The sequence below is a fragment of the Variovorax sp. FG153 genome (assembly GCF_057809595.1).
Genome location: NZ_JBMDKG010000019.1, coordinates 56,045 through 138,618 on the forward strand (window position 1 = coordinate 56,045; position 82,574 = coordinate 138,618).

Genomic DNA, 82,574 nt, shown 5'->3' on the forward strand with positions numbered 1-82,574 from the left:
CTGGCTGCCCGCGAAGGCACCCATGGCCCCGATGTTGGTCTTCAGGGTGGTGAGCTCGAGGTCGAACGCTTTGACAATGTGTGGAGTGTTCATGCTGACCTTCAGGTGGTGAACGCCTTCAGCCGAAGCGGCCGGTGACATAGTCCTCGGTCTGCTTCTTGGTCGGCTTGGTGAACAGGTCGTCGGTCGTGCCGTACTCGATCAACTCGCCGAGGAACATGAAGCCGGTGAAATCCGAAACCCGGGCCGCCTGCTGCATGTTGTGCGTCACGATGAGCAGCGTGTACCGAGACTTGAGTTCGTCGACCAACTGCTCGATCTTGGCGGTCGACAGTGGGTCGAGGGCCGAGGTCGGTTCGTCGAGCAGCAGCACCTCCGGTTTCAGTGCGACCGCACGGGCGATGCACAAGCGTTGCTGCTGGCCGCCGGACAGGCCGAGGGCGCTTTGCTTGAGCTTGTCTTTCACCTCGTCCCAGATGGCGCCGGCGCGCAGCGCTTCTTCCACCCGCTGGTCCATGTCTGCCCGAGACAGATTCTCATAGTGGCGAATGGCATAGGCGACGTTGTCGTAGATCGACATCGGGAACGGCACGGGCTTCTGGAACACCATGCCGACCTTGGTGCGCAGCCGATTGATCGAGTAGTCCTTGGACAGGATGTTCTTCCCGTCGAGCAACACCTCGCCCTCGGCGCGTTGCTTGGGGTAGACGGCGTAGATGCGATTGAAGATTCGCAGCAGCGTGGACTTGCCGCAGCCCGAGGGTCCGATCAGCGCCGTGACGCGTTTTTCGCGCAGCGTCAGATTAACGCCTTTTACGGCGTGCGAGTTGCCGTAGAAGAAGTTCAGATTGCGCGTTTCGATCTTCGCGGGCGGGGTCGGCTGCTGGAAGGCCGGTCGGAGCGCGCTCACACGTGCCGAAGTTGTTTCAGTCATGGGATTTCCTGGAAAGCAGAAGGCCGCGCGAGATCAGTCCCAGCACAAGGACCAGGATCGTCACCACGAAGGCGCCGGCCCAGGCGAGTGAATGCCAGAACTCATAGGGGCTGAGCGCGTACTGGAAGATCACGACCGGCACGTTGGCCATCGGCTGTGTCAGGTCGTTCGTCCAATACTGGTTGTTCAGTGCCGTGAAGAGCAGTGGAGCGGTTTCCCCAGAGATGCGCGCGATCGCGAGCAGCACGCCCGTGATGATCCCGGACAGGGCTGCCCGGTACAGCACCTGGCGGATGACCTTCCACTGCGGGATGCCCAGTGCCAGCGCCGCCTCCCGCATCGTGGACGGCACGAGCTGCAGCATCTCGTCGGTGGTTCGTACCACCACGGGCAGCACGATGAACGAGAGGGCCACCGCACCGGCCAACGCGGAGAAGTGCCCCATCTGCCGGACCATCAGCTCGTAGACAAAGAGGCCGATCACGATCGACGGCGCCGACAGCAGGATGTCGTTGACGAAGCGGATCGTCGCACCCAGCTTGGTGTGGCGCGCATATTCGGCGAGGTACGTGCCGGCCGCGATGCCAATCGGCGTCGCGATCAGCACGGCGAGGCCGCTCATGATGATGCTGCCGGCAAAGGCGTTGAGCAGGCCACCGTCCTGGCCCGGGGGCGGCGTCATCTGGGTGAACAGCTCCCACTTCAATGCGGGTAGCCCGTTGCTCACGGTGGTCCAGAGGATCCAGGCGAGCCAGAAGAGACCAAAGAGCGTCGCGGCGATGGCGAGCGCCTTGGCGACGTAGTCCTTGAGTTGTCGACGGGTCCAGCTGCTCATGACGATGCCCCTCCGCGGCGGGCGAGCTGGCTGAGCATCAGGCGCGCGATTGTCAGCACGATGAAGGTGACGATGAACAGCAGGAAGCCCAGCGCGATCAGCGACGAAAGGTAGACGGGCGAATCGGCTTCCGTGAACTCGTTGGCAATGGTGGCGGCAATGGAGTTGCCCGGCTCGAGAAGCGAGGCGGACAGCAGGTGGGCGTTGCCCAGCACGAAAGTCACCGCCATCGTTTCGCCCAGGGCGCGGCCCAGGCCCAGGAAGATGCCGCCAACCACGGCGGAACGCGTGTACGGCAGGACGATGTCCCAGACCACCTCCCATGTCGTGTTGCCGACGGCGTATGCGGACTCCTTCAACTGGGGCGGAACGGTCATGAACACTTCCCGCATCACCGACGAAACGAATGGGATGACCATGATGCTCAGCACAATGCCGGCGGTGAGCATGCCCAGGCCGATCGGTGGCCCCTGGAACATCGGCCCGATGAGGGGGAGCGGTCCGACGTGCTCGTCCAGCCACGGGGTGACGTGGTTGGCCATGAAGGGCACGAACACGAAGAGTCCCCACATGCCGTAAATGATCGAAGGGATGCCCGCAAGCAGTTCAACCGCAGCGGCCACGGGCTGACGGATCCGGGTAGGCGCGATTTCGGTGAGGAACAGCGCAATGCCGAAGCTCACTGGGACTGCGATCAGCATGGCGATAGCTGCCGTCACGAGCGTGCCGTAGATGGGGACCAGCGCGCCGAACTTCTTCTGTACGGCGTCCCAGTCGGAGTTCCAGATGAAGGACCATCCGAAGGTGGCGAAGGCTTCCTTGCCACCCCACAGCATCGATAGAGCAGCACCCATGAGCGCAACCAGGACGAACATGGCGCAGCCGAAGACGACGTACCGGAAAAGGCGATCGTTGCGAGCGTCGCACTGTTCATCGCGCGCGGTGCGCTTCTTCGGCATGGTGGTGCTCACAGGCAGGGTCTGAATTCGAGACATACAAGAACTCCGCAAGGGGAGATCACGCGGCGGGCTGGCCGGACCGCCTGATCTCCCGGGCTGTCGTTACTTGATGTTCTTTGCCCAGTACGCTTCGATCTGTTTGACCAGCGTGGACGGCAGCGAGACGTAGTCCAGCGACTTCGCGTCAGCCTGACCGTCCTGCAGGGCCCACCTGAAGAATTCGAGCGCTTCCTTCGACTGTGCGGTGTCCTTCGGCTGCTTGTACATCATCACAAAGACCGACGCGGTGATGGGCCACGAGTCCTTGCCGGCGGCATCGGTGATCACTTCGTAGAAGTCCGGTGCCGACCAGTCCGCGCCGGCCGCCGCCGCCTGGAAGGTTTCCAGCGTGGGGTCGACGAAGACACCTGCCTTGTTCTTGACCTCGGCGTACTTCATCTTGTTCTGCATCGCATAGGCCAGTTCGACGTAGCCGATCGATCCCTTGATCTGGTTCACATAGGCGGCCACGCCTTCGTTCCCCTTGCCGCCGACACCGGCTGGCCAGTTCACCGAGGTGCCTTCACCGACCTTGCTCTTCCATTCCTCGCTGACCTTCGACAGGTAGTTCACCCAGTTGAAGGTCGTGCCGGAGCCGTCGGAGCGATGCACCACCGTGATCTTCTGGTCCGGCAATTTCATCTTGGGATTCAGGGCGGCGATCGCGGGGTCGTTCCACTTGGTCACCTTGCCGAGGAAGATGTCGGCAAGGAGAGGACCGGTGAAGCGCATGTCGCCGGCCTTTGCATCCTCGATGTTTACCACCGGCACCACGCCGCCGATCACCACCGGAAACTGCACCAGGCCGGCGGCTGCGAGCTCCTCCGGCGGCAGCGGCTTGTCTGATGCACCGAAGGTCACGGTTCCGGCCTTGATCTGTGCGATGCCACCGCCGGAGCCGATCGACTGGTAGTTGATCTTGGTGCCCTTCTTGGCGTTGTAGCTCGCCGACCACTTGGACAGAATCGGATAGACGAAGGTAGAGCCGGCACCTGTGATCTCGGCGGCGTGCGAGGCGACCGAAGCGATCGCAATGATGATGCCGGCGACAGCAGCCCGAATCGGAGAGCGAGTAAGAGTGGATGTAGTCATGATCGAGAAGCTCCTGATGGAAAGACAACGATGGCTGGTTGTTCGATGCGCAGCGGATTGCCCGCCGCGCGCCGAGACGTCGATGCAGCGGTGCACGCCGAAGCACCGCTCAGATCCACATTCCTAGATCACCATGTTTCTAGAGTTGTAGAAATGTTTGCCGAATTCTGTAGAGCGTTTGTGACAACTGGGTGACGGTCTCGAGGAGTTTGTGGCCGTGCCGAGCGCCGCTGGGCTCAAAGAGCAGGCTTCCCGTGCCGTCGAAGACGGCTTGATCGTCTGCCGCAGGGCAGGCCTAGCTACTCCGGGAAGAAGGAGGCCGTTGGGCCGATCGAGAGGGGGGTGTCATGGATATGTCATGGTCGATGGACAAACTTCGATTCCACATAACCAGCAATATGGAAATAAGGAGCGGCTGCCATGCTTGACTTTCAACAACCGCATTGGACCCCGGTCGGGTCAGCGGCACTTCACCGCGGCGCCATGAAGGGGCGAGCGGCATTCGGCCTGATGCGTACCGTCGCCGGCGTCCTGGCGTTCGCGGCAGTGACCGCGCACGCTGCAGACGTGATGGGCGCTGGATCGACGTTTGTCTTCCCGATCCTTTCCAAATGGGCTGCCACGTACCACGACCAGACTGGCGCGAGAGTGAACTACCAGTCGATCGGTTCTGGCGGTGGCATCGCCCAGATCAAGGCCGGCATGGTTACGTTCGGCGCCTCGGACAAGCCGCTGCCGCCAGAAGAACTGAGCAAGAGCGGCTTGGCCCAGTTTCCTCTTGTAGTCGGCGGCGTCGTGCCGGTGATCAACGTAGACGTTGCGACACCGGCGCCGTTGAAGTTTACGGGCGCGGTCCTTGCCGACATCTACCTTGGCAAGGTGACCAAATGGAATGATCCGTCGATCGCAGCGCTCAATCCGGGGGTAGCGCTGCCCGATCAGAAGATCACTGTCGTCCACCGATCGGACAGTTCGGGCACGACTTTCAACTGGGTGAACTACCTGTCAAAGGTCAGTGAGGATTGGAAGGCCAAGGTCGGCAGTGACACCGTAGTGCAATGGCCGGTCGGGATGGCCGGCCGGGGCAATGAGGGGGTGGCTACCTACGTCAATGCCACGAAGGGCTCGATCGGCTACGTCGAGTTGTCGTACGCCGTGAAGCACAAGATGAAGTACGCCCAAGTCAAGAACAAGGCTGGCGTGTTTGTGGACCCGAACGCGGCATCTTTCCAGGCCGCTGCAGCAAGCGCGGAATGGAAGGCTGAGGACTTCTATGAGGTCATCACCGACGCACCCGGCAAGGACTCCTGGCCTATTGCTGCGACCACTTTCGTGCTGATGTACAAGGATCCGAAGAATGCTTCGGCCAGCAAGGAAGCCTTGAGCTTCTTCAAGTGGGCTCTCGAAAGCGGCCAGGCGGATGCTCAGAAGTTCGACTATGTCCCGCTGCCGGGCACGCTGGTCCAACAGATTCAGGCGTACTGGGGGAAGCAGATCAAGTAATCGCCAACGGAGCCTGTCAACGCGCTGTGGCGGCGTCGACGGTCGGTTCAACGTGAGCCGCGATGGGTTGCCGTGATGTGGCTCGAGCAAAAAAGCCTGCCGGTCGGCAAGGCCCTGGAACTGAGTCGCCGGGCAGGCTACATCTCGTCAAAGGTCAGTCGAATCCGGGGATGACCATTTCGGGGTAGCAGCGGCAGTACCCTCGTTCACCGCACGATGCTTCGCCCGGGTGACCATCGGGCGGACGTCGATCCAGGCGGAATTTCTTTCCTTCCCGGCTGACGCATGTGGGGCAGGCGCCGCCGCTGTCGCCCAAGGAGCGCCAGCGATAGTGGGTGATTCCTGCGGCCTGCGCCCGCGCGAAGTCCCGCGCAATTCGCTTCTGCGCGAGCTCCAGCATGTGAGCTGCGAGGCTCGCACGTTCGGCCTCCAATTCGTCTGCCGTCTTGTGCTCGCCTTTGCGTTCCGGCGGGCGCTTCGGTGGCGCCCAGCGCGGGCTTCCATCGACGTCCACGGGCGCAAACGCCTGGGTCGGCTCTGGCCGTGGAGCAGGGACGATCATATTCACGAGAAAGTTCAAGAGGCCCATGCACAGATCTTGCCGCATCGCGGCTCGATGCGCTCCACAGGGGCGCGGCCGATTACGGGCCGAGCGATACATTCGCTTGAATCAACATTTTTGTTTATACTGGCACCGGGCTTTCCGAATTTCCCGAGTGGCAGGGAACATCGGCAAGCCTCCTTCGCCGAACAACATGCGCGCACGTAGACGTTGCAAGTGAGGTCGAGGGCACCAATAGGTTGAATCTTCCACTTGATCAAGGACACCGAGAAATGGCAACTGCAAATCGAGCGACCTCCCGCGCTCATCAACTTAGTTGGACAAATGAAAACATCGGAGTTCAAGCGCTTCCTTGCGTCGAAGGGCGCCAAGTTCGTTGAGGGTGCAAAGCACACCAAGATCTACGTCAACGGTAAACAGACGACGCTACCGCGTCATGCCAAGGAGTTGGGCGATGGACTGCGCAAAGCGATCCTGCGGCAACTCGGAATCAAAGATTGAGATGACCCATGTTTAGCTACCCCGCACGAGTGGCGCGGGATGGCGGTGGATACCTGGTGACCTTCCCGGATATTCCGGAAGCAATGACCGGCGCCAAGGAACGAGTCGAAGCGATCAAGCTTGCGGCCGATGCCTTGACGACCGCGATGGACTTCTATTTCGAGGACAGGCGGCCAGTGCCAATGCCCTCTCCGCTGAAAAAAGGACAGGTCGCAGTGGACTTGCCCGCAAGCGTTTCTGCAAAGGTGCTTTTGCTGAACGAGATGATTGCTCAAGGCAAACGTCCAGCAGAACTGGCGCGGCTGATGAATGCGCGCCCTCAAGAGGTGACACGCCTTGTTGACTTGCATCATCCGACAAAGATCGACACTATCGCCGCAGCCTTACTGGCTATGGGAAGGCGACTCGACCTTCGGCTGGCCTGAGGAATCTTGAAGAGAGATTGGCGAACATTTCCGTACTGCAGCCGCTGTAGCTGATCGGCTCCTGTCATTCATCCGCTCTTTTGGAGTGTGAATCGATAGCCGCCTTTGAGAACGGTTTCGACGGTGTCTCGTAACCCGAACGGGGCCAGGGAATCGCGTAAGCGTCGTATGTGGACGTCAATGGTTCGTGCAGCAATGCGTGCGCCAGGCGGCCACACGCGGTCGAGAAGTTCCGTGCGGGAGTGCACTGTCTCTGGATGAGTAACCAGGAAATAGAGCAGCCGGTACTCCGTCGGTCCGATCTGGACTTTCTTCGTACTTCCTTGAACTACCGCGAGGACTTCGCGATGCACCCAGCGAAAGCTCAGGGGACCTGAGACTACATCCTCCCCCAGCAACTCAGGGGCGCGGCATCGCACAACGGCCTTGATTCGTGCCAGCAGTTCGCGCGAGGAAAACGGTCGTAGTACGTAGTCGTCCATTCCCGCGTCAAGTGCGATCACTGCTGTATCGGAATCTCCGTACGTGCTGGTGGCGAGAATGGGAAGGTGAGCAGTTCGAGGCTGCTCGCGCAACTTCCGTCCCCATTCCAATACTGCAGGCCCGCCGCTGCGGGGAACGTCGATGATGACGAGTTTGGGCGTTCCGATCCCGAGCGACCGGGTGGCATCCACGCAGTTGCGCGCTCGAAGCACATCGAAGCCACCGCGTCCGCACGTCGCGCAAATCAACTCGAGAGCCTCCGAGTCTTTGGCAACGACGAGCGCGCTTTTGGGAATATCGTAGGAGAGCACTGGGATCGAAATGAGAGGGTGCAAAAAATAAATCCATAAATCTAGATTTCTGGACTTGTAGTATCTTTGCGAAGGATCGTGACAGACGGATGACGTGTTTGAAACGGGACTGTCATATGCTCGGGCCATACTCATCGAATCACCCTGTCATATGGGAAAGTCTGCCTCGCCCAAAAGCTCCATGAATTCAGAAAAAGCCGTAGTCGCCCTGGCTGCCCTGGCGCAGCCTTCTCGACTGGCCATCTTCCGCCTGCTGGTGGTCGCGGGCAGCGACGGAATGTCCGTCGGCAAGATCGGTGAGGAGCTCTCTTTGGCCGGTGCGACGCTGTCGTTCCACATGAAGGAACTGACTCACGCCGGCCTCATCCAGGGAACGCAAGAAGGCAAATTCGTCTATTACCGCGCACAGTTTGCGCCGATGAACGAGCTGCTCGCGTTCCTCGTAGAGCACTGCTGCGACGGCTCGGCGGAAGGCTGCGAAGTGGAGCTCCCCCAGTGTGTGGAAGAGGCTGTCGATCGACGCCGGGCTCCTGCCCGCAAGCGCCTTGCGCGGGCCTGAGTCAGCACACGACGTCACCATCGACGCACGCGCGCACTGCGCGCTGTCCTGCCTCCCCAAACAGCACGGGCGCTCGACATCCGTCGGCGCCCCTCTTGAAGCTGGGCAGCACTTGCGATGCCGCCTGCGCTCACTCAAGTGCCAATGCGACCGCCATCGTTCTTCGTGATCACGATCGTTGCCGAGCGCGGACGCGAGCCCGCGCCGTAGCCAGCATTGCTGGGCCAGCGGCTCGTGTACTTGGACGGGTCGGCCAGGTTGGCCTGGCTTGTGGTCTCACCCGGATGCTGGATGTTCACGAAGATGGCCTTCCCATCCGGCGTTTCGCAAAAGCCCGTGAGCTCGCATCCGACCGGTCCGACCAGGAAGCGTTTCAGGGTATCGGCCGTCGGGGCCTTGCCGACCTGGGTCAGCACATCGACCTTGCTGCTGTCTGCCTTCGTGTAGCTCAAGGTCTTCGCACCACCGTCGCCGACCTTGCCGGGCAACGCGGCAAGCATCATGCAGTTCGTGACGTCCGTGTAGGCACCGTCATCCGTCTGGATCCAGCAGATTCCCGTCGCGGGACTGAACACCAGGCCATCCGGACTCGAGAAGTCCTGATCGGCGGTGAGGCTAGAGATGTTCACCATGCCCTTGTCCGCGCCAGCTTCTGCGCCAAAGAGGTAGATGTCCCAGGTGAAGGTCGTGGCAGCGCCGCCGGCGCTGCCTTCCTTCATGCGCAGAAGGTGCCCGTTCGGGTTGCCGGGCTGCGAGGTCGAGCCTTTCATGTCGACATAGGCCCGCGGATTCGCGGCGTCGAGAGCGACCTGCGACGAGCCGCTCGGCTCGAGTCGGCGATTGCTGTTGTTGGTCAGCGTCTGGTAGATCTCGCCGTTGGCAGGGTTCACGCCTCCCCATTCTGGGCGGTCCATCTTGGTCGCCCCCACCGCATCGCCTGCAATGCGCGAATGAACGGCGACATCGGCCTGGTTGGAAAAGGCGTAGCCGGCGTAGCCGGAAACTGCCGCGTTGGTGAAGCTGAGTTCCAGCCAGGTGCCGGTTCCATCGGCATTGAACTTCGCGGCGTACAGCTTGCCGTCGTTCAGGTACTTGTCGCCAATGGCCAGGCGATCGGCCGGATTGGCATCAGCGGCAGCCCAGAGCGCCGTCGACACGAACTTGTACATGTACTCGTTGCGCGCGTCGTCGCCCATGTAGACGACCAGCGGCTGCCCAACTGTCGGCTTGCCGAAGGCTGCGCTTTCGTGAGCGAATCGGCCCAGGGCGGTGCGCTTGCGAGCGGTTTTCGCCTTGTCGAGTGGATCCACTTCGACGATGTAGCCCATGCCGTTGAGTTCGTTGCGGTAGTCGTCGCTGCCGTCCGTGGAGACGCCGGCCTTGCTGATGATCCAGCGCGCGAAGCGGTCCTCGGGGCCGGCGCTCTCCCAGCCATGCCGTGACGCGCCACCCTGGGTGCTGCCGTATCGCTTGAGAGCCACAACGCTCTTGTCCCCGCGGGCTGCATCGTCCGCAGCGGCGCGCGTGAAATAGCCGAACCAGTTCTCCTCGCCGGTGAGGAAGGTGCCCCACGGCGTCTTGCCGGTGCCGCAGTTGTTCAAGGTGCCGCGAGTGCGGGTGCCGTTGGTCGAGTATTTGGTGATCAGCAGGCTGCTCCCGCGGGCCGGACCTGTTATCTCGATGTCGCTCAAGGGCGTCAACCGGAAATTGAAGTTGGATCCTGCGACCGTTGCCCACTTCCCCGACGTCTTGGCGACTTCCACGACCGAGATGCCGTGGATGGCGATCTCCTTGTCCACCTCGGAGGCCGGCCGAGGCAACGTCGAGGTCCCCCCATTGGCGTGCAGGAAGAACGAGCTCAGCGATTCATTGGTCGTGGCCTCGTGATTGACGGCGAGCACGCCGCGATCAGTGGCCGTGAGCGAGAGCTTCCCGTTGGCATCGAGGCCGAACCACTCCATGCCGTCGTGGTGGTCGCCTGCACGATTTTCGAAGGCGGTGTCGGTGCCATCGTTCTTGTACGCGGGCGTGCCACTCGTCAACGGGTCGCCAAGAGCGTAGATGACGCTGAAGGAGTACCCGACGGGTACCGATACGACGTCCGCCAGGCTCTTTGCGACGGCACCGAAGCCGAGAAGCTTCTCCGTTGGGGGTTGGGGTGCCGGCGCCGGGCTGGGGGCTGGTGCCGGCGCGGGCGGAAGCACGGGGAAGCTGACACCGTTGCTGCCGCCACCACCGCAGCCCGCGACAGCCAGGCCGCCCAGTAAGGCCGTCCCGGCTGTGCCGACGCTGCCGCGCAAGATACCTCGACGGCTCAACCGTGCGGCGAGCACCGAGTCGAATGTAGGGTTAGGCGACGTGTTGGAGTCTTCGTCGTTGAAGTCGATCTGTTTGGGACCGGCCAAGTTTTTCATTTAGATCTTTCTAGATACGTGGAAACGTTTAATCTAGAGATCGGCAGTGACGGTTTTGTGACCGAGTCAGTACTTAGTCAGCATGTACTCGGCCGTACGCAGCAGAGCGTTGGCGCTTGAGATGATCGCCTTGACTGTTGAGGCTTCGTTAGCAACTCCGCGTGGTCGGGGCGACAGGGCTCTTGCCGATGGCGGGATTGACGCAAATAAACCACACAGGTCGTTGCGGGGGTACAAAAGGGGGTACGGCAGCTACTGCGAAGTCATAGAAGTCAACATCCATGCGGTATGTGGGCCATCTTTAGATCGGTTTCACACGACCAACAATCATCGCGAGATGGAACAACGGGTCAGAGCCACAAGCTCTGACCCGTTTTTTTGTCTGCGCCCGAGGTGTGCGTGGCGTCGCGCCGGAATCAGGCCTGCGATGAATCCGGTGCGCTCAGCTCGCCGTTCCACGAATTGAACAGGTAGCCGCCCGTTGCATCCTGCAGCGTTGCCTGGACCTCGATCAGCGTGTTGATCTCGTCCAGCGTTTCGTCGAGGTCCTCGATGTCGATCTCGAAGCGTGCATCGCATTCGCGCATGGCCGTGGCGTGCATGGTGTCCTTGGCGATGTCGATGGCTTCCGCGCTCACATGCGGCGCGGCGGACAGTCTGATTCGAAGGGCGGGCCCGTCCTCCTCCCACTGGACGACGAGCGCATCGCCATCGGCCGCGACATCCAGGCCTTGAGCGATCAGCAGGCGCGATGCGGCGTCCAGATCGGGGCTGTCGGCATTCGATGCAAAGAAGACCATGGAGACATCGTCGGCCATGCGTGAGATTCCTCGTGTGCTGGGTCGGTGGCCATTGTGCCGGGCCGACCGGTCCCGTCCCCTTTTAGGCTAAGCTGTCGCCCGAACCTCGAAGAAGGCCTCGTCGGTATCGCCCAGATCCCGGAAGCCCGCGGTCCTGGCCGTGTCGTAGGCCTTGGCCCAGCGGCGCGCGAGCGCGATGTCGGCCTTCGAGAGTTCGTTCTCGCTCGATTCGCTCGCGTTCTGGAAGGCGCGCAGCGCCGGCAGCACGTCGCTGCCCAGTTGCCGCTCGAGTTCGCGCTGGAAACGCCGCTGCGCCAGGCGGATGGCTTCGTCGCTGGCGTGCGCATAGTCGGCCAGGAGCACCTCGTAGGCGGCGGGAGGCTCGGTCTCCCGTTCCGGGGAAGACGGCGCGGGCCCGGCTTTCTGCCGCACTGGCGGTGCTTCTTCGAAGGGCTCGGGAAGGGCGCCATCGACGATGGCCGGTTGATGGAACAGCTCAACTTGGGTCATGGGAAGAATGGGCGTGGAAATACTGTTTGAATATACAGTTATTTTTCGAAGAACAGGTGACACTTCGACCCTGCCGCCCGCGGCAGGCCCGCTGCCCGCGATCGCCGCCAGCCCTTTACCGGCCGTCACAACTCCGCCGCGTCATGACATGTTCCTGAGACCTTGTCGCGAGAATAATCCCGCACTCAAGAAAAAAATGGACATCCGATGCCGATGCAGCACATCGAAATCCTCAAGAAAGGCGGCTTCGTCGCACGCCGCCACATCCAGGACCGAGAGAACGGCGAATGGCCCGCATGGGTGACCTTCGAGAAGGAAGGCGAGGCTTCGCGGCGCATCCGCCACGGGATCGGCACCTTCAGGTCCGAGGAAGAATTGCTATCGAACTGCGTCGCTTTCGCTCATCGCATGATCGACGAGGGAAAGACGGGTTTTCGCGCTTGAATCGCGGGGCTTCGACGCGGGGCCCTCGTGTCTTCGGGCGAGGCGCACGCTCGGCGCGCCGCGCCTGACGCCCCGGCGCTTGCCAGGCCTCTCAGAGGCTGCCGAACCCGGTCTGGCCGATGACGACGTGTTCGCGTTCGACCCGGGGCTTCGGCTGTCGTCGCGGCCTTTCCGCCCGCAGGATGGCCAGCATGGCCATCAGGGCGGCGCCCGCGGCAATGCCGGCAAGGAAGACGAAAGCGATAAAGAAAGGGTCGGATGCTCGCATGCGGTCCTAACGTAGTTTTGTGCCCCACGGTTTACAGGGGGTTACACCTACGTGTTGTACCGCAAGCCAGCAGGGATCGGAAGAGCAGTGCTCCGACCCGTGACGGGCTCGCTACAGTGCCCGTGCCTGCTTGGCGCCGCCTTTGCGTGGCGACTTCCTGCTGCCCAGGCTGGCCAAGGCCCGTTCCACGGCCCGTTGCGGCAGAAGCTGCGACTTGCCGCAGTTCCTGCAACGGTAGGGTTTCAACCACGGGAAGAAGCGCATCCAGGCCTGCTGCGGGCTGCTGTCCAGATGCTCGATGCTGCAAGGGCAGGGCGAAAACGGGTTGGCCATGAAACTCCCGGCGAGGGCTCGGTGTCGTGCGGTCCCTGGCGGGCTCTCCGGCCATCGTTCGAGAATTGTTGCAGTGCATTGTTAAACCTCTCTTAGGGGGACGTCGGCATCTCAGGCCTGCTTTTCGCGCTTCCAGCGCGTCGGCGCCAGGCTCTGCCAGGCCCATTCCAGCGGGCCGAGCCGGTAGCGGCGCAGCCACCAGCAGCTCGCGGCCGCTTGCAGTGCCAGGATCGCCATGCAGGCCACGGCGAGGCCCGCCACGCCGAACTTCGGGCACAGGCCCGGGCCGACGCCGTAGAACAGGCTCAGGCCCGCCAGCGCCTGCACGAGGCCGTTGCTCCACGCCATGCGCCCGAGCGGCGCCAGCTTGCGCAACCGGCCCCGCCAGGCGGCGCGCTGGAACAGCAGCACGAAGGCCGCCACGCAGAAAAGCAACTGGGCCAGCACCGCCATCGCACGCAGCGGGCCGGGCGCGGATTGGCCTGCCGGATCGCTCAGCGCGAGCAGCAAGCCCGTCGCGAGGCTCGCCAGCAGCAGCCGGCGCCAGAAGCGCCGATGGGCCACCGACTGCCTCAGCACCTGCGCACGGCCCAGCGCCATGCCGGCCAGCAGTCCGCCGAGCACGAAGAGCGGCCACCAGGCGGCGACGCCCGGGAACTCGATCGGCGCGAAGCCACGCCAGCCCACGAGCGGCATGCCGAACAGCGCGAAGCCGCGCAAGGCATCGACGAGTTCGCGCCGGCGCGGTCGTGCGTCGTCCGCGATGGCGACAGGGCGTGCGAGGAGCCGTGCAGGCGACAGGGAAAGAGGCGGCGTGGCGAGTCCGAGGGTCATCGATGTACGGCAGCGTCTGCGAAGCGATGGAGGGAACCCGGCGTGATGCGGAAGGCGGGCCAGGTGCGGGACGCGGCCACCGCGGGCGAGTTGCGCGTCGGCCACCGATGCTAGGGATGCGCATTGCCTCAACATTACGAGCGCCGCATGCGGCGGCCGGCTCGTGGTAGAAACCGCCGCCCGCATCGCCTTCCGGTGCGCCCACTCCCGTGCCCCACCGCTCCGTTTCGCCAGTCATGCCCTCCGCAGCCGGCCGTGCATGGCCGGCGCTCGTCCGCTGGCTCACGCTGGCCTGCGCGCTGCTGCTGGCCGGCTGCGCGGGCCTGCCGAGCGACGTCGTTCGCCGGTCGTCGACGACGATCCCGAACGGCGCCGACACCACGCTCGGCCGCCTCGTGGCCGCGACCGCACCGCGCGGCGAAGACGAGCCGCTCAGCGGCTTCCGCCTGCTGCCGATGGCGCAGTTCTCGCTGCATGCGCGCATCGAACTGATCCGCCGCGCCGAGCGTTCGATCGACGTGCAGTACTACCTGGTGCAGAACGACGAGACCGGCCGCTACCTGCTGCGCCACCTGCGCGACGCGGCCGAACGCGGCGTGCGCGTGCGGCTGCTGGTCGACGATCTCTACACGGCCGGCGCCGATCCGCTGTTCCGGGGCCTGGCCGCGTATCCGAACGTCGAAGTGCGGATGTTCAACCCGTTCCCCGCCGGGCGCGAACGCTTCGGTACGCGCTGGACCGCCTCGCTGCTCGACTTCAACCGCGTGCACCGCCGCATGCACAACAAGCTGTTCGTGGTCGACGACACGATGGCGGTCATGGGCGGGCGCAACATCGCCAACGAGTACTTCCTGCGCGACGGCGGCTCGAACTTCATCGACATCGACACGCTGGTGGCCGGGCCCGTGGTCCACAAGCTCTCGTCGCTGTTCGACAGCTACTGGAACAGCCCCTACGTCTACCCGATCGAGTCGCTGGTATCGGCCGACGGCGCCTCGCCGCAATCGCTGCGCTCGCGCTTCGACGAACTCACGAGCGGGCCGGGCACGCCCGAGCCCGAGCAGCCCGGCGCCACCGACCTGCTGGGTCACCATCCGCTGGCCGCCGACCTCGACGCGGGCCAGCTGCAACTGGCCTGGGCGCGCGCCGAGGCCTACGCGGACGCGCCCGCCAAGGCGCTGGCGCCCGAGGAAAGCCGCGGCGCGCCGGCCGATGTCTCGCCCGACAGCGTGCAGTTCAACCTGCAACGCCATCTGCGCGGCGCGCGCACCGAGATCATGCAGACCACGCCCTACCTGATCCCGGGCCGCGGCGGCATGGAAACCATCCGGCATGTGCGCGGCAACGGCGTGGGCTACATCATGGTCACCAACTCGCTGGCGGCCACCGACGAGTCGCTGGTGCACATCGGCTACCGCCGCTACCGCGCCGAGATGCTGCGCCTGGGCGTGGCGCTCTACGAGCTCAGCCCCAAGCGGGTCGAGCAGAGCCGGCGCTTCGGCATGTACGAGACCTCGAGCGGCCGGTTGCACGGCAAGTCGGCAGTGATCGACGGGCGCACGGTCTTCATCGGCTCGATGAACTTCGACCCGCGTTCGGTGCTGCACAACACCGAGATCGGGCTCTTCATCTTCAGCCCGCAGATCGCGCAGCAGCTCAACAGCCTGATCGGCTTCATCCGGCTCGACGGCGCCTACCAGCTGCAGCTCGGGCCGCGCGGTGGCATCGAATGGGTGAGCCCGGCCGCGGGCGATGGTGCCGACACCATCCTGCACACCGAGCCCGAGACGAATTTCTGGGCCCGCTGGCGGCTCGAGCTGCTCGCGCCGCTGGTGCCCGAGAGCCTGCTGTGAGGCCCGCTTACTGCTGCAGCCGGCCGCTCAGGTAGGGCTCGGGATCGACGGCCACGCCGTTCTTGCGGATCTCGAAGCGCAGCTTCACGCGGTTGGCATCGCCGCCCGATCCCATCTCGGCGATCTTCTCGCCCTGGCGCACCACCGCGCCTTCCTTGACGAGGATGGTGCTCGCGTGGGCATAGGCGGTGAGGAAGGTCTCGTTGTGCTTGATGATGACCATGTTGCCGTAGGCGGCCAGTTCGTTGCCCACGTACACCACGCGGCCGTCGGCCGAGGCCACGATCGGGTCGCCGAGGTTGCCGGCGATGTCCACGCCCTTGTTGCGCACGCCGTCGAAGCGGCCGATGGTGGTGCCGGCGGCGGGCCGGATGAACAAGGCCTGGCGCTGCGGCGGCGGGGTCGCGGTGCGGCCGGGCTGTTGCATCGGCGGCAGCGGCGTGGTCGTGCAGGCGGCGATGCCGGCGGCGAGCAGCGCCGCGGCGCCGATTCGGAAAACAAAAGTCTGAAGGTGCATGGCGCTCGGTTGGAACGGGGACGTTCTGAAGGGTTCCCTCGGATCTCGGGGCCGTGCGGCCCGGCCGGTCGATGCTAGCAAAGTCCCCGGCGCGTTCCCTGCGGGCCGGCAGGGACTTGGCGCGCGGGCGGCCGCGCGCCATCGGGCGATCACTTCAGCGGGATCGGCGTGCCGCGGTCGATCGGCACCGCGGTGACGCTGTTCTTCGGCGAGCCGTCGATCAGCAGGTCGGAGTAGGTGAGGTAGACCAGCGTGTTGCGCCGCGCGTCGACCATGCGCACGACGCGCAGCCGCTTGAACAGCACCGACAGCCGCTCGCTGTAGACCTCCTCGCGCTTGGGCAGCGGCTGCGTCACGTTCACCGGGCCGACCTGGCGGCAGGCGATCGAGGCCTCGGCCTTGTCCTCGGCCACGCCGAAGGCGCCCGCGATGCCGCCGGTCTTGGCGCGCGAGACATAGCAGGTCACGCCGCTGACCTTGGGGTCGTCGTAGGCCTCGATCACGATCTTGTGGTCGGGGCCGATCAGCTTGAAGGCGGTGTCGACCTCGCCCACGGTCTCGGCGCGCGCCGCGGTGGCGGCCAGCAGGGCGACGGCGAACGCGAGCGCCGCGCCGCGTCGAAGGGAGATGGCGTGCTTCATCGGGTCAGACGATGTCGATCGTGTGGACGCGGTCGAAGCTGCCGCGGCGCCGGTCCTCGAAGTAGTGCTGCAGCGCCTCGCGCACCGTGCGGAAGGCGATCTCGTCCCAGGGAATCTCCTCCTCGGCGAAGAGCTTCGCCTCGATGGTCTCGTGGCCCGGATCGAAGCGGTCGTTCAGCAGGCGCGCGCGGTAGAACAGGTGCACCTGTCCCACGCGCGGCACGCTCATCACCGCGAACAGGCCCTCGATCTCGAAATTGGCACCGGCTTCCTCGTCGGTCTCGCGCGCCGCGCCCTGGGCCGTGGTCTCCTCGAGCTCCATGAAGCCCGCCGGCAGCGTCCACTTGCCCCAGCGCGGCTCGATGTTGCGCTTGCACAGCAGCACCTTGTCGCCGAGCACGGGGATGGTCCCCACCACGTTGAGCGGGTTCTCGTAGTGGATCGTGTTGCAGGCCGGGCAGACGGCGCGTTCCTTGGTGTCGCCGTCGTCCGGCACGCGGTAGACCACCGCGGTGCCGCAGTTCTTGCAATGCTTGATGGGGATGCGCAGCAGCATGGGGCGGGCGTGCTCGCGGCCTCAGACGATCTTGACGGTCAGCACGGGCAGGCCGGCGACCTCGCCCACCAGCGTGTCGCCCGCGACCACCGCCGCCACGCCTTCGGGCGTGCCGCTGTAGATCAGGTCGCCGGGCTGGAGCTCCCAGGCGGCCGACAGGTGCTCGATGGTCTCGGCCACGTTCCAGATCAGCTTGCTCACGTTGCTGCGCTGGCGATCGCTGCCGTTCACCTGCAGCGAGATCTCGGCCTTCTCGGCGTCGCCGGCCTGCGCCACCGGCACGATCGGGCCGATCGGCGCGCTCTGCTCGAAGCCCTTGCCGATGTCCCAGGGGCGGCCCTGCTTCTTCATCTCGTTCTGCAGGTCGCGGCGGGTCATGTCCAGGCCCACGGCGTAGCCGAAGATGTGCTTGTGCGCGTCGGCGGCCGAGATGTTCTTGCCGCCGGCGCCGATCGCCACCACCAGTTCGATCTCGTGGTGCAGGTTCTTGGTCAGGGTGGGGTAGTCCACGGTGCCGGTCTGGCCGGCCTCGACCACCACGGCGGCGTCGGCCGGCTTCATGAAGAAGAACGGCGGTTCGCGGCCGGTGAAGCCCATTTCCTTGGCGTGATCCTCGTAGTTGCGGCCCACGCAGTAGATGCGGTGCACCGGGAAGCGGGCGGTCTGTCCGACGACGGGAACGGAAACGGTCGCGGGCGGGGCGAAGACGAACTCGGAGGCCATGGAAAACGATCCTTTGGGGGCGAAGCGGGAGAGGGGGAAGCCGGCAGTGTGCCAGAGGCGCCGCCCGGCCGCCGGGCGCCGGTGCCGGCCATCGGGGTATGCGAGGGGGCCGTCATGCAAGGGCGCAGAATACGGCCCGTTCCCGTCCCGCCATCGCTTCGCTCCTCCCCATGCCCCTTCGATTCGGAAAAGCCGGCAAGGCCCAGGCCTGCAACGAGCTCGGCAACACGCGCCAGGACGACGGTGACGAGGAGGGCGCGCTGCGGGCCTATGCCGAGGCCAGCAGCCACCGTCCCGACTGGGCCGTGCCCTGGTACAACGCCGGCCTGATCCACAAGTACCGCGGCGACTGGGCCGCCTCGCTCAAGGCCAATGCGCGCGCCGTGCAGTGCGACCCGGGCAACGAGGGCGCGGTCTGGAACCTCGGCATCGCCGCCACCGCGCTCGGCGACTGGGCCACGGCGCGGCGCGCCTGGCGCCTCTACGGCATTCCGCTGGCCGAGGGCGAGGGCCCGGTCGACCATTTCGCCGGCCTGACGCCGATCCGCGTGCATGGCGACGAGGCCAGCGAGGTGCTGTGGGCCGACCGCATCGATCCCGCGCGCGCCATCCTGCGCAACGTTCCCTTGCCGGGCTCGGGCCACCGCTACGGCGACCTCGTGCTGCACGACGGCGCGCCCAACGGCTACCGGCTGCACCAGGGGCGCGAGGTGGCGGTGTTCGACGCGCTCGCGCTGATCGCGCCTTCCGATTACGCCACCTTCGAACTCTGGATCGAGGGCGTGCCGCAGGAAGAGATCGACAGCCTGATCGCGCGCTTCCATGCAGCGGGAGACGGCGCCGAGAACTGGAGCCTGGGCCTCCGCATGCTGTGCGCCGCCTGCTCCGAGGGCCGGCCCTATGGCGAGGGCGAAGGCCACGACCACCCGGCCGACCAGACCGTGGGCCCGCGCGGGCCCTGGCGCCTGGGCCTGGCCGCGCGCGGGGAGGCTGCCGCCCGCGCCCCGCTCGACGCCTGGCAGCGGGAACATCCCGCGGCCACCCTGCGCGAGCTGCGCTGCGTGCTTGCCGCAGCGCCGCGCTCCTGAACCGCATCGACGCTATCCTCGAAACCATGACCATGAAGCTGCACAACTACTTCCGCTCCTCCGCCTCGTTCCGCGTTCGCATCGCGCTCAACCTCAAGGGGCTCGACTACGAATACATCCCCGTGCACATCGCGCGCGGCGAGCACCGCACCGGCCCGTACTCGGCGATCTCGGCCGACATGCTGGTGCCGCTGCTCGAGGACGACGGCGAGCGCTTCTCGCAGTCGATGGCGATCATCGAGTACCTCGACGAGGTGCATCCCGAGCCGGCGCTGCTGCCGAGCGACCCCGCGGGCCGCGCCCACGTGCGTGCGCTGGCGCAGTCGATCGCCTGCGAGATCCATCCGCTGAACAACCTGCGCGTGCTCAAGTACCTGGTGAAGGACCTGAAGCTCGACGAGGAAGCCAAGAACGCCTGGTACCGCCACTGGGTGCGCGAGGGCATGCTGGCCTTCGAGCGCCAGCTCGCGCAGCAGCCCGCCAGCACCTTCTGCTGGGGCGACAAGCCCACCCTGGCCGACTGCTGCCTGGTGCCGCAGATCTTCAACGGCCGCCGCTTCGACTGCGACTTCAGCGGCCTGCCGCGCACCATGGCGGCCTTCGACGCCTGCATGCAGCTCGACGCCTTCCAGCGCGCGCAGCCCTCGCAGTCGCCCGACGCGGAGGCCTGATGGCGCTGCCCTGGCTGGTGCCCGACTGGCCGGCGCCGTCCCATGTGCGCGCGGTCTGCACCACGCGCGAGGGCGGCGTCTCGCAGGGGCCTCAAGGGCGTTACGCCAGCTTGAACCTCGGCGACCACGTCGGCGACGACCCGGCCCATGTCGCGGCCAACCGCGCGCGGCTGCGTGAGGCGATCGGCGCGCGGCCGGTGTTCCTGCAGCAGGTGCACGGCACGGGCGTGGTGTCGCTCGACGCGCCGGGCGTGGCCGACGGCACCGCGGCCGATGCCTGCACCGCCACCGAGCCGGGCACGGCCTGCACGATCATGGTCGCCGACTGCCTGCCGGTGCTGTTCTGCGACACCGCGGGCCGGCGCGTGGCGGCCGCGCACGCGGGCTGGCGCGGGCTCGCGGGCGGGGTGCTGGAGCAGGCCTTTCGGTCCTTCGAGGACGAGGCACGGACCGGTGGCGACGTCATCGCGTGGCTCGGCCCCTGCATCGGCCCCTCGGCCTTCGAGGTCGGCGCCGAGGTCAAGGTCGCCTTCGAGGCCCATGCGCCCGAGGCCGCCGGCTGCTTCCGGCCCGGCGCCGCGCCGGGCAAGTGGCTGGCCGACCTGCCCGCGCTCGCGCGCCAGCGGCTGCGCGCGCTCGGCATCGAGCGGATCCACGGCAACGACGGCGGCGATGCCTGGTGCACCGTGCGCAATGCCTCAGGGTTCTTTTCGCACCGGCGCGACGGGGTCAGCGGGCGCTTCGCCGCGCTGGTCTGGAAGGTCTGAATGCCCGGCCTTCGCCGCCAGTTCCTCGGCGGCCGCGCGCCGCGCCGCCTCCTGCGCGGCCAGTTCCTTTTCCTTCAGCGCCCGGCGCCGCGCGGGCGTGCTCATCAGGTAAACCACCAGTGTCACGGGGGCGAGCCCGTACAGTAGAAAGGTGATGATGGCGCCGAGCACGGTGCCGGTGGTGTTGGTGGCCTCGGCCACCGCCATCATCAGCACCACGTAGAGCCAGCCGATCACGACGAGATGAATGAACATTGGAAAAGGAGAGCGGGGCGAACGAAAGAGGAAGTAAAGCGTGTTTCCACACCGGCCGTGCGATGACGGCCACCGGGGTCCGGACCGCGCCGGCGCGGCGTTGTGAGCGTCTTGCGAATGCAGCATACTCAAACGACGCAAAGCCATCCGGATCGATTTCAGGCGAGGAGCAGGAGACACCATGACGAAAGCAACGGGGGCCGACGCGTTCGAACCCTTTCAACAGGCGCTCACCCAGGGGTGGCGCAAGGCGCTGGAGTCCTTCCAGCAGTCGGCCGGGCAGGGCGCCTGGACCGGCAATGGCAAGCCCCTGTGGCAGATGCCGCAAATGCCCGAAATGCCCGGCATGCCTTCCCTGGGCACCATGCCGGAATTGCCCAAGCTCTCGATCGATCCCGCGGCGCTGCAGGCCATCCAGCAGCAGTACATCGCCGAGGCCACCGCGCTCTGGGGCCAGGGCTTCGGCGCCAAGCCCGAGGGCGACCGGCGCTTCGCCGGCGAGGCCTGGAGCGGCAACCCGCTGTCGGCCTTCTCGGCCGCGATCTACCTGCTCAACGGCCGCACCCTGCTGAAGATGGCCGAGGCCATCGATGCCGACGAGAAGACCAAGGCACGGCTGCGCTTCGCGGTCGAGCAGTGGATGGCGGCCTCGTCGCCGAGCAACTCGCTGGCCTTCAATGCCGAGGCGCAGAAGAAGGCCATCGAGACCCAGGGCGAGAGCATCGCCAAGGGCATCCAGAACCTGCTGCACGACGTGCGCCAGGGCCACCTGAGCATGACCGACGAGAGCGCCTTCGAAGTGGGGCGCAACGTCGCCACCACCGAGGGCGCGGTGGTGTTCGAGAACGCGTTCTTCCAGTTGCTCGAGTACAAGCCGCTGACCGCCAAGGTCTACGAGCGCCCGTTCCTGCTGGTGCCGCCGTGCATCAACAAGTTCTACATCCTCGACCTGCAGCCCGAGAACTCGCTGATCCGCTATGCCAACGAGCAGGGCCACCGCGTGTTCGTGGTGAGCTGGCGCAATCCCGACGAGTCGCTCGCGCAGGCCACCTGGGACGACTACATCGAGCAGGCCGCGATCGAGGCCATCCACCGCGTGCAGGAGATCAGCGGCAGCCCGCAGATCAACACGCTGGGCTTCTGCGTCGGCGGCACCATCCTGTCGACCGCGCTCGCGGTGCTGGCCGCTCGCGGCGAGAAGCCGGCCGCCTCGGTCACGCTGCTGACCACCTTCCTCGACTTCAGCGACACCGGCATCCTCGACATCTTCGTCGACGAGCCCATGGTGCAGTACCGCGAGATGCAGCTCGGCAAGGGCGGCCTGCTGCCCGGCGGCGACCTGGCCTCCACCTTCAGCTTCCTGCGTCCCAACGACCTGGTCTGGAACTACGTGGTGGGCAACTACCTCAAGGGCGAGACCCCGCCGCCCTTCGACCTGCTCTACTGGAACAGCGACGCCACCAACCTGCCGGGCCCGTTCTACGCCTGGTACCTGCGCAACACCTATCACGAGAACAAGCTGGCCGAGCCCGACGCGCTCACGGTCTGCGGCGAGAAGATCGACCTGCGCCGCATCGACATCCCGGCCTACATCTACGGCTCGCGCGAGGACCACATCGTGCCGATCGGCGGCGCCTACGCCTCGACCCAGATCCTGCCGGGCAAGAAGCGCTTCGTGATGGGCGCCTCGGGCCACATCGCGGGCGTGATCAATCCGCCGGCCAAGAACAAGCGCAGCCACTGGATCCGCGCCGACGGCAAGCTGCCGAAGACGCAGGCCGAATGGCTGGCCGGCGCGCAGGAGCATCCGGGCAGCTGGTGGACCGACTGGTCCCTGTGGCTCAAGGGCCACGCGGGCAAGCAGATCCCCGCGCCCAAGACCTACGGCAAGGGCAAGGCCTACCAGGCCATCGAGCCCGCCCCCGGACGCTACGTCAAGGCCCGCGCCTGACGTCCTGCACCCCCGAATTTCAAATCACCTCAACGGAGAACCTCATGGAAGACATCGTCATCGTTTCGGCCGCGCGCACCGCCGTCGGCAAGTTCGGCGGCTCGCTCGCCGGCATCGCGGCCACCGAACTGGGCGCCATCGTCATCAAGGAAGTGATCGCGCGTGCCAACCTCACGCCCGAGCAGGTCGGCGAAGCCATCATGGGCCAGGTGCTCGCGGCCGGCGCCGGCCAGAATCCCGCGCGCCAGGCGTGGCTCAAGAGCGGCGGCGCCAAGGAGACGCCCGCGCTCACGATCAACGCCGTCTGCGGCTCGGGCCTGAAGGCCGTGATGCTCGCGGCCCAGGCCGTGGCCACGGGTGACAGCGACATCGTCGTGGCCGGCGGCCAGGAGAGCATGAGCCTCGCGCCGCACGTGCTGCCGAACTCGCGCAACGGCCAGCGCATGGGCGACTGGAAGCTGGTCGACACCATGATCGTCGACGGCCTGTGGGACGTCTACAACCAGTACCACATGGGCATCACGGCCGAGAACGTGGCCAAGAAGTACGGCATCGACCGCGCCGCGCAGGACGAACTGGCGCTCGCCAGCCAGACCAAGGCCGCCGCCGCGCAGGACGCCGGCAAGTTCAAGGACGAGATCGTTCCCGTCACCATCCCGCAGAAGAAGGGCGACCCGGTCGTCTTCGACAAGGACGAGTTCATCAACCGCAAGACCAGCGCCGAAGGCCTGGCCGGCCTGCGCCCCGCCTTCGACAAGGCCGGCGGCGTGACCGCGGGCAATGCCTCGGGCCTGAACGACGGCGCCGCCGCCGTGCTCGTGATGACCGCCAAGAAGGCGGCCGCCCTCGGCCTCAAGCCGCTGGGCCGCATCGCCAGCTACGCCACCGCCGGCCTCGACCCCGCGATCATGGGCATGGGCCCGGTGCCCGCCTCGACCAAGGCGCTGCAGCGGGCCGGCTGGAAGGCCGCCGACCTCGACCTGCTCGAGATCAACGAAGCCTTCGCCGCGCAGGCCTGCGCCGTGAACAAGGAAATGGGCTGGGACATCAACAAGGTCAACGTCAACGGCGGCGCCATCGCCATCGGCCATCCGATCGGCGCGTCGGGCTGCCGCATCCTGGTGACGCTGCTGCACGAGATGCAGCGCCAGAACGCCAAGAAGGGCATCGCCTCGCTGTGCATCGGCGGCGGCATGGGCGTCGCGCTCACCATCGAGCGTTGATCCCCCGGCAGCCGTCGTCGTCGCTCAGAGCGACATCGACGGCCGCTGCGCCATCGCCGCGCGCCAGCGCACCAGCTCGGGGTGCTGTTCCCCGGGCTTCACGCGCACGATGCGCGCGAAATCCACCGCCACCACGGCGGTGATGTCGGCCAGGCTGAAGCGGTCGGTCGCGATGAACTCGCGGCCGGCCAGCCGGTCGTTCAGCGTCCCGAAGAAATGCTGCACCCGCGCCAGCCCGCGCTGCGCGAGCTCGGGGATCTGCGCGTAGTTCACCGGGCCCGGCAGCGCGCGGTCGGCCATGGCCGGCGAGCCGTTGCGCAGGGTCTCGGCGATCGCCAGCAGGCCCTCGAATTCCACGCGCCAGTGCCAGCTCGCGATCTCGGCCTTTTCGGCCGGCGTGCGGCCCATCAGCGGCGGCTCGGGATGGCGCGCCTCGGCCCAGGCCGCGATGGCGGCGTTGTCGGTCAGCAGGCCGTCTTCGGCGGTGCGCAGCGCGGGCACCGTGCACTGCGGATTGATCGCGCGGTAGGCCGCGCCCATTTGCTCACCACGAACCAGGTCGACCTGCACCGTCTCGTGGGCAATGCCCTTTTCGGCCAGCAGGATGCGCGCGCGGCGCGGACTCGGCGCTGTGGCGCAGTCATAGAGAATGATCATCGTCTGTCCAACTCCTGGAACTCATTGCATGAATGGCACGACCGCCTACACGCCGCCCACCGTCTGGTCCTGGAACAAGGAAAGCGGCGGCCGCTTCGCGAACATCAATCGTCCGATCGCGGGTGCCACCCATGAGAAGGACCTGCCGGTGGGGCGGCATCCGCTGCAACTCTATTCGCTCGCGACGCCCAATGGCGTGAAAGTGACGGTGATGCTCGAGGAACTGCTGGCGCTGGGCCACGCGGGCGCCGAGTACGACGCCTGGCTGATCCGCATCAGCGAGGGCGACCAGTTCGGCAGCGGCTTCGTGGCCGTCAATCCCAACTCCAAGATCCCCGCGCTGCTGGACCGCAGTGGCGCCACGCCGATCCGCGTGTTCGAGTCGGGCGCGATCCTGCAATACCTGGCCGAGAAGTTCGGCAATGCCTTCCTGCCGACCGAGCGCGCGGCGCGCGCCGAATGCCTGTCGTGGCTGTTCTGGCAGATGGGCAGCGCGCCCTACCTGGGCGGCGGCTTCGGCCATTTCTATGCCTACGCGCCGACCAAGATCGAGTACGCGATCGACCGCTTCGCGATGGAGGTCAAGCGCCAGCTCGACGTGCTCGACCGCCGGCTGGCCGAGAGCCGCTACCTGGCCGGCGACGACTACACCATCGCCGACATCGCGGTCTGGCCCTGGTACGGCGCGCTCGCCAAGGGGCAGCTCTACGAATCGGGCGAGTTCCTGCAGGTGAGCGAATACAGGAACGTGCTGCGCTGGAACGACGAGATCGCGCAGCGCCCCGCGGCGCAGCGCGGCCGCATGGTCAACCGCGCCTGGGGCCAGCCCGGGAGCCAGCTGCACGAGCGCCACGACGCGGCCGACTTCCAGACCCGCACGCAGGACAAGCTCCAGGCGCAAGGCTGAGGCGGCCGATCTTGTTCACCGCCCGTTTTTTGAGCAAAGTGTGGAATCCCTTTATAAAACAACGACTTAAATTCGTTTTACAAGGCTCCACATGAGTTGCCCCCAAAGTTATGCACAGAAAGTGGGGATGAAGGGGCGGAACTCAGGATTCGCGCGCAAGTAGGCGCAGTCCCACGGAAAAATCCGCTCAGCCACCGGCTGCATCGATGGCATCGGCCGCGTAGTGGCGGCACAGCGTGTCGACCAGCGCCTGCGCATACACCGGCAGCGCCGCGCGTTCGCGCACCAGCAGATAGCGCTCGCGCACGCACCAGGCGTCGCTGAGCTCGATCAGCGCGAGCTTCATGCCCTCCTGGTTGCGGCGCGCGGCCGACTCGGGCACGACGCCGATGCCCACGCCGCTGCCGATCATCCGGCACATGGCGTCGAAGCTGCCGAGCTGGATGCGCAGCTTCTGGCGCTTGCCGATGCGGTCCGTGACCTGTCCGAGGAAGGCCTGCAGCGTGCTGCCCTGCTGCATGCCGATGGCGTCCTCGTCGAGCGTCTCGGCGAAGGCGATGGTGCGCAGCTGCGCGAAGCGGTGCTGGCGCGAGGTCACGAGCACCAGCCGGTCGGTGCTGAAGTGGATCGATTCCAGGCCCAGGGTGTCGACGCTGCCCGCGACGATGCCGATGTCTGCGCGCCCGTCGCGCACGCCGCGCGGGATCTGAGCGTTCGGTTTTTCCTGAAGGTCGACGTTGATGCGCGGATTGGCGGCGAGGAAGGCCGGCAGGATCTCGGGCAGGAAGTCGGTCACGGCCGTGGTGTTGGCGAACACGCGCAGGTGGCCGCGCACGCCGCCGCCGTACTCGAGCAGGTCGCTGCGCAACTGATCGGTCTGGTTCAGCAGCAGCCGCGCATGGTGCAGGAAGGCCTCGCCCGGCGGCAGCAGGCGCACGCCGCGCGCCTCGCGCTGCAGCAACTGCACGCCGGCCTGGTTCTCGAGCGCCTTGATGCGCGCGCTCGCCGCGGCCAGCGACAGGTGCTGCCGGTCGGCCGCGCGCGTGAGGCTGCCGAGCTCGGCCGTGGCCACGAACAGGCGCAGGTCGGTGAGGTCGAAGAGCATGGCCCGATGGTAGCCGTCGACCGCGAGGCTTCGGTGAAACCGAAGGCTGGGTTCCGAAATCGGAGATTGCGCCGAGGCGGCGGCGCGGCGCACCATGCCGCCATGGCCGGGGAGCACCGCGGCCTTCACATCACATCGGAGACAGGCATGGGTTCTCGCGCAACGGCGCTTTCTTCTTCTCTTTTCTCGTGGTTCGCCGCGGCATCGATCGCCGTGCTGTCGGCCGGCGCCTCGGCGCAGCCGGCGGCCAGCACCTATCCCACGCGCCCCGTCACCCTGATCGTGCCGCAGGCCGCGGGCGGCACCAACGACATCGTCGGCCGGCTGGTCGGCCAGAAGCTCGGCGAGCTGCTCGGCGTCGGCGTGGTGGTCGACAACCGCCCCGGCGCGGGCGGCAACATCGGCACCCAGCTCGCGGCCAAGGCGCCGAAGGACGGCCAGACCCTGCTGATGACCATCAGCAGCAGCCAGGCGATCAACCCCGCGCTCTACCGCAACCCCGGCTTCGATCCCGAGAAGGACTTCAAGCCCGTGGGCCTGATCGGCGCCGTGCCCAACGTGCTGCTGGTCAACCCCGGCTTCCCCGCCAAGACCCTGCCCGAACTGCTGGCGCTCGCGCGGCAGAAGGGCGCGCACTACCAGTACGCCTCGGCCGGCAACGGCACGCTCAACCACCTGCTCGGCGAGATGCTCAACAGCATGGCCGGCATCTCGCTCGAGCACGTGCCCTACAAGGGCGTGGCGCCGGCCATCAACGACGTGCTCGGCGGCCAGCTGCCGATCGTGTTCGCGAGCCTGCCCTCGGCGCTGCCGCACATCAAGGCCGGCAAGCTGCGCGCGCTGGCCGTCAGCGGCGCGAAGCGTTCGCCGGCGCTGCCCGACGTGCCCGCCATCGCCGAGGCGGTGCCGGGCTACGACGGCACCCTGTGGATCGGCCTGTTCGCGCCCGCCGGCGTGCCGGGCGAGGTGCTCACTAAGCTGCAGGACACCATGCACAAGGCGCTGGCCGCGAAGGACCTGCGCGAGAAGCTCGAGCAGCAGGGCGTGGAGGTCGCGTCGCCGACCTCGCCCGAGCAGTTCTCGGCGCTGCTGCACGACGACCTCGGCAAGTGGGCGCGCATCGTCAAGCAATCGGGCGCTTCGGTCGATTGACCCGGATTCAGGAGAACGGATGACCCCAGACAACACCCCCGCCATCGACGCCGCCGCGCTCGCCGGCCTGCGGGCCTGGCAGGGCCGCAGCGAAAGCCTGCACGACCAGATCGTCGCGAGCCCGGTGCGCGCGCTGTCGGCCACGCTCGACCGCGACGATCCCGCGCCGGCCGCCGGCACGCCGCTGCCCGCGCTGTGGCACTGGCTCTATTTCCTGCCGCACCACCGGCAGTCCGAGATCGGCCCCGATGGCCATGCGAAGCGCGGCGGCTTCCTGCCGCCGGTGCCGCTGCCGCGCCGCATGTGGGCCGGCGGCCGGCTGCGCTGGGAGGCCGGCAATCCGCTGGTGGTGGGCGACGAGGTGGAGCGGCGCTCGACCATCGTCTCGGTCGAGCACAAGACCGGCCGCAGCGGCGAGCTGGTGTTCGTGCTGGTGCGCCACGAGGTACACAACGCGCGCGGCCTCGCGCTGACCGAGGAGCACGACATCGTCTACCGCGCCGCGCCGCAACCGGGCGAGGCCGCGCCGCCGCCCAAGGCCGCGCCCAGGGACGCCGCCTTCAGCCGCGACATCGTGCCCGACGATGTGCTGCTGTTCCGCTACTCGGCGCTGACCTTCAACGGCCACCGCATCCACTACGACCGGCGCTACGTCACCGAGGTCGAGGGCTATCCGGGCCTGATCGTGCACGGCCCGCTGATCGCGACCCTGCTGGTCGACCTGCTGCGCCGGCACACGGGCGACGCACCGCTCGCGCGCTTCGAGTTCCGCGCCGTGCGGCCCACCTTCGACATCGCGCCGTTCCGCGTGCATGGCAAGCCCGGCGCCGATGGCGGGAGCTTCGCGCTCTGGGGCGAGGACGCCGAGGGCTGGCTCACGATGCAGGCCACCGCGGTGCTGGCCTGAGGACTCTCTTCTTCCAGGAAATCACGCAATGACAAGACCCCTCGACGGGATCACGGTGGTGTCGCTCGAACATGCGATCGCGGCGCCTTTCTGCACCCGCCAGCTCGCCGACCTCGGCGCGCGCGTCATCAAGGTGGAGCGCCCGGGCGTGGGCGACTTCGCGCGCGCCTACGACCAGCGCGTGGCCGGCGAGGCCTCGCACTTCGTCTGGGTCAACCGCTCCAAGGAAAGCATCTCGCTCGACCTCAAGCAGCCCGCCGCGCTCGAGGTGCTGCAGGAACTGGTGGCCGGCGCCGACGTGCTGGTGCAGAACCTCGCGCCGGGCGCCGCGGCACGCATGGGGCTGGGCGCGCAGGCGCTGCAGGCCAAGTACCCGCGGCTGGTCGTCTGCGACATCTCGGGCTATGGCGAGGACGGCCCGTACCGCGACAAGAAGGCCTACGACCTGCTGATCCAGAGCGAGGCCGGCTTCCTCTCGGTCACCGGCACGCCCGAGGACCCCTGCAAGTCGGGCAACTCGATCGCCGACATCGCCGCGGGCATGTATGCCTACACCGGCATCCTGGCCGCGCTGCTTCAGCGCGGCAAGACCGGCAAGGGCTCGCACATCGACGTCTCGATGCTCGAGTCGCTGGCCGAGTGGATGGGCTTTCCGATGTACTACGCCTACCAGGGCGCGACGCCGCCGCCGCGCAGCGCCGCCTCGCACGCCACCATCTATCCCTATGGCCCGTTCCCCGCGGGCGACGGCGGCACGGTGATGCTGGGGCTGCAGAACGAGCGCGAGTGGAAGCTGTTCTGCGAGAAGGTGCTGCTGCAGCCCGCGCTCGCCACCGACGCGCGCTTCGACAGCAATGCGCGGCGCAACGAGCACCGCGAGGAACTGCGCGCCATCATCGTCGGCCTGTTCGGCGCGCTGAGCACCGCCCAGGTGCTCGAGCGCCTCGACGCCGCCCAGATCGCCAATGCGCGCATGAACGACATGGCCGGGCTCTGGGCGCATCCGCAGTTGCAGGCGCGCGAGCGCTGGCGCCAGGTGGACTCGCCGGCCGGGCCCATTCCCGCGCTGCTGCCGGCCGGGCGCCAGAGCGCCTTCGACTACCGCATGGACGCCATTCCCGCCGTGGGCGAGCACACCGACGCGATCCTGCGCGCGCTGGGCCGCAGCGAGGAACAGATCGCGGCGCTGCGCGAGGCCAAGGCGGTATGAGCGCCCAGGCCCTGGGGCTCGCGCGCACCTTCCTGTTCGTGCCGGCCGACCGGCCCGAGCGCCATGCGCGCGCGCTGGCCAGCGGCGCCGGCGCGGCCATCGTCGACCTCGAGGACGCGGTCGCGCCCGAGCGCAAGGCCGCCGCGCGCGAGGCCTTGCCCGAGGTCTTCGCCACGCTGCCCGCGGCCGACCGCGCGCGCCTGCTGCTGCGCATCAACGCGCCCGGCACGCCCTGGCATGCCGACGACCTCGCGCTGGTCGCGCGGCTCGCGGCGGCGCGCGCCATCGCGGGCGTGGTGCTGCCCAAGGCCGAGAGCGCCGACCAACTGGCGCGGCTGGCCGAGGCCGCCGGCCCCGAAGCCGTGCTGGTGCCGCTGATCGAATCGGCCGCGGGCCTCGCGGCCCTCGATGCGATCGCCGCCGCGCCCCAGGTGCTGCGGCTGGCCTTCGGGCACCTCGATTTCCAGGCCGACCTCGGCATGGCCTGCGACGCGCAGGAGGCCGAGCTGGTGCCGGTGCGGCTCGCGCTGGTGCTGGCCTCGCGCCGCGCCAACCTGGCCGCGCCCATCGACGGCATCGCGACCGACTGGCGCGATACCGATCGGCTCGCGGCCGAGGCGGCGCGCGCGCGGCGCGGCGGCTTCGGCGCCAAGCTCTGCATCCATCCCGCGCAGGTCGCCCCGGTGCATGCGGCGCTCGGGCCCGGCGCCGAGGAACTGGCGTGGGCGCGGCGCGTGGTCGAGGCCGTGGCGCAGGCCGGCGGCGGGGTCGTGAACCTCGACGGCCGCATGGTCGACGCGCCGGTGGTCAGGCTCGCGCAGCGCCTGCTCGCGCTCGATGCGCAGGCGCCGCCGCACTGAGCCTTCCCAGGACATTCATTCGTTCATCAACCCAAGGCAAGAAGAAGGAGACAAGAGACATGAATGCATCGAACCCCGCGCGCCAGCGCCGCCCCCTGCGCCTCGCCGCGGCCGCCGCCCTGGCCATCGGCCTCGTGGCCGCGCCCTGGAGCGCCTCGGCCCAGGGCGCCTGGCCCGACAAGCCGATCGTGATGGTGGTGCCGTACTCGGCCGGCGGCCCGACCGACGTGGTGGCGCGCATGCTCGCGGTGCCCATGGGCAAGTCGCTGGGCCAGACGGTGGTGGTCGAGAACACCGTGGGCGCGGGCGGCACCATCGCGCCGACGCGCGTGGCCAAGGCCGCGCCCAACGGCAACACCATCCTGATCCACCACATGGGCATGGCGACCGCGCCCGCGCTCTACAAGAAGCTCAACTACGACCCGCTCAAGGACTTCGAGTACATCGGCCAGGTGATGGACGTGCCGATGACCCTGCTGTCGCGCAAGGACTTCCCGGCGAACAACTTCCAGGAGCTGCTGACCTACGTGAAGGCCAACCGCGACAAGGTCTCGCTCGCCAATGCCGGCGTCGGTGCGGTCTCGCAGCTGTGCGGCATGCTGTTCGCGCACCAGATCGGCGTGCAGCTCACGACCGTGCCCTACAAGGGCGCCGGCCCCGCGCTCAACGACCTGATGGGCGGGCAGGTCGACCTGCTGTGCGACCAGACCACGCAGACCGCGCCGGTGATCAAGGACGGCACGCGCGTGAAGGTGTTCGGCGTGACCACGCCCAAGCGGCTGTCGAGCATGCCCAACCTGCCCACGCTCGACGAGCAGGGCCTCAAGGGCTTCGACGTGAAGGTCTGGCACGGTATCTACGCGCCCAAGGGCACGCCGCCGGCGGTGCTCGAGAAGCTCAACGTCGCCTTGCGCGCCGCCCTGCAGGACGACATGGTGAAGCAGCGGCTGGCCGAGCTGAGCTCGGAGATCGTGCCGCTCGACAAGCAGACGCCCGAGGGCCTGCGCACCCATCTGGTGGCCGAGATCGACAAGTGGGGCAAGGTGATCAAGGCGGCAGGCGTGCAGGCCGACTAAGGCATGAGGTAGTCAGCCCGCGCGCAGCACCTGCTCGAACAGCGCGAGCAGGTGGCGCGCGAACAGGTCCATGTTCGCGGGCCGGTCGTTGCCGCCGGTCTCGATGGTGCGGCTTTGGGACACCGCGTCCGGCCCACCGACCACCGCGAGGCACACCCGCCCCGGCGGATCACCATAGGGGCTGCCCGAGGGACCGGCCGCGCCGCTCTCGGCGATGCCCCAGCCCGAATGGTGGTTATCGCGCACGCGGCCGGCCACCAGCAATGCATAGGGCTCGGTCTCGCCGCGCAGGCCGGTCATGTCCTCGGCCGTGAGCCCGAGCAGCGCGCGGCCCGCGCGCCGCGAATAGACCACGGCGCCGCCACGGAAGTAGGCCGAGGCACCGGGGATCGCGAGCAGCGCGGCCGACACCAGTCCACCGGCCGAGGACTCGACCACCGCCACCGTCTGGCCGCGCTCGCGCAGCAGCGCGCCGACGCGCTCGGCGATCGCGCCGAGCGGCTCAGGGTTTGCCGCCTTGGGACTTACGCTGACACTCGCAGTCATACTTTGGAACTCCTTCGAAACGAAGCGAACGCAAGAGCGTATGCGCCCCGCATGGAGAATGATGGAACGCCGCTGCGCGAATACATCGTGACACCCGATAAACACCCCAGGTCAGTGTTTTTCCCGAGACGGGGGGTGGTCCGAAACTCGCTAGAGTGAAGGCGGCCGTTCAAGGCTTTCGACAAGTACACACAAGGAATTTCTCATGAGCAAGAAAGTTGCATATGTCACTGGAGGCATGGGTGGCATCGGAACAGCCATCTGCCAGCGTCTCTACAAGGACGGTTTCCGCGTCGTCGCCGGTTGCGGTCCCACCCGCGACTATTCGAAGTGGCTGGCCGAACAGAAAGCCCTGGGTTTCGAGTTCCACGCCTCGGTCGGCAACGTCGGCGACTGGCAGTCCACGGTCGAGGCCTTCTCGGCCGCGAAGGCGGCGCATGGCGCCATCGACGTGCTGGTCAACAACGCCGGCATCACGCGCGACCGCATGTTCCTCAAGATGACGCCCGAGGACTGGAGCGCGGTCATCGAGACCAACCTCAACAGCATGTTCAACGTCACCAAGCAGGTGGTGGGCGACATGGTCGAAAAGGGCTGGGGCCGCATCATCAACATCAGCTCGGTCAACGGCGCCAAGGGCCAGGCGGGCCAGACCAACTACTCGGCGGCCAAGGCCGGCATGCACGGCTTCACGATGGCGCTGGCCCAGGAGCTCGCGGGCAAGGGCGTGACGGTCAACACCGTGAGCCCCGGCTACATCGGCACCGACATGGTCAAGGCCATCCGCCAGGAAGTGCTCGACAAGATCGTCGCCACGATCCCGGTCAAGCGCCTGGGCGAGCCGAGCGAGATCGCGTCCATCATCGCGTGGCTGGCCACCGACGAGGGCGGCTACTCGACCGGTGCCGACTTCTCGGTCAACGGCGGCCTGCACATGCACTGAGCCGCGGCTGCGCTCGGAAAGGAAACCCGCTTCGGCGGGTTTTTTCATGTCCGGCCCGAACGGACAAGCCCCGGGAAATGCAACCGTCTTGCATACGTGTAATGAACGATCCCCCCACGTTCCTGCAAAATCGGCCGATGCCCCACAGCGTCTCACTCATCAACACCATCGCCGCCGGCCTCGGCCTGGCCCTGGTGCTCGGCTTCCTCGCCGCGCGCCTGCGCCTGCCGGCTCTCGTCGGCTACCTGCTGGCCGGCGTCATCATCGGTCCCTTCACGCCCGGCTTCGTGGCCGATGCCGGCATCGCCGCGCAACTGGCCGAGATCGGCGTGATGCTGCTGATGTTCGGTGTGGGGCTGCATTTCTCGCTCGACGACCTGCTGGCCGTGCGCAAGATCGCGCTGCCTGGCGCGCTGCTGCAGATCAGCGTGGCCACGCTGCTCGGCGGCGCGCTCGCGCTGTGGTGGGGCTGGAACCTCGGCGCCGCGCTGGTGTTCGGCCTGGCGCTCTCGGTCGCCAGCACGGTCGTGCTGCTGCGCGCGCTCGAGAGCCTGGGCATCCTCGACTCCTTCACCGGCCGCATCGCCGTCGGCTGGCTGGTGGTGGAAGACCTCGCCATGGTGCTGGTGCTCGTGCTGCTGCCCCCGCTCGCCGAGACCCTCGGCGGCCGCGCCGCCGGCACCGACGCCTCGCCGCTGTGGCAGACCCTGGGTCTCACCCTGCTGCAGGTCGGCGGCTTCGTCGCCCTCATGCTGATCGTCGGCCGCCGCGTCTTCCCCTGGATCCTGTGGCAGGTCGCGCGCACCGGCTCGCGCGAGCTCTTCACCCTGTGCGTGGTGGCCGCCGCCGTCAGCATCGCCTTCGCCTCGGCGGCGCTGTTCGGCGTCTCCTTCGCGCTCGGCGCCTTCTTCGCCGGCATGGTCATGCGCGAGTCGCAGTTCAGCCACCGCGCCGCCCAGGAATCGCTGCCGCTGCGCGACGCCTTCGCCGTGCTGTTCTTCGTCTCGGTCGGCATGCTGTTCGATCCCTCCGTGCTGCTCGAGCGCCCGCTGCAGGTGCTGGCCGTCGTGCTGGTCATCGTGCTGGGCAAGTCGCTCGCCGCCTGCGGCCTCGTGCTGGTGCTGCGCTATCCGCTGGCCACCGCGCTCACCGTCAGCGCCAGCCTGGCGCAGATCGGCGAGTTCTCGTTCATCCTGGTCGGCCTGGGCGTCTCGCTCGGCCTCATGCCCACCGAGGGGCAGAGCCTGATCCTGGCCGGCGCCCTGATCTCCATCGCCACCAACCCGCTGTGGTTCAGCCTGATCGCGCCGCTGCAGAAATGGCTGCATGCCCATTCCTCGTTCGCGCGCCGCCTCGAGGCGCGCGACGACCCGCTGGCCGAGCTGCCGATGAGCACCGAGGCGCGCTACCTCTCGCGCCAGGTCGTGCTGGTGGGCTACGGCCGGGTCGGGCGCCGCATCGCGGCCGAGCTCAAGGCGCACGACATCCCCTACGTCGTGGCCGAACAGAACCGCGAGCTGGTCGAGAAGCTGCGCGAGGAGGGCGGTGCCGCCGTCTATGGCGACGCGGCCGATCCCGCCGTGCTGATCCAGGCCCACATCGCGCGTGCCCGCGTGCTGGTGGTGGCCACGCCGGCCGCGCTCAACGTGCGGCAGATGATCGAGACCGCGCGCACCCTCAATCCCACGATCGAGACGGTGATCCGCAGCCACAACGAGGCGGAAGCGGAGCTGCTCACGCGCGAGGTCTCGGCCAATGTCTTCCTCGGCGAGCACGAGCTGGCCCAGGCGATGGCGCGCGACGCGGTGCGCCGCGCCGTGGCGCCGCCCGCGGCGCATGGCGCCAACGGCGCGCCCACCGTGCCGGGCGCGCCGGCCTGAGCGCTTTTTCTAGAGGTCCTCGATCACCAGCATGCGATAGCGCTGGGCGATCGAGTACGGCACCGTGCGCACCACGTCCATCAGGCGTTCGGCGTCTTCCTGTTCCTCGGTGCGTACCAGCAGCGCCGTGTGGCCCTCGCGCGCGAGCTTGGTGTAGGCGCGAACGGTCGCGCCGTCGGTGCCGGCCGAGGGCAGGGGGTTGTCGGCCTCCTTCACGGTCGGGGTGATCTCGGCCAGCACGGTGGCGGGCGGCAGCAGGTAGACGTCGTCGCCGCTCGTGCCCTGTTCGATGAGCTGGCGGCCGATCCGGTCGGCGTCCTCCGCGCTCGGGAACATCACCATCGAGTAGCCGGTGGGATAGAACGCGCCGCCGATGCTCGATGTCATCCGCGATTCCAGGCTGAACTGCTTCATTGGGGGGCCTCCTGTGTGTCTTGGCTGGCTGCTGATCCGCTTCGAAACTAGGCCGCGCACCGGCGCTCGCATGTAGGAGAAGCCCGGGAGCTGGGAACGGTGGGCGCCAACGCCCGTCGCAGGAGGCCCACAGGGTTTTCGCCGGCGGTGAACGTGATCGAGTACACGCGCGTTGTGACAGGGCGTGTCCACGATCCCGGCGGCGCGCCCCCATCATCGCCAACGCCCACCTTCCAGAGCTTCGCGTGAACACCATCCCCGCCACCCTGTCGCCGTCGCCCCGCAACCTCGCGCTGACCGTCCACGAGCTGGAGCCCGGCGAGTTCTACTGGGTGCTGATGGAGGCGGTCGACGATGCCGCGGGCGAGGGCGCGGTGCATTCCTACCTGCCGCTCGAAGCGGCCATCGAGCCGCACACCAGCTATTCGAACGCGCTGGTGGCCGGCGTCAGCGTGCTGCGCCGGCTGTTCGGCACCGAAGGCCCCGGCCGGCCGCAGGACACCCGCACGCCCGACGAGCCCGCGCGCACCCGCTCCCTATAATTCCCGCCGTTCGGTGCGGCCATTCTTCCGAGGAAGGAAGGACGCACCGGCACCACGGTTCGAAGGTGCCCCGCCAGCCATGCATGCCATGGCCACGGGGTTAAACGGGAAGCAGGTGCGACGCGTCGGTTCACGGATCGACGCCTCCATTCCTGCGCTGCCCCCGCAACGGTCAGCGGATCTGGACGTCCTTACGCCATGCCCCCAGGGCATCGGCAGCCACTGCGCCCCCAAGGCGTGGGAAGGCGAGGGCTTCCGCAACGGCGCTGCAGTATCGACTGCGCGCCGCTGCGCTCCGCGAGCCCGGATACCGGCCTTCGTCACCGCCTCGGACGCTGCGGGAGTGCGTGTCCGGGCCGCCGGCCGGCGAAGTGCTCGCTTTACCCGCCGCCGGTCCCGGCCATCGATCGACCTCCCGCCGCGTCCACGTTCGGTCAGAGCACCTGCGGGGACGCGGGTCGGAGGAGAAGTCACATGGATCACGCATCGCCGCCAGGCGATCGCAGGGGCGCGGCCGGCCGTCGCCCGCACCGCCACCGGGGTCGCCCGGCCACCCGCCGCCTCGGCGGCATGTCCGCCGCCATCGGCCTGGCCTTCGGGGCCGGCAGCGGCTTCGCGCAGCAGGCCGCCACCAGCCTGCCGCCGGTGCAGGTCGAGGCCGGCGCCCAGACCGCGTTGTCGCTCGCCGAGCCCACGCAGACCGGCAGCCGCCTCGGCCTCACGCCGCTCGAGACGCCCGCCAGCATCGAGGTGCTGACCGGCGAGACCATCCGCGCGCGCGGCGACGTCTCCGTCATCGAGGCCGCCACCCGCGCCACCGGCATCACCGGCGCGCCCTCGCCGGGCAACGGCAGCACCTCGATGGCCGCACGCGGCTTCTCGGGCCATGGCTCGGTGATGCAGCTGTTCGACGGCACGCGGCTGTTCGCGGGCGCGGGCACCGTCACCTTCCCGTTCGACACCTGGTCGGTCGACCGCATCGAGGTGCTGCGCGGCGCGGCCTCGGTCATGTATGGCGAAGGCGCGATCGGCGGCGCGATCAACGTGGTGCCCAGGAAGCCCACGCGCGGACCGATCCACAACGAGGCGCTGCTGAGCTACGGCTCCGACGCCACGCGCCAGGCCGCCTTCGGCAGCGGCGGCGCGATCAACGACAAGCTTTCGTACCGCTTCGACATCAGCCACCGCGCCACCCACGGCTTCATGGCGCGCGGCGAGGGCGAGAGCCTGGCCGTCGGTGGTGCGCTGCGGCTGGACGTCTCGCCCGAGCTGCAGTTCACCCTGTCGCACGACGAGGGCCGCCAGTCGCCGCAACGCTACCAGGGCGTGTCGCTGATCGACGGGCGCCTCGACGGCCGGACCCTGCGCCAGAACTACAACGTCGACGACGCCGAGCTCAAGTACGACGACAAGTGGACCCGCCTCGACGCGCTCTGGACGCCCAGCGATGCCGTCACCGTGCACAACCAGCTCTACCGGCTCGCGAGCCAGCGCCACTGGCGCAACAGCGAGACCTACACCTTCAATGCCGCCACGCGCCGCGTGACGCGCGGCGACTACCTCGAGATCGGCCACGACCAGGAGCAGGTCGGCAACCGCACCGACGCCACCTTCCGGCACGAACTGTTCGGCATGAAGAACCAGGTGCTGGTGGGCTTCGACGTGAACCGCATCGACTTCCTGAACTCGAGCGACTCGCCCTACGGCGGCCGCTCGGTGGTCGACCCCTTCGTCTTCCTGCCCGGCTACTACCAGTCGCCGTCGCCCTACCTGCCGCGCTACCGGACCCGCACCAGCACCTATGCCGTGTTCGCCGAGGACAAGCTGGCCTTCAATGAGCGCTGGTCGCTGGTCGCCAGCCTGCGCTGGGACCATGCCAAGGTGGCGCGCACCGACCTGGCCAACGCGGCCAACAGCCTCACGAAGACCTTCGAGTACGCCACCGGCCGCATCGGCGCGGTGTATGCGCCCGATGCCTCGCAGTCCTTCTATGCGCAGCTGGCGCACGCGGCCGATCCGCTGACCTCGCTGATCAGCACCTCGACCACGCAGGCGCCGTTCGACCTCAGCACCGGCAACCAGGTCGAGGTCGGCTACAAGCGTCAGCTGGCCGATAACCGCGGCGCCTGGACCGTGGCGGCCTACCGCATCGAGAAGAAGAAGCTGCTGTCGCGCGACCAGAACAACCCCAGCGTCTCGCAGCAGGTCGGCAAGCAGTCGTCCGAGGGCATCGAGGCCACGCTCGACCTCGCTCTGACCCCGACGCTGCGGCTAGGGGCCAATGCGGCCAGGCTGCGCGCGCGCTACGACGACTTCAACGAGGCCGTGAGCGGCCGACTGGTCTCGCGCGCCGGCAACACGCCGTTCGGCGTGCCCGAGGCAGCGGCCAACCTGTTCCTGCACTGGCATTTCCTGCCGCAGTGGGAGGCCGAGTTCGGCCTGCGCTACGTCGGCTCGCGCCAGGTCGACGCGGCCAACTCGCGCAAGATCGGCTCCTACACCGTGGCCGACGCCTCGGTGAGCTGGCAGGCCAACAAGTCGCTCAAGCTCGCGCTGCGCGGCTACAACCTCGGCGACCGCCGCTATCCGCTGTCGTTCTCGAACAGCGGCAACCAGTGGCTGCTGGGCCGTCCGCGCTCCTTCGAGCTGTCGGCGCTGGTGAACTTCTGAGATGACGCACGCCGCGCGCCGCGCCCGCGCCGATCGCCGCACTGCCTGGCAGCGCGCGTGGCCGCTCGCGCGCCACTGGCTCTACTGGACCCACCGCTGGCTCGGCATCGGCGGCTGCCTGCTGTTCGTCATGTGGTTCGTCTCGGGCGTGGTGATGATGTACGTGGGCTATCCCACGCTCACCGAGGGCGAGCGGCTCGCGGGCCTGCGCGCGCTCGACGTCGGCCAGGCCCGGGTCTCGCCCGTGGCCGCGCTCGAGGCCCTGCCCGAAGCAGCGCGCCAGCAGCCGCCGCGCCGCGTCGCGCTCGAGATGCAGGGCGGCGCGCAGCCGCAGCCGGTGTGGCGCATCGTCGATGCGCGCGGCGGCCGCCATGCGGTGTCGGCGCGCGACGGCCGGCTGCTGGCCGGCACCGACGCCGCGCAGGCCGAGGCCGTGGCGCGCGACTTCTCGGGCCAGCCCGGCGCGCGCTGGGCCGAGACGCTCGAGCGCGACCAGTGGACCGTGCCGCAGGGCCTCAACCCGCTGCGCCCGCTGCACCGCATCGAACTCAACGACGCGGCGGACACCGAGCTCTACGTGTCGGCGCGCACCGGCGAGGTGGTGCGCGACACCACGCGCTCCGAGCGCTTCTGGAACTGGCTCGGCTCGGTGCCGCACTGGATCTACTTCACGCCGCTGCGCGCCGATCCGCCGCTGTGGCACGACGTGGTGGTGTGGCTCTCTGCCGCCTGCATCGTCTCGGCCGTAACCGGCATCGTGATCGGCATCCTGCGCATCCGGCTGCGCCGGCGCTTTCGCAACGGGTCCGTCACGCCCTACACCGGCTGGATGGCCTGGCACCACATCGCGGGCCTGGTCGGCGGCTTCTTCGTGCTGACCTGGATCGTGAGCGGCTGGCTCTCGATGAACCCGAACCGCTGGTTCGAGCGCAACCCGGTCGACGCGGCCGCGGTGGCGCGCTACACCGGCGGCGAGATATCGACCTTTCCGTGGCCGCCCGCCATGCCGCCGGCGGGCGAGGGCGCCGCTGCACCGCGCGAGGCACTGCTGCAATGGTTCGACGGCCGGCCGCTGCTGCAGCTGCGCGATGCGCAGGCACGCGTGCGCGTGCTCGATGCCGCGAGCGGCGCGCCGGCTTCGATCGCGCGCGAGGACATCGTGCGCGCGGCCGCCCGGCTGCGCCCCGGCGCGACGCTCAGCGAGGCCGTGCTGCAGACCGCCTACGACTTCCACTGGTACGGCCACCACCGCGAGCGCGTGCTGCCGGTCTGGCGCCTCGAGTTCGACGATCCCGCGCGCACCCGGCTCTACATCGACCCGGCCAACGGCCAGCTGGCCGGCAGCAGCGACCGCAATGCGCGGCTGCGGCGCTGGCTCTTCAATGCCGCCCACAGCCTGGACTTCCCCTGGCTGATCCAGTACCGGCCGGCCTGGGACCTGGTGGTGTGGCTGCTGTCGATCGTCGGCGCCGTGGCCTCGGCCAGCGGCGTGGTGATCGGCTGGCGCCGGCTGCGGCCGCGCTCGCGTTCTCCCACCGTGGCGCTCGCGCGTCCATGATCCAATCCACTTTCGCACTGCGGTGCCCTCCAGGAGCTGTTCCATGCACATCGAACCCGGTCTCGTCGACACGACCAAGATCTTTCTCAGCTATGCCACCGGCGCCGCGGCGCTCGCCTGCACGGGCAAGGTGGCTTTCGACACCCTGCTGAAGGACGGCCTGGCCGCCCTGGCATTGCGCTCGGCGATCGCCGTGGCGCTGGTGTTCTGCTTCTTCGAGGTGCTGCCGCACCACCCGGTGGGCGTGTCGGAGGTGCACCTGATCCTCGGCACCACCTTGCTGCTGGTGTTCGGGCTCGCGCCCGCGGCCATCGGCCTGGCGGGCGGGCTGCTGGTGCAGAGCCTGTTCTTCGAGCCGCAGGACCTGCCGCAGTACGGCATGAACGTCACGACCCTGCTGGTGCCGCTGTTCGCCACCGCCGTGCTCGCGCGTCGCATCATTCCCGAGAAGCTGGCCTATGTGGACATCGGCTACCGCGAGGCCTTCAAGCTGTCGGTCGCCTACCAGGGCGGCATCGTGGTGTGGGTCGGCTTCTGGGCGCTCTACGGCCGCGGCACCGGGCTCGCGAACCTCGGCGAGATCGCCAGCTTCGGCGCCGCCTACATGACGGTGGTGCTGGTCGAGCCGCTGGTCGACCTCGGCGTGCTCGCCGGTGCCAAGGCCTGGCGCCGGCTGCAGGGCTCGGCCTTCGTCGAACGTCGCCTCTACACCGGCGCCTGAAAGAACTTCGGAACCCTCCATGACCACCAGCAACGCAAAAATCCCCGTCACCATCGTCACGGGCTTCCTCGGCAGCGGCAAGACCACCTTGATGCGCCACATCCTCGGCAATGCCGAGGGCCGCCGCATCGCGGTGATCGTCAACGAGTTCGGCGAGCTCGGCATCGACGGCGAGATCCTGCGCGGTTGCGGCATCGGCTGCGACGACGAGGGCAACGAGCGCGAGGGCGCGCTCTACGAACTCGCCAACGGCTGCGTCTGCTGCACCGTGCAGGAGGAATTCCTGCCCGTGATGCTGCAGCTCGCCGAGCGCCGCGACCAGCTCGATGCCGTGCTGATCGAGACCTCGGGCCTGGCCCTGCCCAAGCCGCTGGTGCAGGCCTTCCAGTGGCCCGACATCGCCAACGTCTTCACCGTCGACTCGGTCGTGACCGTGGTCGACGGCCCGGCCGCCGCGGCGGGCCAGTTCGCCGAGAACCCGGTGGCGGTCGATGCGCAGCGCCGCTCCGACCCCAACCTCGACCACGAGTCGCCGCTGCACGAGCTGTTCGAGGACCAGCTCTCGGCCGCCGACCTGGTGGTGCTCAACAAGGCCGACCTGCTCGACGAGGCCGCGCGCGCGCGCGTCGAGGCGCTGGTGCGCGAGGAACTGCCGCCCGAGGTCAAGATCGTGACGGCCACCGAGGGCAAGCTGCCGCTCGCGCTGCTGCTGGGCCAGGGCCGCGCGGCCGAGACCACCATCCACCTGCGCGAGAGCCACCACGACCACGAGGAAGACCACGACCACGACGAGTTCGACTCGCTGGTGATCGACCTGCCCGCGATGGACCGCGAGCGGCTGCTGGCCGCGCTGGCCGCGCTGGTCGAGCGCCACACCATCTACCGCGTCAAGGGCTTCGTCGCCGTGCCGGGCAAGCCGATGCGCCTGCTGGTGCAGGGCGTGGGCCGGCGCTTCGACCACCACTTCGATCGCCGCTGGCGCGACGGCGAGGCACCGCGCACGCAACTGGTCTTCATCGGCGAGGACCTGGACGAGGCCGCGCTGCGCGAGGTGCTCGAGGGCGCGGCGCTGCCGGCCTGAGCGCGCTCGCTTCATGCACCTGCTGAGCACCCAGCCCGGACGCTTCGTCGAGGACGACCCGGGCGTCGTCACCCGGCTCGACCAGACGCCGGGCGAGATCGTGGTGCTCAGCTCGGCCGACACCACGCTGGCCCTGCTGTCGGCCGCGCGCGGCGCGCTCGCGGCCAGCGATCCCGGCTATCCCTCGCTGCGGCTGGCCAACCTCATGTACCTGCGCCAGCCGGCCTCGTTCGACCTCTATGCCGACGAGGTGCTGCGGCATGCGCGCGTGGTGGTGGTCGACCACCTGGGCGCGGCCTCGGCCTGGCCCTACGGCCTGCAGCAGCTCGAGCAGCTCGCGCGCCGGCACGGCCAGCAGCTCGCGATCTTCTCGGGCGACCTGCAGGAGGACGAGGACCTGCTCGCGCGCAGCACCGCGCCGCGCGCCGTCTGCCACCGGCTGTGGCAGTACCTGCGCGCGGGCGGCCCGGCCAATGCGCTGCAGTTCCTGCGCGCGGTGGCCTTCCATGGCCTGCGCCATGGCGACGAGCCGCTGCCGCCGCGCAGCCTGCCGCAGGTGGCGCTGCACGTGCCGGGGCTGCCCGCCACCTCGGCCGTGCCCGGCATCGACGACCTGCGCGCGCGCTGGCGGCCCGGCGCGCCGGTGGTGGCGCTGGTGTTCTACCGCTCGCACCTGCTGTCGGGCAACACGGCCGCCTTCGACGCGCTGGCCGAGGCGCTGTCGGCCGAGGGACTGAACCCGCTGCCGCTGGCGCTCGATTCGCTCAAGGACCCGCTGTGCCTGTCGGCGCTGCGCGAACTCTGCGCCACGCACGCGGTGCAGCTGGTGCTCAACACCACCGCCTTCGCGGCGCTGGGGCACGACGGCGGCGAGGGCGGCGAGCCGGCGCTGGCCGGCGACGCGCCCGTGCTGCAGGTGATCGTGAGCGGCGGCAACCGCGAGGACTGGCTGGACTACGGCCAGGGCCTGCGGCCGCGCGACATCGCGATGCAGGTCGCGCTGCCCGAGATGGACGGCCGCATCGTGACGCGCGCCGTGAGCTTCAAGGGCCTGCTGCATCGCTGCGAGCTGACGCAGACCGAGGTGGTGGGCTACCGCGCCGAGCCCGACCGCGTCGCCTTCGTGGCCGAGCTCGCGCGCCGCTGGTGCCGCCTGCGCAGCCTGCCGGCGGCCGACAAGCGGCTCGCACTGGTGCTCGCCAACTACCCGGGCAGCGAAGGTCGCATCGGCAGCGGCGTGGGGCTCGACACGCCGGCCTCAGTGATCGCGATCCTCGGAACGCTGCGCGCCGAAGGCTATGCGCTCGGCGATCCGAAGGCGTTGCCGGCCGATGGCGACAGCCTGATGCAGACCCTGCAGCAGGGCATCGCCAACGACCCGCGCGAATGGCCCGCGCGGCCCGCCTGGCAGAGCTACGCGCTGGCCGACTACCGCGCGCGCCTGGCCGCGCTGCCAGAAGGCATGGCCGCGGCCATCGACGAACGCTGGGGCCCGCCCGAGCAGGATCCGATGCTGCGCCAGGGCCGCTTCATGATCGCGGGCCTGCGGCTGGGCCGGGTCTTCGTCGGCATCCAGCCCGCGCGCGCGCTGAACCTCTCGGGCTCGCAGGACTATGCGAGCTACCACGACGCCGAGGCCGTGCCGCCGCACGGCTACCTGGCCTTCTATTTCTGGCTGCGCGACGTGTTCGGCATCGACGCGGTGGTGCATGTCGGCAAGCACGGCAACCTCGAATGGCTGCCGGGCAAGAGCATCGCGCTGACGCAGGCCTGCTGGCCCGACGCGGTGCTCGGGCCGCTGCCCAACGTCTATCCCTTCATCGTCAACGACCCGGGCGAGGGCGCGCAGGCCAAGCGCCGCACCCAGGCCGTGATCGTGGACCACCTGATGCCGCCGCTCACGCGCGCCGAGAACCACGGCCCGATGCAGGACCTCGAGCGCCAGGTCGACGAGTACTACGACGCGCTGCTGGTCGACGCGCGCCGCGCGCGCGTGCTGCGCGCCCAGATCCTCGCGGCCGTGCGCGCCCAGCACCTGGTCGACGAGCTCGACGCGGCGGGCGCCGAGGACGACGCCGTGCTCGCGCGCGTCGATGCCTACCTCTGCGAGCTCAAGGAAACCCAGATCCGCGACGGCCTGCATGTGTTTGGCGCCTCGCCCGAGGGCCGGCTGCGGCGCGACACGCTGCTGGCGCTGGCGCGCTATCCGGCGGGCGATGGCAGCGGCGCCGATGCGGGGTTGCTTGGTGCGCTGTCGCACGACCTGCTGCCCGGCGAGCACTTCGATCCGCTCGACATCGAGCCCGCAAAACCCTGGCAGGGCGCGCGGCCCGCGCTGCTGCAGGCGGTGAGCGCCGACCCCTGGCGCCACCAGGGCGACACGCGCGAGCGGCTCGAGCTGCTGGCGACGCGGCTCGTCGAAGCGGGCGAATGCCCGGCCGGCATGCCGCGCGCCGCCGCCGTGCTGGGGCGCATCGCCGAGCAGCTCGCGCCCGCGCTTGATGCCTGCGGCGCGCAGGAGCTGCTGCAGCTGTCGCGCGCGCTGCGGGGCCGCTTCGTGCCGCCCGGGCCCAGCGGCTCGCCCTCGCGCGGCCGGCCCGACGTGCTGCCCACCGGGCGCAACTTCTACGCGGTCGACACGCGCGCCATTCCCACGCCCACCGCCTGGATGCTGGGCCTCAAGTCGGCCGCCCAGCTGGTCGAGCGCCACCTGCAGGAGCATGGCGACTATCCCGCGGGCATCGGCCTGTCGGTCTGGGGCACGGCCACCATGCGCACCGGCGGCGACGACCTCGCGCAGGCCTTCGCGCTGATCGGCGTGCGGCCGAAGTGGGCCGCGGGCAGCCAGCGCGTGGTCGACTTCGAGGTGCTGCCCACGGTCGGCCTCGGGCGTCCGCGCATCGACGTCACGCTGCGCATCTCGGGCTTCTTCCGCGATGCCTTTCCGGCCGCGGTGCAGATGTTCGACGCGGCCGTGCAGGCCGTGGCCGCGCAGGAGGACGAGGATGCCGAACGCAACCCGATCCGCGCGCGCATCCTGCGCGAAGCCGCGGCGCTCGAGGCCGGCGGCCTGCCGGCCGAGGCCGCGCGCACCCAGGCCGGCTGGCGCGTGTTCGGTTCGGCGCCGGGCCATTACGGCTCGGGCCTGCAGCCGCTGTTCGACAGCGGCGACTGGCAGAGCGACGACGACCTCGCCGGCGCCTATGTCGGCGGCAGCGCCCATGCCTACGGGCAGGACAGCGAGGGCGTGCCCGCCACCGAGGCGCTGGTGCGGCGCCTCGGCGAAATGAACGTGGTGCTGCAGAACCAGGACAGCCGCGAGCACGACCTGCTCGACTCCAACGACTACTACCAGTTCCAGGGCGGCATGGCCGCCGCCGTGCGCCACCTGAGCGGGCGCCAGCCGGCCATGTACCACGGCGACCATGGCAATCCGCAGGCGCCGCGCGTGCGCACGCTCAAGGAGGAGATCGGCCGCGTGGTGCGCGCGCGCGTGGTCAATCCCAAGTGGATCGCGGGCGCGCGCCGCCATGGCTACAAGGGCGCCTTCGAGATGGCGGCCACGGTCGACTACCTGTTCGGCTTCGACGCCACCGCGCGCGTGGTCGGCGACCACCAGTACGCGATGGTGGCCGACGCCTACGTGCTCGACGACGACAACCGCGATTTCGTCGACACACACAATCCACGCGCGCTGCACGACATGCTGAGCTGCCTGCTCGAGGCCATGCAGCGCGGCCTCTGGCAGTCGCCCGGCGACTACCGAGAACGCATCGAGAACCTGCTGCTCGCGCACGAGCAGCGGATGGAAGGACACACGCGATGACCACCCAAGCCGCGCCGCTGCCGGCGTCGTTCCCCTTTTCCGCCATCGCCGGCCAGCCGCTGCTGCGCGAGGCGCTGCTGCTGGCGGCGGCCGATCCCGCGCTCGGCGGCGTGCTGATCGAGGGCCCGCGCGGCACGGCCAAGACCACGGCCGCGCGCGCGCTGGCCGAACTGCTGCCCGGCGCGCCCTTCGTCACCCTGCCGCTGGGCGCCAGCCTCGAGCACCTGGTGGGCACGCTCGATCTCGGCCAGGCGCTGGCCGGCCATGCGCTGAAGTTCGCGCCGGGCCTGCTCGCGCGCGCCCATGGCGGCGTGCTCTATGTCGACGAGATCAACCTGCTGCCCGATGCGCTGATCGATTCGCTGCTCGACGCGGCCGCCAGCGGCGTCAACGCGGTCGAGCGCGACGGCATCTCGCACCGCCATGCCGCGCGCTTCGTGCTCGTGGGCACCATGAACCCGGAGGAGGGCAGCCTGCGCCCGCAACTGCTCGACCGCTTCGGCCTGTGCGTGCGGCTGCGCAACCTCGAGGACCGGGCCGAGCGCCAGGCCGTGGTGCGCGCGCGGCTGGCCTTCGACAGCGATCCCGAGGGCTTTCGCGCGCGGCATGCGGCGGCCGAGGCCGAGCTCGCCGCGTCGCTGCGGCGCGCCCGCGCGACGCTGGCCGATGCCGACGCGCTGCCGTATGGCGATGCGGTGCACGAGGCCGTGGGCGCGCTGTGCATCGCCGCGCAGGTCGATGGCCTGCGCGCCGACCTCGTGATGCTGCGCGCGGCGCGCGCGCTGGCCGCGCTCGAAGGAGCGCAGGCGATCGGCGAGCAGCATGTGCGGCGCGTGGCCGAGGCCGTGCTGCTGCACCGGCGCAAGCCGGGCGTGGAGGCGGCGCCGTCCGCGCAGTCGTCGAGCGCGCCACCGCCCTCGGCCGCCGAGGGCGAGAGCGCCATCGATGATGGTGCCGATGCCGGCGACGGCGACGGCGACGGCGACTGGGGCGCGCTGCCCCCCGAGCCCGTCGGCGTCGCGCGCGTCAAGCCGCTGCGCCCGCTGATCCCGGCCACCTCGCTCGCAAAAAAAGCCTGAGCCTCCGGAACACCGCACCCGCTGGCGCGCGCCAGGGTGACCGGAGGCAGGCGTCATCGGGGCCGGGCCGCGAAGCCTGGCATGGCATCGCCGCCGCCGACGCGGCGCTGGACTGGCCGCGCACGCTCGCCGCGCGCGGCGCCGGCCCGCTGCGCCGCGAGCACCTGCGCCGCCGCCCGCGCGAGACGCGCGAGGGCGCGCTGCACTGCTTCCTGCTCGATGCCTCGGCCTCGATGCGTAAAGACGGCAGCCTCGCGCGTGCCAAGGGCCTGCTGCTCGCGCTGATGGACGAGGCCTACTGCCGCCGCGACCATGTCGCGCTGCTGTGCTTCGCGGGCTCGGTGGTCGAGCTGCGGCTGCCGCCGCGCCGCGCCAGCGCCTGGAACGACGACTGGATCGCGCCCATCGGCGCCGGTGGCGGCACGCCATTGGCGCTGGGCGTGCAGCGCGCCGACGAGCTGCTCGAGCGCCATGCCGATCGGCGGCGCTGGCTCTGGCTGCTGACCGATGGCCGCAGCGCCGAGTCGCCCGCGCGGCCCGGGTCGGCCGACGTGGCCTGCGTGGTCGGCTTCGAGACCGCGCGCGTGCCGCTGCATCGCGCGCAGTCGCTGGCCGCGGCGTGGGACGCGCGCTACCTCGACGCGGCCGCGTTTGACCCGCGGCAGGCCTAGCGGCTAGGATGCCGGCCATGTCCACCCGTCCTTCGCTCCACCTCGCCGGCACCTGCTGTCGCGCTCTGCCATGGGGAGATGGCGGCTAGAGCGACTTCACGCGAACCCGCATGCCCATGGCCACCCGTTGCAAGACTGGTGGCCTTTTTGTTTTTTGCAACGACCTCGAGAGTCCACACGCATGTCCCTCGTCCTTTACGACACCTGGTCGCGCTCCCTGCGCCCCTTCGTTCCGCTGCGCCCCGGCCCGGTGGGGCTCTACTGCTGCGGTCCCACGGTCTACGACCATGCCCACATCGGCAACCTGCGCACCTACGTGTTCGAGGACCTGCTGCGCCGCGTGCTGGAGTTCGGCGGCCACGAGGTGCGGCACGTGGTCAACATCACCGACGTGGGCCACCTGGTCTCGGACGCCGACGAGGGCGAGGACAAGATGGAGAAGGGCAGCCGCCGCGCGGGCGAGTCGGCCTGGGCCATCGCCGAGCGCTTCACCGCCGCCTTCCGCGCCGACTGGCGCGCGCTGAACCTGCGCGAGCCCGCCGAATGGCCGCGCGCCACCGACCACATCCCCGAGCAGCTCGCCTTCATCGCCGAGCTCGAGCGCAAGGGCTTCACCTACCGCACCGCCGACGGCATCTACTTCGACACCTCGAAGCAGGACGACTACGGCCACCTCGCGCGGCTGGACAAGGCCGGCCTGCGCGCGGGCCAGCGCGTGGCGATGGGCGACAAGCGCGAGGCCACCGACTTCGCGCTCTGGAAGTTCAGCCCGCCCGGCGCCCAGCGGCAGATGGAATGGGACAGCCCCTGGGGCCGCGGCTTCCCGGGCTGGCACATCGAGTGCTCGGCCATGTCGGCCCGCTACCTCGGCCCCTGGTTCGACATCCACTGCGGTGGCGAGGACCACATCGGCGTGCACCACAGCAACGAGATCGCGCAGACCCAGGCCTGCCACGGCACGCGGCTCGCCAACTTCTGGCTGCACGGCCATTTCCTCACGCTCGACGACGACCTGAAGATGTCGAAGTCCGACGGCGACTTCGTGCGGCTGCAGACGCTGGTCGACCGCGGCATCGATCCGCTGGCCTACCGCTACCTGTGCCTGGGCGCGCACTACCGCAGCAGCCTGCGCTTCAACGAGGCCGCGATCGCGGGCGCGCAGTCGGCGCTCGACCGGCTGCGCCGCGCCTATGCGGGCTGGCCGGAGGGCGGCATGGCCGACGCGAGCTTCGTCGCGCGCTTTCGCGCCGAGGTCGAGCAGGACCTGAACCTGCCGCGCGGCCTGGCCGTGCTGTGGGAGCTGGTGCGCAGCGACCTGCCGGCGGCGACGCGGCGCGCCACGGTCGATGTGTTCGAGGCGGTGCTGGGGCTGCGGCTGGCCGAATGGCGCGAGGAGGGCGACGCGGTGCCCGAGGCGATCGCGGCCCTGGCGCAGGAGCGGCTGGAGGCCCGTGCCGCGGGCGACTGGGCCCGGGCCGACCGGCTGCGCGAGGACCTGCGCGCGCAGGGCTGGCAGGTCGAGGACGGCGCGGCCGGGCCCCGGCTCAGCCGTGGACGCGGGTGACAGCAGGCCGGCGGCCGCGGACCGACAATCGCTTCCCATGAACGCCACGCCGCCCAAGCCACGCCCCATCCGCACCGCCGCCTCGCTGATCCTGCTGCGCGACGGGCCCGGCGGCCTCGAGGTGCTGATGCTGCGCCGGGCCGACAAGCCCGACGACCAGAACAGCGGCGCCAGCGTGTTCCCGGGCGGCGTGGTCGACGCGCACGACCGCGAGCTGCACACGCGCTGTGCCGGGCTCGACGACGCGGCCGCGAGCGCGCGGCTCGCGCTGCCCGCGGGCGGCCTCGACTACTACGCCGCGGCGGTGCGCGAATGCTTCGAGGAGGCCGGCGTGCTGTTCGCGAACGACGCCGAGGGCGCGCTGGTCGCGCTCGATCGCATCGATCCGGAGCGGCTGGCCGCGATGCGCGCCGCCGTGGCCGACAGCACCGAGGCGCTGCTCGCGCTGTGCGACGCCCAGGGTTGGCGCCTGGCGGTCGACCAGTTTGCCTATTTCAGCCACTGGCTCACGCCGCCCGGCATGCCGCGGCGCTTCGACACGCGCTTCTTCGTCGCGGCCATGCCTCCCGGGCAGGAGGTGCAGGTCGACGGCTTCGAGATCGTCGAGCACCGCTGGCTGCCGCCGGCCGAGGCCGCGAGCCCGGCACTCGGGCTCAAGTTGATGAACGTGACGCGGCGCGTGCTGCTCGAGCTCGCGGGCTTCGCCTCGGTGGCCGATTGCCTCGCGCAGGCGCGCGCCCGTGCGCGCGTGCGTCTCAACATGCCACGGCTGGCCGACGGTCCCGAGGGCCGGCGGCCGGTGAACGTGGACGAAGCGCCCTACGACGAGGTGGCGCTGGTCGATCCCGACGGGCAGGGCGGCGGGCGCTATGCGCACGAGGCGGGGCTGTCGATGCGGCTGTCGGCGCGCGTGTGGCGCGCGACGGGCGCCGATGGAACGCACAGCCATTTCGTGGGGGGCGACGAAGGCTGGGCGCTGATCGATCCGGTGCCGGGCGAGGCGCTGCGCGCCGCGGCGCCGGGGCCGGTGCGCTGGGTGCTGGCCACGCGCGGCGAGGCTTCGGCCACCGGCTGGCCCGAGGCACGTGCGGTCGCGCCGAAGACCGGGGAATCGCTGGACCTCGGCGGCGCGACGCTGCGGGTGCTGGACGGCGACGAGGCCGCAGCACGGCGCTTCCTGCTGGTCGAGGAGCGCATGCTGTTCTCGGGCAGCGCGCAGGGCGCGGCCGTGGCGTGGCCCGACGATGCGGCGGTCGAATGGATTGCGCCCGCGCGCGGCTTCGTCGTGCGCCACGCGCCCGACTGAGCGCGGCCCGCCGTCCTCAGGAGCGCGGATCGCCGAGCCGCGCCAGGCAGTCGACGATCGCATCGGCCGCCTCGTCCAGCCGCGGACCGGGCCGCATCATCAGGTCGAAGCGCGCCGACGCGAAGCTGCAGACGCGGCCGCGCTTGATCGCGTTCATCGCCGACCAGCCGGGCCGCGCGGCCATTGCCGACAGCTCGCCGAGCGCCGACACCATCAGCACGTCGGGATCGGCGCGCACCACGAACTCGGGGCTCATCTTCGGGAACGGCCCCAGCGTGCCGGGCACTGCGTTCGCGAGGCCCAGGCGCGCGAGCGTCTCGCCGATGAAGGAGCTTTCGCTCGCGGCCGCCATGCCGCCATGCACCTCGAAGTAGACGCGCCGGCCCTGCCAGAGCGCGGGCACGCGTGCGCGTGCCGCGTCGAGGCCGGCATCGAGCCGGCGCCAGTAGGCCTCGCCCTTGCCGGGCTGGCCGGTGGCGCGCGCCACGGTCTCCATCACGCGGCGCATGTCGGCATGGGTCTTGGCATCGAGCGCCAGCACGCGGATGCCGAGCCGCTCGAGCGGTTCGGCGGCGCGGCTGCGCGGGCGCAGCAGCACGAGGTCGGGCTTGAGCGCGACGATGCGCTCGATGTTCGCGTCGTCGATGCCGCCCACCTGCGGCAGCCGCTGCACCGCCACCGGCCAGTTGGCATGGCGGTCGATGCCCACCAGCCGGTCGCAGGCATCGAGCGCGCAGACGGTCTCGGTCAGCGAGGGCATCAGCGAGACGATGCGCCGCGCGGGCGCCGGCAGCTCGAGCACGCTGCCGCGGTCGTCGTCGAGCCGCACGCCCGCATGGACCAGCGCCGGTCCGCCGAGCGCGAAGGCCGCGGCCAGCGAGAGCGCCGAGGCGAAGTGGCGCGCGGGACGCGGGGAGGGCGCGAGGTCGGGGGGCTGGAACATCGTGGAGGAGGGGGGCGGTGCTGCGCCGATTGTCGCCGCCGGGCTCAGGGCTCGCCCCGGTTCGCCAGCCGCTCGCGCCGAAGCGCTTCCTCCGCGCGCGCATCGTTGACCGCGCGCAGCACCTCGCCGAGGTCGACCGGCCCGGTGTCGCGCGGCGGCGCGCCGCTGAGCTGCGTCTCGGGTCGCAGCAGGCCGCGCTCGTAGAGATGCCAGATCTCCTCGCCATGGCGCGTCTCGTGCAGCTCGGGCGCGAAGCGGCCGAAGAACTCGCGCAGGTTCGCCACGTCGCGCAGCAGCATGCGCTGCGCATGGTTGTTGCCCGCGGCATCGACGGCCTGCGGCAGGTCGATGATCACCGGGCCGCCGGCGCCGAGCAGCACGTTGAACTCCGAGAGGTCGCCGTGCACGATGCCCGCGCACAGCATGCGCATCACCTCGCGCACCAGCGTGGCGTGATGGCGCCGTGCATCGTCGGGCGTGAACTCGACGTCGTTGAGCCGCGGCGCGGCGGCGCCCTCGGCGTCGGTCACGAGCTCCATCAGCAGCACGCCCTCCCAGAAGCCGAAGGGCTCGGGCACGCGCACGCCCGCGTCGGCCAGCCGGTGCAGCGCATCGACCTCGGCGCTCTGCCAGTGGCTCTCGGTCATGCGGCGGCCGAAGCGCGTGCCCTTGGCGATGGCGCGGCGCTCGCGCGAGTTGCGGATCTTGCGGTTCTCGGTGTAGTCCACCGCTTGCCGGAAGGCGCGCTTGTCGGCCTCCTTGTAGACCTTGGCGCAGCGGGCTTCGTCGCCGCTGTGCACGACGTAGACCATCGCCTCCTTGCCGCTCATGAGCTGGCGGCTGACGCTGTCGATCAGGCCTTCGTCGACCAGGGGTTGGAGTCGGGGCGGGATCTTCACTGTGCGGCCTCCTTCTTCGTGAAGGAAGCGAGCGCGGCGAAGCGCAGGGTGAAAGAGAAAACGAAACGATGCCGCGCGTGCGCGGCTGCTGTATCGAGCATGGGTGTGGGCACCTTGATTCGGAAACGAAAGACCGGGCGCCGCACGCGATGGCGCGCGCGGCGGGCTTGGCGAATCTCGGGCGGGGCGGCGTCGCGTGCAGCGCGGGGGCTGCGACGCTCAGCGCGGCGAAGGCATCAGCGGCGTGCGCGCAATGCGGTCGAGCGGCCGGGCACCGAGACGGTGGTGGGGGCAAGGACTGGCTTGTTCATTGCGTACCTCCTGTGGTGCGTGGTTGTCGAGGGTTGCGAATGTAGTCGCATGCGCGGCAACTGTGAAGCAGGTTGTTGGCACGAGGCCGGCGCTGTGTTCGGCGCGCGACAGCGCCACCTATCGCACATGGCTTCAGGATTCGACAAGGAATGCGTGGCGCGGACGCCCGAAACCATCGTCTTCGCAGCATGCAATTGCTAAACTGGTTGCCACAAGAAGATGCATGAGAACGCACCCTCGCGTGCCGCTTCTCTCGATCCGATCCGCACCGCTTTCGAGATCTTTTCAAATGACGCCTGAACAACGACTGGACCTGTGGCTTGCCGAGGAACGCGAGGTAGTCGAATTGCTTAATTCGGGTCCCGGTGTCGGCGTGGCACGGCCCGCGCAGCTCGTCGGCAAGAGCGGCCTCGAAGTCATGCACGCGATGATGAACGGGCAGCTTCCCTATGCGGAGTTCGCCAAGCACCTGAGCTTCTATGCCATCGCGGCACGCCCGGGCTCGGCCGTGTTCCAGGGCACGCCGCAACGCGAATACCTCAATCCCATGGGCACCATCCATGGCGGCTGGATGACTTCGATCCTCGATTCGGCGCTGGGCTGCGCGGTGCTCGCATCGCTGCCGCCGGGGCAGGTCTACACCACCGCCAGCCTCGAGACCCGCTACGTGAAGGGCCTCACGCTCGACGTGCGGCGCGTGCGCGCCGAGGCCACCGTCACGCGCATCGAAGGCCGCATGGCGCTGGCCGAAGCCAGCCTGGTGGGGCCGGACGGTACGCTGTATGCCAAGGCCACCACCGAGTGCCGGCTGTTCGACATGCGCGCGCCGGCGCCCGCCGCCGTGTCGAGGCCGTCGACATCGGCCGCGTCCTAGAAGCGAATCGCCCTTCGGGGCGATTCGCTTTTGGGGCCGGCCTTGTCAGGCCAGCATCTTGCGCAGCACCGCCGAGAGTCCCGAGCCGGCGATCAGCGCGATGAAGAAGCGCATCCAGCCGGCCTTGCGCTGGTAGATGTTGGCGACCCAGACCGCGCCCGTCACGAGGCCGATCAGCCAGGCATCGCGCAGCGACAGCAGGAAGCCCAGCACGTAGGTGCCCTGTATCGCGATGCTGACCCACAGGCCCAGCAGCGACAGCGCGCTGCGCGGCTTCGCGGGTTGCGCGGCCGCGGCGGGTTCGGCCGGGCGCGTGTCGTTGCGTGGCGGTGCCTGTTCGACTCGCCGTGCCTCGTCCTGCGCGCGCTGGCGTTCGCGCTCGGCCTCGCGCTTCGCCTTCTTCTCGGCCGCGATCTGCTCGGGCGTCTTCTCGAGCACCGGCTCGGGCGCGCGCGCGGGCTGCCACCACGTGGGCAGGGGCGCGAGCCCGGCGGCCGACTGCTGGCGGAAGTGGCCCGCGGGCAGCGGCGCGCGGGCCGGCGCCGGCGCGACGGCGGGCGCCGACGCATGCTTCGCGGCCAATGCCTTCACGCGCCGCAGGTAGGGCTCGGCGCGCGCGGGATCGGCCATCGCGATGAAGTTCGCATAGCCGCGCAGCGCGGCGACCACGTCGTGCTGGCCGTTCCAGTGCAGCCCCTGCGGACCGTGGCGCTCGGCCTGGTGCAGCACGGCGCGAAAGCGCCGCAGGGTGTCGCGGTCGGTCGAGAGCTTGTCGTTGACCACGATGCCGGTCACGTGCTGCTGCTGGTGGCGGCGCATCACCTGCTGTTTCTCGGGATGCACCACGAGGCCCTCGCTGGCCACGATCTGCTTGGCGCGCCACAGCAGCTTGCCGACATCGCGGCCATGCTCGGCATCGGCCGAGAAGCTCAGGTCGTCGGCATAGCGCGTGTAGCGAAAGCCCAGCTTGGCGGCGCAGGCGGCCAGCCGCGCGTCGAGCCGGCGGCACAGCAGGTTGGTGAGCATCGGGCTGGTGGGCGCGCCCTGCGGCAGCACGCGCTCGCCGCGCGCGACGAAGTAGCGCTCGCCGTCGAGCTCGACCTCGTCGGTCGGCGCCTCGGTCGCGAGCAGCGCGAACAGGGTCGCGACCTGCGGCGAGTAGCCGAGCTGGCGGAACACGCCGCGCACGCGGCGCAGGCCGATCGAGGGAAAGAAGTCCTGGAGGTCGAGGTTGACCACCACCGCCTGCCCCACGTGCGGCGCGGCATTGCTGAGGATCGAGCGGCCCGGCAGGAAGCCGTGCACCGCTTCGTGCACCGGCACCTTGGCCAGCACGTTGTCGAGCACCCAGTACTGCGCGCGCTTGAGCCGTGGCATCGGCGCCGAGATCCGGCGCTCGCCGCCAGCCTTCTTGGGCACGGTGAAGCGCTGGTAATGGCTCACGCGCGCGACTTCGCGGTGCCAGGCCAAAAAGCGCAGTTCCCCGAGTTCCAGGCCCATGGCGCGCGCGAGGTCGGTGGCGTCGTGCAGCGCCGGCAGCGCATGGCGCGCGAGCGACTGCTCGTCGCTGCGCGCCTCGTTGAGCCCGCCCGAGACGCCTTCGCCCAGGTACAGCAGCTCGCGTTGGCGCCGGCCGTGCCAGTCGAGCGCGCGCGCATGGCGCTGCTGCGCGAGCCGCTGGCGCGTTTCCTCGCGGCGTTCGCGCGCCCGCGCCATGCGTTCCTTGCGCATGGCCTTGAGCGCGGTCTCGCGGTCCTCGATGCCACGCAGCTCGTTGCCGAGTTCGCTCAGCGCGGTCTGCAGCTCGCCCTCGCGGCGGATCAGTTGCGCCTCGACCGTGGGCTGCGCCGTGTCGCGCGGCCAGAAGCCCAGGCGCTGCATCTCCTCGAGCACGACCTCCTGCTTGGAGCTCGCGCGGATGCGCGCGTAGAGCTCCTCGCGCGTGAGTGCCGAATCGGGTACGGAGGAGGGAGGGGGTGGGGTCATGGGCGGTGTGCGCCGCATGGACCGATGCACTGGAAGAAAAAAGATGCGAACGGGACGGGAATCTCGTCGAAGAGCCTGAGGACTGGACAGCTCCACTCGACGCCGTACGCGCATGGTGGCGCGATGAGCTTCGAAGAAGCCGCACCGTCATCGCGCCACCATGCGCGTACGGCACAGTGAAGAGATGTCCAGTGAAGCCTGGGAAGTGCTGAGATCGAGGATGGCGATGCGCCATCCGGATTGCAAGAGCCTTCCCGCCCCGCTCGCAAAACCAGTGTATCAGCCGATGCTTGCAGTCCTTTCTTCCGAGTCGGTCGCGGGCGTCGGTGCGCCCGCGGTGGTGCCAAGGGCCAGCGCGGCCGAGGCCGTGGCCAGGCGCAGCGCGAGCATGTGTTCGCACGGCCCCTTCGTCATGCGCAGGCGGATGAAGTGGTCGCACTGGCATTCGCCGGTGGCCACGCGCTGGTCGGCATCGAGCTGCAGCCGCACCTGGTACTGGCGCGAGGACTTGGTGCCGCACAGGCCGCTGAGCAGCAGACCGCCGTCGGCACGAGCCTCGACCTTCGCGTCCTTCAGGCGCCCGGCCTGCACCAGTTCGGCCGCGGCCGCTTCCTCGGGGCTGGCATGGCGCAGCCGCTCCATCGGCAGCGGCTCGCGGCTCAGTTCGCGCAGGCGCCACACGCCGTGCGCGATGTCGTACACCACGCGCCCGGCCTGCACATAGCCGCCGAGCGCCGACTCGACCGTGAGCCGCGAGAGCCCGGTGGCCGCGGCCAGCTCGGCGGTGGTGGCGCGCCAGCGTTCGCCGAGCGCCGCGAACACGCGCAGCAGGCTGTCCTGGTCGACGTCGTGGCGCGGCTGCAGCAGCTCGAAGTGGCCGTTGCGCGACCAGTCGTTGGCGGTCCAGCCCGACAGGCCCAGCGTGAACTCCATGTCGGGCAGCCGCGCGACCCAGAAGCTCGGCATGCCGGTGCCCAGCAGGTGCACCGTGAAGCCCTGCGCCACCGGCACCAGCCGTTCGAGCTGCAGCAGCCGGCGCCGGCCCCAGACGCGGATGTCGATGTCGGCGGGCGCGTCGTGCGAGGAACGCGGGCACACGAGTTCATGGCCCCAGGGCTCGAACAGGATGCGCACCGGCTGCCCGGGCCGCAGGATGAAGCGCAGCGAGCGCGGGCCCGCGCGCTCCTTGCGCCGCCGCAGCACCAGGCAGATGTTGTGCACGTCCATCGGATGCAGCTGCAGCCGGTGCGCGGGCAGCAGCATCGCGCTGCTGACCTGCAGGAAGCCGCGCACCCAGCTATCGGGCACCTCGATCTTGGGTTCGTGGAAGGCCGGGTCGTTGCCGCTCTGCACCTGGAAGCCGCCGGGATCGATCGCCAACCGCGTGGCCTTGTAGTCGCGGATCTTCTGGAACTCGTCGTAGAGCGACTCGGAGTAGTCGACGTTGGTGGTGCCGAAGGCATGGTCGCTCACGCGGTCGAAGACCTCGTGGCCGCAGGAGAACATGCCGTAGCTCGACTCGTCCTGGCTGAAACACTCGAAGAACACGCGGTCGGGATGCACCGTGATCACCGGGTCGAGCACGAACCAGGCTTCGCGGTTGACCTTGTAGAGGTGGTCGAAGTAGCGCTTCTGCGCCTTGTAGAAGGGCTGCAGCATGGCCGACTTGCGCTGGCGCAGCACGTCGAGCTCCTCGCGCAGCGGCGCCATGCGGGCCTTGAGCTCGTCGCTGCGCGCCATGTACTGCGCGAGCAGCTCGCCTTCCTGGCTCGCGAGCCATTCGAGGTAGGCGCTCTTGTCGCGCGGCTGGAAGCGCAGGTCGCCCACCACCACGTCGTGCAGCGCCGACATGCCTTCGCGAAACGGCAGGTGGCGGTTGACCTCGCCGATGAAGTGCACGGGCGCGCGCAGGGTGTCGGGCGCGAACTGCAGCGCGGTGCTGGTGGGCGTCTGCTGCGCGCCCGAGTGGCCGAAATAGCGGTACTGGAACTTCATGCGGCGGTACCTCCGGCGACGGCGGCCCGGCGCGGCGCGACGGCGCGCACGGGCGCGGCCTGCAGCGGGTTCTCGAGCGCCGGATAGCGTTGCTGGATGCTGCGCAGGCCGGCCACGTAGCGGGCGCGCTCGGTGATGGCGCCGCTCACGGCCTGGCGCGCGAACACGCGCGCGACGATGCGCGCCGCCTCTTCGGACTGCTCGGCCTGCGCCGCGAGGAATTCGCTGACGCGCGCCTTCGCGAGCCGGCCGCGGTTGGCCTGCGACAGCACGGTGAGGAAGTAGGGCTCGAGCCGCGCCAGCACCTCGGGCTTGCCGCCCGCGGCGGCCGCCAGCCAGTTGGTCACGAACAGCTGCATGCCGCTCGAGGGATGCTGGCTCAGCTGCAGCATGTAGGTGGTGACGTCGGTGAGTTCGAAGTGCGCCGTCAGCAGTTCGCGGCCCAGGCGCTGCGCGCCGGGATCCTTGTGGTCGCACAGGCGCACCAGCAGCGCGGGCGTCCATTGCGGCGACTGGCCCTGTGCCGCGAACCACTGGCGCGCCCAGGCGAGCGCGTCGTCCCAGCGGCTGTCGAAGATGCGCAGCGCGTCGTCGAGCTGCGCGAGCGTGCGCTCGGGCCGCGCGGCGAGCTGCTCGCAGGCCCATTGCCGCGCGGCGGCGGCATCGACCAGCCCCAGGCTCGCGGTCTGCAGCACGTCGAAGGCCTCGGCCGGCTGCTGCGGCAGCAGCCAGGCGCCCAGCCGTTGCGCGCCCTTGCTGCGCGCCTCGAGCAGCCGCACGGTGGTGGCGCTGTCGCCCGCGCGCGTGTGCGCGGCCAGCGGCCCGCACAGCCACTGCAGCAGCGAATCGAACACGCCCTCGGCCGCCTCGGTGCGGAACAGCTCGTCGCGCAGCATCGGCATCAGCGCCGCGCCGAAGTCCGGGTGATCGGGCAGCAGCTGCGCGAGCTTGGGCGCGACCGCGCTGCGCACGCGCGGCATCGGGCTGGCGCAGAACACGGCGAACAGCGCGGGTTGTGCGAGCAGCGTGTCGTCGGGCAGCGCGGTGAACAGGCGCACGCCGGCGCCGCGCAGCCGCTCGTCGTCCGACTGCAGCAATCGCGTCAGCACCTCGATCGGCAGGCCTTGAACGGATGCCGGATGCAGCAGCAGCCACTCGGCCGCGAGCGCGACCACGTCGGGGCTCGCGTGGTCGAACAAGGCCAGCAGTTCGGCCAGCGGCGCCTTCGAGCCGGCTTCGCGCAGCGGGTTCTGCAGCGCCCATTGCAGGTTCTCGCAGATGGCTGCGAGTTCGGGCGCCTGCGCATCGCAGCGCGCGAGCCAGTCGAGCAGCGCGGTGCACAGTGCGTCGAAGCTGTCCGCGGCCTCGGGCTGGCCGGCCGCGGCCTGCAGCAGCAGGCGCGAGGCACGGCGCACCTCGGCGTCGGCCGAGACCAGCAGGCGCAGCAGCAGTTCGACGTCGCGGCTGTAACGCGCCGGGTCCTCGGCGATCAGGTCGAGCGCATGGCGGCGTGCTTCGTCGAGTGGCGAATCGATCAGCGGCACGAGCCATGAGCCGGCAGGCTCACCGGCCTCGATGCGCTCGCGCACCAGCGCCAGGGCGAAACGCGCCGTGTCGCTCCAGGTGCTCGCGAGCAGCTCGCGCAGCTGGGCGCCATCGAGTGCCTGGCAGAAGCTGCGGTTGTCCTGCAGCGCGCGCGCCGCGAAGGCATGCACGCCGGCACAGCGCGACTGCTGCATCAGCTGCAGCAGCGCCTCGGGATGGCGGTCCCAGCGCTCGGGCCAGGCCTCGCCGCGTTGCGCGCGGCGCTCGGCCGGTGGCGTCTCGCGGCGCCAGTAGAGGCCGCCGGCCAGCGCGGTCCATTCGGGATCGTGGCGGTGCAGCAGCTGCATCACGACCAGCCAGCGGCTGTAGGGGCCGCTGTGCCAGACGCGCGTCTCGCGGTTCCAGCCTGCGTCTTCATGGCGTGCCGAGACGGCCGCGTTCGCATCATCGGCCGCGAGCAGCACGCCCATCGCGAGGCGCAGCCAGTCGCGTTCGTCGGCCGCGCCGCGCAGCGCGAGCCGGCGCAGGGTGCGCCAGGTGCGGCGGCGCAGGTAGTCGTGCGTGCGCTGGCTCAGCGCGAGCCGGCTGTCGGGGCGCACGATCTCCTTCGCGATGTCGACGTAGCGGCCGTTGAGCATCGCCCATTGGCTGGTGCCGCGAAAGCCCGCGCGCTGCGTTTCGATGCGCTGGTTCAGCAGGCCCAGCAGGCGGTAGTCGCCCGCGAACTCGGCACCCTTGTAGAGCCGGCGCCAGGCGCGGAAGCTGCCCGCGGCCGGCGAGAGCTGCTGCGCCACGTCGTGCAGCGCGCTGCGCGCCAGCCCGGCGGGCTGGTCCTCGTCGAGGCCTTCGAGCAGTGCGAGTTCGAACAGCTGCTGCGTCCAGTCGGTGTGCGCGAGGCTCTGCCAGTGCGCGGGATCGGCAAGCCGTTCGCGCAGCAGCGCGGCGCCATCGGCCACCGGCATCACCTGGACCTCGGTCCAGGCGCGGCGCAGCGAGCCGGGCCAGTCGTCGACGATGCGCTCGGCCTCCGCGGCACGCCGTTCGGCCGGCCACAGCGCGAGTGCGGCCCAGCGCGCGATGCGCGTCACCTTGGGGTCGGTCGCGCGGCGCGAGAGTTCGACCATCGCCTCGAAGGCGCCCGCGTCGCCGCAGCGGCCGATGGCCCAGGCGATGCAGTAGTCGAGCATCGCGTCGCCGGTCTCGATCAGCTCGACCAGGCGCGGCACCGCCTGAGCGAGCCGGCGTTCACCGAGACGCCACACGGTGCGGCCGCGGCGCAGCGGCGGCAGCAGGCGCCAGGCATCGGGCGCGATGCGGTTCAGAAGAAGAGTGTCGGCCGCAGAAGAGGAGACGGTGGCTGGTGTCGCGGGTGCCGATGCAACGAGCGGCGCGCCTTCGAGCGCGAGGCCACGCGCGAGTTGCGCGGCGAGCGCATCGCCGAACACCGCCATCGCCTTGTCGAGCGCGAGCGGCGCGGGCGTCAGCACGGTCTCGCGCCACTGCAGTCCGTCGCGGCTGCTGCTCAGGTGCACCACGTGCCCGGCATCGGCGGGCAACTCGAACAGTTCGATGGTGACGTGTTCCGTGACCGCCGATGTCCCCGGTCTCGTTCGTGTGAGTTTCTCGGATCGAATGCGCTTCACGCGGAGGCCTCCCTGCCTTCGGTTGAATGCCCCCGATCGCGCGGTGTGGCCGATCGGGGCAGCCGCCTATCTTAGGCCCTGCAGCTGCATGCTTCGATGACGCGCGAATGAGCGGCGGCTCACCACGCCATCTGCCGCCACGGGCTGTGCTCGTGCGAGAGCAGGTGGGCCGTGGCGCGCTGGAAGGTGTCGGTGTCCTCGGCGATGCGGTCGAGATCGTGGGTGGCGAGCCAGAACGCGCGCCCGACCACGAAGCTGTCGCCGAAGTCGCGCCACGACTGGTAGGAGGGCTGCGCCATGCGCGCCGCGCTCGCGATCGCGTTCCACGACTCCTCGGCGCGCAGCAGTTGCGCGTCCTGGATCAGCCGGTGCAGCTGCACCAGCCGGCCCATGTCCCAGGCCATGATGCTCGCGGGCAGCGGCCGCGGCAGCTTGTCGAACAGGCCTTCCTCGGCCGCTTCGTGCCAACTTTCGTAGTAGTTGCGTGTGCTCTCGAGATCGAGGCCGCGCGCCACCGCCTCGCCGCGCAGCGCCGCGAGATTGGCCTGCGCCACCGCGGCCGCGTCGCTTCGGCTGCCGCGATGCAGGCGCTCGACGCGCGGGTTCACCACCGCGTAGTGGGCGCGGTGGCCCTGCGAGAGCAGCGACTCCGTGACCTCGCGCGCGCTGCTGGCGTTGGTGACGCCCCAGGCCGAGGCCAGCAGCGCCACGGCGGTGGCGCGGTCGGATTCGGTGGTGAGCGCGTTGATCGGCAGGTAGGACTCGGCCGCGTACACCGCGCCGAGCGCGAGGCCGCGATGCTGCGCGGGCGTGAGCGGCGTGCCGTTCTCGAGCCGATTGAAACTGAATGAAAAAAGCTTGCGGACCTTGTCCAGGAATCCCATGGCGCCGCCCCCTTGTGTTCGCCTGTGCGGGCGTAGGCTAGGTGCGCCGGGCGCGCTTCGCCAGTGCCTAAAGTCATTCGGCGTCGTGGCGCGTGCTGTGTAGCATCGCAGCGTCGTGCAATGCCACGGCGCCGTTCGTTCCATCGCATCCGCCGCCATGTCCAGCACCGAACCTCTCGCGCAATCCAGCTTCCTCTACTTCACGGGCCAGGGCTCCGACAAGGTCTACCAGGTCCACCTGCGGCCGAAGGACGAGGGCTGGGTGGTCGACTACGGCAACGGCCGGCGCGGCGGCACGCTGGCCACCGGCACCAAGACCAGCAGCCCGGTCGGCTACGAGGCCGCGCTCAAGATCTACCAGAAGGTGGTGAAGGAGAAGACCGGCAAGGGCTACACCACCGATGCCTCGGGCGCGCTCTACACCGCTTCCGAGTTCGCGGGCCGCATGAGTGGCGAGCTGCCGCAGCTGCCGACCCTGATCGCCGAGACGCAACTCGCGCGCTACCTCGACGACCCCGGCTGGGGCCTGCAGGAAAAGGCCGATGGCGAGAACCGCATGCTGCTGATCGAGGAGGGCGCCGTGCGCGGCACAAACCGCCGCGGCCTGTTCGTCGACATCCCGCAGGCCTGGGTCGTGACCGCCGCGCTGCCGGCCGGCAGCGCGGTGATCGCGGGCGAGCACGTGGGCGACGGCTTCCTGGCCTTCGACCTGCTCCAGGCCGGCGGCGAGGACCTGCGCGCGCAGGCTTTCGTCGAACGCTTTCGCCGGCTCGAGGCCTTCGCGATCGCCTTGCCGTGGATGGCCGTGCTGCCGCTCGAGACCGAGGCCTCGGCCAAGCACCGGCGCGCGGCCGAGCTGCGTGCCGCGCATGGCGAGGGCTTCGTGCTCAAGGCGCTGGGCGCGCCCTTCGCCGCGGGGCGCAGCAACGCGAGCCTCAAGTTCAAGTTCCAGCAGAGCGCGACCTGCGAGGTGCTGCGCGTCAATGCGCAGCGCTCGGTGGCCGTGGGCCTGCGCGACGAGGCCGGCGTGCTGGTCGATCTCGGCAACGTCACCGTGCCGCCGAACGAGGCGCTGCCCGCGCCGGGCACGCTGGTCGAGGTGCGCTATCTCTACCGCTATGCGGGTGGCAGCTTCGAGCAGCCGGTCTATCGCGGGCAGCGGCCCGACATGGCGGCCGAAGATGCGCTGCTGTCGCAGGTCACGCGCATCAAGGACCGCAGTGCCGTCGCGGAAGAAGAGCGCGACGACGGGAGCGACGTCGCGTGAGGGGCTTGCACCGCATCGCCTGCGGCCTGGCCATGATCGTCGCGCTCGCGGGCTGCGAGCGGCCGGAGCCGCCGCCACCGCTGAGCAAGGAGGCGCAGATCACGCGCGACGCGCCGCCCGAACTGATGTTCCGCGGCACCTTCGCCGGGCGGCCGATCCACCTGGTCGTGAACGACTGCGAGGTCTACAGCGTGCGCAGCCTCGAGGGCGGCGAGGTCGAATGGACCTCGGTGCTCAAGCCCGAGTTCTATCCCTTCTTCAGCGTCTGCCAGCGCCAGTCGCTGCAGGTCGAGGGCAGCGTGATGACGGCCCGACTGGGCCGCATGGCGGTCGGTGCCGGCGGTTGCTGCGCCACCGGCGGCACCTACCGCTCCACCGACGGCATCGCCTGGAAGCGGACCGGGTACTGACACCCGGCAGCCGCGCCGCGGCTCAGGCCACGACGATGCGGCCGGGATCCGCCGAGCGCAGGATCTCGGCGCGGTCGCCGGTGGGCGGATAGATCCACTCGGTGTTGATCTGGTGCTTGAGCGCTTTCGCCTCGGCACCTTCCATCTTCACTTCGCGCGACCAACCCTCGGTGTACACGGCGCCCCAGGGTCCGAGGTCCAGGCAGGTCACGTACTTCGGCTGCGAATAGGCGATCTTGGGCAGCCCCAGCAGGTCGGCCGCGACGTTGTGGCCGGCCGAGCGTCCGAGCTCCATCGCGTGCTGGCACGACATCATCGCGACATTGCCCTCGTCGTCGGTGGCGGCGCGCGCGGCATCGCCCGTGACGAAGACGTTCGGAACGCCCGGCACCTGCAGGTTGCGGTCGACGAGGATCCGGCCCGCGGCATCGCGCTCGGCGGGGATCTGCTGCGTCAATGCGGTCGCGCGCATGCCGGCGGTCCAGATCACCGTTGCTGCCTCGATGCGTTCGCCGCCCGAGGTGGTGATTCCTTCGGCGTCGATGCTCTCGACCTCCACGCCCAGCCGCCAGCTGACGCCCTGCGACTTCAGCGCCTTCTCGATCACGGGTCGCGGGCCCGGTCCGAGGTCGGGACCGATCGCATCGGCGCGCTCGACGACGATCACGCGCGGCTCGATGTCGCCGCCCATGATCTCGCGCAGCCGCGCGGGCATCTCGGCCGCGGTCTCGATGCCGGTGAAGCCGCCGCCGACCACCACGATGGTGTTGCGCGCGAGCGAGGAGGGCTGCCTGGCGAGCTTGCGCAGGTGCGCGTCGAGCGCCACGGCGTCCTCGTACTGGTCGACGCTCAGCGCGTGCGCATGCAGGCCGGGCACCGGCGGGCGGAAGAGCTGGCTGCCGGCCGCGAGCACCAGCCTGTCGTAGGCGAGCGTCTGGCGCGCGCCCGCGGCGTCGACCACGTCGACCTCCCGCGCATCGGTGCGGATGCGCTCCGCGCGCGCCGCGAGGAAGCGCACACCGACGGTGTCGAAGACGGACTGCAGCGGCGCCTTCATCGCCTCCTGCGGCACTTCGTAGAGGCGAGGGCGCACATGCAGCGTGGGTTCGGGCGCGACCAGCAGGATCTCCACGCCGTCGTTCACATGGCCTGCCATGTCGAGGGCGCGCGCGGCGCTCAAGGCGCTCCACATGCCGGCAAAGCCGGCGCCTACAACCAGGATTCGTTGGGTCATTTTGGATGGTTCGGTTCTGTGAGGTTCATGTCCCGCGGCGCATCGCGAAGGGTGCGTCGCGCACGGGGTCTTCAAGACGATCCGGTGTGGATCGCTTAACTACGACTATACTGGTCGTAGTAAAAAATTCAATCGCCGATTTCATGAACCGACCCCTCGCCATGCTGGGCGCGTACACGAACATCCTTCGCTGCGAGTCCGCGATTGCGGCGGGCGACGAGACGTGGCGCTCGATCGCCGCGCTGATGCTGCCGTGCTATCGCAACGCGCTGAAGGTGTTGGCACAGGGGCTGAGCACCGATGAGCAGCGGGCGTTCGAGCGCCTGGTGGTCGACGTCCATGCCGACGGCGAATCCATGCGGGTCGCGGCCAACGACCCTCGTTAGACGCACGGCATCCGCTCGTGCACATCCGCAACGCCAACCCGAGGAAGACTTCCCATGAAAACCGCATCGCTCGCACTCGCGCTCCTCGCCTTCACCACCGGGGGCTCCGCTGTCGCGGCACCGCCGGAGCCGCAACGCGAAGTCATCGTTCCGGCCTTCGCCCATGCGATCGCCAACGTGCCCGGCAAGACGCTCACGGCGCTGGTCGTCAGTTACGCCCCCGGCGCGAAGACGCCCGCGCATCGCCACGGCCAGGCCTTCGTCGTGGGCTATGTGCTGGAAGGCGCGATCCGCAGCAAGCTCGACAACGGCCAGGAGGTCGTCTACCGCGCGGGCGAGAGCTGGACCGAGCTGCCCGGTGCCCACCACGCGGTGAGCGACAACGCGAGCGCCACCGAGCCCGCGAAGCTGCTCGCGATCTTCGTGGCCGATTCGAAGGAGAAGAACCTGGTCACGCTCGACAAGAAGTGAGCGCCGCGCGAGGGGTGGCTCAGTTACGATCCGCCCCTCCATTCCCACGGGAGCCAGCTTGAGCCACATCAGTGCCGGTGTCGAATACGGACTGCATTGCCTTCTCTATTTGTCGGGGCCTCCCACCGGAGTCACCGAAGCCAGCGTGCGCGACCTCGCCGAGCTCCAGGGCCTGTCGGTGGAGTTCGTGGCCAAGCTCTTCACCAAGCTGCGCAAGGCCGGCCTGACCGAGGCGACCGAGGGAAAGAACGGCGGCTTCCGCCTGGCCAGGCCCGCCGACCGGATCAGCGTGCTCGAAGTGGTGGAAGCCATCGACGGGCCGAAGGCGCTGTTCGAGTGCCGCGAGATCCGCGGGCGCTGCGCGGTCTTCGACGGCGAGGCGCCGCGCTGGGCGATGGACGGCGTCTGCTCGATCCACGCGGTGATGCTCGAGGCCGAGGAACGGATGCGCGAGGTGTTGTCCTCCCAGACGCTGGCCGACCTGGCCCGGCGCGTCGGTGCCAAGGCGCCGCACAGCCATGCGGGCAAGGTCGTGCACTGGATCGAGACGCGCAAGGCGCAGGGTTGACGCGTTCCTGCTGAGTCCCCGAAAGATCCGGCGACCTGAGCGAGGCCCCCGCGAAAACGCGCTCCCCGCGCGCGGCACCGTGCCGCACAATGCGGGCCGAAACGCCCCCAAGATCTAGGAGACACCTCGTGGGAGAACTTCTCTCGCTCCTGCGCTTCAGCGCCGGCTCGGGCCACATCTGGCTGGACGAGCAGCGCATGCTGCTCCTGCATGCGCGCGCCTTCGCCGAGCTGCGCAAGGAACTGCTCGACTCGCTCGGCATCGAGCGCGCGCGCGGCCTGCTGGTGCGCATGGGCTTCGCGTCGGGCCTGCGCGACGGCGAGGTGGCGGTGCGCGAGCGCCGCGCCGGCATGCGCGCGGAAGACGCCTTCATGCTCGGGCCGCGCCTGCATTCGATCGAGGGCATCGTCTCGGTGCAGAAGACGCAGCTCGAGTTCGACATCGCGACCAGGCAGTTCTATGGCGAGTTCCTCTGGGAGAACTCGTGGGAGTGCGAGGCCCACGTGGCCGACTTCGGCTATGGCGAGGACCCGCAGTGCTGGTCGCAGATCGGCTATGCCTCGGGCTACACCACGGCCTTCATGGGGCGCATGGTGGTGTTCAAGGAGGTCGAGTGCACGAGCATGGGCGACAGCCGCTGTCGCATCGTCGGCCAGCCGGCCGAGGACTGGCACGACGACCACTACCTCGACTACTTCCGCCAGCACCACGTGGCGGAGAACCTGATCGAGTTCAACCTCGGGCTGCAGCACATCCGCCGGCTGCAGCCGCGGCGCGAGTACGACCAGAAGCTGGTCGGCGTGTCGCCGGGCTTCCGCGCCGCCTTCGAGCTGATGCGCAGCGCGGTCGACAGCGCGATCACGGTGTTGCTGCTCGGCGAGACCGGCGTGGGCAAGGAGGTGTTCGCGCGCTGGCTGCACGACAACGGCCCGCGCGCGCGCCAGCCCTTCATCGCGGTGAACTGCGCCGCGATCCCGGCCGATCTGATGGAGGCCGAGCTGTTCGGCGTGGAGAAGGGCGCCTACACCGGCGCCCACCATGCGCGCGCCGGCCGCTTCGAGCGCGCGCACGGCGGCACGCTGTTCCTCGACGAGGTCGGCGACCTGCCGCTGGCCGCGCAGGTCAAGCTGCTGCGCGTGCTGCAGACCGGCGAGGTCGAGCGCCTGGGCGCCGAGCAGCCGATCAAGGTCGACGTGCGCATCGTCGCCGCCACCAACGTCAACCTGCAGCAGGCGATGCAGGCCGGGCGCTTCCGCACCGACCTGTTCTACCGGCTCAACACCTTCCCGATCTCGATCCCGCCGCTGCGCGAGCGCACGGCCGACATCCCGGCGCTGGTCGCGCGCTTCGTCGAGAAATACAGCGCGCTCTACGGCAAGAAGCTGCGCGGCCTGACCGACAAGGCCGCGCGCGACGTGCAGAAGCACGCCTGGCCCGGCAACATCCGCGAGCTCGAGAACGTGATCGAGCGCGCCGTGCTGCTGGCACCCGACCACGGCGACATCGAGGCCAGCCACCTGTGGATGTCGCCGCCCGGCACGCCCGATGGCAGCGGGCTCGATGCCAAGGGCCAGGTCGGCGCGCCGGCCGAGGCCGCGGGCGAGGGCAGCGAGCTCGACGCGCTGTGCCAGCGCGTGCTCGAGCAGAACATCGACATCGCCTCGCTCGAGCGGCGCCTGATGCAGACCGCGATGCAGCGTGCCAAGGGCAATCTCTCGCAGGCCGCGCGCCTGCTGGGCATCACGCGGCCGCAACTGGCCTACCGCCTCAAGAAGGAAGGCCTGCCGGCCTCCTGAGCCGTTCGCGGCGTTTTCACCATTTGATCAAGCTGCACCGCAGCAAATGATCAAACGAGCATCCGGGACTACCCGGGGCTCGCGGCCCGCCGGCATCGCGGGCCTTTGCAAATCAATCACTTAGCCGTGCTGGCACGCCCGTTGCCCTTATTGGCACGGGCGGCGCCGTTGTCGTCCACCAAGTGATGGATTGAACAAGTGATGCCTTCGATGCCTGCGAGCCACCCCAGCGACAGCGCGGCCCGGATGACCGGCCAGCCCTGTTTCGTGCGCGTGACCGGTACCCGTGATGCCCGCTTCGTCGAGTTCGAGTTCGCCATCGGCGACCCCGAGCTCGCGGTCGAGCTGGTGTTGCTGTTCGACCAGTTCCGCGAGTTCTGCACCCGCCACGAGGTGCGCCACCTGACGACCGAGGAGGGCGCGCGCCTGGACTTCGAGCGCATGAAGTGGCGCTTCGGCGCGCCCGGCATCGAGCACTGACACGCCCACCCACCGTTTTTTCCAAAGAGACAACCCAAGGAGACCCCACCGTGCAAGTCGACATCAAGACCTCGGACATCCGGCCGATCCGCCAGACCTTCTCGCACGTGGCGCGGCGGCTCGGCGACAAGCCGGCCTCGCGCTACCAGGAGGCCACGCTGGACATGCAGCCCACGGCCAACTTCCACTACCGGCCGCTGTGGGATCCGCAGCACGAGCTCTACGACAAGCGCCGCACCGCGATCGTCATGGCCGACTGGTATGCGTTCAAGGATCCGCGCCATTTCTATTACGGCGTCTACACGATGACGCGCGCGCGCCAGCAGGAGGGCGCAGACCGGCAGTTCGAGTTCGCCGACAAGCGCCAGCTGCTGGCGCAGGCCGATGCCGGCGTGCGCGAGTCGCTGCAGCAGGTGCTGGTGCCGCTGCGCCACTACGAGTGGGGCGCGAACATGAACCACAGCTACTGCTGCGGCTACGGCTACGGCACCGCGATCACGCAGCCCTTCGTCTTCGCGGCCATGGACCGGCTCGGCATCGCGCAGTACCTCTCGCGCATCGGCCTGCAGCTCGACGGCAACTCGGGCCAGGCGCTCGACGCCGGCAAGGAGGCCTGGATGTCGCATCCGGCCTGGCAGGGCGTGCGCCGCACGATGGAGAACCTGTTCGTCACCAGGGACTGGTTCGAGCTGTTCGTGGCGCAGAACCTGGTGTTCGACGGCCTGCTGTATCCGCTGGTCTACCGCCACTACGTGAACGCGCAAGGCGCGGCCACCGGCCATGCGCTGGCGATGCTCACCGAGTTCATGAACGAGTGGTTCGAAGAGAACGCGCGCTGGGTCGATGCCACGCTGAAGACCGCGGCCGACGAGTCGCCGGCCAATGCCCGGAAGCTCGCGGCCTGGTACGCCGACTGGCGCGCGCAGATCGCCGAAGCGCTCGCGCCGCTGGCCGCGCTGGCGCTCGGCGCCCAGGGCGCACCCGCGCTGCAGGAACTCGCCACGGCGCTCGACGCCCGCTTCGCGCGCTCGGTGCGCACCGCCTGAATCACCACCGCAAGGAGACCCATCCCCATGACCACCGCCACCGCAGAACTCTCCCGCACGCCGGTTTTCATCGCGCTGCAGATCAGCGAGAGCGCCCGCGCCATCGTCGAGGCCATCGTGGCCGACAACCCCGAGGCCAGCGTCAGCGAGTACCCCGCCATGGTCAAGATCGACGCGCCCGGCCGACTCACGCTGCGCCGCGCCACGGTCGAGTCGCTGCTCGGCCGCCGCTGGGACCTGCAGGAACTGCACCTGAGCCTGATCTCGCTGTCGGGAAGTATCGAGGAGACCGACGACGAGTTCACGCTGCATTGGGGCGCCTGAGCGCGCACCCCGAAAACCACCGCACCCACAACGACAACGCACAGGACGACAACGCCATGACGACCCCCAACAGCAGCACCGGCAAGCGCCTCGGCCTCAAGGAACGCTACGCCATGATGACTCGCGGCCTCGGCTGGGAGACCAGCTACCAGTCGATGGACGACGTGTTCCCCTTCGACCGGTTCGAGGGCATCAAGATCCACGACTGGGACCAGTGGGAGGACCCGTTCCGCCTCACGATGGACGCCTACTGGAAGTTCCAGGGCGAGAAGGAGAAGAAGCTCTACGCGATCATCGACGCGTTCCAGCAGAACAACGGCCAGTTCAACATCAGCGACCCGCGCTACCTGAACACGCTGAAGCTGTTCCTCACGGGCGTGTCGCCGCTCGAGTACGCGGCCCATCGCGGCTATGCGATGGCCGGGCGGTCGTTTCGCGGCGTGGGCGCGCGCGTGGCCTGCCAGATGCAGTCGATCGACGAGCTGCGCCATGCGCAGACGCAGTTCCACACCATCAGCCACTTCAACAAGTACTTCAACGGCCTGCACGATCCGCAGCACATGCACGATCGCGTGTGGTATCTGTCGGTGCCCAAGAGCTACTTCGAGGACGCGATGAGCGCGGGGCCCTTCGAGTTCGTGACCGCGATCTCGTTCTCGTTCGAGTACGTGCTGACCAACCTGCTGTTCATGCCCTTCATGAGCGGCGCCGCCTACAACGGCGACATGGCCACCGTGACCTTCGGCTTCTCGGCCCAGAGCGACGAGTCGCGCCACATGACGCTGGGCCTGGAGGTGGTGAAGTTCATCCTCGAGCAGGACCCGGGCAACGTGCCGATCGTGCAGAAGTGGGTCGACAAGTGGTTCTGGCGCGGCTACCGGCTGCTGACGCTGGTGTCGATGATGATGGACTACATGCTGCCCAAGCGCGTGATGAGCTGGTCCGAGGCCTGGGAGATGTATTTCGAGAAGAACGGCGGTGCGCTGTTCCAGGACCTCTCGCGCTACGGCATCCGCATGCCCAAGTACCACGAGGTGGCGAGCAAGGAGAAGGGCCGCCTCTCGCACGAGGCCTGGGCCATCTTCAACAACTACGGCCACGCGGCCAACATCAACGTGTGGGCACCGCGCCCCGACGAGATGGAGTGGCTGTCGGCCAAGTACCCCGACACCTTCGATGCGCTGTACCGCCCGCGCTTCGAGTGGCTGGCCGCGCAGGAGCAGCAGGGCAAGCGCTGGTTCAACAACACGCTGCCGATGCTGTGCCAGACCTGCCAGATCCCGATGGCCTTCACCGAGCCCGACGACCCGACCAAGATCTGCTATCGCGAGAGCAGCTACCACGGCATGAAGTACCACTTCTGCTCCGACGGCTGCAAGGACGTGTTCGACGGCGAGCCCGAGAAGTACGTGCAGGCCTGGCTGCCGGTGCACCAGATCTACCAGGGCAACTGCTTCCCCGAGGGCACCGACCCGACGGTCGAGGGCTTCAACCCGCTCGCGGCGGTGCTCGATTACTACCACATCAACGTGGGCTCGGACAACGGCGAGTTCAACGGCTCGCCGGACCAGGCGAACTGGGATCGGTGGACGGGACAGGACACCTCGACAGAGCGTCGCGCCCCGCCCGAGCAAGAGGCGATCGTCGCTTGAGCCACAACGCGAAGCCGTCACTCATCCAGGAGAAAAAACATGTCCGTCATTGCACTCGCCCCGGGCTACACCGGCACCGTCGCCGATGCCGAGGAGCGCTTCCACGGCAACCGCCTGCTCTACATCGGCTGGGAAGACCACCTGCTGTTCTGTTCGCCCGTGTGCCTGCCGCTGCCCGCGGCCATGCCCTTCGGCGCGCTGCTGTCGCAGGTGCTGCCCGGCGTCTACGGCAGCCATCCCGATTTCGAAAGGATCGACTGGGCCACGGCCGAGTGGTTCGACTCGGGCAAGCCCTTCGTGCCCGACGCCGCGAAGTCGCTGGCCGACAACGGGCTGGTCCACAAGTCGGCGATCCGCTTCCGCACGCCGGGCCTGCGCGGCATCGAGGGTTCGTGCAGCTGAGGCTGCCCACCGAGCAAGGAGCGATGCCATGAGCTTCCAGATCATGATCGAGCCGCTGGGCCAGGGCGTGGCGGCGCGCGACGGCCAGACGGTGCTCGATGCCTGCCTGCGCGCGGGCGTGTGGCTGCCGCACGCCTGCGGCCACGGGGTGTGCGGCACCTGCAAGGTGCAGGTGCTCGAGGGCGAATGCGACCACGGCGATGCCTCGAACTTCGCGCTGATGGATTTCGAGCGCGACGAGGGCAAGATCCTGGCGTGCTGCGCGATGGCGCAGGCCGACCTGGTGATCGAGGCCGAGATCGACGAGGACCCCGACGCGCGCTTCCTGCCGCTCGAGGACTTCGATGCCGAGGTGGTGGAGGCACGCATGCTGACGCCCACGATTCGCGGGCTGTGGCTGCGCACGGAACGCGCGGCCTCGTTCCAGGCCGGGCAGTACGTGATGCTGCAGGTGCCGGGGGTGGAAGGGGAGCGTGCCTTCTCGATCGCGAATGCGCCGGGCGACGACCTGATCGAGCTGCACATCCGCCGCGTGCCCGGCGGCCGCGCCACGGGCTGGCTGCACGACGAACTGCAGCCGGGCCAGCGGCTGCGCTTCACGGCCCCCAACGGCCGCTTCTTCGTGCGCAAGTCGGCGCGGCTGCCGATGATCTTCGTGGCCGGAGGCTCGGGGCTGTCGAGCCCGAAGTCGATGGTGCTCGACCTGCTGGCCGAGGGCTGCACCTTGCCGATCACGCTGATCCAGGGTGCGCGCAATGCCGAGGAGCTGTACTACCGCGAGCTGTTCGAGCAGCTGGCCGATGCGCATCCGAACTTCACCTATGTGCCGGTGTTGTCGGACCTGCCCGAAGGCTCGGACTGGGCCGGTGCGCGGGGCTATGCGCACGAAGCGCTGAAGGCGCATTTCGCGAACGACTTCCGGGGGCACAAGGCCTACCTGTGCGGTCCGCCGCCGATGACCGAGGCCTGTATCGCAACGCTGATGCAGGGGCGGCTGTTCGAGCGCGATATCTATACCGAGAAGTTCTTTACGGCGGCGGATGCGGCTTCTGCCGCGCCTCGCAGTCCCTTGTTCAAGGCGCTCTAGCGATGACTCGTCTTTTTTTGGATGCATCGGGGCGGGCGCACGCCGACGGGGTACTCCCCTCCGCGAATGTCCCCCGCCTTCGGCTCCTCCTTGATTTCGCTGCGGGGAGTACCCCATCGACGTGCGCCTGGACGCAACGGTTGTTGAACCGCCCGCACCACCGCAGCGCCCACGTGCACAGGGCAGTGGGTGCTTCCCGCAGCGAAATCAAGGAGGAGCCCGAAGGGCGGGGGACATTCGCGGAGGGAAGTACCCGCTGTCCTGTGCACGCGTCCCCGATCAACCAAGAAAAAAACATGCCCTTCTCAATAGCCATCGCCAACACCAGTGAGCAATACGACTGCCAACCCGACCAGACCCTGCTCGGCGGCATGGAGCAATTGGGCCGCAAAGGCATCCCCGTCGGCTGCCGAGGCGGCGGTTGCGGCGTCTGCAAGGTCCGCATCGAATCGGGCCATGTGCGCCACGAGCGCATGAGCCGCTGCCACGTCAGCGCCGCGGAAGAAGCCCAGGGCTACGTGCTCGCCTGCAGGGCCTACCCGCAAAGCGACCTCGCCCTGCGCGCCGTCGACAAGCTGGCCCGCTGCATCGAACGGCATGCGGCAACGACTTCCAGAAATTCCAGTTCCCCCACCTGAACCTTTTCAACCACCAAGGAGACTCTCATGGCAATCACCGGCGTCATCCGTCCCGGACACGTGCAACTGCGCGTGCTCGACATCGAGGCCGCGCTCAAGCACTACCGCGACGTGCTGGGCCTGATCGAAACCGCGCGCGATCCGCAGGGCCGCATCTACCTCAAGGCCTGGGACGAGCACGATCACCACAGCGTGGTGCTGCGCGAGGCCGACGAGGCCGGCATGGACTTCATGGGCTTTCGCGTCGATTCGCCCGCCACGCTCGAGAAGCTCGCGGCCGATGTCAAGGCCAGCGGCCTCGCGACCGATCTGCAGTGGATCGAGGCCGGCGAGCATCTGCGCACCGGCCGGCGCTTTCGCTTCACCGTGCCCACCGGCCATTCGATCGAACTGTTCGCCGAGAAGGAAAAGGTCGGCAACGGCATGTCCTACGAGAACCCCGAGGTCTATCCCGACGATCTCAAGGGCATGGCGCCCTCGCGCTTCGACCATTGCCTGCTGTACGGCGACGACCTCGACGGCACCATGAAGTTGTTCATCGACGTGCTGGGCTTCCAGCTCGCCGAGAGCGTGGTGGCCGGTCCCGAGCGCATGTACATCGCGGCCTTCCTGACCTGCTCGACCAAGCCGCACGACATCGCGTTCATCCGCCATGCCGAGAAGAACAAGTTCCACCATGCGTCGTTCCTGCTCGACAACTGGGGCGAGGTGCTGAAGGCGGCCGACATCATCTCGAAGAAGCGCGTGTCGCTCGACATCGGCCCCACGCGCCATGGCATCACGCGCGGCGAAACCATCTACTTCTTCGACCCGAGCGGCAACCGCAACGAGGTGTTCTCGGGCGGCTACATCTACTACCCGGACAAGCCGCCGCTGGTGTGGACCGACGACGAGCTCGGGCGCGCGATCTTCTATCACGACCGCAAGCTCAACGAGAACTTCCTGAGCGTGCTGACCTGAGGAGCGTTCGATGAAGCAGTTCATGAACTTCATCGGCGGCGAGTTCGTCGCCGGCGCGAAGACCTTCGAGAACCGGGCGCCGGTCGACAACCGCCTGATCGGCCTGGTGCACGAGGCCGGCGCGGCCGAGGTCGATGCCGCCGTGCGCGCGGCCCGCGGCGCGCTCGACGGCGAGTGGGGCCGCATGAGCGTCGCGCGCCGCGTCGAGCTGCTGCATGCGGTGGCCGACGAGATCAACCGGCGCTTCGACGACTTCCTCGCCGCCGAGATGGCCGACACCGGCAAGCCGCATGCGCTGGCCTCGCATGTCGACATCCCGCGCGGCGCGGCCAACTTCAAGGTGTTCGCCGACATCGTGAAGAACGTGCCCACCGAGAGCTTCGAGATGGCCACACCCGACGGCGGCCAGGCGCTTAACTACGCCGTGCGCTCGCCGCTGGGCGTGATCGGCGTCGTCTGCCCCTGGAACCTGCCGCTGCTCCTGATGACCTGGAAGGTCGGCCCCGCGCTGGCCTGCGGCAATACCGTCGTCGTCAAGCCCTCGGAGGAAACGCCCGCCACCGCCACCCTGCTCGGCGAAGTGATGAACGCCGTCGGCATCCCGCCGGGCGTCTACAACGTGGTGCACGGCTTCGGGCCCGACTCGGCCGGCGAGTTCCTGACCCGGCATCCGGGCGTGAACGGCATCACCTTCACGGGCGAGACCCGTACCGGCGAGGCCATCATGGCCGCGGCCGCCAGGGGCGTGCGGCCCGTGTCTTTCGAGCTCGGCGGCAAGAACGCCGGCATCGTGTTCGCCGATGCCGACTTCGACAAGGCCGTGGCCGGCATCACGCGCTCGGCCTTCGAGAACTGTGGCCAGGTCTGCCTGGGCACCGAGCGGGTCTATGTGCAGCGGCCGATCTTCGACAGGTTCGTCGCGGCGCTCAAGGCCAAGGCCGAGGCGTTGAAGCCAGGTCCTTCGGAAGAACCCGGCGTCGGCCTCGGCCCGCTGATCTCGCGCGAGCACCAGCGCAAGGTGCTGTCGTACTACGAGAAGGCCGTGCAGGAAGGCGCCACCGTCGTCACGGGCGGCGGCGTGCCCGCCATGAAGGGCGCGCTGGCCGAAGGCAACTGGGTGCAGCCCACCATCTGGACCGGCTTGCCCGAGACGGCCGCCGTGATCCGCGAGGAGATCTTCGGCCCCTGCTGCCACATCGCGCCCTTCGACACCGAGGAGGAGGCGATCGCGCTCGCCAACGCCACCGACTACGGCCTCGCCACCACCGTGTGGACCGAGAACCTAGGCCGCGCGCACCGCGTCGCGAAACGCGTCGAGGTCGGCATCTGCTGGGTCAACAGCTGGTTCCTGCGCGACCTGCGCACCGCCTTCGGCGGCGCCAAGGCCTCGGGCATCGGCCGCGAGGGCGGCGTGCATTCGCTGGAGTTCTACACCGAGCTCCGCAACGTCTGCATCAAGCTCTGAGGACACGGCAGTGACCAATCCCGAGATCGCCCACAGCGTGCGCACCGGCGGCTTCGCCACCAACGTGCACGACCTGGGGCAGGGCGCGCCCGTGCTGCTGATCCACGGCTCGGGCCCGGGCGTCAGTGCCTGGGCCAACTGGCGGCTCGTGCTGCCGGTGCTGGCCGCGAGTCGGCGCGCGATCGCGCCCGACATGGCCGGCTTCGGCTTCACCGAGCGCGTGCCCGGCGCGGCCTACGACATGGACGGCTGGGTGCGCCAGGCGCTCGACCTGCTCGACGCGCTCGACATCGAACGCACCGACCTGATCGGCAACTCCTTCGGCGGCGCGCTCGCGCTGGCGCTGGCCATCCGCGCGCCGCATCGCGTGCGCCGGCTGGTGCTGATGGGCAGCGTGGGCGTGCCCTTCGCGATCACGCCGGGCCTCGACGCCGTCTGGGGCTACACGCCCTCGTTCGAGAACATGCGCCGCATCATGGACGTGTTCGCCTTCGACCGCACGCTGGTCAGCGACGAGCTCGCGCAGCTGCGCTACGAGGCCAGCATCCGGCCGGGCTTCCAGGAGTCCTTCGGCGCCATGTTCCCGGCGCCGCGCCAGCGCTGGGTCGATGCGCTGGCCAGTCCCGAGGCCGACATCCGCGCGCTGCCGCATCGCACGTTGCTGATCCACGGCCGAGAGGACCGCGTGATCCCGCTCGCCACCTCGCTGACGCTGTCCGAGTGGATCGCCGACAGCCAGCTGCATGTGTTCGGCCGCTGCGGCCACTGGACCCAGATCGAGCATGCCGCGCGCTTCGCGCGGCTGGTCGGCGACTTCCTGGCCGAGGCCGACTGATTTCTTCCATCCCAACGCAAAGAGAGACCATGGACCCCACACTGATCCAGCAGCTCGGCGACGAGCTCTACGAGGCGCTGCGCGCGCGCGGCGTCGTCGATCCGCTCACCAGCCGCCACGAGGGCATCACCGTGGCCGATGCCTACGGCGTGCAGCAGCGCATGATCGCGCGCCGCCTCGAGGCCGGCGAGCGCATCGTCGGCAAGAAGATCGGCGTGACCTCGCGCGCCGTGATGAACATGCTCGGCGTGTTCCAGCCCGACTTCGGCTACCTGCTCGACGGCATGATCGTCGGCGAGGGCGAGTCGATCGACAGCACCACGCTGATCCAGCCCAAGGCCGAGGGCGAGATCGCCTTCATCCTCAAGCGCGACCTGATGGGCCCGGGCATCGGCAATGCCGACGTGCTGGCCGCCACCGAATGCGTGATGCCCTGCTTCGAGATCGTCGACTCGCGCATCCGCGACTGGAAGATCAGGATCGCCGACACCGTGGCCGACAACGCCTCGTGCGGCGTGTTCGTGCTCGGCGACAGCGCGGTCGATCCGCGCCGCGTCGACCTCTCGACCTGCGGCATGGTGCTCGAGAAGAACGGCGAGATCATCGCCACCGGCGCGGGCGCCGCCGCGCTCGGCTCGCCGGTCAATGCGGTCGCGTGGCTGGCCAACACCCTCGGCGCGCTCGGCATCGGCCTCAAGGCCGGCGAGGTGATCCTCTCGGGCGCGCTCGCCGCCATGTTCCCGGCCCAGGCCGGCGACAACTTCCGCGTCTCCATCGGCGGCCTCGGCGGCTGCTCGGTGCGCTTCCATTGACGGAGAAAAACCCATGACGAACAAGATCAAGTGCGCGCTGATCGGCCCGGGCAACATCGGCACCGACCTGCTCGCGAAGCTGCAGCGCAGCCCGGTGCTCGAGCCGGTGTGGATGGTGGGCATCGAGCCCGAGTCCGACGGCCTGAAGCGCGCCCGCGAGATGGGCCTGAAGACCACCGCCGAGGGCGTGGATGGCCTGCTGCCGCACGTGAAGGCCGACGGCGTGCGGATCGCCTTCGATGCCACCAGCGCCTACGTGCATGCCGAGAACAGCGCGAAGCTCAATGCGCTCGGCGTGCTGATGATCGACCTCACGCCCGCGGCCATCGGCCCGTTCTGCGTGCCGCCGGTGAATCTGCAGGCGCTGATGGCCGATGCCGGCGAACGGCCCGCCAACGTCAACATGGTCACCTGCGGCGGCCAGGCCACCATCCCGATGGTGGCGGCGGTGTCGCGCGTGCAGCCCGTGGCCTACGGCGAGATCGTGGCCACCGTGTCGAGCCGCTCGGTCGGCCCGGGCACGCGCAAGAACATCGACGAGTTCACCCGCACCACGGCCGGCGCTGTCGAGCGCGTGGGCGGCGCCGCGAAGGGCAAGGCGATCATCATCGTCAATCCCGCCGAGCCGCCGCTGATCATGCGCGACACGGTGCACTGCCTGACCGAGGACACGCCCGACGAGGCGCGCATCACGGCCTCGGTGCACGCCATGATCGCCGAGGTGCGGCGCTACGTGCCGGGCTACAAGCTGGTCAACGGCCCGGTGTTCGACGGCAAGCGCGTGTCGATCTACCTCGAGGTCGAGGGCCTGGGCGACTACCTGCCCAAGTACGCCGGCAACCTCGACATCATGACCGCCGCCGCGGCGCGCACGGCGGAGATGTTCGCCGAAGCCATGCTCGCCGGCGCCCCGCAACCCGAAGCCGTCGCGGCATAGGAGCACCCACCCCATGAACACCACCACCCTGAAGGGCCGCCGCGTCACCGTGCACGACATGACACTGCGCGACGGCATGCATCCCAAGCGCCACCTGATGACGCTCGAGCAGATGAAGCACATCGCCACCGGCCTCGACGAGGCGGGCGTGCCGCTGATCGAGGTCACGCATGGCGACGGCCTGGGCGGCAGCTCGGTCAACTACGGCTTTCCGGCCCACTCCGACGAGCAGTACCTCGGCGCCGTCATCCCGCTGATGAAGCGCGCCAAAGTCTCGGCGCTGCTGATCCCGGGCATCGGCACCGTCGACCACCTGCGCATGGCGCACGGCCTGGGCGTGCACACGGTGCGCGTGGCCACGCATTGCACCGAGGCCGACGTGTCGGAGCAGCACATCGCGATGGCGCGCAAGCTGGGCCTCGACACGGTCGGCTTCCTCATGATGGCCCACATGGCCTCGCCCGAGCTGCTGGTGCGGCAGGCGCTGCTGATGGAAGGCTACGGCGCCAACTGCATCTACGTGACCGACTCGGCCGGCCACATGCTGCCCGAGGACGTGAAGGCGCGGCTGGGCGCGGTGCGCGCGGCATTGAAGCCCGACACCGAGCTGGGCTTCCATGGCCACCACAACCTGGCAATGGGCATCGCCAACTCGATCGCCGCGGTGGAGGCGGGCGCGAACCGCATCGACGCCGCTGCCGCGGGGCTGGGCGCGGGCGCGGGCAACACGCCGATGGAGGTGTTCGTCGCGGTCTGCGACCGCATGGGCATCGAGACCGGCGTCGACGTGTTCGGCATCCAGGACGTGGCAGAGGACCGCGTGGTGCCGATCATGGACCACGCGATCCGCGTCGACCGCGACTCGCTCACGCTGGGTTACGCGGGCGTGTACTCGAGCTTCCTGCTGTTCGCCAAGCGCGCCGAGAAGAAGTACGGCGTGCCGGCGCGCGAGATCCTGGTCGAGCTGGGCCGGCGCGGCATGGTCGGCGGGCAGGAGGACATGATCGAGGACACGGCGATCACGCTGGCGCGCTCGCGCCAGGAGGTGGCGGCATGAAGCTCGATGCGAAGACCATCGCCGCGCTCGCCGAGCACCTCGAGACCTGCGAACTCGAGGCGCGCGACACGCCCAAGATCACCGACGAATACCCGCAGATGGACTGGGACGACGCCTATGCGATCCAGGACGAGATCCGCCGCCGCAAGACCGCGCGCGGCCTGCGCATCGTCGGCCTCAAGGCCGGCCTGACCTCGCACGCCAAGATGAAGCAGATGGGCGTGACCACGCCGGTCTTCGGCTTCATGGCCGAGAACTACGCCGTGCCCGAGGGCGGCGAGTGCCGGGTGAGCGAGCTGATCCATCCGAAGGTCGAGCCCGAGATCGCCTTCGTGACGAAGCGCGCGCTCAGGGGCCCGGGCTGCCACATCGGCGCGGTGCTCGCGGCCACCGACTTCGTGCTGCCGGGCATCGAGGTGATCGACAGCCGCTACCGCGACTTCAAGTTCGACCTCAAGAGCGTGGTGGCCGACAACACCTCGGCCTCGCGCTTCGTGGTCGGCGGCCGGGCCGTGCCCGCGAGCGAGGTCGACCTGCGGACCACAGGCATCGTGCTCGAGAAGAACGGCCAGCCCGTGGCCTTCGGCGCCGGCGCGGCGGTGCTAGGCCATCCGGCTGCGGCCATCGCGATGCTGGCCAACCACCTGGGCGCGCGCGGCGAGGAGATTCCCGCCGGCACGCTGATCCTGTCGGGCGGCATCACCGAGGCGGTGGCCGTGCAGGCCGGCGACGCGGTCACGCTCAAGGTGCAGGGCATGGGCAGCGTCGGGCTGCGCTTCGTCTGAACGGGAAAGGAGCAAGACCATGCCGTTTGCACAGATCTACCTGATCGAAGGCCGCACCGAGGACCAGAAGCGCGCGCTGATCGAGAAGGTCACGGCCGCCATCGTCGAGGCCGTCAACGCGCCGAAGGAGAACGTGCGCGTGTGGCTGCACGACGTGCCGAAGGAGAACTGGGGGATCGCCGGGGTGTCGGCGAAGGACCTGGGGCGCTAGCGGCCTCGCCAGTGCCGGCGAGGGCGCGGCGCAGCGCCGGCGCCTCGGCCTCGATGTGGGCCCAGAGCCGGCTCGCGACCGGCCCCGGCGAGCGGTCGCGCCGGCGCGCCGCCACCAGCTCCTCGACGCTGCCGGGCAGGTGGCGGCCCGCGATGGAGCGCAGCCGGCCGTCGCGCAGTTCCTCCTCGATCAGGAAGCGCGGCATGTGGCCCCAGCCCAGGCCCAGCAGGATCACCTCCTTCTTCATGAGCTGGTCGGCCACGGTGCACTGGTGCGCGCCCTCGATCAGGAAGTGGTCCTGGGGCGGCGTGTGGCGCGCGGTGTCGCGCATCACGCACTGGGTGTAGGCGCGCATGCGCTCGGGCCCCGGCGCGCGCGGCAGCGGCTCGGCCAGCAGCGCCGGCGCCACCACGGGCACGAAGGGCACCTTGCACAGGTCGATCCACTCGAGCCGCGGATCGCGCTTGTCGATACCGTGCAGGATCAGGTCGGCCTCGCCGTCGAACAGCCGCTCGGCCGGCCCGGCCACCGCCTCGAAATAGAGCGCGAGCCGCGTGCCCGGGCACTGCGCGAAGAAGCGCGCCAGCATCGCCAGCACCTGCGGCCGCGGGCACAGGTCGCCGATCACCACGCGCAGCTCGCTTTCCTCGCCCACCGCGAGCTGGCGCGCATGGCCGAGCAGGCCCTCGAGCTCGCGCAGCAGCGACTGCGCGCGCGCATGGAAGGAGCGCCCGGCCTCGGTGGGCTGCACGCGGTAGCCGCCACGGTCGAGCAGCACCAGGCCGAGCTGCCGCTCGAGCTTGGCCACGGCCGCGAACACCGCCGGGTGCGAGCGATGCAACTGCGTGGCGGCGGCCTGGAAGCCGCCCGCGCGCACCACCGCGTCGAAGCATTGGAGGTCGTGCAGGGTGAATTCGCTCATGTTCGATTTGCTGACAAGGATTGATCGAACTTTGTAATTTCTTTCGCCAAGCGGCGCAACTACGATTTGACGCACGGTGATCGCCGTTGCAGGAGCCCGGGGCTCCGAAGCCATGCCAAGGAAAGCACGCCATGAGCCACTTCACCCACACCACCACCGCCGGCGACGGCGCCCGCATCGCCTACCGCTTCGATGGCGATGCCGGCAAGCCCGTGCTGCTGATGTCGAACTCCATCGGCACCACGCTCTCGATGTGGGACGGCGAGGTCGAGGCGCTGGGCCGGCATTTCCACGTGCTGCGCTACGACACGCGCGGCCATGGCGGCTCGGGCGTCACGCCGGGCGCCTATTCGATGGACCGGCTCGGCCGCGACGCGATCGAACTGCTCGACGCGCTGAAGATCGAGCGCGCGCATTTCCTCGGCCTCTCGCTCGGCGGCTTCATCGGCCAGTGGTTGGGCGTGCACGCGCCCGAACGCATCGACCGGCTGGTGCTGGCCAACACCTCCTCGTGGCTCGGCCCGGCCCGTGTGTTCGACGAGCGCATCGTCGGCGTGCTGGCCGCCCCCGACATGAAGGAGACGGCCGAGGGCTTCCTGCGCAACTGGTTCCCCGAGCGGCTGCTGACCGAGAACGGCCCCGTGGTGCAGGCCTTCCGCCAGGTGCTGCTCGAGATCGACCCGCGGGGCCTGGCCGGCGCGCTCGCCGCCGTGCGCGACGCCGACCTGCGCCGGCCCATCGCGCTGATCGAGCGGCCCACGCTGGTGATCGCGGGCGAGTTCGACCCGGTCACGGCCGCGAGCCATGGCGAACTGATCGCGGCCACCGTGCCGGGCGCCCGGCTCTTGACCTTGCCCGCGGTGCACCTGTCGAACGTGGAGTTTCCGAAGGAGTTCGTGGGCGCGGTGGTCGATTTCCTCGAGGGCCGATGAAGGGGAGGCAGAAGGGGGCAGGTGGGTCGCGGGCGATCGATTGTTTCCTTCCCGTGAACGCCGCGGTTCCATTTGCCTAGGGTTTTTACC

81 protein-coding genes, 1 pseudogene and 1 riboswitch (1 of these 83 cut by a window edge) are annotated in these 82,574 nt (G+C 69.1%); of the genes and pseudogenes, 52 read left to right on the forward strand and 30 right to left on the reverse strand.

Annotation, left to right across the window (positions count from 1 at the left end; all coding sequences use genetic code 11):
• The 5 genes from phoU to pstS (ACODT0_RS20870) form a co-directional block, all read right to left on the reverse strand.
• A protein-coding gene (gene phoU, locus ACODT0_RS20850) for a phosphate signaling complex protein PhoU (protein ID WP_296731749.1) crosses the window boundary here: on the reverse strand, positions 1–93 show its 5' portion. Its footprint begins 633 nt before the window's first position; 93 of the gene's 726 nt are visible here — the first part of the coding sequence; the start codon lies at positions 91–93; its stop codon lies beyond the left edge, outside the window.
• Positions 94–118: 25 nt separating this feature from the next.
• Entirely contained in the window at positions 119–934 is an 816-nt protein-coding gene (gene pstB / locus ACODT0_RS20855; protein ID WP_296731747.1) for a phosphate ABC transporter ATP-binding protein PstB, read from the reverse strand.
• Positions 927–1,769, reverse strand: coding sequence for a phosphate ABC transporter permease PstA (gene pstA / locus ACODT0_RS20860; RefSeq protein WP_296731743.1), 843 nt, complete (start codon positions 1,767–1,769; stop codon positions 927–929). The genes pstB and pstA overlap by 8 nt, the downstream gene beginning before the upstream one ends.
• Positions 1,766–2,728 (reverse strand): phosphate ABC transporter permease subunit PstC, encoded by a 963-nt coding sequence (pstC, locus tag ACODT0_RS20865; RefSeq protein WP_296731740.1) that lies wholly within the window; start codon positions 2,726–2,728, stop codon positions 1,766–1,768. Before pstC ends, pstA begins: the two co-directional genes overlap by 4 nt.
• Before the next feature lie 102 nt (positions 2,729–2,830).
• A complete protein-coding gene (gene pstS, locus ACODT0_RS20870; RefSeq protein WP_296731737.1) occupies positions 2,831–3,859 on the reverse strand; it encodes a phosphate ABC transporter substrate-binding protein PstS in 1,029 nt (342 codons plus the stop codon).
• Positions 3,860–4,369: 510 nt separating this feature from the next.
• On the opposite strand from pstS (ACODT0_RS20870), the gene pstS (ACODT0_RS20875) reads away from it, so the two are divergent.
• Positions 4,370–5,362, forward strand: coding sequence for a phosphate ABC transporter substrate-binding protein PstS (pstS, locus tag ACODT0_RS20875; RefSeq protein ID WP_296731947.1), 993 nt, complete (start codon positions 4,370–4,372; stop codon positions 5,360–5,362).
• 154 nt (positions 5,363–5,516) lie between these two features.
• On the opposite strand, the gene ACODT0_RS20880 is transcribed toward pstS (ACODT0_RS20875), so the two are convergent.
• Positions 5,517–5,951, reverse strand: coding sequence for a structural protein (locus tag ACODT0_RS20880; RefSeq protein ID WP_296731734.1), 435 nt, complete (start codon positions 5,949–5,951; stop codon positions 5,517–5,519).
• 225 nt (positions 5,952–6,176) lie between these two features.
• Here ACODT0_RS20880 and ACODT0_RS20885 point away from each other — a divergent pair, with 225 nt between their 5' ends.
• Together ACODT0_RS20885 and ACODT0_RS20890 are read left to right on the forward strand one after the other, a co-directional pair.
• The gene (locus tag ACODT0_RS20885; protein ID WP_365958306.1) at positions 6,177–6,425 is read left to right on the forward strand and encodes a type II toxin-antitoxin system HicA family toxin; all 249 of its coding nucleotides are present in this window, start codon (positions 6,177–6,179) and stop codon (positions 6,423–6,425) included.
• Between the two features lie 8 nt (positions 6,426–6,433).
• Positions 6,434–6,850, forward strand: a complete 417-nt coding sequence (locus tag ACODT0_RS20890) for a type II toxin-antitoxin system HicB family antitoxin (RefSeq protein ID WP_296731731.1) — start codon at positions 6,434–6,436, stop codon at positions 6,848–6,850.
• 68 nt (positions 6,851–6,918) lie between these two features.
• On the opposite strand, the gene ACODT0_RS20895 is transcribed toward ACODT0_RS20890, so the two are convergent.
• A complete protein-coding gene (locus ACODT0_RS20895; protein ID WP_296731728.1) occupies positions 6,919–7,644 on the reverse strand; it encodes a winged helix-turn-helix domain-containing protein in 726 nt (241 codons plus the stop codon).
• Positions 7,645–7,825: 181 nt separating this feature from the next.
• On the opposite strand from ACODT0_RS20895, the gene ACODT0_RS20900 reads away from it, so the two are divergent.
• Positions 7,826–8,203, forward strand: a complete 378-nt coding sequence (locus ACODT0_RS20900) for an ArsR/SmtB family transcription factor (protein WP_296731725.1) — start codon at positions 7,826–7,828, stop codon at positions 8,201–8,203.
• A gap of 134 nt (positions 8,204–8,337) precedes the next feature.
• On the opposite strand, the gene ACODT0_RS20905 is transcribed toward ACODT0_RS20900, so the two are convergent.
• The 3 genes from ACODT0_RS20905 to ACODT0_RS20915 form a co-directional block, all read right to left on the reverse strand.
• Positions 8,338–10,617 (reverse strand): PhoX family protein, encoded by a 2,280-nt coding sequence (locus tag ACODT0_RS20905; protein WP_296731723.1) that lies wholly within the window; start codon positions 10,615–10,617, stop codon positions 8,338–8,340.
• A 416-nt stretch (positions 10,618–11,033) separates the two neighbouring features.
• The gene (locus tag ACODT0_RS20910; RefSeq protein WP_489042169.1) at positions 11,034–11,435 is read right to left on the reverse strand and encodes a hypothetical protein; all 402 of its coding nucleotides are present in this window, start codon (positions 11,433–11,435) and stop codon (positions 11,034–11,036) included.
• Between the two features lie 69 nt (positions 11,436–11,504).
• Positions 11,505–11,927 carry a hypothetical protein gene (locus ACODT0_RS20915; RefSeq protein ID WP_489042170.1) on the reverse strand — a complete coding sequence of 141 codons (423 nt, stop codon included), beginning with the start codon at positions 11,925–11,927 and terminating at the stop codon, positions 11,505–11,507.
• A gap of 207 nt (positions 11,928–12,134) precedes the next feature.
• Here ACODT0_RS20915 and ACODT0_RS20920 point away from each other — a divergent pair, with 207 nt between their 5' ends.
• Complete coding sequence (locus tag ACODT0_RS20920; RefSeq protein WP_057596650.1) at positions 12,135–12,371, forward strand: hypothetical protein; 237 nt, start codon at positions 12,135–12,137, stop codon at positions 12,369–12,371.
• Positions 12,372–12,462: 91 nt separating this feature from the next.
• Here ACODT0_RS20920 and ACODT0_RS20925 read toward each other — a convergent pair whose 3' ends face one another.
• From ACODT0_RS20925 to ACODT0_RS20935, 3 genes are all read right to left on the reverse strand, one after another.
• Entirely contained in the window at positions 12,463–12,639 is a 177-nt protein-coding gene (locus tag ACODT0_RS20925) for a hypothetical protein (RefSeq protein WP_172705648.1), read from the reverse strand.
• Between the two features lie 111 nt (positions 12,640–12,750).
• Positions 12,751–12,972 carry a hypothetical protein gene (locus ACODT0_RS20930; protein ID WP_172705647.1) on the reverse strand — a complete coding sequence of 74 codons (222 nt, stop codon included), beginning with the start codon at positions 12,970–12,972 and terminating at the stop codon, positions 12,751–12,753.
• 111 nt (positions 12,973–13,083) lie between these two features.
• On the reverse strand, positions 13,084–13,806 hold the full coding sequence (locus tag ACODT0_RS20935; RefSeq protein WP_413763916.1) for a DUF418 domain-containing protein: 723 nt from the start codon (positions 13,804–13,806) through the stop codon (positions 13,084–13,086).
• Between the two features lie 236 nt (positions 13,807–14,042).
• Between ACODT0_RS20935 and ACODT0_RS20940 the strand changes: the two genes are divergently transcribed.
• Positions 14,043–15,659: a phospholipase D family protein gene (locus ACODT0_RS20940; RefSeq protein WP_057596648.1), complete on the forward strand. Its 1,617-nt coding sequence runs from the start codon at positions 14,043–14,045 to the stop codon at positions 15,657–15,659.
• Positions 15,660–15,666: 7 nt separating this feature from the next.
• Here ACODT0_RS20940 and ACODT0_RS20945 read toward each other — a convergent pair whose 3' ends face one another.
• The 4 genes from ACODT0_RS20945 to ACODT0_RS20960 all read right to left on the reverse strand — a co-directional run bounded on the left by ACODT0_RS20945 (position 15,667) and on the right by ACODT0_RS20960 (position 18,096).
• Complete coding sequence (locus ACODT0_RS20945; RefSeq protein WP_057596647.1) at positions 15,667–16,176, reverse strand: murein hydrolase activator EnvC family protein; 510 nt, start codon at positions 16,174–16,176, stop codon at positions 15,667–15,669.
• A gap of 149 nt (positions 16,177–16,325) precedes the next feature.
• A complete protein-coding gene (locus ACODT0_RS20950; RefSeq protein WP_296731698.1) occupies positions 16,326–16,817 on the reverse strand; it encodes a CreA family protein in 492 nt (163 codons plus the stop codon).
• A gap of 4 nt (positions 16,818–16,821) precedes the next feature.
• Complete coding sequence (locus ACODT0_RS20955; RefSeq protein ID WP_296731695.1) at positions 16,822–17,373, reverse strand: NUDIX hydrolase; 552 nt, start codon at positions 17,371–17,373, stop codon at positions 16,822–16,824.
• A 21-nt stretch (positions 17,374–17,394) separates the two neighbouring features.
• Positions 17,395–18,096 carry a fumarylacetoacetate hydrolase family protein gene (locus ACODT0_RS20960; RefSeq protein ID WP_489042171.1) on the reverse strand — a complete coding sequence of 234 codons (702 nt, stop codon included), beginning with the start codon at positions 18,094–18,096 and terminating at the stop codon, positions 17,395–17,397.
• Positions 18,097–18,266: 170 nt separating this feature from the next.
• Here ACODT0_RS20960 and ACODT0_RS20965 point away from each other — a divergent pair, with 170 nt between their 5' ends.
• The 3 genes from ACODT0_RS20965 to pgeF are packed head-to-tail and all read left to right on the forward strand — an operon-like array spanning position 18,267 to position 20,622.
• Positions 18,267–19,184, forward strand: a complete 918-nt coding sequence (locus ACODT0_RS20965; protein ID WP_489042172.1) for a tetratricopeptide repeat protein — start codon at positions 18,267–18,269, stop codon at positions 19,182–19,184.
• 32 nt (positions 19,185–19,216) lie between these two features.
• The gene (maiA, locus tag ACODT0_RS20970) at positions 19,217–19,855 is read left to right on the forward strand and encodes a maleylacetoacetate isomerase (RefSeq protein ID WP_057596657.1); all 639 of its coding nucleotides are present in this window, start codon (positions 19,217–19,219) and stop codon (positions 19,853–19,855) included.
• Positions 19,855–20,622, forward strand: a complete 768-nt coding sequence (gene pgeF / locus ACODT0_RS20975) for a peptidoglycan editing factor PgeF (protein ID WP_489042173.1) — start codon at positions 19,855–19,857, stop codon at positions 20,620–20,622. Before maiA ends, pgeF begins: the two co-directional genes overlap by 1 nt.
• On the opposite strand, the gene ACODT0_RS20980 is transcribed toward pgeF, so the two are convergent.
• Positions 20,554–20,877, reverse strand: a complete 324-nt coding sequence (locus tag ACODT0_RS20980; RefSeq protein WP_057596641.1) for a hypothetical protein — start codon at positions 20,875–20,877, stop codon at positions 20,554–20,556. The two genes, pgeF and ACODT0_RS20980, sit on opposite strands and share 69 nt — an antisense overlap.
• Before the next feature lie 181 nt (positions 20,878–21,058).
• Here ACODT0_RS20980 and phaC point away from each other — a divergent pair, with 181 nt between their 5' ends.
• Both phaC and ACODT0_RS20990 read left to right on the forward strand, forming a co-directional pair.
• Positions 21,059–22,828, forward strand: a complete 1,770-nt coding sequence (gene phaC / locus ACODT0_RS20985) for a class I poly(R)-hydroxyalkanoic acid synthase (protein WP_057596640.1) — start codon at positions 21,059–21,061, stop codon at positions 22,826–22,828.
• 44 nt (positions 22,829–22,872) lie between these two features.
• The gene (locus tag ACODT0_RS20990; RefSeq protein ID WP_057596639.1) at positions 22,873–24,051 is read left to right on the forward strand and encodes an acetyl-CoA C-acetyltransferase; all 1,179 of its coding nucleotides are present in this window, start codon (positions 22,873–22,875) and stop codon (positions 24,049–24,051) included.
• Positions 24,052–24,075: 24 nt separating this feature from the next.
• On the opposite strand, the gene ACODT0_RS20995 is transcribed toward ACODT0_RS20990, so the two are convergent.
• Positions 24,076–24,708 carry a glutathione S-transferase family protein gene (locus tag ACODT0_RS20995; protein ID WP_422097408.1) on the reverse strand — a complete coding sequence of 211 codons (633 nt, stop codon included), beginning with the start codon at positions 24,706–24,708 and terminating at the stop codon, positions 24,076–24,078.
• Between the two features lie 28 nt (positions 24,709–24,736).
• Here ACODT0_RS20995 and yghU point away from each other — a divergent pair, with 28 nt between their 5' ends.
• Positions 24,737–25,615 (forward strand): glutathione-dependent disulfide-bond oxidoreductase, encoded by an 879-nt coding sequence (gene yghU, locus ACODT0_RS21000; protein ID WP_057596637.1) that lies wholly within the window; start codon positions 24,737–24,739, stop codon positions 25,613–25,615.
• A 187-nt stretch (positions 25,616–25,802) separates the two neighbouring features.
• On the opposite strand, the gene ACODT0_RS21005 is transcribed toward yghU, so the two are convergent.
• A complete protein-coding gene (locus ACODT0_RS21005) occupies positions 25,803–26,720 on the reverse strand; it encodes a LysR family transcriptional regulator (protein ID WP_489042174.1) in 918 nt (305 codons plus the stop codon).
• A 147-nt stretch (positions 26,721–26,867) separates the two neighbouring features.
• Between ACODT0_RS21005 and ACODT0_RS21010 the strand changes: the two genes are divergently transcribed.
• From ACODT0_RS21010 to ACODT0_RS21030, 5 genes are read left to right on the forward strand one after another with little or no spacing between them, the layout of a single operon-like run.
• Positions 26,868–27,872, forward strand: a complete 1,005-nt coding sequence (locus ACODT0_RS21010) for a tripartite tricarboxylate transporter substrate binding protein (protein ID WP_489042175.1) — start codon at positions 26,868–26,870, stop codon at positions 27,870–27,872.
• Positions 27,873–27,891: 19 nt separating this feature from the next.
• The gene (locus ACODT0_RS21015) at positions 27,892–28,779 is read left to right on the forward strand and encodes an HTD2 family dehydratase (RefSeq protein ID WP_489042176.1); all 888 of its coding nucleotides are present in this window, start codon (positions 27,892–27,894) and stop codon (positions 28,777–28,779) included.
• A gap of 28 nt (positions 28,780–28,807) precedes the next feature.
• A complete protein-coding gene (locus ACODT0_RS21020) occupies positions 28,808–29,989 on the forward strand; it encodes a CaiB/BaiF CoA transferase family protein (RefSeq protein ID WP_489042177.1) in 1,182 nt (393 codons plus the stop codon).
• On the forward strand, positions 29,986–30,849 hold the full coding sequence (locus ACODT0_RS21025) for an HpcH/HpaI aldolase/citrate lyase family protein (RefSeq protein WP_489042178.1): 864 nt from the start codon (positions 29,986–29,988) through the stop codon (positions 30,847–30,849). Before ACODT0_RS21020 ends, ACODT0_RS21025 begins: the two co-directional genes overlap by 4 nt.
• Positions 30,850–30,908: 59 nt before the next feature.
• Positions 30,909–31,925, forward strand: coding sequence for a tripartite tricarboxylate transporter substrate-binding protein (locus tag ACODT0_RS21030; RefSeq protein ID WP_489042179.1), 1,017 nt, complete (start codon positions 30,909–30,911; stop codon positions 31,923–31,925).
• A gap of 12 nt (positions 31,926–31,937) precedes the next feature.
• On the opposite strand, the gene ACODT0_RS21035 is transcribed toward ACODT0_RS21030, so the two are convergent.
• A complete protein-coding gene (locus tag ACODT0_RS21035; RefSeq protein ID WP_422097402.1) occupies positions 31,938–32,471 on the reverse strand; it encodes a CinA family protein in 534 nt (177 codons plus the stop codon).
• A gap of 205 nt (positions 32,472–32,676) precedes the next feature.
• Here ACODT0_RS21035 and phbB point away from each other — a divergent pair, with 205 nt between their 5' ends.
• Both phbB and ACODT0_RS21045 read left to right on the forward strand, forming a co-directional pair.
• On the forward strand, positions 32,677–33,414 hold the full coding sequence (phbB, locus tag ACODT0_RS21040; RefSeq protein WP_057597567.1) for an acetoacetyl-CoA reductase: 738 nt from the start codon (positions 32,677–32,679) through the stop codon (positions 33,412–33,414).
• 137 nt (positions 33,415–33,551) lie between these two features.
• Positions 33,552–35,294, forward strand: a complete 1,743-nt coding sequence (locus ACODT0_RS21045; RefSeq protein ID WP_057597566.1) for a cation:proton antiporter domain-containing protein — start codon at positions 33,552–33,554, stop codon at positions 35,292–35,294.
• A gap of 9 nt (positions 35,295–35,303) precedes the next feature.
• On the opposite strand, the gene ACODT0_RS21050 is transcribed toward ACODT0_RS21045, so the two are convergent.
• Entirely contained in the window at positions 35,304–35,708 is a 405-nt protein-coding gene (locus tag ACODT0_RS21050; protein ID WP_057597565.1) for a hypothetical protein, read from the reverse strand.
• A 245-nt stretch (positions 35,709–35,953) separates the two neighbouring features.
• Between ACODT0_RS21050 and ACODT0_RS21055 the strand changes: the two genes are divergently transcribed.
• The 10 genes from ACODT0_RS21055 (at position 35,954) to ACODT0_RS21100 (ending at position 50,726) form a co-directional block, all read left to right on the forward strand.
• Entirely contained in the window at positions 35,954–36,250 is a 297-nt protein-coding gene (locus ACODT0_RS21055; RefSeq protein ID WP_057597564.1) for a hypothetical protein, read from the forward strand.
• A 47-nt stretch (positions 36,251–36,297) separates the two neighbouring features.
• Positions 36,298–36,583: riboswitch (cobalamin riboswitch) on the forward strand.
• A 237-nt stretch (positions 36,584–36,820) separates the two neighbouring features.
• Positions 36,821–38,920, forward strand: coding sequence for a TonB-dependent receptor (locus ACODT0_RS21060; protein WP_489042181.1), 2,100 nt, complete (start codon positions 36,821–36,823; stop codon positions 38,918–38,920).
• Position 38,921: 1 nt separating this feature from the next.
• Positions 38,922–40,478 carry a PepSY domain-containing protein gene (locus ACODT0_RS21065; protein ID WP_489042182.1) on the forward strand — a complete coding sequence of 519 codons (1,557 nt, stop codon included), beginning with the start codon at positions 38,922–38,924 and terminating at the stop codon, positions 40,476–40,478.
• A 43-nt stretch (positions 40,479–40,521) separates the two neighbouring features.
• The gene (locus ACODT0_RS21070; protein WP_489042183.1) at positions 40,522–41,199 is read left to right on the forward strand and encodes an energy-coupling factor ABC transporter permease; all 678 of its coding nucleotides are present in this window, start codon (positions 40,522–40,524) and stop codon (positions 41,197–41,199) included.
• Positions 41,200–41,218: 19 nt separating this feature from the next.
• Positions 41,219–42,280, forward strand: coding sequence for a cobalamin biosynthesis protein CobW (gene cobW / locus ACODT0_RS21075; RefSeq protein WP_261215910.1), 1,062 nt, complete (start codon positions 41,219–41,221; stop codon positions 42,278–42,280).
• 13 nt (positions 42,281–42,293) lie between these two features.
• On the forward strand, positions 42,294–46,106 hold the full coding sequence (cobN, locus tag ACODT0_RS21080) for a cobaltochelatase subunit CobN (protein ID WP_489042184.1): 3,813 nt from the start codon (positions 42,294–42,296) through the stop codon (positions 46,104–46,106).
• Positions 46,103–47,185: a magnesium chelatase ATPase subunit I gene (locus ACODT0_RS21085; RefSeq protein WP_489042185.1), complete on the forward strand. Its 1,083-nt coding sequence runs from the start codon at positions 46,103–46,105 to the stop codon at positions 47,183–47,185. The genes cobN and ACODT0_RS21085 overlap by 4 nt, the downstream gene beginning before the upstream one ends.
• 212 nt (positions 47,186–47,397) lie before the next feature.
• A complete protein-coding gene (locus ACODT0_RS21090) occupies positions 47,398–47,856 on the forward strand; it encodes a vWA domain-containing protein (RefSeq protein ID WP_489042206.1) in 459 nt (152 codons plus the stop codon).
• Positions 47,857–48,037: 181 nt separating this feature from the next.
• On the forward strand, positions 48,038–49,420 hold the full coding sequence (cysS, locus tag ACODT0_RS21095) for a cysteine--tRNA ligase (protein ID WP_489042186.1): 1,383 nt from the start codon (positions 48,038–48,040) through the stop codon (positions 49,418–49,420).
• 37 nt (positions 49,421–49,457) lie between these two features.
• Positions 49,458–50,726 (forward strand): NUDIX hydrolase, encoded by a 1,269-nt coding sequence (locus ACODT0_RS21100; protein ID WP_489042187.1) that lies wholly within the window; start codon positions 49,458–49,460, stop codon positions 50,724–50,726.
• Positions 50,727–50,742: 16 nt separating this feature from the next.
• Here ACODT0_RS21100 and ACODT0_RS21105 read toward each other — a convergent pair whose 3' ends face one another.
• Positions 50,743–51,669, reverse strand: coding sequence for an ABC transporter substrate-binding protein (locus ACODT0_RS21105; RefSeq protein ID WP_489042188.1), 927 nt, complete (start codon positions 51,667–51,669; stop codon positions 50,743–50,745).
• A gap of 44 nt (positions 51,670–51,713) precedes the next feature.
• Positions 51,714–52,568 carry a PA4780 family RIO1-like protein kinase gene (locus tag ACODT0_RS21110; RefSeq protein ID WP_489042189.1) on the reverse strand — a complete coding sequence of 285 codons (855 nt, stop codon included), beginning with the start codon at positions 52,566–52,568 and terminating at the stop codon, positions 51,714–51,716.
• Between the two features lie 601 nt (positions 52,569–53,169).
• On the opposite strand from ACODT0_RS21110, the gene ACODT0_RS21115 reads away from it, so the two are divergent.
• Positions 53,170–53,754, forward strand: a complete 585-nt coding sequence (locus ACODT0_RS21115; RefSeq protein ID WP_489042190.1) for a PaaI family thioesterase — start codon at positions 53,170–53,172, stop codon at positions 53,752–53,754.
• 45 nt (positions 53,755–53,799) lie between these two features.
• Here ACODT0_RS21115 and ACODT0_RS21120 read toward each other — a convergent pair whose 3' ends face one another.
• From ACODT0_RS21120 to ACODT0_RS21135, 4 genes are all read right to left on the reverse strand, one after another.
• Positions 53,800–55,740: a reverse transcriptase family protein gene (locus tag ACODT0_RS21120; RefSeq protein WP_489042191.1), complete on the reverse strand. Its 1,941-nt coding sequence runs from the start codon at positions 55,738–55,740 to the stop codon at positions 53,800–53,802.
• Between the two features lie 279 nt (positions 55,741–56,019).
• A complete protein-coding gene (locus ACODT0_RS21125) occupies positions 56,020–57,735 on the reverse strand; it encodes an SWIM zinc finger family protein (protein WP_489042192.1) in 1,716 nt (571 codons plus the stop codon).
• Positions 57,732–60,836, reverse strand: coding sequence for a hypothetical protein (locus ACODT0_RS21130; protein WP_489042193.1), 3,105 nt, complete (start codon positions 60,834–60,836; stop codon positions 57,732–57,734). Before ACODT0_RS21130 ends, ACODT0_RS21125 begins: the two co-directional genes overlap by 4 nt.
• 206 nt (positions 60,837–61,042) lie before the next feature.
• Complete coding sequence (locus ACODT0_RS21135; protein ID WP_057597151.1) at positions 61,043–61,807, reverse strand: DUF1266 domain-containing protein; 765 nt, start codon at positions 61,805–61,807, stop codon at positions 61,043–61,045.
• Between the two features lie 157 nt (positions 61,808–61,964).
• Here ACODT0_RS21135 and ACODT0_RS21140 point away from each other — a divergent pair, with 157 nt between their 5' ends.
• Positions 61,965–63,074, forward strand: coding sequence for an ATP-dependent DNA ligase (locus ACODT0_RS21140; protein WP_489042194.1), 1,110 nt, complete (start codon positions 61,965–61,967; stop codon positions 63,072–63,074).
• Positions 63,071–63,484: a hypothetical protein gene (locus tag ACODT0_RS21145; RefSeq protein WP_409976586.1), complete on the forward strand. Its 414-nt coding sequence runs from the start codon at positions 63,071–63,073 to the stop codon at positions 63,482–63,484. Before ACODT0_RS21140 ends, ACODT0_RS21145 begins: the two co-directional genes overlap by 4 nt.
• Positions 63,485–63,506: 22 nt before the next feature.
• On the opposite strand, the gene ACODT0_RS21150 is transcribed toward ACODT0_RS21145, so the two are convergent.
• Complete coding sequence (locus ACODT0_RS21150; RefSeq protein ID WP_489042195.1) at positions 63,507–64,718, reverse strand: NAD(P)/FAD-dependent oxidoreductase; 1,212 nt, start codon at positions 64,716–64,718, stop codon at positions 63,507–63,509.
• Between the two features lie 143 nt (positions 64,719–64,861).
• On the opposite strand from ACODT0_RS21150, the gene ACODT0_RS21155 reads away from it, so the two are divergent.
• The 19 genes from ACODT0_RS21155 (at position 64,862) to thmT (ending at position 80,630) form a co-directional block, all read left to right on the forward strand.
• A complete protein-coding gene (locus tag ACODT0_RS21155) occupies positions 64,862–65,104 on the forward strand; it encodes a hypothetical protein (protein WP_422097385.1) in 243 nt (80 codons plus the stop codon).
• 54 nt (positions 65,105–65,158) lie between these two features.
• The gene (locus ACODT0_RS21160; protein WP_489042196.1) at positions 65,159–65,575 is read left to right on the forward strand and encodes a cupin domain-containing protein; all 417 of its coding nucleotides are present in this window, start codon (positions 65,159–65,161) and stop codon (positions 65,573–65,575) included.
• A 58-nt stretch (positions 65,576–65,633) separates the two neighbouring features.
• The gene (locus ACODT0_RS21165; RefSeq protein ID WP_489042197.1) at positions 65,634–66,143 is read left to right on the forward strand and encodes an RrF2 family transcriptional regulator; all 510 of its coding nucleotides are present in this window, start codon (positions 65,634–65,636) and stop codon (positions 66,141–66,143) included.
• Between the two features lie 89 nt (positions 66,144–66,232).
• The gene (locus tag ACODT0_RS21170; protein WP_489042198.1) at positions 66,233–67,939 is read left to right on the forward strand and encodes a sigma 54-interacting transcriptional regulator; all 1,707 of its coding nucleotides are present in this window, start codon (positions 66,233–66,235) and stop codon (positions 67,937–67,939) included.
• A gap of 210 nt (positions 67,940–68,149) precedes the next feature.
• Positions 68,150–68,419 (forward strand): phenol hydroxylase subunit, encoded by a 270-nt coding sequence (locus tag ACODT0_RS21175; protein WP_172705560.1) that lies wholly within the window; start codon positions 68,150–68,152, stop codon positions 68,417–68,419.
• A 50-nt stretch (positions 68,420–68,469) separates the two neighbouring features.
• Complete coding sequence (locus ACODT0_RS21180) at positions 68,470–69,465, forward strand: aromatic/alkene monooxygenase hydroxylase subunit beta (RefSeq protein WP_413763881.1); 996 nt, start codon at positions 68,470–68,472, stop codon at positions 69,463–69,465.
• Between the two features lie 27 nt (positions 69,466–69,492).
• Positions 69,493–69,789: an MmoB/DmpM family protein gene (locus tag ACODT0_RS21185; RefSeq protein WP_057597160.1), complete on the forward strand. Its 297-nt coding sequence runs from the start codon at positions 69,493–69,495 to the stop codon at positions 69,787–69,789.
• Positions 69,790–69,845: 56 nt separating this feature from the next.
• Positions 69,846–71,441 (forward strand): aromatic/alkene/methane monooxygenase hydroxylase/oxygenase subunit alpha, encoded by a 1,596-nt coding sequence (locus ACODT0_RS21190; protein WP_057597164.1) that lies wholly within the window; start codon positions 69,846–69,848, stop codon positions 71,439–71,441.
• 39 nt (positions 71,442–71,480) lie between these two features.
• Positions 71,481–71,843, forward strand: a complete 363-nt coding sequence (locus ACODT0_RS21195) for a phenol hydroxylase subunit P4 (protein ID WP_489042199.1) — start codon at positions 71,481–71,483, stop codon at positions 71,841–71,843.
• Positions 71,844–71,871: 28 nt separating this feature from the next.
• On the forward strand, positions 71,872–72,930 hold the full coding sequence (locus tag ACODT0_RS21200; protein WP_479672148.1) for an NADH:ubiquinone reductase (Na(+)-transporting) subunit F: 1,059 nt from the start codon (positions 71,872–71,874) through the stop codon (positions 72,928–72,930).
• A 296-nt stretch (positions 72,931–73,226) separates the two neighbouring features.
• Positions 73,227–73,568: a 2Fe-2S iron-sulfur cluster binding domain-containing protein gene (locus ACODT0_RS21205; RefSeq protein WP_489042200.1), complete on the forward strand. Its 342-nt coding sequence runs from the start codon at positions 73,227–73,229 to the stop codon at positions 73,566–73,568.
• A 27-nt stretch (positions 73,569–73,595) separates the two neighbouring features.
• Positions 73,596–74,528: a catechol 2,3-dioxygenase gene (locus tag ACODT0_RS21210; RefSeq protein ID WP_057597595.1), complete on the forward strand. Its 933-nt coding sequence runs from the start codon at positions 73,596–73,598 to the stop codon at positions 74,526–74,528.
• A gap of 10 nt (positions 74,529–74,538) precedes the next feature.
• Positions 74,539–75,993, forward strand: coding sequence for a 2-hydroxymuconic semialdehyde dehydrogenase (locus tag ACODT0_RS21215; protein ID WP_296738731.1), 1,455 nt, complete (start codon positions 74,539–74,541; stop codon positions 75,991–75,993).
• 10 nt (positions 75,994–76,003) lie between these two features.
• The gene (locus ACODT0_RS21220) at positions 76,004–76,828 is read left to right on the forward strand and encodes an alpha/beta fold hydrolase (RefSeq protein ID WP_489042201.1); all 825 of its coding nucleotides are present in this window, start codon (positions 76,004–76,006) and stop codon (positions 76,826–76,828) included.
• A 29-nt stretch (positions 76,829–76,857) separates the two neighbouring features.
• Positions 76,858–77,640 carry a 2-oxopent-4-enoate hydratase gene (gene dmpE, locus ACODT0_RS21225; RefSeq protein ID WP_057597598.1) on the forward strand — a complete coding sequence of 261 codons (783 nt, stop codon included), beginning with the start codon at positions 76,858–76,860 and terminating at the stop codon, positions 77,638–77,640.
• A 13-nt stretch (positions 77,641–77,653) separates the two neighbouring features.
• On the forward strand, positions 77,654–78,577 hold the full coding sequence (locus tag ACODT0_RS21230; protein ID WP_489042202.1) for an acetaldehyde dehydrogenase (acetylating): 924 nt from the start codon (positions 77,654–77,656) through the stop codon (positions 78,575–78,577).
• 13 nt (positions 78,578–78,590) lie between these two features.
• A complete protein-coding gene (gene dmpG, locus ACODT0_RS21235) occupies positions 78,591–79,634 on the forward strand; it encodes a 4-hydroxy-2-oxovalerate aldolase (protein WP_489042203.1) in 1,044 nt (347 codons plus the stop codon).
• Positions 79,631–80,419 carry a 2-oxo-3-hexenedioate decarboxylase gene (dmpH, locus tag ACODT0_RS21240; RefSeq protein ID WP_489042204.1) on the forward strand — a complete coding sequence of 263 codons (789 nt, stop codon included), beginning with the start codon at positions 79,631–79,633 and terminating at the stop codon, positions 80,417–80,419. Before dmpG ends, dmpH begins: the two co-directional genes overlap by 4 nt.
• Before the next feature lie 19 nt (positions 80,420–80,438).
• Positions 80,439–80,630 (forward strand): 2-hydroxymuconate tautomerase, encoded by a 192-nt coding sequence (gene thmT, locus ACODT0_RS21245; RefSeq protein WP_057597602.1) that lies wholly within the window; start codon positions 80,439–80,441, stop codon positions 80,628–80,630.
• 19 nt (positions 80,631–80,649) lie between these two features.
• Here thmT and ACODT0_RS21250 read toward each other — a convergent pair.
• Positions 80,650–81,552: pseudogene (locus tag ACODT0_RS21250) on the reverse strand (LysR family transcriptional regulator); the annotation flags it as partial.
• A 131-nt stretch (positions 81,553–81,683) separates the two neighbouring features.
• Between ACODT0_RS21250 and ACODT0_RS21255 the strand changes: the two are divergent.
• A complete protein-coding gene (locus tag ACODT0_RS21255; RefSeq protein WP_489042205.1) occupies positions 81,684–82,484 on the forward strand; it encodes an alpha/beta fold hydrolase in 801 nt (266 codons plus the stop codon).
• Positions 82,485–82,574 lie beyond the last annotated feature (90 nt).

Bases quoted from the DNA above. Each gene is read 5' to 3' on its own strand.
- ACODT0_RS20915 (WP_489042170.1), bottom strand. From the start codon at position 11,927: ATGACCCAAGTTGAGCTGTTCCATCAACCGGCCATCGTCGATGGCGCC.
- maiA (WP_057596657.1), top strand. From the start codon at position 19,217: ATGAAGCTGCACAACTACTTCCGCTCCTCCGCCTCGTTCCGCGTTCGC.
- ACODT0_RS21045 (WP_057597566.1), top strand. From the start codon at position 33,552: ATGCCCCACAGCGTCTCACTCATCAACACCATCGCCGCCGGCCTCGGC.
- ACODT0_RS21185 (WP_057597160.1), top strand. From the start codon at position 69,493: ATGACCACCGCCACCGCAGAACTCTCCCGCACGCCGGTTTTCATCGCG.
- dmpE (WP_057597598.1), top strand. From the start codon at position 76,858: ATGGACCCCACACTGATCCAGCAGCTCGGCGACGAGCTCTACGAGGCG.
- ACODT0_RS20980 (WP_057596641.1), bottom strand. From the start codon at position 20,877: ATGTTCATTCATCTCGTCGTGATCGGCTGGCTCTACGTGGTGCTGATG.
- ACODT0_RS20890 (WP_296731731.1), top strand. From the start codon at position 6,434: ATGTTTAGCTACCCCGCACGAGTGGCGCGGGATGGCGGTGGATACCTG.
- ACODT0_RS21230 (WP_489042202.1), top strand. From the start codon at position 77,654: ATGACGAACAAGATCAAGTGCGCGCTGATCGGCCCGGGCAACATCGGC.
- pstB (WP_296731747.1), bottom strand. From the start codon at position 934: ATGACTGAAACAACTTCGGCACGTGTGAGCGCGCTCCGACCGGCCTTC.
- ACODT0_RS20940 (WP_057596648.1), top strand. From the start codon at position 14,043: ATGCCCTCCGCAGCCGGCCGTGCATGGCCGGCGCTCGTCCGCTGGCTC.
- ACODT0_RS21025 (WP_489042178.1), top strand. From the start codon at position 29,986: ATGAGCGCCCAGGCCCTGGGGCTCGCGCGCACCTTCCTGTTCGTGCCG.
- ACODT0_RS20990 (WP_057596639.1), top strand. From the start codon at position 22,873: ATGGAAGACATCGTCATCGTTTCGGCCGCGCGCACCGCCGTCGGCAAG.
- ACODT0_RS20905 (WP_296731723.1), bottom strand. From the start codon at position 10,617: ATGAAAAACTTGGCCGGTCCCAAACAGATCGACTTCAACGACGAAGAC.
- ACODT0_RS21105 (WP_489042188.1), bottom strand. From the start codon at position 51,669: ATGTTCCAGCCCCCCGACCTCGCGCCCTCCCCGCGTCCCGCGCGCCAC.
- ACODT0_RS20995 (WP_422097408.1), bottom strand. From the start codon at position 24,708: ATGATCATTCTCTATGACTGCGCCACAGCGCCGAGTCCGCGCCGCGCG.
- thmT (WP_057597602.1), top strand. From the start codon at position 80,439: ATGCCGTTTGCACAGATCTACCTGATCGAAGGCCGCACCGAGGACCAG.
- ACODT0_RS20930 (WP_172705647.1), bottom strand. From the start codon at position 12,972: ATGGCCAACCCGTTTTCGCCCTGCCCTTGCAGCATCGAGCATCTGGAC.
- ACODT0_RS20920 (WP_057596650.1), top strand. From the start codon at position 12,135: ATGCCGATGCAGCACATCGAAATCCTCAAGAAAGGCGGCTTCGTCGCA.
- ACODT0_RS21120 (WP_489042191.1), bottom strand. From the start codon at position 55,740: ATGACCCCACCCCCTCCCTCCTCCGTACCCGATTCGGCACTCACGCGC.
- ACODT0_RS21215 (WP_296738731.1), top strand. From the start codon at position 74,539: ATGAAGCAGTTCATGAACTTCATCGGCGGCGAGTTCGTCGCCGGCGCG.
- ACODT0_RS21085 (WP_489042185.1), top strand. From the start codon at position 46,103: ATGACCACCCAAGCCGCGCCGCTGCCGGCGTCGTTCCCCTTTTCCGCC.
- ACODT0_RS20910 (WP_489042169.1), bottom strand. From the start codon at position 11,435: ATGGCCGACGATGTCTCCATGGTCTTCTTTGCATCGAATGCCGACAGC.
- ACODT0_RS21015 (WP_489042176.1), top strand. From the start codon at position 27,892: ATGACCCCAGACAACACCCCCGCCATCGACGCCGCCGCGCTCGCCGGC.
- ACODT0_RS20925 (WP_172705648.1), bottom strand. From the start codon at position 12,639: ATGCGAGCATCCGACCCTTTCTTTATCGCTTTCGTCTTCCTTGCCGGC.
- phbB (WP_057597567.1), top strand. From the start codon at position 32,677: ATGAGCAAGAAAGTTGCATATGTCACTGGAGGCATGGGTGGCATCGGA.
- ACODT0_RS21190 (WP_057597164.1), top strand. From the start codon at position 69,846: ATGACGACCCCCAACAGCAGCACCGGCAAGCGCCTCGGCCTCAAGGAA.
- ACODT0_RS21065 (WP_489042182.1), top strand. From the start codon at position 38,922: ATGACGCACGCCGCGCGCCGCGCCCGCGCCGATCGCCGCACTGCCTGG.
- ACODT0_RS21010 (WP_489042175.1), top strand. From the start codon at position 26,868: ATGGGTTCTCGCGCAACGGCGCTTTCTTCTTCTCTTTTCTCGTGGTTC.
- pstS (WP_296731737.1), bottom strand. From the start codon at position 3,859: ATGACTACATCCACTCTTACTCGCTCTCCGATTCGGGCTGCTGTCGCC.
- ACODT0_RS20945 (WP_057596647.1), bottom strand. From the start codon at position 16,176: ATGCACCTTCAGACTTTTGTTTTCCGAATCGGCGCCGCGGCGCTGCTC.
- cobW (WP_261215910.1), top strand. From the start codon at position 41,219: ATGACCACCAGCAACGCAAAAATCCCCGTCACCATCGTCACGGGCTTC.
- ACODT0_RS21200 (WP_479672148.1), top strand. From the start codon at position 71,872: ATGAGCTTCCAGATCATGATCGAGCCGCTGGGCCAGGGCGTGGCGGCG.
- ACODT0_RS21035 (WP_422097402.1), bottom strand. From the start codon at position 32,471: ATGACTGCGAGTGTCAGCGTAAGTCCCAAGGCGGCAAACCCTGAGCCG.
- ACODT0_RS21135 (WP_057597151.1), bottom strand. From the start codon at position 61,807: ATGGGATTCCTGGACAAGGTCCGCAAGCTTTTTTCATTCAGTTTCAAT.
- ACODT0_RS21115 (WP_489042190.1), top strand. From the start codon at position 53,170: ATGACGCCTGAACAACGACTGGACCTGTGGCTTGCCGAGGAACGCGAG.
- ACODT0_RS20965 (WP_489042172.1), top strand. From the start codon at position 18,267: ATGCCCCTTCGATTCGGAAAAGCCGGCAAGGCCCAGGCCTGCAACGAG.
- cysS (WP_489042186.1), top strand. From the start codon at position 48,038: ATGTCCCTCGTCCTTTACGACACCTGGTCGCGCTCCCTGCGCCCCTTC.
- ACODT0_RS21100 (WP_489042187.1), top strand. From the start codon at position 49,458: ATGAACGCCACGCCGCCCAAGCCACGCCCCATCCGCACCGCCGCCTCG.
- ACODT0_RS21155 (WP_422097385.1), top strand. From the start codon at position 64,862: ATGAACCGACCCCTCGCCATGCTGGGCGCGTACACGAACATCCTTCGC.
- dmpG (WP_489042203.1), top strand. From the start codon at position 78,591: ATGAACACCACCACCCTGAAGGGCCGCCGCGTCACCGTGCACGACATG.
- ACODT0_RS20950 (WP_296731698.1), bottom strand. From the start codon at position 16,817: ATGAAGCACGCCATCTCCCTTCGACGCGGCGCGGCGCTCGCGTTCGCC.
- pstS (WP_296731947.1), top strand. From the start codon at position 4,370: ATGCGTACCGTCGCCGGCGTCCTGGCGTTCGCGGCAGTGACCGCGCAC.
- pgeF (WP_489042173.1), top strand. From the start codon at position 19,855: ATGGCGCTGCCCTGGCTGGTGCCCGACTGGCCGGCGCCGTCCCATGTG.
- ACODT0_RS21160 (WP_489042196.1), top strand. From the start codon at position 65,159: ATGAAAACCGCATCGCTCGCACTCGCGCTCCTCGCCTTCACCACCGGG.
- ACODT0_RS21210 (WP_057597595.1), top strand. From the start codon at position 73,596: ATGGCAATCACCGGCGTCATCCGTCCCGGACACGTGCAACTGCGCGTG.
- cobN (WP_489042184.1), top strand. From the start codon at position 42,294: ATGCACCTGCTGAGCACCCAGCCCGGACGCTTCGTCGAGGACGACCCG.
- ACODT0_RS21195 (WP_489042199.1), top strand. From the start codon at position 71,481: ATGTCCGTCATTGCACTCGCCCCGGGCTACACCGGCACCGTCGCCGAT.
- ACODT0_RS21050 (WP_057597565.1), bottom strand. From the start codon at position 35,708: ATGAAGCAGTTCAGCCTGGAATCGCGGATGACATCGAGCATCGGCGGC.
- ACODT0_RS20935 (WP_413763916.1), bottom strand. From the start codon at position 13,806: ATGACCCTCGGACTCGCCACGCCGCCTCTTTCCCTGTCGCCTGCACGG.
- pstA (WP_296731743.1), bottom strand. From the start codon at position 1,769: ATGAGCAGCTGGACCCGTCGACAACTCAAGGACTACGTCGCCAAGGCG.
- ACODT0_RS20955 (WP_296731695.1), bottom strand. From the start codon at position 17,373: ATGCTGCTGCGCATCCCCATCAAGCATTGCAAGAACTGCGGCACCGCG.
- ACODT0_RS21140 (WP_489042194.1), top strand. From the start codon at position 61,965: ATGTCCAGCACCGAACCTCTCGCGCAATCCAGCTTCCTCTACTTCACG.
- phaC (WP_057596640.1), top strand. From the start codon at position 21,059: ATGACGAAAGCAACGGGGGCCGACGCGTTCGAACCCTTTCAACAGGCG.
- pstC (WP_296731740.1), bottom strand. From the start codon at position 2,728: ATGCCGAAGAAGCGCACCGCGCGCGATGAACAGTGCGACGCTCGCAAC.
- dmpH (WP_489042204.1), top strand. From the start codon at position 79,631: ATGAAGCTCGATGCGAAGACCATCGCCGCGCTCGCCGAGCACCTCGAG.
- ACODT0_RS21170 (WP_489042198.1), top strand. From the start codon at position 66,233: ATGCGGGCCGAAACGCCCCCAAGATCTAGGAGACACCTCGTGGGAGAA.
- ACODT0_RS21005 (WP_489042174.1), bottom strand. From the start codon at position 26,720: ATGCTCTTCGACCTCACCGACCTGCGCCTGTTCGTGGCCACGGCCGAG.
- ACODT0_RS21020 (WP_489042177.1), top strand. From the start codon at position 28,808: ATGACAAGACCCCTCGACGGGATCACGGTGGTGTCGCTCGAACATGCG.
- yghU (WP_057596637.1), top strand. From the start codon at position 24,737: ATGAATGGCACGACCGCCTACACGCCGCCCACCGTCTGGTCCTGGAAC.
- ACODT0_RS21150 (WP_489042195.1), bottom strand. From the start codon at position 64,718: ATGACCCAACGAATCCTGGTTGTAGGCGCCGGCTTTGCCGGCATGTGG.
- ACODT0_RS21070 (WP_489042183.1), top strand. From the start codon at position 40,522: ATGCACATCGAACCCGGTCTCGTCGACACGACCAAGATCTTTCTCAGC.
- ACODT0_RS20960 (WP_489042171.1), bottom strand. From the start codon at position 18,096: ATGGCCTCCGAGTTCGTCTTCGCCCCGCCCGCGACCGTTTCCGTTCCC.
- ACODT0_RS20880 (WP_296731734.1), bottom strand. From the start codon at position 5,951: ATGGGCCTCTTGAACTTTCTCGTGAATATGATCGTCCCTGCTCCACGG.
- ACODT0_RS21175 (WP_172705560.1), top strand. From the start codon at position 68,150: ATGCCTGCGAGCCACCCCAGCGACAGCGCGGCCCGGATGACCGGCCAG.
- ACODT0_RS21205 (WP_489042200.1), top strand. From the start codon at position 73,227: ATGCCCTTCTCAATAGCCATCGCCAACACCAGTGAGCAATACGACTGC.
- ACODT0_RS21030 (WP_489042179.1), top strand. From the start codon at position 30,909: ATGAATGCATCGAACCCCGCGCGCCAGCGCCGCCCCCTGCGCCTCGCC.
- ACODT0_RS21060 (WP_489042181.1), top strand. From the start codon at position 36,821: ATGTCCGCCGCCATCGGCCTGGCCTTCGGGGCCGGCAGCGGCTTCGCG.
- ACODT0_RS21125 (WP_489042192.1), bottom strand. From the start codon at position 57,735: ATGAAGTTCCAGTACCGCTATTTCGGCCACTCGGGCGCGCAGCAGACG.
- ACODT0_RS21255 (WP_489042205.1), top strand. From the start codon at position 81,684: ATGAGCCACTTCACCCACACCACCACCGCCGGCGACGGCGCCCGCATC.
- ACODT0_RS20900 (WP_296731725.1), top strand. From the start codon at position 7,826: ATGAATTCAGAAAAAGCCGTAGTCGCCCTGGCTGCCCTGGCGCAGCCT.